108 protein-coding genes (2 of these 108 cut by a window edge) are annotated in these 115343 nt (G+C 38.6%); 44 read left to right on the forward strand and 64 right to left on the reverse strand.

Translation table 11 applies throughout. The features are described 5' to 3' along the window. Positions 1 to 374: the end of an efflux RND transporter permease subunit gene (locus OQ268_RS15715; protein WP_265857477.1), read on the forward strand. The gene continues 2821 nt to the left of window position 1, outside the view; the window shows 374 of its 3195 coding nt (coding positions 2822–3195); its start codon lies off the left edge, out of view; its stop codon occupies positions 372 to 374. Between the two features lie 149 nt (positions 375 to 523). Beyond that, positions 524 to 1327, forward strand: a complete 804-nt coding sequence (locus OQ268_RS15720; RefSeq protein WP_265857478.1) for a hypothetical protein — start codon at positions 524 to 526, stop codon at positions 1325 to 1327. A gap of 3 nt (positions 1328 to 1330) precedes the next feature. On the opposite strand, the gene OQ268_RS15725 is transcribed toward OQ268_RS15720, so the two are convergent. The 6 genes from OQ268_RS15725 to OQ268_RS15750 form a co-directional block, all read right to left on the reverse strand. After that, positions 1331 to 2533, reverse strand: a complete 1203-nt coding sequence (locus OQ268_RS15725) for an MFS transporter (protein ID WP_265857480.1) — start codon at positions 2531 to 2533, stop codon at positions 1331 to 1333. Positions 2534 to 2675: 142 nt separating this feature from the next. Continuing rightward, positions 2676 to 4202: a choice-of-anchor I family protein gene (locus OQ268_RS15730; protein ID WP_265857481.1), complete on the reverse strand. Its 1527-nt coding sequence runs from the start codon at positions 4200 to 4202 to the stop codon at positions 2676 to 2678. A 387-nt stretch (positions 4203 to 4589) separates the two neighbouring features. Then, on the reverse strand, positions 4590 to 5996 hold the full coding sequence (lpdA, locus tag OQ268_RS15735) for a dihydrolipoyl dehydrogenase (RefSeq protein ID WP_265857484.1): 1407 nt from the start codon (positions 5994 to 5996) through the stop codon (positions 4590 to 4592). A gap of 102 nt (positions 5997 to 6098) precedes the next feature. Beyond that, on the reverse strand, positions 6099 to 6767 hold the full coding sequence (locus OQ268_RS15740) for an HAD family hydrolase (protein WP_265857486.1): 669 nt from the start codon (positions 6765 to 6767) through the stop codon (positions 6099 to 6101). A gap of 24 nt (positions 6768 to 6791) precedes the next feature. After that, the gene (locus tag OQ268_RS15745; RefSeq protein WP_265857488.1) at positions 6792 to 7955 is read right to left on the reverse strand and encodes an esterase-like activity of phytase family protein; all 1164 of its coding nucleotides are present in this window, start codon (positions 7953 to 7955) and stop codon (positions 6792 to 6794) included. Positions 7956 to 8040: 85 nt separating this feature from the next. After that, positions 8041 to 8859, reverse strand: a complete 819-nt coding sequence (locus OQ268_RS15750; protein WP_265857490.1) for a DUF6515 family protein — start codon at positions 8857 to 8859, stop codon at positions 8041 to 8043. Positions 8860 to 9051: 192 nt separating this feature from the next. On the opposite strand from OQ268_RS15750, the gene OQ268_RS15755 reads away from it, so the two are divergent. The 3 genes from OQ268_RS15755 to OQ268_RS15765 all read left to right on the forward strand — a co-directional run bounded on the left by OQ268_RS15755 (position 9052) and on the right by OQ268_RS15765 (position 13500). Next, entirely contained in the window at positions 9052 to 10920 is a 1869-nt protein-coding gene (locus tag OQ268_RS15755) for a CocE/NonD family hydrolase (RefSeq protein WP_265857492.1), read from the forward strand. 34 nt (positions 10921 to 10954) lie between these two features. Further along, positions 10955 to 12610: a M1 family metallopeptidase gene (locus tag OQ268_RS15760; protein WP_265857493.1), complete on the forward strand. Its 1656-nt coding sequence runs from the start codon at positions 10955 to 10957 to the stop codon at positions 12608 to 12610. 158 nt (positions 12611 to 12768) lie between these two features. After that, positions 12769 to 13500 (forward strand): head GIN domain-containing protein, encoded by a 732-nt coding sequence (locus tag OQ268_RS15765; RefSeq protein WP_265857495.1) that lies wholly within the window; start codon positions 12769 to 12771, stop codon positions 13498 to 13500. A gap of 152 nt (positions 13501 to 13652) precedes the next feature. On the opposite strand, the gene OQ268_RS15770 is transcribed toward OQ268_RS15765, so the two are convergent. After that, positions 13653 to 14543, reverse strand: a complete 891-nt coding sequence (locus OQ268_RS15770) for a hypothetical protein (RefSeq protein ID WP_265857497.1) — start codon at positions 14541 to 14543, stop codon at positions 13653 to 13655. 84 nt (positions 14544 to 14627) lie between these two features. Further along, positions 14628 to 15332, reverse strand: coding sequence for a DUF2490 domain-containing protein (locus tag OQ268_RS15775; RefSeq protein WP_265857499.1), 705 nt, complete (start codon positions 15330 to 15332; stop codon positions 14628 to 14630). 236 nt (positions 15333 to 15568) lie between these two features. Here OQ268_RS15775 and fabV point away from each other — a divergent pair, with 236 nt between their 5' ends. The 5 genes from fabV (at position 15569) to OQ268_RS15800 (ending at position 19755) form a co-directional block, all read left to right on the forward strand. Beyond that, positions 15569 to 16762 carry an enoyl-ACP reductase FabV gene (fabV, locus tag OQ268_RS15780; RefSeq protein ID WP_265857501.1) on the forward strand — a complete coding sequence of 398 codons (1194 nt, stop codon included), beginning with the start codon at positions 15569 to 15571 and terminating at the stop codon, positions 16760 to 16762. Between the two features lie 118 nt (positions 16763 to 16880). Continuing rightward, positions 16881 to 17414, forward strand: coding sequence for a GNAT family N-acetyltransferase (locus tag OQ268_RS15785; RefSeq protein WP_265857503.1), 534 nt, complete (start codon positions 16881 to 16883; stop codon positions 17412 to 17414). A gap of 139 nt (positions 17415 to 17553) precedes the next feature. After that, on the forward strand, positions 17554 to 18006 hold the full coding sequence (locus tag OQ268_RS15790; RefSeq protein ID WP_205059235.1) for a cold-shock protein: 453 nt from the start codon (positions 17554 to 17556) through the stop codon (positions 18004 to 18006). A gap of 650 nt (positions 18007 to 18656) precedes the next feature. Next, positions 18657 to 19346, forward strand: a complete 690-nt coding sequence (locus tag OQ268_RS15795) for an SIMPL domain-containing protein (protein ID WP_265857506.1) — start codon at positions 18657 to 18659, stop codon at positions 19344 to 19346. Positions 19347 to 19440: 94 nt separating this feature from the next. Then, the gene (locus tag OQ268_RS15800) at positions 19441 to 19755 is read left to right on the forward strand and encodes a hypothetical protein (protein WP_265857508.1); all 315 of its coding nucleotides are present in this window, start codon (positions 19441 to 19443) and stop codon (positions 19753 to 19755) included. A gap of 93 nt (positions 19756 to 19848) precedes the next feature. Here OQ268_RS15800 and serS read toward each other — a convergent pair whose 3' ends face one another. After that, a complete protein-coding gene (serS, locus tag OQ268_RS15805) occupies positions 19849 to 21120 on the reverse strand; it encodes a serine--tRNA ligase (RefSeq protein WP_265857510.1) in 1272 nt (423 codons plus the stop codon). A gap of 110 nt (positions 21121 to 21230) precedes the next feature. Between serS and rsmI the strand changes: the two genes are divergently transcribed. The 7 genes from rsmI (at position 21231) to OQ268_RS15840 (ending at position 26249) form a co-directional block, all read left to right on the forward strand. Further along, positions 21231 to 21947 (forward strand): 16S rRNA (cytidine(1402)-2'-O)-methyltransferase, encoded by a 717-nt coding sequence (gene rsmI / locus OQ268_RS15810; protein ID WP_265857511.1) that lies wholly within the window; start codon positions 21231 to 21233, stop codon positions 21945 to 21947. Between the two features lie 34 nt (positions 21948 to 21981). Continuing rightward, positions 21982 to 22626, forward strand: coding sequence for a PH domain-containing protein (locus tag OQ268_RS15815; RefSeq protein ID WP_265857513.1), 645 nt, complete (start codon positions 21982 to 21984; stop codon positions 22624 to 22626). A gap of 66 nt (positions 22627 to 22692) precedes the next feature. Then, entirely contained in the window at positions 22693 to 22944 is a 252-nt protein-coding gene (locus tag OQ268_RS15820) for a GIY-YIG nuclease family protein (protein WP_265857515.1), read from the forward strand. A 111-nt stretch (positions 22945 to 23055) separates the two neighbouring features. Continuing rightward, positions 23056 to 24666: an apolipoprotein N-acyltransferase gene (gene lnt / locus OQ268_RS15825; RefSeq protein ID WP_407674015.1), complete on the forward strand. Its 1611-nt coding sequence runs from the start codon at positions 23056 to 23058 to the stop codon at positions 24664 to 24666. Further along, positions 24651 to 25136 (forward strand): DinB family protein, encoded by a 486-nt coding sequence (locus tag OQ268_RS15830; protein WP_265857519.1) that lies wholly within the window; start codon positions 24651 to 24653, stop codon positions 25134 to 25136. Before lnt ends, OQ268_RS15830 begins: the two co-directional genes overlap by 16 nt. Before the next feature lie 11 nt (positions 25137 to 25147). Next, entirely contained in the window at positions 25148 to 25675 is a 528-nt protein-coding gene (lspA, locus tag OQ268_RS15835) for a signal peptidase II (RefSeq protein WP_265857521.1), read from the forward strand. A 157-nt stretch (positions 25676 to 25832) separates the two neighbouring features. Then, the gene (locus OQ268_RS15840) at positions 25833 to 26249 is read left to right on the forward strand and encodes an OsmC family protein (RefSeq protein WP_265857523.1); all 417 of its coding nucleotides are present in this window, start codon (positions 25833 to 25835) and stop codon (positions 26247 to 26249) included. A gap of 66 nt (positions 26250 to 26315) precedes the next feature. On the opposite strand, the gene OQ268_RS15845 is transcribed toward OQ268_RS15840, so the two are convergent. Continuing rightward, on the reverse strand, positions 26316 to 27956 hold the full coding sequence (locus OQ268_RS15845; protein ID WP_265857525.1) for an NAD+ synthase: 1641 nt from the start codon (positions 27954 to 27956) through the stop codon (positions 26316 to 26318). An 18-nt stretch (positions 27957 to 27974) separates the two neighbouring features. After that, positions 27975 to 28655: a porin family protein gene (locus OQ268_RS15850; protein ID WP_265857527.1), complete on the reverse strand. Its 681-nt coding sequence runs from the start codon at positions 28653 to 28655 to the stop codon at positions 27975 to 27977. Between the two features lie 26 nt (positions 28656 to 28681). Between OQ268_RS15850 and gldB the strand changes: the two genes are divergently transcribed. Next, positions 28682 to 29722: a gliding motility lipoprotein GldB gene (gene gldB / locus OQ268_RS15855; RefSeq protein ID WP_265857529.1), complete on the forward strand. Its 1041-nt coding sequence runs from the start codon at positions 28682 to 28684 to the stop codon at positions 29720 to 29722. A gap of 80 nt (positions 29723 to 29802) precedes the next feature. After that, positions 29803 to 30606 carry a patatin-like phospholipase family protein gene (locus tag OQ268_RS15860; RefSeq protein WP_265857531.1) on the forward strand — a complete coding sequence of 268 codons (804 nt, stop codon included), beginning with the start codon at positions 29803 to 29805 and terminating at the stop codon, positions 30604 to 30606. A 5-nt stretch (positions 30607 to 30611) separates the two neighbouring features. Here OQ268_RS15860 and OQ268_RS15865 read toward each other — a convergent pair whose 3' ends face one another. Together OQ268_RS15865 and gcvT are read right to left on the reverse strand one after the other, a co-directional pair. Beyond that, the gene (locus OQ268_RS15865) at positions 30612 to 31340 is read right to left on the reverse strand and encodes a 2-phosphosulfolactate phosphatase (protein WP_265857532.1); all 729 of its coding nucleotides are present in this window, start codon (positions 31338 to 31340) and stop codon (positions 30612 to 30614) included. 120 nt (positions 31341 to 31460) lie between these two features. Continuing rightward, positions 31461 to 32543 (reverse strand): glycine cleavage system aminomethyltransferase GcvT, encoded by a 1083-nt coding sequence (gene gcvT / locus OQ268_RS15870; protein ID WP_265857534.1) that lies wholly within the window; start codon positions 32541 to 32543, stop codon positions 31461 to 31463. A 287-nt stretch (positions 32544 to 32830) separates the two neighbouring features. Here gcvT and OQ268_RS15875 point away from each other — a divergent pair, with 287 nt between their 5' ends. Genes OQ268_RS15875 through OQ268_RS15885 form a run of 3 tightly spaced genes read left to right on the forward strand, consistent with a single transcriptional unit; the run spans position 32831 to position 34127 of the window. Then, positions 32831 to 33091, forward strand: coding sequence for a hypothetical protein (locus tag OQ268_RS15875; protein ID WP_265857536.1), 261 nt, complete (start codon positions 32831 to 32833; stop codon positions 33089 to 33091). A 27-nt stretch (positions 33092 to 33118) separates the two neighbouring features. Beyond that, entirely contained in the window at positions 33119 to 33559 is a 441-nt protein-coding gene (locus tag OQ268_RS15880; protein ID WP_265857538.1) for an SRPBCC family protein, read from the forward strand. 13 nt (positions 33560 to 33572) lie between these two features. Next, entirely contained in the window at positions 33573 to 34127 is a 555-nt protein-coding gene (locus tag OQ268_RS15885) for a DUF4256 domain-containing protein (RefSeq protein WP_265857540.1), read from the forward strand. Here the strand turns inward: OQ268_RS15885 and OQ268_RS15890 are convergent, their stop codons facing one another. The 5 genes from OQ268_RS15890 to OQ268_RS15910 all read right to left on the reverse strand — a co-directional run bounded on the left by OQ268_RS15890 (position 34128) and on the right by OQ268_RS15910 (position 39740). Then, positions 34128 to 35330, reverse strand: coding sequence for a glycosyltransferase family 4 protein (locus OQ268_RS15890; protein ID WP_265857542.1), 1203 nt, complete (start codon positions 35328 to 35330; stop codon positions 34128 to 34130). A 20-nt stretch (positions 35331 to 35350) separates the two neighbouring features. Further along, positions 35351 to 35959 (reverse strand): ribonuclease HII, encoded by a 609-nt coding sequence (locus tag OQ268_RS15895; RefSeq protein ID WP_265857543.1) that lies wholly within the window; start codon positions 35957 to 35959, stop codon positions 35351 to 35353. A 547-nt stretch (positions 35960 to 36506) separates the two neighbouring features. Next, a complete protein-coding gene (locus OQ268_RS15900; RefSeq protein WP_265857545.1) occupies positions 36507 to 37649 on the reverse strand; it encodes an ABC transporter permease in 1143 nt (380 codons plus the stop codon). After that, positions 37649 to 38785: a glycosyltransferase family 2 protein gene (locus OQ268_RS15905; RefSeq protein WP_265857547.1), complete on the reverse strand. Its 1137-nt coding sequence runs from the start codon at positions 38783 to 38785 to the stop codon at positions 37649 to 37651. Before OQ268_RS15905 ends, OQ268_RS15900 begins: the two co-directional genes overlap by 1 nt. Next, complete coding sequence (locus OQ268_RS15910; protein WP_265857550.1) at positions 38763 to 39740, reverse strand: lysylphosphatidylglycerol synthase domain-containing protein; 978 nt, start codon at positions 39738 to 39740, stop codon at positions 38763 to 38765. Before OQ268_RS15910 ends, OQ268_RS15905 begins: the two co-directional genes overlap by 23 nt. Positions 39741 to 39928: 188 nt before the next feature. Between OQ268_RS15910 and OQ268_RS15915 the strand changes: the two genes are divergently transcribed. After that, positions 39929 to 40579, forward strand: coding sequence for a class I SAM-dependent methyltransferase (locus OQ268_RS15915; RefSeq protein ID WP_265857552.1), 651 nt, complete (start codon positions 39929 to 39931; stop codon positions 40577 to 40579). A 129-nt stretch (positions 40580 to 40708) separates the two neighbouring features. Next, a complete protein-coding gene (gene ruvC / locus OQ268_RS15920; RefSeq protein WP_265857554.1) occupies positions 40709 to 41296 on the forward strand; it encodes a crossover junction endodeoxyribonuclease RuvC in 588 nt (195 codons plus the stop codon). A 44-nt stretch (positions 41297 to 41340) separates the two neighbouring features. Here ruvC and OQ268_RS15925 read toward each other — a convergent pair whose 3' ends face one another. From OQ268_RS15925 to OQ268_RS15980, 12 genes are all read right to left on the reverse strand, one after another. After that, positions 41341 to 41643: a hypothetical protein gene (locus tag OQ268_RS15925; protein WP_265857556.1), complete on the reverse strand. Its 303-nt coding sequence runs from the start codon at positions 41641 to 41643 to the stop codon at positions 41341 to 41343. A 2-nt stretch (positions 41644 to 41645) separates the two neighbouring features. Beyond that, positions 41646 to 42494 carry a DUF4349 domain-containing protein gene (locus OQ268_RS15930; protein WP_265857558.1) on the reverse strand — a complete coding sequence of 283 codons (849 nt, stop codon included), beginning with the start codon at positions 42492 to 42494 and terminating at the stop codon, positions 41646 to 41648. A 482-nt stretch (positions 42495 to 42976) separates the two neighbouring features. Next, positions 42977 to 43195 carry a hypothetical protein gene (locus OQ268_RS15935; RefSeq protein ID WP_265857560.1) on the reverse strand — a complete coding sequence of 73 codons (219 nt, stop codon included), beginning with the start codon at positions 43193 to 43195 and terminating at the stop codon, positions 42977 to 42979. A gap of 58 nt (positions 43196 to 43253) precedes the next feature. Next, a complete protein-coding gene (locus OQ268_RS15940) occupies positions 43254 to 44018 on the reverse strand; it encodes a 5'-nucleotidase, lipoprotein e(P4) family (RefSeq protein ID WP_265857562.1) in 765 nt (254 codons plus the stop codon). Between the two features lie 213 nt (positions 44019 to 44231). Then, the gene (atpG, locus tag OQ268_RS15945; protein WP_265857564.1) at positions 44232 to 45116 is read right to left on the reverse strand and encodes an ATP synthase F1 subunit gamma; all 885 of its coding nucleotides are present in this window, start codon (positions 45114 to 45116) and stop codon (positions 44232 to 44234) included. 87 nt (positions 45117 to 45203) lie between these two features. Continuing rightward, the gene (gene atpA, locus OQ268_RS15950; RefSeq protein WP_265857566.1) at positions 45204 to 46778 is read right to left on the reverse strand and encodes a F0F1 ATP synthase subunit alpha; all 1575 of its coding nucleotides are present in this window, start codon (positions 46776 to 46778) and stop codon (positions 45204 to 45206) included. 200 nt (positions 46779 to 46978) lie between these two features. Next, positions 46979 to 47518, reverse strand: coding sequence for an ATP synthase F1 subunit delta (gene atpH / locus OQ268_RS15955; protein ID WP_265857569.1), 540 nt, complete (start codon positions 47516 to 47518; stop codon positions 46979 to 46981). A gap of 118 nt (positions 47519 to 47636) precedes the next feature. Next, a complete protein-coding gene (atpF, locus tag OQ268_RS15960) occupies positions 47637 to 48131 on the reverse strand; it encodes a F0F1 ATP synthase subunit B (RefSeq protein ID WP_265857571.1) in 495 nt (164 codons plus the stop codon). Between the two features lie 90 nt (positions 48132 to 48221). After that, complete coding sequence (gene atpE, locus OQ268_RS15965; protein ID WP_056087863.1) at positions 48222 to 48437, reverse strand: ATP synthase F0 subunit C; 216 nt, start codon at positions 48435 to 48437, stop codon at positions 48222 to 48224. Between the two features lie 41 nt (positions 48438 to 48478). Further along, on the reverse strand, positions 48479 to 49606 hold the full coding sequence (gene atpB, locus OQ268_RS15970; protein ID WP_265857574.1) for a F0F1 ATP synthase subunit A: 1128 nt from the start codon (positions 49604 to 49606) through the stop codon (positions 48479 to 48481). Between the two features lie 14 nt (positions 49607 to 49620). Then, a complete protein-coding gene (locus OQ268_RS15975) occupies positions 49621 to 50010 on the reverse strand; it encodes a hypothetical protein (RefSeq protein WP_265857576.1) in 390 nt (129 codons plus the stop codon). A gap of 120 nt (positions 50011 to 50130) precedes the next feature. Then, positions 50131 to 50355 (reverse strand): AtpZ/AtpI family protein, encoded by a 225-nt coding sequence (locus tag OQ268_RS15980; RefSeq protein WP_265857578.1) that lies wholly within the window; start codon positions 50353 to 50355, stop codon positions 50131 to 50133. 109 nt (positions 50356 to 50464) lie between these two features. Between OQ268_RS15980 and porW the strand changes: the two genes are divergently transcribed. The 3 genes from porW (at position 50465) to uvrC (ending at position 57634) form a co-directional block, all read left to right on the forward strand. Further along, positions 50465 to 53242, forward strand: a complete 2778-nt coding sequence (gene porW / locus OQ268_RS15985; RefSeq protein ID WP_265857580.1) for a type IX secretion system periplasmic lipoprotein PorW/SprE — start codon at positions 50465 to 50467, stop codon at positions 53240 to 53242. A 110-nt stretch (positions 53243 to 53352) separates the two neighbouring features. Continuing rightward, a complete protein-coding gene (locus OQ268_RS15990) occupies positions 53353 to 55572 on the forward strand; it encodes a transglycosylase domain-containing protein (protein ID WP_265857582.1) in 2220 nt (739 codons plus the stop codon). A gap of 223 nt (positions 55573 to 55795) precedes the next feature. Beyond that, positions 55796 to 57634, forward strand: coding sequence for an excinuclease ABC subunit UvrC (gene uvrC, locus OQ268_RS15995; RefSeq protein ID WP_265857584.1), 1839 nt, complete (start codon positions 55796 to 55798; stop codon positions 57632 to 57634). Between the two features lie 63 nt (positions 57635 to 57697). On the opposite strand, the gene porN is transcribed toward uvrC, so the two are convergent. From porN to OQ268_RS16025, 6 genes are all read right to left on the reverse strand, one after another. After that, positions 57698 to 58609 (reverse strand): type IX secretion system ring subunit PorN/GldN, encoded by a 912-nt coding sequence (porN, locus tag OQ268_RS16000; protein WP_265857586.1) that lies wholly within the window; start codon positions 58607 to 58609, stop codon positions 57698 to 57700. Between the two features lie 7 nt (positions 58610 to 58616). Next, complete coding sequence (porM, locus tag OQ268_RS16005; RefSeq protein WP_265857588.1) at positions 58617 to 60152, reverse strand: type IX secretion system motor protein PorM/GldM; 1536 nt, start codon at positions 60150 to 60152, stop codon at positions 58617 to 58619. A 40-nt stretch (positions 60153 to 60192) separates the two neighbouring features. After that, positions 60193 to 61002, reverse strand: a complete 810-nt coding sequence (gene porL, locus OQ268_RS16010) for a type IX secretion system motor protein PorL/GldL (protein WP_265857590.1) — start codon at positions 61000 to 61002, stop codon at positions 60193 to 60195. Positions 61003 to 61043: 41 nt separating this feature from the next. Next, the gene (gene porK / locus OQ268_RS16015) at positions 61044 to 62369 is read right to left on the reverse strand and encodes a T9SS ring complex lipoprotein PorK/GldK (RefSeq protein WP_265857592.1); all 1326 of its coding nucleotides are present in this window, start codon (positions 62367 to 62369) and stop codon (positions 61044 to 61046) included. A 223-nt stretch (positions 62370 to 62592) separates the two neighbouring features. After that, positions 62593 to 63363, reverse strand: a complete 771-nt coding sequence (locus OQ268_RS16020) for a uroporphyrinogen-III synthase (RefSeq protein WP_265857594.1) — start codon at positions 63361 to 63363, stop codon at positions 62593 to 62595. 14 nt (positions 63364 to 63377) lie between these two features. Next, positions 63378 to 64358: a DUF4271 domain-containing protein gene (locus OQ268_RS16025; RefSeq protein ID WP_265857596.1), complete on the reverse strand. Its 981-nt coding sequence runs from the start codon at positions 64356 to 64358 to the stop codon at positions 63378 to 63380. Between the two features lie 397 nt (positions 64359 to 64755). Between OQ268_RS16025 and hemW the strand changes: the two genes are divergently transcribed. The 5 genes from hemW to OQ268_RS16050 all read left to right on the forward strand — a co-directional run bounded on the left by hemW (position 64756) and on the right by OQ268_RS16050 (position 69571). Further along, positions 64756 to 65892 carry a radical SAM family heme chaperone HemW gene (hemW, locus tag OQ268_RS16030; RefSeq protein WP_265857598.1) on the forward strand — a complete coding sequence of 379 codons (1137 nt, stop codon included), beginning with the start codon at positions 64756 to 64758 and terminating at the stop codon, positions 65890 to 65892. Positions 65893 to 65934: 42 nt separating this feature from the next. Continuing rightward, positions 65935 to 66717, forward strand: coding sequence for an SDR family oxidoreductase (locus OQ268_RS16035; protein WP_265857600.1), 783 nt, complete (start codon positions 65935 to 65937; stop codon positions 66715 to 66717). 224 nt (positions 66718 to 66941) lie between these two features. Beyond that, entirely contained in the window at positions 66942 to 67493 is a 552-nt protein-coding gene (locus OQ268_RS16040; RefSeq protein ID WP_265857602.1) for a fasciclin domain-containing protein, read from the forward strand. Between the two features lie 284 nt (positions 67494 to 67777). Then, positions 67778 to 68563, forward strand: coding sequence for a DUF3050 domain-containing protein (locus tag OQ268_RS16045; RefSeq protein ID WP_265857604.1), 786 nt, complete (start codon positions 67778 to 67780; stop codon positions 68561 to 68563). Between the two features lie 126 nt (positions 68564 to 68689). Then, positions 68690 to 69571 carry a cupin-like domain-containing protein gene (locus OQ268_RS16050; protein WP_265857606.1) on the forward strand — a complete coding sequence of 294 codons (882 nt, stop codon included), beginning with the start codon at positions 68690 to 68692 and terminating at the stop codon, positions 69569 to 69571. 332 nt (positions 69572 to 69903) lie between these two features. Here the strand turns inward: OQ268_RS16050 and tnpA are convergent, their stop codons facing one another. Next, positions 69904 to 70362 carry an IS200/IS605 family transposase gene (tnpA, locus tag OQ268_RS16055; RefSeq protein ID WP_265857607.1) on the reverse strand — a complete coding sequence of 153 codons (459 nt, stop codon included), beginning with the start codon at positions 70360 to 70362 and terminating at the stop codon, positions 69904 to 69906. A gap of 1902 nt (positions 70363 to 72264) precedes the next feature. On the opposite strand from tnpA, the gene OQ268_RS16060 reads away from it, so the two are divergent. Next, positions 72265 to 72879 carry a sugar O-acetyltransferase gene (locus OQ268_RS16060; RefSeq protein ID WP_265857609.1) on the forward strand — a complete coding sequence of 205 codons (615 nt, stop codon included), beginning with the start codon at positions 72265 to 72267 and terminating at the stop codon, positions 72877 to 72879. 4 nt (positions 72880 to 72883) lie between these two features. Here OQ268_RS16060 and OQ268_RS16065 read toward each other — a convergent pair whose 3' ends face one another. Beyond that, on the reverse strand, positions 72884 to 73312 hold the full coding sequence (locus OQ268_RS16065; protein ID WP_265857611.1) for a YybH family protein: 429 nt from the start codon (positions 73310 to 73312) through the stop codon (positions 72884 to 72886). Between the two features lie 99 nt (positions 73313 to 73411). Between OQ268_RS16065 and OQ268_RS16070 the strand changes: the two genes are divergently transcribed. Continuing rightward, entirely contained in the window at positions 73412 to 74278 is an 867-nt protein-coding gene (locus OQ268_RS16070) for a carbohydrate kinase family protein (protein ID WP_265857613.1), read from the forward strand. A gap of 23 nt (positions 74279 to 74301) precedes the next feature. On the opposite strand, the gene OQ268_RS16075 is transcribed toward OQ268_RS16070, so the two are convergent. Continuing rightward, positions 74302 to 75255, reverse strand: a complete 954-nt coding sequence (locus tag OQ268_RS16075) for a Smr/MutS family protein (RefSeq protein ID WP_265857615.1) — start codon at positions 75253 to 75255, stop codon at positions 74302 to 74304. 63 nt (positions 75256 to 75318) lie between these two features. After that, entirely contained in the window at positions 75319 to 76239 is a 921-nt protein-coding gene (gene rsgA / locus OQ268_RS16080) for a ribosome small subunit-dependent GTPase A (protein WP_265857617.1), read from the reverse strand. A gap of 399 nt (positions 76240 to 76638) precedes the next feature. Here rsgA and OQ268_RS16085 point away from each other — a divergent pair, with 399 nt between their 5' ends. Beyond that, positions 76639 to 78219, forward strand: a complete 1581-nt coding sequence (locus OQ268_RS16085; RefSeq protein WP_265857619.1) for a peptide chain release factor 3 — start codon at positions 76639 to 76641, stop codon at positions 78217 to 78219. 552 nt (positions 78220 to 78771) lie between these two features. Here the strand turns inward: OQ268_RS16085 and OQ268_RS16090 are convergent. The 14 genes from OQ268_RS16090 to OQ268_RS16155 all read right to left on the reverse strand — a co-directional run bounded on the left by OQ268_RS16090 (position 78772) and on the right by OQ268_RS16155 (position 91756). After that, entirely contained in the window at positions 78772 to 80025 is a 1254-nt protein-coding gene (locus tag OQ268_RS16090) for a pyridoxal phosphate-dependent aminotransferase (RefSeq protein ID WP_265857621.1), read from the reverse strand. 1 nt (position 80026) lies between these two features. Further along, entirely contained in the window at positions 80027 to 81358 is a 1332-nt protein-coding gene (argH, locus tag OQ268_RS16095) for an argininosuccinate lyase (RefSeq protein ID WP_265857623.1), read from the reverse strand. 20 nt (positions 81359 to 81378) lie between these two features. Next, on the reverse strand, positions 81379 to 81969 hold the full coding sequence (locus OQ268_RS16100; RefSeq protein ID WP_265857625.1) for a GNAT family N-acetyltransferase: 591 nt from the start codon (positions 81967 to 81969) through the stop codon (positions 81379 to 81381). A 131-nt stretch (positions 81970 to 82100) separates the two neighbouring features. Beyond that, the gene (locus OQ268_RS16105; RefSeq protein WP_265857627.1) at positions 82101 to 83165 is read right to left on the reverse strand and encodes a M20 family metallo-hydrolase; all 1065 of its coding nucleotides are present in this window, start codon (positions 83163 to 83165) and stop codon (positions 82101 to 82103) included. Between the two features lie 158 nt (positions 83166 to 83323). After that, entirely contained in the window at positions 83324 to 84133 is an 810-nt protein-coding gene (gene proC / locus OQ268_RS16110) for a pyrroline-5-carboxylate reductase (protein WP_265857629.1), read from the reverse strand. A 315-nt stretch (positions 84134 to 84448) separates the two neighbouring features. Next, positions 84449 to 85237, reverse strand: a complete 789-nt coding sequence (gene argB / locus OQ268_RS16115) for an acetylglutamate kinase (RefSeq protein ID WP_265857630.1) — start codon at positions 85235 to 85237, stop codon at positions 84449 to 84451. Positions 85238 to 85299: 62 nt separating this feature from the next. Then, positions 85300 to 85593 (reverse strand): GIY-YIG nuclease family protein, encoded by a 294-nt coding sequence (locus OQ268_RS16120; protein ID WP_265857632.1) that lies wholly within the window; start codon positions 85591 to 85593, stop codon positions 85300 to 85302. A 112-nt stretch (positions 85594 to 85705) separates the two neighbouring features. Continuing rightward, a complete protein-coding gene (locus OQ268_RS16125; protein WP_265857634.1) occupies positions 85706 to 86677 on the reverse strand; it encodes a Rossmann-fold NAD(P)-binding domain-containing protein in 972 nt (323 codons plus the stop codon). Positions 86678 to 86800: 123 nt separating this feature from the next. Then, the gene (locus tag OQ268_RS16130) at positions 86801 to 87082 is read right to left on the reverse strand and encodes a four helix bundle protein (RefSeq protein WP_265857636.1); all 282 of its coding nucleotides are present in this window, start codon (positions 87080 to 87082) and stop codon (positions 86801 to 86803) included. A 4-nt stretch (positions 87083 to 87086) separates the two neighbouring features. Beyond that, entirely contained in the window at positions 87087 to 88235 is a 1149-nt protein-coding gene (locus tag OQ268_RS16135) for an aspartate aminotransferase family protein (RefSeq protein WP_265857638.1), read from the reverse strand. 30 nt (positions 88236 to 88265) lie between these two features. After that, positions 88266 to 88637 carry a four helix bundle protein gene (locus tag OQ268_RS16140; RefSeq protein WP_265857640.1) on the reverse strand — a complete coding sequence of 124 codons (372 nt, stop codon included), beginning with the start codon at positions 88635 to 88637 and terminating at the stop codon, positions 88266 to 88268. A gap of 43 nt (positions 88638 to 88680) precedes the next feature. Next, on the reverse strand, positions 88681 to 89658 hold the full coding sequence (gene argC / locus OQ268_RS16145; protein WP_265857642.1) for an N-acetyl-gamma-glutamyl-phosphate reductase: 978 nt from the start codon (positions 89656 to 89658) through the stop codon (positions 88681 to 88683). An 88-nt stretch (positions 89659 to 89746) separates the two neighbouring features. Beyond that, complete coding sequence (gene argG, locus OQ268_RS16150) at positions 89747 to 90937, reverse strand: argininosuccinate synthase (protein ID WP_265857752.1); 1191 nt, start codon at positions 90935 to 90937, stop codon at positions 89747 to 89749. A 120-nt stretch (positions 90938 to 91057) separates the two neighbouring features. After that, on the reverse strand, positions 91058 to 91756 hold the full coding sequence (locus OQ268_RS16155; protein ID WP_265857644.1) for a GNAT family N-acetyltransferase: 699 nt from the start codon (positions 91754 to 91756) through the stop codon (positions 91058 to 91060). Between the two features lie 514 nt (positions 91757 to 92270). Here OQ268_RS16155 and OQ268_RS16160 point away from each other — a divergent pair. From OQ268_RS16160 to OQ268_RS16175, 4 genes are all read left to right on the forward strand, one after another. Next, on the forward strand, positions 92271 to 94691 hold the full coding sequence (locus OQ268_RS16160) for a TonB-dependent receptor (protein ID WP_265857646.1): 2421 nt from the start codon (positions 92271 to 92273) through the stop codon (positions 94689 to 94691). A gap of 13 nt (positions 94692 to 94704) precedes the next feature. Beyond that, positions 94705 to 95871 (forward strand): PepSY-associated TM helix domain-containing protein, encoded by a 1167-nt coding sequence (locus OQ268_RS16165; protein WP_265857648.1) that lies wholly within the window; start codon positions 94705 to 94707, stop codon positions 95869 to 95871. 116 nt (positions 95872 to 95987) lie between these two features. Then, positions 95988 to 97127, forward strand: coding sequence for a M28 family metallopeptidase (locus OQ268_RS16170; RefSeq protein WP_265857650.1), 1140 nt, complete (start codon positions 95988 to 95990; stop codon positions 97125 to 97127). A gap of 178 nt (positions 97128 to 97305) precedes the next feature. Continuing rightward, entirely contained in the window at positions 97306 to 98382 is a 1077-nt protein-coding gene (locus tag OQ268_RS16175; protein ID WP_265857651.1) for a DUF5694 domain-containing protein, read from the forward strand. Positions 98383 to 98423: 41 nt separating this feature from the next. Here OQ268_RS16175 and OQ268_RS16180 read toward each other — a convergent pair whose 3' ends face one another. The 3 genes from OQ268_RS16180 to OQ268_RS16190 all read right to left on the reverse strand — a co-directional run bounded on the left by OQ268_RS16180 (position 98424) and on the right by OQ268_RS16190 (position 100871). After that, a complete protein-coding gene (locus OQ268_RS16180; protein ID WP_265857653.1) occupies positions 98424 to 99110 on the reverse strand; it encodes a class I SAM-dependent methyltransferase in 687 nt (228 codons plus the stop codon). 71 nt (positions 99111 to 99181) lie between these two features. Further along, positions 99182 to 100582: an MBL fold metallo-hydrolase RNA specificity domain-containing protein gene (locus OQ268_RS16185; protein ID WP_265857654.1), complete on the reverse strand. Its 1401-nt coding sequence runs from the start codon at positions 100580 to 100582 to the stop codon at positions 99182 to 99184. A gap of 61 nt (positions 100583 to 100643) precedes the next feature. Further along, a complete protein-coding gene (locus OQ268_RS16190; protein ID WP_265857655.1) occupies positions 100644 to 100871 on the reverse strand; it encodes a YtxH domain-containing protein in 228 nt (75 codons plus the stop codon). A gap of 78 nt (positions 100872 to 100949) precedes the next feature. Here OQ268_RS16190 and OQ268_RS16195 point away from each other — a divergent pair, with 78 nt between their 5' ends. Beyond that, positions 100950 to 101582: an HAD family hydrolase gene (locus OQ268_RS16195; RefSeq protein WP_265857656.1), complete on the forward strand. Its 633-nt coding sequence runs from the start codon at positions 100950 to 100952 to the stop codon at positions 101580 to 101582. A gap of 198 nt (positions 101583 to 101780) precedes the next feature. Here the strand turns inward: OQ268_RS16195 and OQ268_RS16200 are convergent, their stop codons facing one another. Then, positions 101781 to 103283: a DUF6600 domain-containing protein gene (locus OQ268_RS16200; protein ID WP_265857659.1), complete on the reverse strand. Its 1503-nt coding sequence runs from the start codon at positions 103281 to 103283 to the stop codon at positions 101781 to 101783. Between the two features lie 276 nt (positions 103284 to 103559). Here OQ268_RS16200 and OQ268_RS16205 point away from each other — a divergent pair, with 276 nt between their 5' ends. Then, entirely contained in the window at positions 103560 to 104261 is a 702-nt protein-coding gene (locus OQ268_RS16205) for an SAM-dependent methyltransferase (protein ID WP_265857661.1), read from the forward strand. A gap of 299 nt (positions 104262 to 104560) precedes the next feature. Continuing rightward, positions 104561 to 106834, forward strand: a complete 2274-nt coding sequence (locus tag OQ268_RS16210) for a Tex family protein (RefSeq protein WP_265857663.1) — start codon at positions 104561 to 104563, stop codon at positions 106832 to 106834. A 56-nt stretch (positions 106835 to 106890) separates the two neighbouring features. Here OQ268_RS16210 and OQ268_RS16215 read toward each other — a convergent pair whose 3' ends face one another. From OQ268_RS16215 to OQ268_RS16235, 5 genes are all read right to left on the reverse strand, one after another. Further along, complete coding sequence (locus tag OQ268_RS16215; protein ID WP_265857665.1) at positions 106891 to 107976, reverse strand: mechanosensitive ion channel family protein; 1086 nt, start codon at positions 107974 to 107976, stop codon at positions 106891 to 106893. A 154-nt stretch (positions 107977 to 108130) separates the two neighbouring features. Beyond that, a complete protein-coding gene (gene trpC / locus OQ268_RS16220) occupies positions 108131 to 108952 on the reverse strand; it encodes an indole-3-glycerol phosphate synthase TrpC (RefSeq protein ID WP_265857667.1) in 822 nt (273 codons plus the stop codon). Between the two features lie 74 nt (positions 108953 to 109026). Beyond that, the gene (locus OQ268_RS16225) at positions 109027 to 109611 is read right to left on the reverse strand and encodes an anthranilate synthase component II (RefSeq protein ID WP_265857669.1); all 585 of its coding nucleotides are present in this window, start codon (positions 109609 to 109611) and stop codon (positions 109027 to 109029) included. Between the two features lie 10 nt (positions 109612 to 109621). Next, a complete protein-coding gene (locus OQ268_RS16230) occupies positions 109622 to 111019 on the reverse strand; it encodes an anthranilate synthase component I family protein (RefSeq protein ID WP_265857671.1) in 1398 nt (465 codons plus the stop codon). A gap of 789 nt (positions 111020 to 111808) precedes the next feature. Next, positions 111809 to 112561: a hypothetical protein gene (locus OQ268_RS16235; RefSeq protein ID WP_265857673.1), complete on the reverse strand. Its 753-nt coding sequence runs from the start codon at positions 112559 to 112561 to the stop codon at positions 111809 to 111811. 178 nt (positions 112562 to 112739) lie between these two features. Between OQ268_RS16235 and OQ268_RS16240 the strand changes: the two genes are divergently transcribed. Next, positions 112740 to 112952: a helix-turn-helix domain-containing protein gene (locus tag OQ268_RS16240; protein WP_265857675.1), complete on the forward strand. Its 213-nt coding sequence runs from the start codon at positions 112740 to 112742 to the stop codon at positions 112950 to 112952. On the opposite strand, the gene OQ268_RS16245 is transcribed toward OQ268_RS16240, so the two are convergent. Further along, positions 112949 to 113395, reverse strand: coding sequence for a cytochrome B (locus tag OQ268_RS16245; RefSeq protein WP_265857676.1), 447 nt, complete (start codon positions 113393 to 113395; stop codon positions 112949 to 112951). The genes OQ268_RS16240 and OQ268_RS16245 overlap by 4 nt on opposite strands. 111 nt (positions 113396 to 113506) lie before the next feature. Here OQ268_RS16245 and OQ268_RS16250 point away from each other — a divergent pair, with 111 nt between their 5' ends. Further along, positions 113507 to 115343, forward strand: the 5' portion of a protein-coding gene (locus OQ268_RS16250) for an amidohydrolase family protein (RefSeq protein ID WP_265857679.1). The gene runs 1184 nt beyond the window's last position; 1837 of the gene's 3021 nt are visible here — the first part of the coding sequence; the start codon lies at positions 113507 to 113509; its stop codon lies beyond the right edge, outside the window.

The following is a 115343-nucleotide window of genomic DNA, read 5'->3' on the forward strand; positions in this document are numbered from 1 at the left end:
TTATATTGGTCGATTTTACAAACCACATGAAGGCCGAAGGTAAATCCACTATAGAAGCTTTAATTTTAGCCAACCACGCTCGTTTACGTCCTATTCTAATGACCACCATTGCCATGATTTTCGGGATGCTTCCTATTGCATTGGCCAGCGGTGCAGGTGCAGAATGGAAAAATGGTTTGGCTTGGGTAATTGTTGGTGGTTTAACAAGTTCGCTATTCTTAACTTTAATCGTGGTACCAGTTGTGTACCTCATTTTCGATATGATGTTAGAAAAATTAGGCTTTAATAAAAAGGGAAAAACCATTGATGAGCTAATGGTTGAACCCTATGATCATAAAGATGTTTTAGAATACGATTTAGATCAACAACATTAATATCAGATTTTTTTGAATTATTAATTAGCCTCGATACACATCGGGGCTTTTTTTTTCAGGTCAGTATTAGACTCTTAGATCCTGCAACAAATTCAGTATGACGACAACAATAACAAACAAATATTACACAACATTGTATATTAGGGGTTATGTTTAAAACTGCGTTAACGCTCTTATTTGTGAGCATTTCTATCTTTGCCATAGCCCAGCATCCGCCGGTATTCCCGGCAATGACTTCCGATTCCTCATTTATTAAAATTGCTAACCTAGACATTAGCTTGGTAAAATATAGTTATAAACCCAATGGTGTGAAGTTTTTGGTTGTACATGATAATGAAGATACTGGGGTTAAAGCCGCTTTCGATTACATTCGATGGAGTGGTGGAGAAATCATTGATAGTCAGTATGGCGGCGTAAGAGATTACGTATTTAGTCATATGGACGATCCCTATCGCATAGATCCAAACGCAATTTATACCGAAACTGGCGTAGCCACTCGCCTTAAAAGATCGCCATATAGCTCAAACGAGGTAGAGAAGCTTATTTTATCGGCAGGCAAACAAATTGTCAATTTTTACAATCCAACAGAAACAGGCTATTTCCTAACCTTACATAATAATGCAGACGGTGGTTTTGGCATATCTTCCTATCTACCTGGTTATGATTTGGCAAGTACTGCAGACTCGGTACATATTAATTTTAATATGGATAATGATGATCTAATTTATGTTACTGAACAGAGACTATTTAATAGTTTTAAAAAAGCCAACGTAAACGTGATTTTGCAATCGAAATTTGTGGAGAATGATGGTTCGCTATCGGTATATGCTATGCAGCAAAATATCCCGTATATTAATGTCGAAGTTCAGCATGGCCACCAAGATGTTAATTTAAGATTGATAGAAATTGCAGTAGCAATACTAAAAGAACATAGCCTGATCAGGAACGAATAGCGCTTAGTTTATGGCTTTGATTTTTCCCACCAGAAAACTTACCAGCAAGCCAAATATCCCAATAATGGCATAGGAATATTGCAGGCTAAGTAATTCTGAAATATAACCAATAATTGGTGGCCCAGCTAAAAACCCGAAGTAACTAACGGTAGAAACCATGGCAATTGCCATACCCGGCGCAATTTTACCAGTTTTACCAGCAACACTATAAACGGTTGGCACAATACTGGAAACGCCAATTCCAACCAGCATAAAACCTATAGTTGCCGTAACCAGATATGGTAAGAAGACGGAGAGAAACATCCCTGTCGAAATAATTAAGCCGCTAATTTGAATGGTTCTTTTGCGACCTAATTTTTCAATGATTTTATCTCCAACGAAGCGTCCGGAGGCCATCATAATCATGAATGATGCATACCCTAAAATAACTAGCGATTTTGGCGCATGTACAATTTCTTTAAAATATACACCACTCCAATCGAACATTGCACCTTCTGTAGCCATACTACAGAAACCAATAATACCCAACTGCAAAAGTGAACCTTCTGGCATGGTAAAGAATCTCGGCTTCCGTTCTGCTTTAGCACCTTTACCAGGAACCAAATGCTTGTGGTTAAAGATTACGTTTAACCATACCAAACCAGTGATAAACCAAAAATGGTAGTAGGGTATAATGTGCAGGTTTACCATTAATAGCCCTACCAATGCGCCAATGAAACCTGCAATGCTCCAGGCCCCGTGGAAGGATGTCATAATTGGCCTTCCAAATAATTTTTCAGCTTCTGCGCCCTGCGTGTTTACCGCAATGTTACACATGTTTCCAACAACACCAAAAAGCAGCAAACAAATACCCAATTGCCACGGTGCAGCAGCCAAACCTAGGTTACCTAGAGCCACTACATAAAGCGGCGCCATAATGGTAAGTATTTTTTTACTGCCATATCTGGTTACCAAACCGGCAGAGATTGGCATAGTAATCATTTGACCCACAGGAAGTGCAATCAAAATAGTACCTAAGTCGGCATCAGATAGATTTAAGGAATGCTTAATTTCTGGAATGCGACTGGCCCATGATGCAAAAGCAATTCCCTGACCAAAATAAAATAATGAAACCGCCAGCCGAGTTCTATTGGAAGCGCTTGGCGTTTCAACAGGTGTAACCACAGTGCTGCTTAAAATGCTGTTATTTTCCTGTATTTCTTCCAATTGATTTTGCGTGCTGATTAAAAAACGATTTAGCTTACAAATGTCCTTAAATCAAATGGAATATTAAAGCACTAATTTCAATAGAATTTTTAAGCAAAAAACCCGCTTACAGGCGGGTTTTCTATAATTAAAAATGCTTCTATTAAATTCTATTCGGCTGAAAAAATTTTACGGTTCCATCGCCTTCGCTGGCCACTACTAATAAACTTCTTCCATTCGGACTATCTTTTGGCTTAATAAACAATACGCCTTCCGGTGCATCTCCCGTTGAGAATAATTGAACAAATTTTGGCGAAGTAGGTATGGAAATATCGTAGACGGCAATCATATCAACCCTTTCCATTCCAATAAAGGCTAAAGTTTTGCCATTAACTTCTGCTACAGTCACCCCTTCTACTTCTACGCCTTTATTGTCAGATCGTTCATCATCATACTTTCCTGCATTAATTACTTGCTGTTCTAAATCTTTACCAATATTTGCAACTAGAGCACCGGTACTGGCATTTAAAATGCTCAAACTCCTTCCGCCGGTAGCGTACAATTCGTCATAGTCACCATCCCCATCCGTATCACCAAAAGCTTTGGTTATGGTTAACCTACCCAAATTTGCATCAAGCTGGAGCGTAGAAGCTGTCGGGAATTTAGTTGGATCTAATTTTAAGCCCTTCACCCGTACTTCCTCATCGTAGCCTTTCCATGCCCTGGTATCTCCTTCATTTGCCAAGGCCAGGTATGCCGTACCACCTGTGCTGAAATATGAAATGGCATCTGGGAGATAAAACGCCTTAATTGGCCAAGTACCTAGAGCAATTTTATTGTCCTTATCGCTTACATCGAATGCATTTTCAGCATTGCTAATGTCTCTTGTTCCCAAAGGGATAATTTTGGTAATTGTTCCTGCCGTGATATCAACTTCGGCTACACCATTATTTTCCTGGAGCGTTACATAGGCTTTTTTCGAATCATTACTGATTGCGATATATTCTGGTTCTATATCCTGAGCAAAACTGGCGTTTAAACCATAGATGTGGAAACCGCCATTGACTAATGCAGTTTTTTGTGATTCGAAAGCAGCAAAATCCAAGGTTTTAACAGCATAATTATCTTTAATGTTGATGATGGAGATGGTTCCACTTGGATCTACAGTATATGCATCGTTAGGTTCGCCTTCGTTTGCGCTAAGAATGTAATTCCCATCCGGACTAAAGGTTACCATATCTGGCATTGCACCTACAACAATTTTTTTAACTTCTGATAAATCTGAAGTTTTTAACACAACCACATCTCCATTGCCTTGTTTATCTGCACCATCTAAGGCTACAGCCAACAAGCCATTGCTTACCGCCACACTGTTTATGCCCGCATTGGCTGGGTAGCTTAAAGTTTTCAGTTTAGTTACTGTAGGATAATTGGAAAGGTCTACCACTTCTACCTTTGCACCACCTTCGTTGCTTACCACAAAAAGTTTTTTAGTTAAAGGATCATAAGCAGAAATTTCTGCTGAAGTTTCGCCACCAAGATCAATTGATGCAATTTCTTTAAAACTTGCAATGTCTTCGGCAACTATAGGCTCTTTAGTTGGCTCGTTTATTGGTTCTGCATTTTTCTTACAGGCGGCAAATGCCAGCGTTGCCGAAAATAAGGCAACGAATAGTTTTTTACGATTCATGGTTAATTTAATGTCTGAAACGCAAAAATAATTTTAGATAATGCACCTATTGGTCTGTTTATATTATGCTTTTGTTAAGAAATATTGTTTACACTTTGCCATACAATTGCGTAAACTTTTGCATGGGCAATAAGGTGGACTTTTGCATGAGGGATAGTAGTGAAAATCCTTTTTGGCATACGTGCTTTGAAAAAGGAGCCGGTTTTAGTTTCGCTCCAATTGCTGTTAATGGCTACAGCACTGTGGCAAAAAGATTGTAACAGATAGCCCGACCCTTGCGTAGCTTGGGGCATGCCCAAACAATTGAGCTACAGAATTATAAGGCAAAAAAAAGCCGATAGCTAGTATCGGCTTTAATAGGTTTGGCGCACCAGTGTGCTTTATTTGTTAAATATGTATTGCCCTGTTCTCGGTAGCGGCTAAAGCAGCTTCTTTTAAGGCTTCGGTGTAGGTTGGGTGTGCGTGGCAAGTGCGAGCAATATCTTCTGCAGATGCACGGAACTCCATGGCAATTACGGCCTCGGCAATCATGTCTGCTGCACGCGGGCCAATCATGTGTACACCCAAAACCTCATCAGTTGTAGCATCTGCCAATACTTTTATGAAACCATCGGTATCCATACTGGCTTTGGCACGTCCGCTGGCTTTAAAAGGGAAAGAACCTGCTTTATATTTTGTTCCTTTTTCTTTCAACTGCTCTTCGGTTAAACCTACCGAAGCCACTTCTGGCCAGGTATAAACCACACCAGGAATTAAGTTATAGTTAATATGTGGTTTCTGTCCCGCAATAGTTTCGGCAACATAGGTACCTTCGTCTTCTGCTTTATGCGCCAACATGGCACCAGTTATTACATCTCCAATAGCATAAACACCCTTAACGGAAGTTTCTAAATGCTCGTTAACAGGTACTTTTTTACCTCTTTCTTCTACGGTAATGCCAATTTTATCTAAACCCAAGCCTTCGGTATAGGCAGTACGACCAACGGCAACGATGCAGTAATCTGCGTCTAAAGATATCGACTCACCTTTTGGCGTATCGGCGGTAACAACTACAGTTTTGCCATTATTTTTTGCACCTGTAACTTTATGGCCCATGTAAAACTCCATACCCAGGTTTTTCTTTAATACACGTTGCAGTTCTTTGCCCAAACTGGCATCCATTGTACTAATTAATGATGGCAAAAATTCGACAACGGAAACTTTAGTGCCCAAGCGAGCGTATACCGAACCTAGCTCCAAACCGATTACGCCACCACCAATTACAACCATGCTTTTTGGCACTTCTTTGATATTTAAAGCTTCGGTAGAGGTGATGATCCGTTTTTTATCGATTGGTAAAAATGGCAATGCTGTAGGTTTCGAACCTGTTGCGATGATAACATTTTTTGCGGTGATGGTTTCTGTAGTACCATCGCCTTTGGTAATAAGTACGGTATTTTTATCTACGAAAGAGCCAACTCCTTCGAAAGAATCGATTTTATTTTTTTTGAACAAATAAGTAATCCCAGCCGTATTTTGAGCAACAACATCATCTTTACGTGCAATCATTTGTTTCATATCAACTTTTAAATCTTTTAAGTTGATACCATGAGTTGTAAATGTATGGGCTGCGTTGTGGAAATGCTCCGAAGAATCTAATAAAGCCTTTGAGGGAATACAGCCCACATTTAAGCAGGTACCACCAAAAGTTTTATATTTTTCTATTACCGCAGTTTTTAATCCTAACTGTGCACAACGTATTGCGCCTACATAACCGCCCGGCCCTGAACCGATAACAACGACATCGTATTGCATAATTTCTTTAAAATTTGATTGCCCAAATGTAGGTAAAAAAGGCGAAAAGCTGAAAGTCAAATCCTTTAAGCTGCAACATAAAGCCGTAATATAAAAGCAATTTTAAGCTATTATATTGTGTTGTTGAATATAGGTGTGCGCATGAGCAAAATTCAAAAATAACTCGTCGGCGATTTTTAGTTTTTGATGCATTCTAACATTATTTTGGATGGCGTAACAGGTTATTCCTGCAGCAACTGCCGCTTTAACGCCATTGAGTGTATCCTCAAAAACAATGCATTCGCCTTTTGTAATGCCTAATTTTTCGACGCAAAGATTATAGCTTTCTGGGTCGGGTTTACTTTTGCTCACATCGCTTCGCGTAATGAACAAGTTAAAATACTTAGAGAGGCCGTTACGCATGAATACCGCTTCTACGTCTTGCCGCGGACTCGCTGTTACAACAGCAAGTGTTAGCCCTTTATCGAAGTAGTAGCGTACAAAATCTAGTGCATGCGGCATTAAATCGATATCTTTAGTTCTAAATCCATCTAAGGTTGCTTGCTCCCTGTTGTTAATAAAGGCCTCCAGATCAACATCAATTTTGTATTTGCTTACAATGGTTTTAGCATTCTGTGGCAGTGGGATGCCGGCGTAGTTGGCGAGCCAATCTTTAAAATCGCTATTAACCCCAAAATTTGTGAGAAATTCGTTCCAGCAATCGAAATGAAATTTTTCAGAATCGATGAGTGTTCCATCTAAATCAAACAGCAAAGCTTTTATCGTACTCATTCTTATTAGTTAATTCTTAAAAATTTAAGGGAGAATCTCAAACAGGAAAAATTGTTGCTGTTGTGCCGCTGAGAAATTATTATCTACGCAGAAAATAAGCGTTTGATGTCCGTTAGGCAATTTTGGCCCAAAACAAACGCCTTCTACATTATCAATATGCATTGGGAGGGTATCGAAATCGAAAAGTAATTTTTTACCGATTGGTTTTGGCCTATTAGCTGTAAAAGACGAAATACCTTTTACATCTTCTGCCTTACTTAAATCTACCAGAAAAAGCTTTACAAATGAGTGGTCGTCTCTCCCCTTTGCCCACGCCCTTTCTATTACCAAAAGCGTATGGTTATTTACAGCCAGAATTTCGGAAATACCATTTATGTTCCAGTCGTTTTCTTCGGTTGGTTTAATGGGGAGCGCTTCCAAACGATAGGCGTACTGCGCCAGGTTTTTTTTTGTATTAGCATCAAATTTCGAAATTCTAGTAAGTGCTTGGTCGTAGCCAAAATGAGATTGTGCTCCATCTTGGTATAGAGGTTCTTCTAAACTTGCATACAAGGTTTTATAGTTGTCGGCATAGGTTAAACCCTCAAAAAAAGCGTTTTTACGCAGACCGTATGCTTGTTTAGTAATATGAAACCCCTCTGGAAGTGGAACAGTATCTAAATACTTTCCCGTAGCGGAAATAAAAGTCAAGGCTGGCTGCACAATGGTGGTATCAGTAGGTCGGAACAACCTTTCGCCCTCATTGCTCCATACCAGCGTATTCTTAATTGGGTTATATCGCACTGATTCACCATCGGCCTTCGAATTTTTCCCCTTTTGATAGGCAGGGTACTTACTGCCATCTTGCTGCAACAAAAAATTAACGCCAGTAAAAATGATCGTATCTATTTTATTGTTACTGATGTTAATGTTTGCTGTGTAGATGCGTGCAGGGCTATATTGAGAAGGATCGTCGCTGATGAAGTAGAACTGATTTTTTTTCGCGTCGAAATCAATACCAGATAAGCCCCCAACCCATGTGTCTTGATAGGTGGTTTTCAAAGGCAGTTGGTATTCATCTAAAAACGTTAAGCCCGAAATGGTGGTTTCAATTTGCTTAACAGACTTATACCTGCTACTTGCGCAGGAAGAAAGTATGCAAATACCAATACATATCAATGGGAAAAATTTAGAGCGAATCTTTTTCAAAACTTTTTTTGTCAAAAGTATGGAATATGATGAAATAAAAAAGCCGCTTCTAATGATCTCGAAACGGCTTACATCTGTTTAAACTTTAAAACATTTTACCGATTACCCGATAAGAGACGTTGTTTCCATCTACAACTTCCTCATAGTAAACATCGTTTGGCGAAACATAGTAGCGCTCGTTCTTAATCGTAACTTCCCGGCAACCAGTTGGCAATTCATTTATCAGATCGCCAATTTGGTTTACGTTGTTTTGGTCATCACCTGTATTTAAAACACCATCCTTACCGGCAACTATGTAAACAACTTTACCATTTACATCGTTGCTTTGAGTATAGTAAACGCCCTTATATTCGTAATAATCGATACCATTTATCGTTACCGGCTGAGCATCGTCTGGTAAGCTTGGCACCGTTGCACCAACCGGCGGAACAACCACCTCGTATTGATTGTTGTTTTGTTGATAAAACAAACCTCCCGAGTAATAAAATTGATTGGCACCAAAATAAAATGGATAGTAGCCATAAGGTAAAACCCCAATTCTAAAGCCAATGAACGGACGGTAAAAATTGTAATAGCTATAGTAAGGACGATAGTATGGGCGAACATAACCAGGCCTGTAACCATACCCCACACGGTAGCCAGGTCTGGTGTATCCGTAAACCTGACGACTCCCCGAGCTTCGGCCAATACCTGTAGCATAATTTCCCCGATTTTGGATCGATGTGGAAGGGCCTCTTGAAATTGAACCGCCACGAGATGGAGAAAATGTGCCCGATCTACCACCGCCAACAGAACCGCCACCACTTCTGCTTGGTCGCTGTGCCGAAACATCTAAACCAATAAAGATGGTTAACATTGCTGTGGCAACGAAAACCAACAAACCACGATTTAATAACCTTTTCATTTCTTATGATTTTATACAGTTATGACGACGAAAAATCAAAAAAGATTGTATCTAAAAAGAATTTAACAAAATTTTGATAAGCCGATGACGAATTACCCCAACTTAAGTAAAGAAACAAAGCTTTTACCTGATGTTTTTTTTAATCCATGTTTAATCATCTATATTTAAATTTTATTCCTTAAAACTAAATAAATGAACTTATCTAGACTATTCATTTTCCTAATTTTTCTGTTTACTTCTAATCATTTGCTTGCTCAACAAACAGATTCGGCCTATGTTAGGGAAAATTATACCAAAATAGAAAGGCAAATCCCGATGAGGGATGGCGTTAAGCTTTTTACTTCCATTTACCTACCGATGGATCAGTCTAAAAAATATCCTTTTTTAATTAACAGAACCCCTTATACAGTATCACCTTATGGCGAAGATAAGTATAAGTTGAGCTTAGGCAACTTTCCTGGTATGATGCGTGAAGGCTTTATTTTCGTTTATCAGGATGTGCGTGGCCGTTGGATGAGCGAAGGGACTTTCGAAGACATTAGGCCGCAGACTTTGAAGAAAGGCAAAAAAGATATTGATGAAAGTACCGATACCTACGACACGATAGATTGGTTGCTTAAAAACGTGAAAGGCAACAATGGCAATGCTGGTATCTACGGCATTTCTTACCCGGGTTTTTACTCCACCACATCACTTCCCAATGCACACCCTGCACTTAAGGCGGTGTCGCCCCAAGCACCCGTAACTGATTGGTTCATGGGCGATGATTTTCACCACCGTGGCACCTTGTTCGTAATGGATGCTTTTGCCTTTATGAGTACCTTTGGCGTTCCTCGTCCGAAACCGATTACACCAGACCAAGGGCCAAAGGGATTTCAATTTCCTATTCAAGATAACTACAGGTTTTACCTGGAAGCGGGATCATTGAAGAACCTGAAGGATAAGTATTTTGCAGACAGCATTAAGTTTTGGAACAACTTATTTAAACACCCAAACCTAGATACTTTCTGGAAAGCCCGTTTAATAACACCTCACCTTAAAAACGTGAAACCAGCAGTGATGGTGGTGGGCGGTTTCTTCGATGCTGAAGATGCTTATGGCACATTTGACACCTACAAAGCAATCGAAAAACAAAATCCTAACGGTAACAATATCCTGGTAGCAGGTCCGTGGTTCCATGGCGGCTGGGTACGTAGTGATGGTGCTTCATTCGGAGATATCCAATTTGGAAAAACCACTAGTTTAGACTATCAACAAAAGTATGAGTTGCCTTTCTTTAAACATTATCTAAAGGGCGAAGGGGAGTTCAAGGCTGCCGAAGCCAATATTTTTGTTACAGGAAGCAACGAATGGAAAGAATTTAAAACCTGGCCACCACAAAATATCGAAAACAAAAACCTTTATCTACATCCTAACGGAAAACTGAGTTTCGAGAAAGTGGGCAGAACCGATAGCTGGGATGAATATGTGAGCGACCCCAATAATCCGGTGCCTTATCAAGATGGTATTCAAGCTAGACGTACGAGAGAGTATATGATTGATGACCAACGATTTGCCGCCCGCAGACCGGATGTTAAAACCTACCAGACAGAAGCGTTGACAGAAGATATAACCTTAACAGGGCCTGTGTTGGCCAACCTGGTAGTTTCTACCTCGGGAACTGATGCAGACTATGTGGTTAAATTGATTGATGTGTATCCTGAAGATGTACCAAACCCAAAACCAAACCCGAAGAATTTAATTATGGGTGGCTACGAAATGTTGGTTCGTGGGGAAATTATGCGTGGAAAATACCGTAATAGTTTCGAGAAACCGGAGCCTTTTACCCCTGGCCTGGTTACAAAAGTGAACTACCCAATGCCTGACGTAGCACATACCTTCAAAAAAGGACATCGCATTATGATCCAGGTGCAGAACTCTTGGTTTCCCTTAGCAGACCGTAATCCACAAAAATTCATGGACATTTATCAGGCAGAACCTAGCGATTTCCAAAAAGCCACGCAACGTATCTACCACGATGTAAATAATAGCTCATACATTACCATTTCTATTTTAAAATAACGCAAATATTTTCAGCGATAGAATACATATTTAGATGAAAAAATTACTCGCCATTCTCGCGATCATTTGCTTCCTGGCCAATGCAAATGCCCAAATGCTAGGAAAAAACCAGGTAAACAGCAAAGCTGATAGTTTACGGGGAACGCTCACCGCGTTAAGAACTTGTTATGACATCAATTACTATCACCTGGATGTTAAGATTGATATTGAACAAAAATCCGTTGCCGGAAGCAATGAGTTTGCATTTACCGCTACGCAGGATTTTAATCGACTACAGTTTGATTTATTTGATAATCTTAAAGTAGAAAAGGTGGTTTACAAGGGTGCAACACTCCCATTTAAACGTGAGTACAATGCGGTGTTTGTAACCTTCCCTAAAACCATCAAGAAAGGAAGTAAAGATAAGTTTACCGTGTTCTACGGCGGCAATCCTACTATTGCCCGCACGCCACCTTGGGATGGAGGTTTTATCTTTAAAAAGGATGCTGCTGGCAATCCCTTTGTATCAGTTGCCTGCCAAGGGCTTGGCGCTAGTGTGTGGTGGCCAAATAAAGATCACCAGAGCGATGAAGTAGATAGCATGCTTATTAGCATTAGCGTGCCAAATACGCTGCAGGAGATATCTAACGGAAGATTGAGAAACACCGTAGAGAAACCTGACGGTTATCGACAGTACAACTGGTTTGTAAGCAATCCGATAAATAATTACGATGTTTCTTTTTACATCGGCAAATACGCCCATTGGCAAGACAGCTTTGATGGCGAGGGCGGCAAACTATCTATAGATTACTGGGCACTGCAAGTAGACAGTGCAAAAGCCCGCCCCCACTGGGATGCCGATGTTAAGCCGATGCTCAAATGCTTCGAGCATTGGTTTGGCCCTTACCCATGGTATAAAGATGGTTACAAGCTGGTACAAGCGCCACATTTGGGTATGGAGCATCAAAGTGCAGTAGCCTACGGAAATCAATTTAAACAAGGTTACCTTGGAAGAGATTTAAGTGGAACAGGCCACGGACTTAAATGGGATTTTATCACGGTACATGAAAGCGGCCACGAATGGTTTGGGAACAACATCACATCTAAAGACATTGCCGATATGTGGGTGCACGAGGGATTTACAAATTACTCGGAAGTTCTGTTTACCGAGTGCACAGAAAATAAAGCAGCAGCAGATGAATACCTCATTGGCATACGAAAAGGCATTAAGAACGATATCCCGGTTATTGGCCCTTATGGAGTAAACAAAGAAGGTTCCGGAGACATGTATCCAAAAGGTGCGAACCTAATTCACAATATTCGGCAGTTAATTAATAATGATGAAAAATTTCGCCAGATATTAAGAGGATTAAATAAAACCTTCTACCATAAAACGGTAACAACTGCCGAGATCGAAAATTACATTGCAAAGCAAAGCGGCTTAAACTTAAGCAAAGTTTTCGACCAGTACTTACGCCATGCCAATATCCCCACGTTAGAATATAATATTAAAAATAACATGCTTGCTTACCGTTGGATAAGTGATGTAAAAGGATTCGACATGCCAGTAAGGGTAACGCTAAGCCCAGGCAAATACAGCATAATTAAGCCTACAAACAATTGGGCAACCATTAAAGTGGATGGCGGTATCACCGATGAAAATTTTAAAAATGATCCTCTGTTTTATATCAATTTAAAAAAGAAGCAATAATTAACTTATTGGAACTAAAGATAAAACCTCATTACAAATAAGTATTGAGGTTTTTTTCCGGAAAATTTTCAGACTTGATGCAACTTTTCTGGAATTCTACCGTCTATATAAACATATTTGGTGTGCAATCAGCACCATAAAACTTAAAATCTAAACCTATGAAAAAAGTATTTGCCATACTGCTTACTGCAATGGCACTCTCATCAAGCATTGTTGTAATTGCAAAAGAACAAATTAATATTACATCATCTCAAGCAAATAGAGACGAAAGAATCGTTAAAAACTTCAATGGTATTGCCGCTGCCGGCCCAATTGATGTGGTAGTAACCTTGGGCACGAAAGAAAGTTGCCGCTTGGAAGGCGATGCAGAAGCTTTGGCCACTATTGTAACGGAAGTAAAAGGTAATGTCTTAATCATTCGACCACAAACAAGTATCAAAAGTTGGTCGAAAAAGTACGAAAACAGTAAAATTACCGCTTACGTAAGTGCAAGAGAGTTGGCAAGTTTAACCATGAGTGGATCTGGCAATATGGTAGTTAATGGAAAATTATCTACCGGCGAATTAACCACAACCCTAAGTGGCTCTGGAAGCATAAAAACAACTGTAGATGTAGATAACTTTAACGGAGTAATTAGCGGGTCTGGCTCAATATTAATTAGTGGAGCAACTGAAACTGCAAAAATTGTAATTAGTAGTTCTGGTGCATTCGAGGGCAAAACTTTTGCAGCAAGTCGCGTTAACACCACCATTAGTGGTTCTGGCACCATTAATATTAAAGCCGATGAATCTATTAAAGCAGTTATAAGTGGTTCTGGAAATGTAAACTACTCGGGGAACGCAACAGTTGAAAAAACTGTTTTCGGCTCGGGAAATGTGAGAAAGATTTAAGTCTAGAAATTATCAAGAAAAAGAGGAGATTACCCCATTTGAATAAGTTGTTGTAGCTTATTAGCCAATTGATCAAACAGACAGGCTATATAAGTACGCCAAGCGCAAGATGGCGCTGAGCTTTTTGAGTTGCTAAAATCGCCTCTTTTTCTTTAAAACTGTACACCGAGAACAGTTAGATTTTCAATATAATTAATTTTCTGACTTGCTTTATCAAATTCATCCCAACCGGTAGTATGTACGCGGGTAAGATTGGTAGCACCAAATTTTGTCGTATTCTGAAGATAAATGTGTTTCCAGATATAAAATTTTAACCCCAGTTTTGCTGAAACACCATAACCAGAAATACTAAAATGGTTGTTTCTACCTACGCCGAATAAATGCACATCAGAGCGGGGTACCATTAAGCCACCACCTAAACCTGTCTCTAAAGTTAAAGAAGTATTGCCGCCTGGAGCAACCCAAATATCATCGTAGCGTTCTACTTCAATGTTGGCATAATTAAATCCATCAGTATGTTCGTAAGTAAGCATGCTCTCTTTTACGGCGATACTTTCACCATTATAGGTTCCTGCCAAATTCCCTGTGGGTGCATTTTCCGGCGTAATTGTTGCGCCGATGTTTCCTGTAATGGCGACAGTTTGAGGAATATCCACCACATATTTCATGTGATCCCAACCAATTGATATGCTATAGTTATCTTTAATAAAATAGCCTGCTCGGATATTGTATTGCGGTACAGTTATTAATCCCGGATTCAGCCAGTCCCAACTAAGCTTCGACTGGCGGTCGTGTGCCACCATGTTATGCAGAGTAAAGTCGTAATTTGGCCCCGTAAACCGAATATTACTTTTACCATACCAAGAACTGTTATATCCCCAATGGAAATAAAAATCGCCTTTACGAGAAAAATTCCTTTTATGTTCGGGGTTAAAAATACTTTTTGAGTTTGGCGTTTGCGTGGCATTAGCAACCTGGATGTCTTGTGCATGAATTCGCTTCCCAAACAAGAGCCCTAAAAATAGAATTGAATACTTTTTCACGGCGCAAATTGAGTAAAAAGAAGCACTATTTACAAGACCTTTAACATTTTGTAATGCCGGGTAATGAAATATGACTTAGAAACGTTAAAACCTGGTGTACACCGCCAGCTGAACAATGCTATTGTTGGTATGGTTGCTGGTATTTTTAACAGCCTGATTGAGGTAGCCAACTTCCAGGTCTAGCTTTTTCGAAAATCGATAACCTGCTGCAAGATATAACCTATTTTGGTCGAACACGCTATTGTTAATCTTGGCTTTATTCTGAAGATTGAGAAATATTTCATCCTGCAAAGCAACATAGGCGCCTTTTGAAAAGTCACCTTCAGTTTTCTGCAATGGCTGCATCAATCGAAAAAAGTAACGGAAACGTTGGGAAAAAACATCTTCGTTGGCACGTTCTATAAAACGCTGTTCTACCCTAAACCGATGTGTGGTGTATATTGAACTGAGTTTATGGGTATAGATGTATTGTTCGAAAATACGATGCTCGTTTAACGAATGGTTAGGAGAGCCAACAAGCCGCGTTTGTGTGGTTTGCCACAAATATCCTACAGCAACGTTATGGTTTTTATTAATAAAATATTGCAGTGCAGGGCGAACCAATGTGTTTCTAACGTATTCCCAATCATCTGCAGAGCGAATTTGCAGATCGAACTGCAAACCCCATTTTTCGCTGAACTTGGTATTATTAGCAAAAAAGAGCCATCCCGAATTTTGATATTGTGTTTGAGCAGAAAGTTTTAAGCAAGCAAATGCGACGAACAAGGTCATCAGTATTAATTTTTTCATCCTTCGGTTTTATCTGTGTGCCGCTAAAATAAAATAAATTAACATAGCCTTAAAATTAAATTAACATATCTGCTGAAATTATAGCCACAATAAAATTAGGCAGCTTTATTTAAATTTCATTTAACGTTAAAGAATTAAACATTTATCTTCGTTAAAGATTTAAGCTTACAAACAAGTTGTTGTAAGTAACTATAATCTATTTTTTTTGACATTACAACAAGTAAAATAACAGCAATATGATTATTGAACCAAGAATGAGGGGCTTTATTTGTCTAACGTCACACCCAGATGGTTGTGCGCAAAACGTAAAGAACCAAATTGAGTATGTAAAATCTAAGGGCGAAATAAATGGGCCTAAAAAAGTTTTGGTAATTGGTGCATCAACCGGTTTCGGTTTAGCTTCCAGGATAAGTGCCGCTTTTGGTTCAGCAGCGGCCACTGTGGGTGTATTCTTCGAAAAAGCACCTGCACCAGGCAAAACAGCATCGCCAGGTTGGTACAATACTGCAGCGTTCGAAAAAGAAGCTCACGCAGCGGGTTTATATGCAAAAAGCATCAATGGCGATGCTTTCTCAAAAGAAATTAAAGCAAAAACCCTGGCATTAATTAAAGCAGATTTAGGTCAGGTAGATTTGGTAATTTATAGCCTGGCCTCTCCAGTAAGAAAACATCCAGATACTGAAATTGTTCATCGCTCTACCTTAAAGCCTATCGGCCAAACGTACACCAATAAAACGGTCGATTTCCACACAGGTAATGTAACTGAAGTTTCTATTGAACCGGCAACAGAAGAAGATATCGAGAACACCGTTGCTGTAATGGGTGGCGAAGATTGGGCAATGTGGATTAATGATTTAAAGGCCGAAAACCTATTAGCAGAAGGTGCCACAACAGTAGCTTACTCTTATATTGGCCCCGCTTTAACAGAACCAGTTTACCGCAAAGGAACTATTGGCCGTGCTAAAGACGACCTGGAAGCTACGGCTTTTAACATTTCAGATACATTGAAAGCTATCAACGGTAAAGCCTATGTATCAGTAAATAAGGCTTTGGTAACGCAGGCAAGCTCGGCCATTCCTGTAATTCCCTTGTATATATCACTGCTTTACAAGATAATGAAAGAGGAAGGTGTACACGAAGGAACGATTGAGCAAATTCAACGTTTGTACGCAGAAAGATTGTATAATGGCGCTGCTGTGCCACTAGATGATAAAGGAAGAATTAGAATAGACGATTGGGAAATGCGTGATGACATCCAGGCTAAAGTTGCCAAACTTTGGGATGAATCTACAACAGAAACGCTTCCTGGAATTGGAGATTTAGCTGGTTATCGCTCAGACTTCTTAGCGCTTTTTGGTTTCGAAGTGGACGGCGTAGATTATAAAAAAGATACTAATGAAATGGTAGAAATTGAAGGCCTGGTAGATTAAATCACTACCAACAATCGTTCATATTTGCCATTGTAGCGTGCAAAAACAAACCAAACAAACTTATAATTAAACCAAACGGCTGACTTTTTTAGTCGGCCGTTTTTTATACCCAGCAATAATGTTCGATTTACAACCTACCTTGGCTAACGACTTAGTTAAGATTGTACCACTGCAATCTGCCGATTTCGAAATGCTGTTTCAGGTAGCTTCCGATCCGTTGATCTGGGAACAGCACCCAAACAAAGACCGCTACCAGGAACCTGTTTTCGACACTTTTTTTAAGGGTGCAATTGCTTCCAAGGGTGCTTTTATAGTTTACGACACGCTTACGGGTCGGGCAATAGGCAGCTCTAGATTTTATGATGTAGATGAAGAGAAAAAGACAGTTGCCATTGGCTATACCTTCATCGGTCGCGATTTTTGGGGAAAAGGTTACAACAAGGCATTAAAACACCTTATGCTCGATTATGCTTTTCGTTATGTAGAATATGTAATTTTACATATTGGCGCAACAAACTTTCGCTCTCAAAAAGCGGCAGAGAAATTGGGGGCTAAAAAAATCGATGAGATTGAAGTTGCCTATTATGGCGAAGCAATAAAGTGGAACTTCGTATATTTAATTGAGCGTATACATTGGTTAAAAGGCATATAACATTATTCGTTACACTTTGTCTTAACGTTGTTTCGTGGAGCGCTTAAAGGAATAAAATCGTGTTTTCATTTTAGTATTGTTATCTTTGGATAATTCTCCAATCCACATACCCCACTAAAAACAAAACAATTAAATAAATATGGCTAAATCTCAGGCAACATACAGTAAAAAAGAGAACGAAAAAAAACGATTAAAGAAACAAAAAGACAAACAAGAGAAGAAAGAAGAGCGCCAGGCTAACGCAAAAAAAGGTTTATCTCTTGAAGATATGATGGCTTATGTAGATGAAAATGGAAACATCTCTTCTACCCCACCAGATCCAAAAAAGAAAAAAGTAATCAATACAGAGGATATTCAGATAGGTATTTCCAGACAAGAAGATATTATTGATGAAAACCCGGTTAAAAAAGGTACAGTAACGTTTTTTAACGATAGCAAAGGCTACGGCTTTATTAAAAATACCGAAACGCAAGACAGCATATTTGTGCATGCAAACGGTTTAATCACTCAAATTAAGGAGGGAGACAAAGTTACTTTCGAAGTAGAAATGGGACAAAAAGGGCCAACTGCTGTAAAAGTTTCTAAAGTATAAACTACCCTCGCTTCTCTCAAATTGGGCAAAAATTTGCAGAAAATTCTGCTGCGCAAGGTTTTATAATCATTTATAATTCCGGTCTATTGAAACATAAAACCTAGCGCATATTTTTTCTTTAGAAAATCAATAGCAGTATCACTTGGGCTAACCCAGCCCCGCCATCCGCTTTACTTCACCCGAAAAAAAATCGGGCTCGTGCTCGCTTCTGTCGGGTTTAAGTGGCCAAATGCTGCTCCTATTCAATGGCTAAGACCAATAAAGACCTACACAAACTTGCTGAATTAAATTAAAAACGTTCAAAATTCATGAGGTTCTCCAGTCTGGTTACAATAAAAAAATCAATCCCAATAAAAAATATAGTCGAATGCAATTTTTGGCCAGCAGAACGTACCGCTAATCAATATTACATTTTTCTTTATTTTGGCAGTTTGCCCGGTTATTGCACAACCCCCTGTGCATAAACCCGGTAGCAGTGAAAAGCCCGGAGCCCGATTTTTTCTCGGGCGAGGACTTGCAGCGGATAACGGGACTGATGTAGCGATTGCACACCATCGTTCGTTTCCCAAAAAAATAAATTTTGAAAATATCGGTGTGGAATTTGTATGGCTTCAACATCATTATAGCACACACACAAAGAAAAAAGAATTATGAAAAAGTTAATAGCAGTTGCACTTGTTGCATTTTTGGGTTTATCTACCGCAATGGCCCAGCAAGCAGATTTACGCAGGAAAATTAATGTAAGCGGATCGGCCGAGACCGAAGTAACACCAGACATTATTTACCTCAGCATATCGCTGAAAGAATATTTAAATGGTAAGAAAAAAATAGAAATTACCGAACTGGAAAAACAACTTTACGCTGCTATACAAAAAGCGGGTATTGCTAAAGAAAATTTAACTATTAGCAACCTTAGCAGCTGGAATATGGCAACTGAGAAAAAGAAAAACCCAGATTTTTTAGCCAGCAAACAATATCGTTTAAAGGTGAACGACTTAAATAAATTTAATGCTATTATAGATGCCATTGACCCTAAAGGTATTGTCAGCACTAACATTGAGAGTTACGATTACTCTAAAATGGAGAGCTTGAAAAAAGAATTGAAAATAAAAGCGCTATTGGCAGCCAAAGAGAAAGCATCTTATATGGTTAAAGCCTTAGATGGCAACCTGGGTAACGTACTGGAAATACAAGATGGCGGCGATAATGTTATACAACCGGTGTACAGGGCATATATGATGAAAACTTCTATGGCTGAATCTGCTGATGCGGCACCTGAAATAGATTTTAAAACAATTAAGTTGAACTTTACAGTGAATGTGGTTTTCCAGATTAATTAACTGTTAATTGCCTTATTTAATACTTTAAAACCTACCAGAAACATTTTGGTAGGTTTTTTGTTAGGTATGCATCGAAACATTAAAAATTAATATTATGAAAAAATTCATTTACACTTTAGCCCTAGTTTTCTCATTAGGCATCAGCTTTAACGTGGCACAGGCTGCAGATAAAAAAGCTAAAAATCCGACAGAATTAACTAGCGAACAATCTGCTCAATTGGAAAAAATTAAAACCCGTGTTGAGGAAATCAGAGACATGGACAAATCTAACTTAACTTCTGCAGAACGTAAGGCTTTACGTAGCGAATTGAGAGAATTAAAAGGTCAGGCACGTGCCGTTTCTGGTGGTGTTTATCTTTCAGTTGGTGCCATCATCATCATCATTTTATTGTTGATTTTGATTTTGTAGAAATTCATACACATCTATCTATAAAAACAAAAAGCTTTGCATTACTGCAAAGCTTTTTTTGTATCTATTTATTTTCCTTGTAGAGGCGGGTTATTAATCAATAATATCGAAACCCGTATACTTTACCAAAGCCTGCGGAATTTTAATGCCATTTTCGGTTTGGTAATTTTCTAAAATTGAAGCCACAATACGTGGCAATGCCAATGCACTTCCGTTTAGTGAGTGTGCCAATTGCGCCTTACCAGTAGCGCCTTTGAAACGAAGCTTTAAACGGTTAGTTTGGTAAGTTTCGAAATTAGATACAGAAGAAACCTCTAACCAACGTTCTTGCGCAGCGCTCCATACTTCCATATCGTAAGTCATGGCCGAGGTAAAGCCCATATCGCCACCGCACAAACGCAGCACCCTGTAATGTAAACCTAGCTCTTGGAGCAGAGATTGTACATATTGGCTCATATCTTCAAGCGTTTGGTAAGATTGATCTGGATGTGTGATTTGAACCACCTCTACTTTATCAAACTGGTGTAAGCGATTTAAGCCACGTACATGCGCACCGTAAGAACCTGCTTCTCTACGGAAACAAGGTGTGTAGGCGGTATTTTTTATCGGCAAATCTTCTTCCTTTAAAATTACATCGCGGTAAAGGTTCGTTACCGGCACTTCGGCTGTTGGTATTAAATATAAATCGTCTACCGCAGCGTGGTACATTTGGCCTTCTTTATCTGGCAACTGTCCTGTTCCAAAACCTGAGGCAGCATTTACCAAGTGCGGCACCTGCATTTCCTTATAACCTGCAGCAGTAGCGTGGTCTAAAAAGAAATTGATAAGTGCTCTTTGCAATTTTGCACCTTTACCTTTATATACAGGGAAACCAGCACCTGTAATTTTTACGCCAAGTTCGAAATCGATAATATCGTATTTGGCTGCCAATTCCCAATGTGGAAGGGCTTTTGTAGGCAATTGTGCAGGAGCGCCATGCACTAAAACCACTTCGTTTTCTTCTGCCGTAGAACCTGTTGGAACTTTCTCATAAGGTAAGTTAGGTAATTGTACTACCAAATTAAACTGATTAGTTTCCAACTCGTTCAGCTTATCGCTTAAGGATTTAATGTTTTCTTTGTGGGATGCTGTTTTTGCTTTAATGGCTTCGGCATCGTCCTTTTTGCCGGCACGCATTAAATCGCCAATTTGCTTAGCGGCTGCATTGGCTTCAGCGGAAATAGCGTCTAAGGAAGTTTGAGTGGAACGACGAACTTCATCAATTTTTATGATTTCATCTACCAACTCTGGTTGTTTAAAGTTACGCACACTTAAACGTTCTAAAACTTTCTCTCTATTTTCGCGGATATAGTTAACTTGCAGCATTATTTATTTTTTTTACAAAGATAGTTTTTAAAGGCGAAAGGCAAAAAGGTTAAAGGCCCGTAGGCATTTAATCCACACAAAAAAACCCTTGAACCTAAACCCTAAACCCAATGAATGGAAAGCTATACCTGGTACCTACGCCCATCGGCAATCTAGAAGATATGACCTATAGGGCTATTCGGGTTTTAAAGGAATGCGATTTAATTTTGGCTGAAGATACCCGAACCAGTGCACCCATGTTAAAACATTTTGGCATTGATAAACGTGTATTCTCCCACCATCAGCACAATGAACACAAGGCAACTTCAGAAATTATTAAGTTTTTAAATGAAGGGCAAAACATAGCATTAATTTCCGACGCCGGAACACCTGCAATTTCAGATCCTGGTTTTTTCCTGGTTCGCGAAGCGATAAAAAATGAAATTGCGGTAGAATGTTTACCTGGTGCAACCGCATTTGTACCTGCTTTGGTAAATTCTGGTCTGCCCTCAGATGCTTTTTGCTTCGAGGGCTTTCTTCCCGTGAAAAAAGGAAGACAAACAAAATTTAAAAAGTTAGCTGAAGAAGAGCGGACAATTATTCTTTACGAAAGTCCGCACCGTTTGCTTAAAACCCTGGAAGAATTTGCACAGTATCTTGGCGAAGACAGGCAGGCATCTGTAAGCAGGGAACTTACTAAAATGTTTGAAGAAACGGTGAGAGGGACATTGATGGAAATAAAATCACATTTCGAAAACAATACTTTAAAAGGAGAATTTGTAATTTGCATTGCAGGGAAACCGGCAACGAAAAACAAAAACAAATATAATACAGCTGACGAAGATTAGCATTGTAAATTTAACGAGAATCAAATTTTAGTTTATGATTAGCATAGATAGATTTTTAAGCGACGAACAAGACCCAAAGGCGGTAGAAAAAGTAATCGGCAAATTAAACGATCTTTTAACTACTGGCGAGGAAATTTTGTACCTGGCGGTGCAGAAAAAACCAGCTGTAAATTTGTTGCCAGATAGCATTGCCATTACCAACAAGCGAATTTTTTACTGTGAGCCAGGAAACTTGGGCTTAACCATGAATTTTAAAGATATATCATGGAAGAGCGTTAAAGAAGTGTCTTTTAAAGAGGAGTTTTTTGGATCTAAATTTATCTGTGTTCCGCAGCATGGTGAAAATATTGTAACAGAATTTATTCCTAAAGTGCAGGCTAGAAAGCTTCACCAAGCTGCCAACCAGCAATTAGAAGCTTACAAAGATTTATTACACCAGCAGAAACTGGAAGAAAACAGGGCTATGGCAGCAACAGTAAATACGTCGGCACCATCTTTTACCGAAATTCCCGCGGCTCCAACACCAGAACCAGAACCCATACAAATTGCAGAAGTAGTAGAAGAACCTGAGGATGAAACAACATTAAAGTTGCGTAAACTAAAAACTTTGTATGATAAACACCTGATTACCCAAGAAGAATACGAAGCCAAAAAATCAGCAATTTTAGATAGCTTGTAATTCAAATTGTATATGGCTTTCGTCACCGTGAATTTATTTCAGGGTCTGGCGTAAAATAACTAACTCATGGAAAGAGGTGGCTGCTGTTACATTTTAACAAATAAAGCTTGCAATGTTTTATACATCGGAGTTTCCTCAGAATTATTATTTAAAATTAAAGAGCATAAAGAAAAATACCATCCAGGTTCGTTCACAGCGAAATATAATTGTGACAGACTAGTTTATTTTGAACAATTTAGTACCATAGAAGAAGCTATCGCTAAAGAAAAGCAATTTAAAAACTGGAAAAGAACATGGAAAATTAGTCTGATAAATTGATTTAATCCTTTACGGGATGATTTATTTAACAATCTAGCATAAAATAATATAATTTCTTGAAAAGGTGCTGAAATGAATTCAGCACGAAAAGAGAAGGAGTTAGCCGAACAAATGAAATCCAAACAAACTTACCTGCTTGCTTTATTAAGCGCATTTTTACTTTGGCTAGCTTGGCCACCAATGCCATACACCACGCCGTTGCTATTAATTGCTTTGGTTCCGTTGTTTTTGGCGCTTGATGGTATTTCCAAACGCGAAATTAAAAAACGTGGCCGGGTAATATTTCTAACTGCGGGCTTAACTTTTTTGGTATGGAATACAGCGAGTATTTATTGGGTTTACAATGCCATAAGCGCATATAATGGCACACTGGTAGCGCTACCAGTATCACTCATACCATTTGGATTAGGTGCGCTGTTAATGACACTTGCCTTTTGGCTTTTTTATCGCCTTGGCCAATACACGAATAGGAAAATCGCTTATCTGGGGCTTATTTGTTTTTACATTGCGCTAGAATACCTTCAACAAACTTGGGATCTAGCTTTCCCTTGGATGACTTTAGGAAATGGTTTAGCGGGAATGCATCAATTGGCACAATGGTACGAATACACAGGCATATATGGCGGCTCACTATGGATTTTACTGAGTAACATCATGGCTTTTGAGGCCTACAAAAGTTATCGTAGCCAACATGGCTATCTCAAATTCAGAAATTTGGGCTTTTGGTTATTGGTGGTTTTAGTTCCTGGGGCTATATCAGTGTTAACGTATACAAATTATCAAGAGAAAGGCACGCCAAGCAATGTGGTGGTAGTCCAGCCTAATATAGATCCCTATCAAAAACTAGAGACCATCCCTTCTGCAACCCAAATCGAAATCCTCACCCATTTATCCGATTCCATCGGGCAAACCAATACAGAATACTTTATTTGGCCAGAAACCGCGATTCCTAACTATGCAGATGAAGATAAAATTCGAAGTAATCCGGATTTTATTAACGTCCAAAACTTTTTAAGCAAATTCAAAAACGGCACTTTAATTACCGGCATAGAAAGCATAAAAATTTATCCCGATAAAAGAACCATCACCACCAAGGAAGAGAATGGCATATATTTCGATAATTTTAACACTGCAATGCAAGTGGAAAATTCTTCAAATGTGCAGTTTTACCACAAATCAAAATTGGTTCCTGGAGTAGAGAAAATGCCTTTCCCCAAAGTCTTTTCTTTTTTAGACGGGGTGTTTGCACAGCTTGGCGGTACCGTTGGCGGATGGGGATGGCAAGAAAAACCAAGTGTTTTATATGCGCAGAGCGGCATTGGAGCGGCTCCTGTGGTTTGTTACGAAAGCCTATGGGGCGATTGGATTGGCGAACAGGTTAAAGACGGAGCCCAATTCATTGCCATTATCACAAATGATGGCTGGTGGGGTAACACATCAGGGAAAGATCAGCACCAAATGTACGCAAGGTTAAGGGCTATAGAAACAAGGAGAGCTGTCGCCCGGTCTGCGAATACAGGGATATCTTGTTTTATCAACCAAAAAGGAGACATCACACAAAGCACCAAATGGTGGACCAGAACAGCCATTAAGGCAGATATAAATCTTAATAATGAACTGACTTTCTATGTTCAAAACGGCGATATTATTGCGAAGGTTTTATCTGTTATAGCTATTCTTCTCTCCTTAATTATACCTTACAGGAAATGGGTAAAGAGATAACTATAATCCTGAAACAGCAATATGAGTATATCCAATACGCTCGAAATACGGTGTTGGAATACTTAAAAACCATATCGGATGAAGATTTAACATTGGAAAATAGTTCCTTCGGACGAGGGTCTATCAGGAATTTATTGGTTCACATTTGCGATACCTACGCCGCTTGGATTGGAAAAAGAGCTTTAGGTATGGATCTAGCGTTTCTCCCTTTTAATAATTACACCAATATTGAGATGTGCATTGACTATTTCAAGCAAATTGATGGCTATATGTTTAAATTTCTGGAAGTTTTTGCCTCAGATTACGAAAAAGAAATACTCATCGATCGGAACGTTGGGCAGGTTTTAAAATTATCGCCATTGAGATTATTTTCGCATGTTATCACTCACGAATTTCATCACAAAGGGCAAATTATGTCTCTTAGTCGCCATCTAGGATATATACCGGTAGATGCCGATATTATTCGTTAATATAAAATACAATGCATAAAATTAAAAGTATTCGTTGGTCTATTTTGCTGTTCTTACTCGTTCTTAACTTCGGTATAGATCAAATTTCAAAGAAAATTGTTCGTGTAGAGATTGGAGAATTTGAGCAGATTAGCATTATTAAAGATCGTTTCACCTTATTGAAAGTGGAAAATACTGGCGCTTTCTTAAGTTTAGGTGATGAAATGCCTTATTTGTTTAGACTAATAATACTAACCGGTTTGCCACTCGCATTCTTAGCTTACGGTACTTATTATCTTTTCGCAAAAAGAAACCTTTCAGCAAGTTTCCAAATTGCATTATGCTTTTTAATTGGCGGAGGTGTGGGCAACCTCTATGATAGAATTTTGCATGGTTCGGTAACTGATTTTATGCACATGAACTTCTATTTTTTCCAAACCGGTATCTTCAATTTTGCCGATATTTCGATTATGATCGGTATCGGGATTTTACTTGTACAATCGTTAAGGAACAAAATAGACTCAACGAGAAGTTCAGTAGAAGCAAATGAATTGGGCTAATTAAACTACAATAATTCAATTCATGTCGATATCATAAGGCGAGAATTTCCTTAACTCAAGACAAGTATGAATTTGTTCTTGGTAATATTCCTCTGCGGAACAAACATTCAGCTATATTTATTGTTAGAAAACAATTTTAACAATAAACTAATTGATCATGAAAAGAAATGCAACAGCCGTTTGGCAAGGTTCTATTAAAGAAGGTGCTGGCAAATTAACTACGCAAAGTACAACCTTAAACGATACCCAATATTCTTTTAATTCCCGCTTTGCAGAAGGTGTTGGTACAAATCCCGAAGAATTAATTGCTGCCGCACATGCTGGCTGCTTCACCATGAAACTTTCTGCAAACCTTGCGGAAGCTGGTTTCACTGCTGATAAATTGGAAACAAAGTGTGAGATCAACCTCGATCCATCTAAAGGTGAGATTGTTGAGTCGCACCTGACTTTAACAGCAAGTGTACCTGATTTGACGCAAGAAAAATTTGATGAATTGGTAGCAGATGCAGAAAAAAACTGCCCGATTTCGAAGCTATTAAATACTACAATAAAGGTAGATGCTACTTTAGCCTAAGCAAACAACAAAAAACAGGCAAGACTTTGCAATCTTGTCTGTTTTTGTTTAGTGACCGTAACTTCATTATGCTGTGTACTTTCCAACAATCGGCATTCTTCTTCCCATCCCGAAAGCTTTCGGCGAAACCCTTAAAATAGGTGGCGTTTGGTAGCGTTTAAATTCAGCAATATTTACCATTTTTAAAATACGATGAACCAGCGCCTCATCAAAACCTTGTTCAATTATTGCCTTAGAACCTTGTTTCTTTTCGATATGCTGATAAAGAATTTGATCCAAAATATCGTATTCAGGTAGCGAATCTGAATCTTTTTGGTCTGGCCTTAACTCTGCAGATGGTGGTTTAACAATAGTATTAAGCGGAATAATTTCCTGCGCTTTGTTGATGAATTTTGCCAATGCGAAAACCTGCGTTTTATAAACATCGCCAATTACCCCTAGAGCACCACACATATCGCCATATAGCGTACCGTAGCCGACCGCACATTCGCTTTTATTGGAAGTGTTAAGTAAGATGTAGCCAAATTTATTACTCATGGCCATGTTAATAATACCACGGATACGTGCTTGGATATTCTCTTCAGCAAGGTTAAATGGCAAATCTTTGAAGGCAGGGGCCATGATGGTGTCAAACGCGTCTGTAACATCTTTAATGGGAATAATTTCGTGCATGCAACCCAAGTTTCGCACCAAATCCAATGCATCCTGCACCGAATGGTCTGACGAAAACTTCGATGGCATTAAGACTGCCATCACATGCTCTGCACCTAAGGCTTTAGCGGCCAACGCACAAACAACCGCTGAGTCTATTCCGCCTGATAAACCCAGAACAGCCTTTGTAAATCCTGATTTCGCAAAATAATCCTTAATCCCTAAAACTAATGCATCGTGGATCTGCTCAATATCGGTAAGCCGATCTGGCTGAGGATACTTATTGCGCACATTAACAATTTCATCTAAATCAAATACCTGTAAATCTTCCTCGAAATACTTCATTTCTGCCTTCATGCTTCCATCTGCATCGAAAACTAAAGAACCTCCATCAAAGATTATCTCCGTTTGTGCACCAACCTGGTTTACATAAAAAAGAGGTAGTTGGTATTTTGTAGCATTGCCCGACAAAACCTTTATTCGCTCTTCATCGTGTGTGTAAGAAAAAGGCGATGCGGCAATGTTAATCATCACGTCCGGCGATTCTTTAATCAACTCATCCATCGGGTTCGAGACGTATAAGGGGTTGTCATTTATATTCCACAAATCCTCGCAAATGGTAAGCGCAATTCTTTTACCCTTAAAATCTATGCATTTGAAGGCCGTGGCTGGTTCAAAATAACGGTATTCATCAAATACATCGTACGTAGGCAAAAGGGCCTTTTTTGTAATCGCCTTTATTTCTCCATCAGCAATAAAATATGCGGCATTAAATAAATCTTTGCCTTGCAGTACATCGTTTTTTATGGGTAAACCAATAATACAGGCAATCTCTATGCAGTGTTGGGCTATTTCCAGCGCTGCCAGTTCACAGCGGTTAATAAAATCCTCGAATTCTAAATAATCCCTTGGCGGATACCCGCAAATGGCTAACTCTGCAAACACAACCAAGTCTGCACCTCGTGCTTTCGCCAGGCTAATATGGTCTATTATGGTTTTCGTATTGGCTTCGAAATTTCCAATGTGATAATTGAGTTGCGCTAATGCTATCTTCATGTTTGTAAAATCAATCGCTTAAAAAAACACACCAAAATTTAGTGCCAAATAGTGGCTTCTTACATCACGGTTTTTATCTTTGGTGATGTTGGTAAAACCGTTATTTAACGTTACCCCTGCAACTATACTAGTGTTTCCAGAAATGTCAAACTCACCTCCGCCACCAATAACCAGGGCGGCACGGTAAAAATTTGTATAATCGCTTATGTTTAAATTACTTGCCACCGTAGTATTACCATTCTTGGCATCTTGCTTAGCACTAATATTAAAACCATTATTAAGGCCAAACTGCCCATAATACCTTGTGCCATCCCTTTTAATTGTCTTAAGCTTAATGGTTAATGGAATTTCTATATACTGCATTTTGTATTTTAGATCGTATGCTTGTGGTATAGGAGAACCAGCAATGATAGCATTGCCATAAGGTGGTACATCTACCTCGGTACTTTTACCGTTAATAGAAGTAATGGTTAATCCGGTAGAAAAACTATAGTTGGGTGCGAAATTGAAATCACCGATTAAACCATAAGAGAATCCTAAAGCCACGCCATCCGTTTTGCCTTTTTCGGGTTTAATCCAACCGATAGTTGGTGTTGCGGTTAATCCTAATCTAAACCCATAATTTTTTGGTAGCGAAATCTGCGAGAAAGCGCTGAACCCTGAAACTAATAAAATTAAAATAGCGGATATTTTTTTCATGCTTTATGTGTTTATATTTGTTGTACATGATGTATAACGTAAAACACATACAAATTTATCTAATTTTTCTCTTTGGCATTGCATTTATTTCCTGCAAGCAAGATAAAAGACCAGATATCAGCAACATTAAGCTTGATTTACAGATCGAAAGATTTGACCAGCAACTATCTATGGCGAAGGCAAAAAATGTTGCCCAAACCAATAATTTGCTAGGCAAGCAGTATGGCTTGTTTTACGATGATTACATCCACCGGATGATAGGCACCCCAGAATACACCAACCTGGAAATACTAAGTACGCTATTTCATGATCAAGCTTATACCGACTTAACAAAAGACGTAGATAGCGTTTTCCCAACCTTAAAAAAGCAAGAGGAAGATTTGACAGAAACTTTTAAGTACATTAAATACTATTATCCCAAAGCTAAAATACCCCGTTTTATTTCATTTGTTTCAGGATTTGCCTACCAAATGCCGGTTGGCGATAATTATTTAGGCATTGGCCTTGATATGTTTTTAGGACAAGACAGCAAATTTTACAAAGCCATTGTACAGAGTGTTCCGCTGTATTTGTCGAAACGATTTACACCTGCTTACATTGTCCCCCGTGTTGCAGAAACCTACGCACACGAAGAATTATTCCCTGAACCGGATGTAAACCGAACCTTGCTTGCTAAGATGGTATTCCAAGGAAAGATACTTTATTTCTTAGACCAGGTTCTACCAGAAAACATGGCCGACACACTTAAGATTGGCTATAGTGCTGAGCAATTGAAATGGGCACAAAATTTCGAAGGAGATATCTGGGCTTACTTCTTATCTAACAATTTTCTATACGAAACCGATTATCAGAAAATACAGGTATTTCTATCTGAAGGACCATTTACGCCGGGACTGGGCGAGAACCGAGAATCGGCTCCAAAATTAGGGGTTTTTACAGGTTGGCAAATCGTGAAAAAATACATGGACCAAAATCCAAAGATCACCCTTCAACAACTTATGGCAGATAATGATGCCCAGAAAATACTAAATCAATCGAGATACAAACCCAAACAAAAACAACCTTAGGCCAGGAAGATTTTCGAAAAAAATTAGAACAAATGGTAACATTTAATTATTCTAAAATCTAACTAGTTAAATTATTATTTATGAAAGTTGGCATTGTACTATCTGGCGGAGGAATTAGGGGAATTGCCCATTTAGGCGTATTAAAGGCATTCAGTAATTTGGGAATTACTTTTAGCCACATTAGCGGCACAAGTGCCGGTGCCATTGCCGGGGCTTTTTTCGCGGCAGGGATAGACCCAGAGGAAGGCTTAAATATTTTCTTAAAAACAAAATTATGGCGCTTTGTTCGGCCAGCCGTAGGTTCGTTAGGATTAATCAATATTGAAAACACCTCGCAAATCCTCAGAGAATATTTCCCCGAGAATGCCATCGAAAAATTGAAGATCCCACTAACCATAGCCGCCGTTAACTTTAGCGAAGGCAGATTGGTATACTTTACCCAAGGGCCTTTGATACGGGCCATCCATGCTTCGAGCTGTATCCCCGGCATTTTTAAACCAATTATGATTGATGGACAGATGTATGTAGATGGAGGTATTTTAAATAATTTCCCTGTGGAACCTCTAATGAATGAATGCGATTTTATTATCGGCTCGTCTTGCAACCATCTAAAACCCGTCGATAAAATTACCGGCATTACCAATTTAATGGGTCGGGCAGGTATTATGTCCATCAACCACGATATGGAGCGTAAAGCCAAGTTTTGTAATGTGATGATTGAACCTAAGGGATTGGGCGCCATTAGTACCTTCGACATGAAACGTGCTGAAGATATTTATTGGCTGGCTCACGAAGAAGCACTAATTACCATTAAAAACAACACAACTATTAGAGACTTAATTCCTAATAAGCATTTAAAAGAAACTTTACCTTTTAAAAAGTAAGCTATTTAAACGTCATTTTGCGGGTGCAACGCTACCAACCTTTCCCCTTTCAATACCGGAATTGCAGTGCAAACATTTTGCTGCAGGCAAAAAACCACGTCGTTTTCAATGTTTAACTGTGCTAAACGGTGGCTGTGCGAAGACTTGTGTAAATACTTCCTCAAATTGCCTTTAGCCAAAGTATATAAGTCTTCAGCAGCAACACTGGCATCATCAAAATGCTCGAAATTCTTACGCATTTTATTTACGACTGCACCTGCAAAAAGGGTATCTTCTAAATTAAATTGGTCTTTCCAACCGGCACATAGTAACAATACATTTCGTTGCGCAGATGCCAAATAATCGCAAAGGGCATCTAAATTCAAAAAGGAGCCAATAACAACCTGATAGGCGTGTTTATTGGCCAAGTGTAGCGCTTTTGTTCCATTGGTGGTAGTAAGTACTACCGTTTTGCCACCAACTTTTTCTTTAGTGTACGAAAAAGGCGAATTCCCAAAATCATACCCTTCAACAACCTCTCCGTTTCTTTCCGCAGCCAGCAAATAACCACTATTGCTATAATTCAGGCAGTCTTCTACATTGGCCACCGGAATTATCGCATCAGCACCATTCTCTATCCCATAAGTAATAGAAGATGTGGCACGTAAAACATCAATAACAACCACAATACTCTCTTTAATATCGTATAGGTTAATCAGTGCAGGTGTTAAACAAACTTCTATTTTTTTCGACATGTTTTAAGTAACAAGGAATGGTTAACAGGTATCAGTATTGAGATTTTGTGTTGTAAGATTTTATTTTAAGTAGTAAGTGCAAGAATTGATTTTCGCTACACCTAGTATTCGCTAACCCGCCTATTGTTTATAAAAAGGGAATTTTACAATTTTTGCCTTAATTGGCGTATTACGAATCAGCACAAAAACTTCGCTACCTTCTTTAGCGAAATCTTTCGCAACATAACCCATACCAATGGCTTTTTGCAAAGATGGTGCTTGTGTACCCGAGGTAACTTTACCAATTATATTCCCTTCTGCGTCTGCAATTTCATAATCGTGGCGTGGAATTCCACGGTCTATCATTTCAAACCCAACTAATCTTTTTTGTACGCCAGCTTCTTTTTGGGCTTGCAAACTTTCAGCATTTGTAAAAGGCTTAGAGAATTTAGTTATCCATCCTAAACCTGCCTCAATTGGCGAAGTCGTATCATCGATATCGTTCCCATATAAACAGAAACCCATTTCCAAACGTAAAGTATCGCGGGCGCCTAAGCCGATTGGCTTAATGTTGTAAGCTGCACCAGCTTCAAAAATGGCATCCCAAATCGTGTCGGCATGCTCATTATCAAAATAAATTTCAAACCCTCCCGCACCGGTGTAACCAGTCGCAGAAATTACTACATTCTCAACACCTGCAAAAGTGCCCTTCACAAAAGTATAGTATTCCATCGATGCCAAATTCACATCCGTTAACCCCTGAAGCGCATCTGCAGCCTTCGGACCCTGAATAGCCAACAAAGAAGTTCTATCAGAAATGTTGTGCATTTCCACTCCCTCGGTATTAAATTTTTGAATCCAATTCCAATCCTTCTCAATGTTAGATGCATTAACCACCAACATGTAGCTTTTCTCATCAATGCGATAAACCAACAAATCATCCACAATACCACCATCCAAGTTAGGTAAGCAAGAATATTGCACCTTGCCATCATATAATTTAGATGCATCATTACTTGTAACACGCTGAATCAAATCTAAAGCGTGCTCACCTTTTAAAATAAACTCACCCATGTGGCTCACATCAAAAACACCAACACCATTGCGCACTGTTGCATGCTCTGCATTTATACCTTCATAAGTTACAGGCATATTATAACCTGCGAAAGGAACCATCTTAGCGCCTAGAGCGATATGTTTTTCTGTTAAAGCGGTATTTTTCATCGTTGTTTTAATCTTGCGGCAAAACTACTAAGAAAACAGCAATGTTTTGGGCTAAATTTAAACCTGTTCCTTTGATTTTTTTTTGTAAATGAACGGCGCTAGGTAGTGGCATCAGTAGCCCCGCCATTCGCTATAGCCCTTCATTTCACTACGGGGCTGCCGCTGCTGTCAGGTTTAAGAATTAAATCTTGTGCAAAACACCACCGATACCCAGCAAATACACAATAACAAATTTTAAAATCCGATAAAACATAGCTATCTTAATATCAACCAAACCAAGCAACTCAATGAAAGAAAATAAATACACCGGTATGACGCTAGAACAGTTAGAAAAAAAACTTAAACAACACAAATTAGCCATCGCCCTTCTAGTGGGCGCACTGTCATTTCTAATTTTGGTTAATATCTTTTTGGCTTTTCGAAAAGGATTCTCGGCTATTTCTGTAGTTCCAGTAACCCTTGTTCCTATATTTATCCTTTGCTTAAATAGCGTTAAAGAGCTTAAGGAGGAAATTAACCTCCGCAATAAAGAGAATCAATTGTTTTAACCACAATATCATTTTCAAAAAATGGCCATGAACACTTTTGAAACTGAAATTGTTACTCGCAGGCTAATTAACGCACCTCGAGAACTTGTCTACGAAGCGTGGACAAACCCTAACCACTTAAAAAACTGGTGGGGACCGAAAGGCTTTACCAATACTTTTGAGCAGTTCGATTTAAAAGTTGGCGGTAGATGGCGCTTTGTAATGCACGGACCAGATAAAGGCAATTACCAAAACGAGTGTGAGTTTACAGAGATAACCCCACCTGAACTTTTGGCCTGGCAACGCATCTCTAAGCCTATATTTCAGGTAGTTGCTATTTTCGAAGAAGTAGGCCTAAACAAAACCAATCTTATCTTTAAAATGGTGTTTGATTCACCTGAAGAGTGTAATAAGTTAAAAACATTTGTGGTAGATAAAAACGAAGAAAATCTCGATAAACTGGAAGATGAATTAAAAAAGATGTCATAATAATTTAAATGCGATGAAACAGAAAATATTAGCTCCGAATGAAGCTGAAACATTAGTTGAAATTCTTAAACAGCGTTTTGAGAAGAACATGCAACGCCATGAAGGCGTGAAGTGGGCGGAAGTGGCCGAAAAATTAAAGCAAGATCCCGCAAAGCTATGGACGCTAAATGAAATGGAGAATACAGGAGGCGAGCCAGATGTGGTTACGCTATATATTGATAAACAAACGTTTGTAGATTGCGCTATCGAAAGCCCAAAAGGCAGAAGGAGTTTGTGTTACGACCGCAAAGCGCTTGATGCACGGAAAGAGAACAAGCCTATAGGCAATGCAGTAGAAATGGCCGAAAATATGGGTGTGGTTTTGCTTTCTGAAAGTGAATATCGCACCCTGCAAAGCCTTGGCCGTTTTGATGAAAAAACATCGAGCTGGATAAAAACCCCAGATGAAATTAGAAAGCTTGATGGGGCAATCTTTGCCGATTTTCGTTACGAAAGAGTTTTTGTATACCACAATGGCGCTCAATCTTACTATGCGGCAAGGGGTTTTCGTGCCTTGCTACACATTTAATTACGCACTAACCAAGTTATGATAAATCTGCAACATTTGGGAAGATATCAAATGTACGCCATGGTCGGTTTCAACTGTTTTGCGGGCATTTTCGCCTATTTCTACCCAGCGTTTAGGGTTGATAATACACTGCAAAATCGAACGATAAAATTCATCTGCAGAATCTGCAATTAAAATATCGTGCCCATGGCGGCAGTTGATTCCTTCTGCTGCCGTAGTGGTAGCTATAATGCATTTTTTCATTGCCATCCCCTCAATAATCTTTACCCGCATTCCTGTACCAGAAATTAGCGGCACAATCATAATGGCTTTAGAATTCATAAATTCTACCGCATCAAATACCTCACCCTCCACAATCAGATTTTCAGAATCGTACTCAAAAAAATGTTTTTGCATGTTCTTGCCCGCAATATAAAACCGAAGGTCTTTATTCAACTTTTCAATATCAGGCCAAATATCATCCAAAAACCATTCTAAACCTTCCTGGTTGGGTCGCCAGTCCATCGCTCCCAAATGAAATAGCGTAGGGAAACTGGTTTTGGCTTTATCAACCTTGTAGCGGTCCAAATCAATTGCAACAGGAAAAACCGTCATTGGCACTTCGCATCCAAACCTTAAAATGCTTTGTCTATCGGGTTCGCTAATGGCAAAAATCTGATGGAAACGGTTAATCTGATCAGTTTCGTAAGCTTTTAGCCTTTGAGCTAAAAACGCAAGATACTTTCTTCTTATCAAGAAACTTTCAGAATGAGCCAGGCGCTCCCATAGCGTAAATTCGATGTTGTGGGCCCGATAAATTAACTTTGCATTGCTATTGGCTTTTACCACATCTAAATAGGGTACAACAAAAAGCCCTTCAAATTGAATAATATCAAAAACATTCTCCCTTAAAATATTTTCGAGTTGCCTGGCAGCGTCTTCGCTATAGTAACGGGAAACATTATAAGAATCGTTTGTAAAAATATTAAAAAATGCCGACCATATATTCACTTCCGTGTCTAAATCTACCGTATGGTGATTAATCTGCTCAAAAACCGGATCGTAAATATCCTCGATATCAATCTTTCCCTTCGAGGGATTCAAACTAAATAAGGTAATTTCTGCGCCAAGCTGCAGCAGGCCCTTCATGGTATTATAAACCACAATCGGATAACCACTATTCGGTGGAAAGGGCACTCGCTTAGTTATTAGCAGTATTTTCACAATGCTGTAAAATACGAAAATTAGGCGTTTTTAGAAAACAAATCTAATTGCGGATTGCTAACATTGAAAGTTTTTCGGTGGAAGGGCGATAGACCATTTTGTATTACCGCATTTCGATGCTGTATGGTTGGGTACCCCTTATTCTGTTTCCAGTTGTAATGCGGAAAATCGTTATGAAGGTTGGCCATGTATTCATCTCTGTGCGTTTTTGCCAAAATAGATGCCGCAGCAATATTTAGATATTTTCCATCGCCTTTAATGATGCAGCAATGGGGTATCTCAGCATACTTCTTAAATCTGTTACCATCAATTACCAGGTGTTGAGGCGCAACCATCAATTTCTCTATGGCTCTATGCATGGCCAAAAATGAAGCATTCAAAATGTTGATCTGATCAATTTCTTCGTGATCTACAAAAGCAACTGCCCAAGCCAAAGCATCTCGTTCAATAATTGGCCTAAGCTCGTCTCGTTGCTGGTGGGTGAGTTGTTTAGAGTCGTTTAATTCAGCCAAATAAAAATCTTTTGGCAAGATCACTGCAGCTGCAGAAACCGGTCCTGCCAGGCAACCTCTGCCCGCTTCATCGCAACCCGCTTCAATTAAATCGATGTTATAACAATTGATTAACACCTCACAAAGTTAAATAATTTAGCTCAGAGAACAGGACTATTTAGTTTACAGTTTTTCAAACGTTTTGTCAATCTCATTCAACTTTTGGATATTTAGACTGTCTACGTCTTTGATTCAAAATTAGAATGACCACCAAAGGATCACGTTGGGCTATGCTGTTCTTTAAGTGGTTTCCGGCAAGGCATCGAAAATAGGTGTCGTTGCAAAACGTGTTGAGAACCTCCTCCCCGTCTACTACCGATTTCAAAAATTCTTTATCGTAAAGTATAACTCAATGAAATAAATGATTGTAAAGATTTTCACTAAGCCTGGTCAAATTATCATTGGTATTTCCCCACGTGTGGCAAAACCATAATTCATGAACTTCCAATCTTCCATTTTACGAAAACGTATCGCTGCTAATTTGTAGCAATACATCCATAACTTAACAATATTTTAGGCGATAAATCTACAAAAAGACAAAAAAGTGAAGATAGTTCTGCTTACTATTTTGGTTAAAGGATTAACACTGACATTAATTGCAACAATTCAATACTTGTTTGTTTAATCAAACAGTCACACTTCCGCCTTTAACATCAAAAGCATCACGAAGCCCAATGGCCAAAACATTGAAAGCGTACACGGTGAACATGATGGCAAAACCTGGTAGAATGGCCAGGTAAGCAGCATCCATTATAATGTAGCCGTAATGTTCCTTAATCATACTTCCCCAGCTTGGCATGGGTGGTTGTGCCCCGAATCCCAAAAAGCTTAAGCCCGTTTCCAATAAAATGGCCGATGCGAAGTTGGATGAAGCAACTACGAGTATTGGACCGGCAATATTAGGTAAAATGTGTTTTATAATTGTTCTGAAAGTGCTAAAACCCAAAGCCCTGGCGGCTTCTACAAATTCTACCTCCTTCAATGCCATCACTTGCCCCCGTACTAAACGGGCAACGTCTACCCATGTAGAAAGTCCCACTGCTATGAAAATTTGCCAAAAGCCTTTTCCCAATGCGAATGAAATGGCAATAACCAGCAGCAAAGAGGGTAACGACCAAACAACATTCATAAACCAACTGATTGCTGCATCTATTTTACCTCCAAAATATCCTGCAATTGCGCCTAATCCCAATCCAATAAATAAAGAAATTAGTACCGCCATCAAACCCACAGAAAGTGATACACGAATTCCTAAAATTAAACGGCTTAACAAATCTCTGCCGTAAATGTCTGTACCGAGTAGATATGTTTGCTTGTAAATATTATTCTTTTCGAATAATGCCTTTTGTGTTGCTGTTTCAGATTTAAGCACACAACTGGGGCATAAATCCTTCAAATTATATTTAGTTTCCTGGGCCTTTTCTTCGTTCCCGATAAATTCGGTAACGAAAACGCTATCCCCAGATAATCGGTATCCTGTTATAGGTATACTTTTAAAGTCGGGTTTTTGTCCGTTCAACATCTTCTCGAAAATACCAACTTTATCTACGTTAGCATACCGCTCAACGATTAAGAATTTGAATGTGGCACCGGGTTTTTGCTTGCTAATCTGCACTTTTTGCACATTCGCATTAGGAGAATCATCAGGCATGATTAGGTAACCTAAAATTCCAGTTATGATAAGCAAAATAATAAAAACCAGTCCTGCAAAAGCAAGCCTATTGCGTTTAAATTTTATCCAGACTTTTTTTGATGGGCTATTATCCATTATCTAACCATTCTGCCTTTCCAGTTGTATTTGCCACTATTACCTGCAATGCCAATGTAAACCACATATAGCACATGTAAAACATTTAAAATTGGGATGAGTGCCATAAGCCTTTGTTTCTTAGAAAAACCTGTCACGTTCCATAAAAATAGGGTTTCAAATACCATTTTGACAAACAGTTGGTATAATGTTATGGTCATAAAGCCTTCAATAAAAAAACCTGTAATAAAGTTGAACAATATACTTAGGTTAAATATCCAAACAAATACGCCGAGTACAATAATCGCTTTATTTTTATAACGGGTACTTTTTGATGCCCATCTTTTGCGCTGTTGTATAAATGAGCTTAAATTTTCTTTTGCGTGTGTATAGACTATCGCATCGCTATTTTTTAGAAAGCCAATTTTATCTGGATCTTGCAACGCAATTTTATGAAGCAGTAATTCATCATCTCCCGAGGCTAAATCATCTATCCCTTTGAAACCAGCCACTTCGTAAAAAGATGTCTTCTCGTAAGCGAGGTTGGCGCCGTTACATGTAGATGGTTGTTCGTTGCCAATAGTAGATGCACCTAAGCCAATAAGATAGAGAAACTCAAGCGATTGCAAACGCTCGAAAATATTTTTTTCCTCAAAATAAGCCACAGGCGATGAAATCATCTTATAACCATTCTGCTCGTAGAAATTTACAATGGTCGACAGCCATTCTTTACCCATTCGGCAATCTGCATCGGTAGTAATAATCAAATCGCCTTCACTCTGGCCAATTGCAGTTTGTATGGCCATCTTCTTATACGAATTTAGCGCTTCGTTTTCATTCAACTGAATCAGCTTTACGCCACCCATCGCATAAGAAGATATAATCTCGGCAGTTCTATCCGTAGAATGATCGTCTATAAAAATAATTTCGGTTAAACCCTTTGGATAAGATTGACTTAACAAATCGTCAATAGTTTTACTAATGCTGGCTTCCTCGTTACGTGCGGCTACTATAATCGAAACTTTGGTATAAGGTGTTGCACCATTAGGAACAAAATTAATAAGCCTATGCCATCCTCGAATAAAAGTTAGCAACAGAAAACCATAAACCAGCGTTAATGCCGTAGAAAGTAGACTAGTTAGATTTAGAAGTTCCAAAAAAATTAAGTTTAAAAACGAAATAAGTGCCTAATATAGCAGGAATAATAATATTTATAAGCCAAATAGAGGCCGTGCATGCAATAACAGCCACATGTTGGTTAGTAATATGCTTAAATAATTCTACTGCAGTAATACTTCTAACGCCCACATCAAATAGGTCTAAAGAGGGAAGTGCTGATTGAATTAAAAAAAGCAGGCTAATCATCATCACGATATCGATACCATGTAAGCCCGGTATTAGCCAGATAAATAGAATAAAATATTGAGAACTGAAAACGACATATCTTCCTAAGGAAAAAAGCATGATCCTCAATAATTCGCTTTTGCGGTAACGTGCTAAAATATGATAAAACTTCTTGTATTTACGGGTAAATTTAAACGACAATAGCATTCCATTTAGCCACTTAATATTGAAGTAGAAAATAAGAAAAACTAAGCAGTATACGCTTGCAAGCATCACAAGCGCCAAGAAAACTACGCTATTTATCGGTACAAATCGATATATAAAAAAAAAAGCTGCTATGGCACCAAAGACATTGGTTAAAACCAACTGACTAATACCACCGACTGCCATAGCCACAACACCTACTACCCGCTTCCTCGGACTTAAGAAAAATACTCTTCCACCGTATTCACCAAGCCGATTAGGTGTAAATATCGCCCACGACAAACCGCAAAAAACCGATTCAATGGCATTCCATAGTTTAAGTGGTTCTAGTTTTTTAATTAGCATTTGCCATTTCATGGCTTCCAGAACCCAGTTAACCAACATTAACAGAAATACTATACCGAGTACGAAAAAAATCTCCGCTCTGGGGATATTGCTTATCAGTTTAATAAATGCTTTTAAATTGCCATTCGAAATAAGTTTTGCGTGTACCAACCACAGTGTAACAACTACAATTACAAGTTTAATGATGAGCGAAATTACTTTTCTCTGCCTTTTAGTCAATGCTTTTAAATATTGTTAATTCCTGAATTGCAAATATGGCTATTATAGTCTATAATTTTTATAAATACCTCAGATGTATTCAATTTAAACCAGTTCTATTAAAGTTTTTAACGTTCCAGAAGCTAGCAATTTCATCAGGTATTTAACTTTTGCAATGAAAAAAAAAATAAATTAACTTCGCACAATTTATGAATAAGACAAGTCGCTGGCAAGTTGCTCAATTTTTTGAAATCAGATGGTGGAAAAATTACCTTAAAAGTAAAGACGTTGAGCCATATCTCGCCTGGAAAAAATCTTATTGGAGAGATTTCCTTGCTAAAATAAATGAAAGTCTTTCCTTAGAAAAGGCTTCAAAAATACTCGATGCTGGCTGCGGCCCTGCTGGAATTTTTATCGAATTGCAGGAATATGATGTTACAGCAATCGATCCGCTATTGGATCAATACAACGATAAATTAGACCATTTTAAGAAAGAGAAATATCCCAACACAAAATTTAACACCGTAGCGCTTGAAAGTTATGAAAACGCGAATCATTTCGATGTTATCTTCTGTATCAATGCAATAAACCACGTTTCAGATCTTGCTAAAGCTTTTCATCAATTATATAAAAGCGCCAAAACCGGTGGCACGATTGTCGTTTCTATCGATGCGCATAATCACTCCATCTTAAAACATATATTCCGACTCCAACCAGGAGATATTCTTCACCCCCATCAATTTGATTTAGAAGAATACAAGAAAATGCTCACTGACCTTAATTGCTCCATCCTGCAAGCCGTGCTGATAAAAAAAGAGTTTCTTTTTAATCACTACGTACTCGTAGCCCGTAAAGATTAGGTTCTAGAACTTGAGAAAAAAAGTTTGCTACAGGTGAGTCTTCCTATTTCCGGTGTTCAAAACTCATAGCAAAAATTAAATCCCCTTATAAGTCAGTTTTAATAAAGACTATTCTTTAATATTGCCTTAATGTTGAACGAAAAAAAGGAACGGATAATTATGGGCATAGATCCCGGTACTGCGGTAATGGGCTATGGACTAATTTTAGAGAAAGGGAATAAAACAGAATTGATTAGCCTGGGCATCGTAAAAATGACACACCTTGATGATCCATTTTTGAAACTTCAACGCATTTTCGAAAAGACGGTAACGCTCATTGATCAATATAAACCAGATGTTTTAGCTATTGAAGCTCCTTTCTATGGAAAAAACATTCAGGTATTGTTAAAATTGGGCAGGGCACAGGGCATAGCCATTGCAGCAGCACTTTCAAGAAACATACCAGTTACCGAATATTCTCCCAGGAAAATAAAACAATCCATTACGGGCAATGGAAACGCTACTAAAGAACAAGTAGCGGGGATGCTTCAGCGATTGTTAAACTTTAAAGAAACGCCAGAGTTTTTAGATGCTACCGATGGTTTGGCCGTTGCCGTGTGCCACTCGTTCCAAAAAATAACATCAGGCGGAAAATCCAAAACCTACTCGGGCTGGGAGTCTTTTGTAACCGACAATAAAACCAAAGTTAAAGGCTTAGCGGCAAAAGCAAAAAAGTAGTCTGCTGGCGTAATAACACGGCAGAATACTTAGAATTTGTTGAGCTAAGATTTCGGATGCATGGTCCAAAACCATTTAGCTACCAGTTGTATGGTTAGGGCTAGCGGTATCAGTACAATTACATTAAATAACATCAAATTCGCTTCATCATTGGTGCATTTATACGGCACTTCTTTACGATGATAGAAGTCTGACAAACCATCGAAAATAAATGGCCATATGAACAAGCAGATGGCGTAAGTTAGATACGGAAACCCGGTATTTTCTACATAGTTACCACTTTGTTTATAAGCAAAACAAAGTGGTAAAGCAAAATAGGGTACTAGAAAAACAATCAATCCCATCATGCTTATAGTTTCTGAAATTTAAAACGTTTAAACATGAAAATAGTGATGCCAGCCAATACTATAAAAACCCATAAATTTGCAAGTGTTAAAACAATCTCTTTAAAAATTATCCACCCGTTTGTAATTCCCATCCATAACCTACTGGCAAAATTTGGCTTATAATCGTAGATGTTATCGTTAGCGATTAGCATCGTTTTAATGGTGTTATCCTGATAAAAATTGAGGGTAATGGTGCTGTATTTTACGCGGTCATCAATTTTCAAATTTTCGATCTTCCTGTCAATGAAGTCATCTTTAATCAATAAAGAGGTTTCCACATTCGGACTTTTCTTTGTTGCTAAACCGTTTATTCTTTTTACCGCCTCTACCCTGTTCTCGGCCTTAAGCTTATTAGCCAGGTATGCAATACTTTGGTCGTCCAATCTCATCGATTGGTTGTCGATAAATACAGCTATTTGCGCCATAGCATTAGTAAAGTCATCTAAATTTTCTGACGGAATTTTTGCCACCAAATAGCCTTCGGTACGGTAAGCGGTAATTTCCTTTAAAGAATCGGTTGTTTGTTTAATCTTATCGGTTTGATTCACCACACTAGTAATGGCAAATTCGGTAACGGTGCCACCCTGGTGCTTTACCGCAATACTTAATTTTTCTTTCGTGCTTTGTACATCTTTTACACGAAATCGCATATCGGCAGTTTTAACAATCTTCTCGGTGGTTGCACTATCAGCAGCCTGTTGTGGTTCTAGCGTAATGCCATCAGTACTGGCTACACTTTCGTATTTCTTCTCGGCGTTTTGGCAGCTAGAAATGCTTGCGGCAATGGCAATAGCAATAATAATCCTTTTCATGATTTTGTGGTTTTAAGCTGTTAATCATTTATATTATTACCTTCTTTGGCCATTGAAGTTGCGGAAAATGCATCCGCGTTTTTCCCTTTATACAAAAAACCAAAATAGGTAACCCTAAGCTTGCCTACAACTTCTGAAACAAAGGATTGGAATACAATTTTCTTGATTTGGAAAGCAAATGCAGAATCTTATAGGTAAGCGTAGCCCCGCCATCCGCTATAGCCCTTCATTTCATTTCGGGGCTGCCGCTATTGTCGGGTTTAAATAGAACGGTTTACCTAAGTAAAATAAACCTGATAGCAGTGAGCACCCATGGGCGTTCTGCGTAGAAACAACGAGGTACCTACACCGCCCATTGGTGGAAACGGATAGCAGGTCTTTCGCAACCGAAACGTACCGGAGCTTGCTTTCCAAAACCGTTTAAAAACAAAAAAGCCGATTATGAAAAATCATAATCGGCTATTATATCTAGATAGAAATAGTTATGCATCTAAAATTTTGAACACACCTTTAATGCTGATGATTGCTCCAATAAATAGGATAATCCATGAAACTAAAGATAAAATCCAAGAATCGAACGCGAAACGAGCATAGGTACCCACCATGCAAATAAGTACGCCAAAAATCATTAATTTATAAATTCCCGGCTGGTTGGCCGTTTGCATACTTTCTGTATTGTGCTTTAATTCGTTGTTCTCCATAATTTTATTTTTTATGATGTTGCAAAAGTAATACTTATTGGCGAATAAAAGCAAATACTTAGTAACTTTTTAATCGTTCTAGTCGCTGTTTTGCCTTCTCCTTGTCGCTTAGGTTTTCGCCTTGGTACAGGGGCTTTTCCCAATCGCCATACATGGGGTTAGGTAACACAATGTATTTTGTACCAAATAGGTTTTGGTTAGCTATAACCTCCGTGGCTGTATTCTTGTTTTCCCGGTAAAAAATATTGCTAAAATCGCTTAAATTATCGCCACAAAGCATTAAAATATGATGTGTTTCAGCAATTGTTTGTCTGCGGGGTTCCTTATTCGAGGTACCTTTTGAAACCAACAAATGTGCATCATCGGCATATGGAAAACCAAATTTCTGTAGGTTTTTTAGTGTTGCATCATAATCTTTTTCATCGCGGTTGCTCAAGTAAAAAGTTTCAATATTTTTTGAAGCGGCGAATTTTAAAAAAGCCAATGCGCCCGGTACCGTATCGGCTTTGGATAGGTTTGTCCATTCCGTCCAATCGCTTGGGTTATAACTTAAGCCTTTTTTAATTTCATGGCCTTGAAACGGAGAATTATCTAAAACAGTTTCATCTATATCTACAATCACGCAGTTGGGCTTCTTGCTAGTATCTGACCATAACGCTTCCTTTAGTGATAAACGGGCAAAGTTATAAGCCTGAAAACACAAGGCTTTGTATTCACCAGATGTTTGTTGCCATAAAACTGCATTGGTATAATCTCTTGCTGGCGATTGAGCGTTAACAAAAAATGGAGCGAATGCTATGATGATCAAGATGTATTTTTTCATTTGTTTAAATTGAATAACAAAGATATTGACTCGTTTCGATGATCGATGTTTTTAGTTTGATTTATTGCAAATCGCTCTCTAGATCAACTGGAATGTATATTTATCAGCCAGCATGTGCTATTTAGCAAAAATCCATCAACAAAAAAACCCTCATCGTAACACGATGAGGGTTTTTATATCTGTGTAGATTCTGTGATGTAGTAATGACTTTTCCTATCCGTTCAATGCTGCAGCACCACTTACAATCTCAGTTAATTCAGTTGTAATTGCTGCCTGACGAGCTTGGTTATAAGAAAGTTTTAATGCTTTCAATAATTCACCAGCATTTTCGGTTGCTTTATCCATAGAAGTCATACGTGCGCCATGCTCAGATGCGTGAGAATCTAGAACGGCTTTGTATAACTGAATTTTAATTGACTTAGGAATTAACTGCGCTACAATTTCTTCTTGAGATGGCTCCAGGATGTAGTCTACATTGGCCGCCTTAGCATTGGTAGCTATTGGCTCTGCTTTCGGTAAAGGCAACAACTGTTCGGTAGTAATAAACTGTACTGCTGCGTTTCTAAAACGGTTGTAAACAACTTCTACTTTATCAAAGTCACCTTTAATAAAACCAGCCATAATTGCATCAGTTATTTTGGTAACATTCTCAAAAGTTAGTGCAGAATACACCTCATTATTGTTTCCAATAACATTGTATTTGCGCTTCTCGTAAAAATCTTGTGTTTTCTTACCAATAGAAATAATGCTCACGTTACCGTTTTTTAGCTGTTCGCTGTATTTCTCGGCAATTAAGTTGTTGGCGGCTTTAATTACGTTCATGTTAAAAGCACCAGCCAAACCACGGTTTGATGATACGGTAACAATTAAAACCTTATTGGGTTCACGCTCTTGGATAAAAGGCGATGAAGAACCCTCCAAACTTGCCGAAAGATTTTCTAAAATCTCCTTCAATTTGGTTGCATAAGGACGTAAAGCGATAATTGCATTGGTAGCACGCTTCAACTTCGCCGCCGAAACCATTTTCATAGCTTTCGTAATCTGCTGGGTCGACTGTACCGATGCAATTCGGTTTCTTACTTCTTTTAAATTAGCCATTCTTTATTTAGATGTGAGATGTAAGATATGAGATGTGAGACGTTTCCGGCCCAATCTCAGATCTCAAATCTCATGTCTCAAATCTTATTAATATTTACTTGAAATCTCTTTTGCTACAGTATCTAAAACGCCGGTAATGCTATCATCGAACTTACCAGCTTTTAAAGCCGCTAAAGTATCTGCATGGCGCATTTCCAATTGTGTTAAAAATTCTGTTTCAAATTCCTTAACCTTATTTACCGGAACGTTACGCATTAAATTTTTAGTACCTGCATAAACAATTGCTACCTGTTTTTCTACTGTGAAAGGAGAAAATTGCGCTTGCTTTAACATTTCTACGTTACGTGCGCCTTTATCTAAAACCGATTTTGTAGCAGCATCTAAATCAGAACCGAATTTAGAGAAAGCCTCTAATTCACGGTATTGAGCCTGATCTAACTTTAAAGTACCTGCAACTTTTTTCATCGATTTAATCTGAGCATTACCACCAACACGTGATACCGAGATACCTACGTTAATTGCCGGACGGATACCTGAGTTGAACAAGTTTGACTCTAAGAAAATCTGGCCATCAGTAATCGAAATTACGTTAGTTGGAATATAAGCTGACACGTCACCTGCTTGTGTTTCGATAATTGGAAGTGCAGTTAATGAACCACCTCCTTTAACGATATGTTTAATCGACTCAGGTAAATCGTTCATGTTTTTAGCGATATCATCGTTAGCGTTGATTTTCGCAGCTCTTTCCAATAAACGACTGTGTAAGTAGAAAACGTCTCCAGGATAAGCTTCACGGCCCGGTGGACGACGAAGTAATAAAGATACCTCACGGTAAGCAACAGCTTGCTTAGATAAATCATCATAAACAATTAGAGCTGGTCTACCTGTATCACGGAAAAATTCGCCAATTGCAGCACCTGCAAATGGAGCATAAAACTGCATCGGAGCAGGATCTGCAGCCGAAGCAGCAACAACAACTGTATATGGTAAAGCACCGTTCTCTTCTAGTGTACGTACAATGTTGGCTACAGTAGAATTTTTCTGTCCAATAGCTACATAGATACAAAACACAGGTTGTCCGGCTTCATAAAATTCTTTTTGGTTGATAATGGTATCGATACAAACAGCTGTTTTACCAATCTGGCGGTCACCAATAACCAACTCACGCTGACCACGACCAATTGGAATCATGGCATCGATAGCTTTAATACCAGTTTGTAAAGGCTCATTTACCGGTTGACGATAAATTACACCTGGCGCTTTACGCTCCAAAGGCATTTCGTAAGTTTCACCTAAGATAGGTCCTTTACCATCTAAAGGCTCTCCTAAGGTGTTAACCACGCGGCCAAGCATACCTTCACCAACTTTAATAGAGGCAATTTTTTTGGTACGTTTAATTGTATCACCTTCTTTAATCTCGTCAGATGCACCCAAAAGTACCACCCCAACGTTATCTTCTTCAAGGTTTAATACAATGCCTTGCAGGCCGTTTGCAAATTCAACCAACTCTCCCGATTGAACTTTAGTTAAACCGTAAACACGGGCAATACCGTCGCCCACTTGCAACACTGTACCAACTTCTTCCAGTTCGGTTTCTGATTTGAAGCCCGCCAATTGCTGTCTGATAATTGCCGATACTTCGTCTGGTCTTACCTCTACCATAATTTTAATTATATCTTTTTGTAAATGTAAATCTTGTAGTCCTTTTGTTGTGCTAGCCCCGCTTTCTGCTATAGCCTTTTTGCTTTCAGCTTAAAAGCCTGCCGCTGCCAATCGGGTTTATAATATAGCTGCTGTAATTCTTCTGTTATTTCAGCACCCCTCATTGGTTTTAAACCGGCTTGAGATGCCTTCACAGCTAACTACGCAGCAAATTCTTTTTTAAGTTTGCTTAATCCGCTCGCAATACTTGCGTCAAATTGCTTGTCGCCAACCTTTAAAATAAAGCCACCAATTAGTTTCTCGTTAATCTTTTCATTAACAATAACTTCGTTAGCACCCATTTCTTTTTTAACAATAGCAACAATCTGCTGTTTTGCCGCATCGCTTAAAGCTGTTGCTGTAGTTACATCAGCAGTAACAATCCCTTTGATAATGTTATATTGCTGGATAAACTGCTTCGCGGTTGCAAATAAGATTGCCGAGCGACCTTTGTTTACAACAGTTTTGAAAAATGTTAAAGAAAGCTTACCAACCTTATCAGCAAAAATACCATTCAAGATACCTGTCTTTTTATCAAGCGGTACAATTGGGTTTTTAAGTATTGCTTCTAGTTCAGGGGTTTCATTAACCACTTTCTCAAACAAAACCATATCATTGTAAGACGCTGCTAAACCATTGTTTTCAACAGCTAAGTCTATTAATGATTTGGCGTATCTGCTTGCAACTTTAATTTCTGACATATTTTTAGGTGTGAGATATGAGATATGAGATGTGAGCTGTGAGATTGAGTATCCAGAGTAATCTCCTCTCTCATATCTGATGTCTCAAATCTAGTATCTCAAATCTATTTTCTCAAAATTAGTTTAATTCAACGTCTTTTAACAAGTTAGCCACTAGAGCCTCTTGCTTAGTTTTATCATCTAATTGCGTACGTAATACACGTTCAGCAATTTCAAGAGATAGCGTAGAAACCTGGTCTTTAACTTCAGCTAACGCAGCTTTCTTTTGGTTCTCGATTTCAATTTTAGCTTTCTCGATCAATTTAGCACCTTCAACCTGAGCTTGTTTCTTAGCTTCATTTAAGATACCATCCTTTAAGGTCTTAGCTTCCTTTAAAATCTCATCACGCTCAGCACGGGCTTGTTGCATTAATTCTTGGTTCTGAGAAGTTAATTCTGCCATACGGATTTTAGCTAACTCAGCTTTGTTTAAAGCCTCATCAATGCTTTGCTCACGTTCGTGAATAGCACCTAAAATAGGTTTCCATGCAAACTTTCTAAGTAAAATCAATAAGCAGATAAATGCTAACGATGTCCAAAAAACCAATCCAATGCTTGGGGTTACTAATTCCATTTTATCTAATTTTTTTAATCTTAATCTTTTTTAATAAGGCTGGGTAAATAACCAATCGTTAAATACCCAACCTAATTTTATCAGGTTGAATTATTGAGGGTTGTTACCTAATAATGCAACTACCACACCGAATAAAGCAGCACCCTCAATAAGGGCAGCAGCAATAATCATTGCAGTCTGAATTTTTGATGCAGCTTCTGGTTGACGAGCAATACCTTCCATTGCTTTACCACCTACTTGACCGATACCGATACCTGCACCGATTACTGCTAAACCGGCACCAATTGCCGCGATTGAACCTACCATAACTAATTTAATTTATATTAATTGTAAAAAATAGTTTTCTGTTAATGATGCTCTTCTACTGCCATACCAATAAACAAGGCAGTAAGTAATGTAAAAATAAAAGCCTGTAAAAATGCAACTAACAATTCCAGTACATCCATAAATAAAACAAATGCTACAGATACCGGAGCGATAGCCAATGTTTCGAAAATAAAGATTAATGAAATTAAACTTAATACGATAATGTGGCCGGCTGTAATGTTCGCGAATAAACGAACCATTAAAGCGAATGGCTTAGATATAATACCGATTAACTCCACAGGAATCATAATCGGATACAACCAAAATGGAACATCTGGTTTGAAGATGTGTTTCCAATAATATTTATTCCCGTTAATGTTAACGATGATCATTGTACCTAAAGCCATTACAAATGTCAAAGCAATATTACCTGTAACATTGGCACCACCTGGGAAAATTGGAATTAAACCGAAAAGGTTGTTAAAAAGGATAAAGAAAAATGTAGTTAACAAATAAGGCATAAATTTAGCGTATTTATGTCCGATGTTTGGTTTAGCAATATCATCTCTAACGAAAACAATTATCGGCTCCATAAAGCTTTGTAAACCTTTAGGCGCTTTGCCAACGCGTTTTTTATAAGCTCCTGCTACCGAAATAAATACGATTAAGATAACCAATATTGCTACGAACATTGCTGCAACATTTTTGGTAATAGAAAAATCTAAAACAGAAACGGTTTCATCAACAGCACCATTTGCACCAACCACTTTAACGTGATCTTCTACCAAACGATAAGTATTGTATTTACCAGCATAATCATGCTCTCCATGATGAAAGTTAGCCGAAGAAAAAACCTCTAAGCCGCCGTTTGTATATAAAATTACTGGAAGAGGTAATGAAGTATGTCCCCAAAGGTGCCACATGTGCGAGTCTGCAATGTGCTCCATAATTACCTTTGTAGGCTCGAATTTTTCTTCGCCATGTTTAGCCTCAGCCCCATGCTCTCCAGAAACAGCTTCAGCAGTTCTTGCCACAGCCCTATCTACAGGAACAACAGCGCTATCAACTTGAGCGAAAGTATCAATTTTGATAGATAAAAACGCGATTAAAAGCGTAAAAACAACAATTACCCTCTTCACTTTTGATACTAAAACTTGGTTACAATCCATTTATTGGCAGATTTTTACTTTAAATTTTGGTGGCGCAAGTTACGTAACAAACAGTATATTTCAAAGACAGAAAACAATAAATATAAAGAAAAAAAATTTAGCAGAAATGTAGTGCCAATTCCCTTGCCTTTTATACTGTAAATCAACACAAAAGCCATACAAAAAATCATTTTCACTGCAATTGATCCCATTATAGCCATAATGCCAGTTTCCGGATCGCGTTTAATCCCAATATCTACCAACATGTAAGCGATATAGGTTATGCCCGCTATGAACCCGAAGATTAACCAAAAATAAGCTACAAAAAGTGTTTTTCCTGGAAACAAAGTTGGGAGTACAGCAATTACGCCGATAAGGAAACCGATAAAAATGAGGTATCTACTGGTAAATTTGGCTAGTGTCAATAATTTTCTTTTTTGGTCAATAAGTTGCAAAGATAAGGGTTTTATAACCAACTACATCGTACTAACATTCAAGATTTTGTGTAATAATCGTTTGATGCTATCCTCCATCCTGGAGAACAACTAAACCTTTGTGGCTTGCTTAATCGCCTGGTACAAGGCTATTCCGACACCCACAAGTGCAAAAGCCGCTGTAATAAGGTTTGTTTTGCTGTGTCTGCTTTCATCAATCTTATATCCAATAAAAGTAAGTAAACCAATAGTTGCGATCATTTGGAAACCAATTGCAGAATATTTTGCAGCGGCATTTACCTTTTTTTTTGTGTCCTCTTCTTTGGGATTTTCCATTTAAAAATGCAATAATTAAGTTAACTTTGGATAAATATTGTTTATTACCAATTAAAATATTTTTCAGAAAAATTAGTTTGTTTTACATCACTAACGCTATTTATCATACTTGAAAAAACACATTAAAAAAGCTTTCCATCCCCTTCTCATTCTGCTCAGCTTATGTTTTCTTTTTGGCTGTGTAGCAAATAAAGATACAGCCATCGACCGTAAGTTTCAAAACTTAACGGCAAGGTATAACTATATCTATAACTCAAATGTTTTACTTACCGAATATAATGAGCAATTGTTGCAGACCTACGTTGACAACTATGAACAAATTTTGCCGGTATATCTTGATCCCTTACCCGCAAAAAACCTTGTATTAACTCCTGGTAGACCCGATAAACAATTAGACGAGGTTATTGCCAAAGGCCAGACCATTATCAACGATAAAAGCTTCAGCAATTATATCGATGATGCTTACATGCTGCTAGGTAAAGCCAATTATTTAAAAGAAAATTATTTTATTGCTTCGGCATATTTCGATTATACAGCTAAAACCTACAGCAACAATTTGAAAACTTTCATCATGGCTATGAACTGGAAAGCCCGTTCCCAGATGGAATTAAATAATATGGTTGGAGCAGATAAGGTTTTGGATACGATGCTACGTGCCCTTGACGAGTATAAAAAAGATTTAGCCGAACCGCTCGCTACCACGGCACAAATGCGGATCTACCAAAACAGGAATAAAGATGCGATTGTTTTACTCGAAAATGCGGTGAGACTTGCCGATGATAAACAATTGCGAATTAGGTGGAGATATATTTTAGCACAACTCCAACAGAAGGAAGATGATCTTCAAAATGCTTTTATCAACTTTACAAAGGTAGAGAACAGTAATGCACCATTCGAAATGTATTTCCATGCCAATTTACAGCGAATAAAGATAAGGGGATTAATCAGTGGATACAAGGTAGATGAAGATAAAGCTTTATTGTCCTTGTTAAAGGATGACAAAAACTTCGATTATACCGACCAAATTTATTATCAAGTTGGCGAAATGTTTCTTGCAGAAAAGCGGTTTGATAAGGCCGAAGAAAATTATCTGAAGTCGGTGAAGGTTAGTACTAAGAACCAAACGCAGAAAGCCCTTTCTTATCTGCGAATTGCTGATTTAAATTTCAAGGAACTTAATAAGTACATCAAAGCGAAGCTATACTATGATAGTACAGTATTAATCTTGCCAAAAACATATCCGGAGTATGATAACATTGCAAAGAAAGCAGAAAATCTTCAGTATTTAACAGATCGCTACACGATCATTAGTAAAGAGGATACTGCGCAAACATTTGCAAAACTTCCGGAAAGTGAACGCTTAGCAAGGGTTAAATCTTACTTAAACAAAAAAATTGAAGCCATAGATCCTATTGCGTTGGCAAACCAATCGCTAAATAATCCTGACTTTCCAAATCAAAACATAAGCACTCCCGTGGTCGGTAATGGAAATGCCTTTTATTTTAATAACAGCGCCGCCATAAGCAATGGTTTTGCCGACTTTAAAAAACGATGGGGAAATAGGCCTCTGGAAGACAACTGGCGACAGAGCGTAAGATCATCTGCCCAGGAAACCAACCAGGTGCTTGCGGGTGGCAAGGTTGCGACAGAAATTACGCCAGCTAATAGTCTTGCTGGTGCAGACCCTCTTGACCAAAACAAAGTTGAAAGCGAATATATAAATAGCTTGCCCCTTAGCATAGAATCACTAAATGCTTCTAACCAAAAAATAATCGATGCCTATTTTGAAATTGCTAGTTTTTATCAGCAAGAATTAAATGATAAAAATGAAGCTGTAAAGGTTTATTTGGAATTGCTAAGGAGGTTTCCAGAAAATAATCATTTAGCTGCTATTTATTACAGTTTATACTTGAATTATCAAGGAGTTGATCAGAACAAGGCAAATGAATACCGGCAGATGGTGCTTTCTAAATTCCCCGAATCTAATTTCGCAAAAACCATTTTAGACCCATCTTTTTCTGCCAAACAAACGGAGATTGAAAATATTGCGATCAATAATTACAATGCTACCTTCGAATCTTACGTCAAAAAGGATTATCAAGCGGTGATTAAACTGGCAAACGAAAATATCGCCGCTTTCCCATACAATGATTTTGCACCGCAATACGCCTACCTTAAGGCCATTGCAATAGGTAGAACAAACAAGCTTGATGCATTACTTACAGCTTTTAATGCTATCAACCTGACCTACCCGAATGATGTACTTATTACACCGCTTGTTCGAGATCATTTAAAATATATTGAAGCTAATTTGGAAGAATTTAAGCAAAGACCAGTAGCGCTGATAGATTTTGATGCAAATGAGCCCCGTTTTGTTAGCCAAACACAGACAATACCGGTAGCTACGAAACCCCTAAATACAGCGGTGTCTCAAGTGGCACCCCCTACTGAAGATAAGCCAGTTGCGAAACCTTTAGGAACCCCGGTTGAGAACAAACCTGAAAACGTAGTGAAACCGGCAAGCGTTTTCAGTGCAGCAAAATCTGATGAGTATTATTACGTAATAGATGTGGCAGATGCTAGCTTAACGTTAAGTTCTTCGCGTTTTGGTATTGGGCAGTTTAACCGTGGTAATTATCCTGATAACGACTTGGCGCACAAATTGATTGAGCTAGATAATGATCAACTCATTTATGTGACTAGTTTCATTGATTTGGAAGATGCAAAACTTTACGAATCTAGCATTAGCGGACAATTGAAAAATATAATGAAAGTGCCAGCTAATCTTTACAAAGGTTTTATCATTAGCAAGGAAAATTTCGAAAAATTAACCAGCAGAGCGCTTATCAACCAGTATTTAGAGTTTTTAAAAGATAATTACAAGTAGAAATATACTGGCAAATTGGCTGTAAAATAAGTTCTATAAAAAATTAATAAATTTGCGACAAATTAAACAGTTTCATAAACCAACTGTTTTTTGGACAAATACCACATAAAATGAATAAATCCCTTTCTGCACAAGAAACAAAGCGATATAGTTTAATCATCTGGAAAATACTGATAGGAGGCATAGCGGTTTTCGCAATTTTCATCTCGATGATTGGATTAGGGCTTTTTGGAGCGCTTCCCTCGTTTAGAGATATCGAACATCCAAAAAGCAACCAGGCATCAGAAATTATTGCAGAAGACGGCCGACCAATGGGTACGTATTTTGTTCAAAACCGTTCTAACGTAAGCTACAAAGAAATTTCAGAAAATGTGATTAATGGTTTAATCGCCACTGAGGATACTCGTTTCAAGGAGCATTCAGGCATTGATTTTAAACGGACTTTTACCATCATCGGATACAACTTAATAGGAAAAAAACAAGGTGCAAGTACTATAACACAGCAGTTGGCAAAGAACTTATTTCCTAGAGAATCTAATTTGAACTTTTTCTCTTTAGTGCTTACAAAATTTAAAGAGTGGATTGTAGCCGTAAAGCTAGAGCGCAATTATACCAAAGAAGAAATTATTACGATGTACCTTAATACGGTAGATTTTGGGAATCAGGCGTATGGAATTAAATCTGCAGCAAGAGTTTACTTTAATACCACGCCAGATAAGCTAACCCTTACACAGGCAGCGACGCTTGTAGGTATGCAAAAGGGGATTACGATGTATTCTCCCACCCGCCATCCAGAGCGATCTCGTGATAGGAGAAACACGGTAATGGCCATGATGGTTAAATCTGAATTATTAACTCCTGAAGTTTTTAATGAGGAAAAAGAAAAACCTTTGGGTTTGAAATTTAATGCAGCAACCGTTAATGATGGTATTGCACCCTATTTTAGATCGGTGTTAAAAAGTGATATCAAGACTATTTTTCAGGAGCAAGGCATTACCAAGCCTGATGGAACACCATATGATTTAGACCGAGACGGCCTTAAAATTTATACGACGCTAAATTATGATATGCAGCTTTACGCCGAGGCTGCCCAAAAAGAATACATGAAAGTGCTGCAAGCGCAGTTTATAAACAGTTGGAAAGGCAGAAACCCTTTTAAAGGTAAAGATTTACAGATTGAACAGGGAATAAAAAGATCAGACCGGTATAAGTCTTTAAAGTTGGAAGGGAAATCTGAAGACGAGATTAAGGAAGATTTCAATACCAAAACCGAAATGACCATTTTTACTTGGAAGGGCGATATTGATACTGTAATGAAACCTATTGACTCTGTACGGTACTATAAAATGCTTTTGCGCAATGCGATGATGACGATGGACCCGACAAATGGTCATGTGAAAGCTTGGGTGGGTGGAATTGATTTTGAACACTTTAAATACGACCAGGTTAAAATGGGAACCAGACAAGTTGGTTCTACAGCAAAACCTTTCACTTATGCAGTTGCCATAGAAAATGGTTATTCTCCTTGTTACTCGGTTTCTAATACTCCAGTAACCATTGATGGATATGGCGATCCCTGGACACCGAAATCTTCTGGAAAACCACTTGCAGGAAGTATTACTTTGCAGAAAGCCTTGGCTTTTTCTCAAAATTATGTTACTGCCTATTTAATGAAGCAAGTTGGCCCTGTAGCAGTAGCTAACCTCGCTACCAAAATGGGTATCCCTAATGTACCCGCATATCCTTCCATTGCCTTAGGAACATTCGATTCTTCGATATATAATATGGTGGGTGCTTATGGAGCATTCGCCAATAAAGGCGTTTATACCAAACCCATTTACCTTTTGCGCATTGAAGACAAAAATGGCGTGGTGCTTTTTTCACAGAAAGAGATCCCTAAACCAATTATGAGTGAAGAGGTTGCTTATGTAATGACCCGCATGTTAAAAGGTGTGGTTACAGGCGGTACCGGATCGAGATTAAATTATAAATACCATGTTAATGCCCCAGTTGGAGGCAAAACAGGTACCACACAAAACAACTCTGATGGTTGGTTCATGGCCATAACGCCACAATTGGTAACCGGCGTATGGACGGGCTGCGAGGATAGGGCGTTTCACTTTATTAGTACCAACCAGGGTGAAGGTGCCAATACAGCCTTGCCAATTTTTGCTGGATTCATTAAACGAGTTTATGCCAATCCGGCTTTAAAAATTAGTCATGCGGATTTTGAAGTACCAAAGGCAGGTGTTTCTATTACTTACGATTGTAACCAGTACCAACAACAAGAAGAAGGAACAACTGAATTGGATGAAAGGCTTGGTTTTTAAGCCGCTGGTAATGCGTGAAGGATAGTAGCGAAAAGCCCGCAACCCGATCTAAGTACCAATTTAGCTTTATTAACGTACCCATTGTTTTTGCACAGGCCTTTTCGGGTGAGGACTTGTAGCGGATAGCCTGACCCTTGCGCAGCTTGGGGCACGCCCAAAAGATATTCAAAATTTATTCAGTGAGTGAGGTGGCATTTAGCTTAATCAACCTATTTTTGTATTGATGAGTAGTTTCGACCATAAGACAGCATTAACCGCAATTCCGCATAAACCTGGTGTTTACCAATATTGGGATGCTGAGGGCAAATTAATGTATATTGGAAAGGCTAAAGATTTGAGAAATAGAGTTGGTTCTTATTTCAATAGCGACAAGCAGCAGTTTAATGGAAAAACGAGGGTTCTGGTATCTAAGATAAGAAAGATTACCTTTACCATTGTAGATACGGAAATTGATGCCTGGCTGCTAGAAAATAGTCTGATTAAAAAGCACCAGCCAAAGTTCAATATTAACCTAAAGGATGATAAAACTTATCCGTGGATTATTGTTAAAAACGAGCACTTCCCACGGATTTACTGGACCCGTAAAGTAATAAAAGATGGCTCTACCTATTTCGGTCCTTATGGTTCTATAGGTATGATGCATACGATTCTAGACCTTATTAAAGAAACCTACCCGCTTAGAACTTGTACTTTACCTTTAACGGCTGATAATATTGCTGAAGGTAAATTTAAAGTATGTTTGGAATACCAGATCGGGAATTGCAAAGGGCCATGCCAGGCTTATCAAAGTGAATTAGATTACGACAGAAACATTGCGGAGATTAAGGAGATTTTAAATGGAAAAATTGGCAATGTAATTCGGGATGTAAAGGCGATTATAAAATCTGCATCTGAAGATTTAAACTTTGAGCTTGCACACCAATACTCCAGAAAATTGCAAGTGCTTGAAAAATACCAAAGCAAATCTACGGTGGTGAATAGCGCCATAACGAATGTAGATGTGGTGAGTATTGCCTCTGATGAGCGTTACGCCTTTGTGAACTATTTGAAGGTTATGAATGGTACGATTATCCAGACGCAAACAATAGAGATAAAAAAGCAGCTTGATGAAAGCGATGATGAGCTTTTAATTACCGCTATGTTAGAGTTTCGAACCAAATTTAACAGTACGTCTAGGGAAATTATTGTGCCTTTTGAGCTTTCTTTAGCAGATGAGACACTTCGGTTCACTGTGCCGAAATTGGGTGAGAAAAAGAAGCTACTGGAGCTTTCGCAAAAGAATGTATTGTTCTTTAAAAAGGAGAAACTGAACCAATACGAAAAGTTGAACCCTGACCTGCGTACCGACCGAATCTTAACAACTATGCAAAAGGATTTGAGGTTAACGCAACTTCCTAAACACATCGAGTGTTTTGATAACTCTAACTTTCAGGGCAAATATCCGGTATCTGCAATTGTAGTGTTTAAGGATGCAAAACCATCTAAGAAAGATTATAGGCATTTTAACGTTAAAACGGTTGAAGGCCCGAACGATTTTGCCACTATGGAAGAAGCTGTTTTTCGAAGATATAGGCGCATGTTGGATGAAGATCAGCCTTTGCCGCAATTGATTATTATTGATGGTGGAAAAGGCCAGCTTTCTTCTGCAATGAAGAGTTTGAAAATTCTTGACATTGCGAATAAAGTAACGGTAATTGGTATTGCAAAAAGGTTAGAGGAATTATTCTATCCGGGCGATTCGTTACCGATGTATCTGGACAAAAAATCGGAAACTTTAAAGATCATCCAACAGCTTCGGGATGAAGCCCACCGGTTTGGTATCACCTTCCACCGTAAAAAACGAGATCAAGGCACCCTTAAAACTGAATTGGAACAGATTGATGGTATAGGGAAAACAACTGCAGATAAACTCTTAAAGCAGTTTAAATCGGTAAAGAAAATAAGAGAAGCCACAGAAAAAGAATTGAGTGAGATACTAAATAGAAAGCAGATGCTTACCCTTCAAAACTATTTCGGACCCCAAACACCAGAAGCAAATATTGAAACAACACCCGAATTATAGCCAAAAAAAAGGAGCAAATTGAAATTTGCTCCTTTTTGGTTTTTAGAATATCAAGTTTGGCTTTTAGTATTCCCAAAGTCCTTGTTCGTAATCTAAAACAGACTTTTTGATTCTTTCAGATTCGTATAATCGCTCTCTAGGATCGGTAATAATATCTCTAATTTTGTTATCACCTGGATTAGATTCTTTAACGATGTAACTACTAAATAAGCGACGGATGAAGAAATCATCAAAACTTAAAGTAGATGCATCGTTATTGGTATTGATTAAACGTTTTTTGGTTAGGATTTCTCTTGCTTCAGGATAATAAATCCAGAATACCGGTTGCCATTGTTTAGAACTTTCATTGAGTTTTAACGGAGCGATGCCCACAATACGTGGTTCAAAAATGGAACGTTTTACATCGAAGATCCAATCTTCCTTGATTCTGAATTTCAAGAATAGCTCTGGATTAAAATCGTTAACAACAGTTGTAACGGTACCAGTCTTGTTATTTGAAACCTCTGCCGTTCCTAAAGCCGACTTTGCCGCAGAATCTGCTGTCATAGGATTTTGGAATGCATCATCCTCATTCAATGCGCTATCAACAGGCGAATAAGCTGTTAACTCTTCAGATTTAATTGCTGAAATTAACACATCGATAAAACGAGATTTTGGCGACCTTAATGGCGAGTTCACTGTATCACGAAGATCAATTTCTCTCCAGATGCGCTTTGCATAGAAAACATCCTCTTCACGCACGTCTGCCAAAGGTACCATTTGGGTACTATCAATATCTTTACGTGCATAAAAACCATCTTTAGGCGGAACCTTAAGTTTCTTTTTCGCTGTCTTAACAGGCGCCTTTACAGTATCTACTGGTACAGCAACAGGTGCCGCAGCGGCATTTTTAGGCGCTAACTTTGTAGGCTTTTTCTGTGCGAAGCCTACTGAAGTAAACAAACCTAAAACAGCAATGGTTAAAATCCTTTTCATCTTATTCTTATTTAACACTAAATGCTAGTGAAGGTAAAATTCTCTGGCGGCCATCTGGGCCTACCGAAACGATATCTTCGAAAAATACTCTTGTTCCAGGTGTAATTGAGTTTAAAGCACCTTTTACGGCGCCGGCAAAACCACCGCCACTTCCAGCTATGGTAACCGCATCTGACCTTGGCTTGATAATGGTTAATTTATAGCGCTGAATTTTGAACTTCACATCGAAAGGGAAGTCATCAAGGTCCGCCTCAATTTCACTTTCGCTTTTCAATTGTACTGAAGCAATATCGCCTCCGGCTCTTCCACCAACTTTAGCTACCGGCGCAGGAATAGCCTTAACCCTAAATTTTTGAGAACCAAGTGATACTGACTTGCCCGCATTTGAAGCAGTAACATTAATAGTAACTTCGCCACCAACCTTGCTGCCATCTGCAATAACGTTATATTTACCAGCACCAATTTTACTCATTGATGCACCAGAAGCACTAGCATTTACCGTTTCCAACGGAAAACCGGCTGCAGAAACGGAAAAAGGATTTGCAATACCAGCATAAATCACGTTCATCTTATCAGAAGAAACACTTGCTGATGGTTTTGCTACCTGATATTTTTGAGGTTGTGTTGCATAAGTTTTTATCGTTCCGTCGGTTTGGCGCACACGGATAGTACCTACCCAAGTAAATTCGCCTACACTTCCAGTAGCCCCGCTATAAGTTCCCTTACCATCTTTAATAGCTAATTTACTACCATTTACCGTAATATCTGGTGTCGATCTAGAATCGCTTGCTGTTAAAAATACCTCTGCGGTATAAGGCTGGCCTTGAATTACATAAGATGTTGGTGCCACAGCAACTGCAGTAAACTGATCTAAGTTTACCTGCGCCTTATCCATGTTTCCAAATAACTTTTTCACTACTTCTGCTTCGGCATTTTTCGTGTCGGTTTGCAACTTTGTTAAAATAGTCATCGCTGCAGTAAGTGGTGTACCCTCTCCGAAATAAGTTTCTTGCCAATTACCCTTCCTCTTACGAACGGGATCTTTAGCCTCTAAAGAAAACGATACCGATTCACGATCTGCAGGATCTAAAAGAGAAATCAATTTTTCGCGAGTTGCATTGATTTTAGCTTTTAACTTATCTGCCTCCTTTTTGTTAATCATAATATCTTGAGCGATATCCTGATTAGACCTATTCACTAGATCGCCGGTTTCTTCGTCAATGCCATCACCAGCTTGGGTGAACTGCTTTTTAATCCCTTCAATATAGTTATTTAACTCATCAGCCGCTGCCTTTGCTTGTTGTGCTTTCTCATATATTGGTTGGGCACGTGCTGGTTCTTCTTTTAATTTCGAATTTTCGAAAGCAGAAAAAAGCTGATTAATACTTGTATTTACGTTGTTTTTAGAAGTATCCAAACTATCATTGATATTTTTGAATGCATCTAAAATTGTATCTGATACGTTTAAGGCGAGCATCGCCAACAATACCAAATACATGATATTGATCATCCGCTGCCTTGTTGTTTCTTTTCCGCCTGCCATGTGTTATGTAGCTTCCCTTTAAAGTTAAAAACTAAATAAATTATACACGTGGGCCATTCATAGCCGATAACATGTTACCATAAATTGCATTCAATGAAGATAGGTTCTTAGCCAACTTATTCACCTCTTCTTTAAACTGTTTCGAATCTTCCATCGATTCGTTGAAGTTTTGCATGGTAAGGGACAAGTTAGAGTAAAACTTGTTCATTGATTTTAGATGTGCACTAGAATCTTGTAATTCCAATTCGTACACTGCATTTAAGGCAGATAAGTTCTTAGCCAAATTATTTACCTGATCATGATAGGCTTGAGAATCTACATTACTCTCGCCCATGGCTTTCAGGTTTTTGGTTGCATTATCGAACGCCGAGCTTAAGCTGTCGAAACCGGCAGAAGCAGTTTTAACTTTACCTGTAAATTCATTAGTTGCAGTAGATGCGTCAGCCACATTTGAGATTGTTGCCACTTTATCGCCAAAAGTACGTAAGCCAGTACCTAAACTTTCGATTAATTCTGGGCCAATTTTAGCATCAGATAACATTTTATCTAAAGCAGCAGTATTAGATGCAGATGCAACACTTGCAACTGGTCTTGCAGATGCTTTTGGTAACTCACCATCAAAATCTGTTCTTAACTCTGGATATACTCTATCCCATGCTGGTTCTGGTTCTGGTGGGAAAAATCCGGTTAAAAAGAAAAGGAAAGCTTCCACTCCTAAGCCAAGCCCGATCATATAGTTACCTAAGATTCCTCCGATGTGAAGAATTTTAAATAACGCTCCGATAATTACAATACTTGCTCCCCATGAAATCGCTACGTGTAACCAGCCTGGTTGTTTTTTTGCTGCCATAAAATTTTGATGTTTTTCTTTAAGTTTCTAGATTGTTTGGTTTAGTTTCTTAAGTCGGTGCCAGGGTAAGACGAAACACATCTAAAACCGATGTATGATCGCTGCGTATCTTGGTATTCGTAGGTTGATACCGCGTTTTGCAGAAAATAACCAGTGTCTTTCCAAGAACCGCCTTTTACCACTTTCCTTTTAAGGTATTTGCTGTCGTTCGGACCCGCAACATAGGTAAAGTTGGGGTTCAAATCGTGAAGTAATGGTGATGCACTTTTATTGTATGCTGTCATTGTCCATTCGGATACATTTCCAGACATGTTATACAAACCATAGTCGTTAGGGAAGTAAGATCTTACACCAACAGTGTAAATACCACCATCACTAGAATAATCGCCACGGCCTGGTTTAAAATTAGCTTGTAGACAGCCCTTAGTGTTTCTAATATAAGGACCGCCCCAAGGATATTTTGTTTTAGTGTTACCACCTCTTGCAGCATATTCGAATTCTGTTTCTGCAGGCAATCTATAATCAGACCTCGATCCCACCGGCATTTTTCTCGCTTGCGCAACACCGTCGTAAAGGCGGGTTCTCCAATGAGAGAAGGCCTTAGCCTGTTCCCAGCTTACACCCACAACCGGGTAATCATCATAAGAAGGGTGGTTATAGTAAGCCCGAACCATGGGATCATTTTGCGAATATGAATAGTCTGTTTTCCAAACCATTGTATCTGGATAAATGGCAATGGTATAACGATCAATATAATCTTGGCGCTTGCTATTAGGATCTTTATGGCCAATTGCAGCCTTATCCATATTTAACTCAGCGTAGGTATATTCAAATTTACGAACGTCGAATTCCTTCTTTCCCGGAAGGGCATCTAAGCCAGAATAATACATTCCATCTAACTGAGCAGCTTGCGCTCCTGCACCATTCTTACCTTTATTTCTCCAGATGTTTGCACCATTAGGTCCAACTTTTTTCCAATCGATATATTTCTCACCGCCAACAGCCGCTGCAGCATTACCTTTTGGTGTAATCATAAACTGCTGAGGATTGCCCATCATGGCCACAGCAATAGAATCCCTAACCCAATTTGTAAACTGACGATACTCTGCGTTTGAAATTTCTGTTTGATCCATGAAGAACGCACTTATGGTCGTCATTCTGCTGGGTGCGTTCTGAGAGAAAGTAATATCCTCATCAGACCCGCCGAGTGGTGTATGGCCTGGTGGAATATAAACCATACCCAAAGGGATTCTGTTATTCTTGAATTTTCGGTTATAAGAACCCACTAACTCACCTTGGCCACCATGACCGCAACTCGCTAGCAATACAGTTATACCCACAATAGCTAGAAGGTAGATTTTCTTCATATTTTTTATAGTGTGCAAAGCACGATTAGGAGCAATTTTATCAAAAATCATTGAAATTATCAACAATTGCAAATATTTTTAGTTAAATCGTTTGTATTGGATGTAAAATGCTGGTTTATAGGAAATCACATCTGCATAATCTTGTTACAAATAAAGCGTAACTCTGTTATAACAGCAAAGTTACGCTTTTATTGTGTTGACTAAAAAAAAATTATTAAATGTATTATTTATTAGATGTCTTGATATAGTTCTCAATAGCCATCGTCATTGAAGGAACTCCAGGGGTTGGAGCCGCGATATCTACAATCAGATCCATCTCAGTGCATGCCTTACTTGTATTAGTACCAAAAGCGGCAATACGGGTATTATTTTGTTTAAAATCTGGAAAGTTTTTAAATAATGATTGTATGCTTGATGGACTAAAAAAGGCAATTACATCATAAAAAACTTCTGCCAAGTCAGATAAATCACTTACCACCGTTCTAAATAAAACGGCAGGTGTAAAATCGTATCCGCTTTTCTCAAGAAACTTCATCGTATCTTCCGTAGCAACATCAGAACAAGGATATAAAAATTTCTCGTTGGCGTGTTTTTTAAGCACCTCCGCTAAGTCTGCAGCAGTCTGTTTTCCGAAAAAAATCTTACGTTTCCGGTATTGAATATATTTTTGAAGATACAAAGCTATCGTTTCAGACAGACAGAAATATTTTAAGTCTGCTGGTACGTCATAACGCATTTCCTCGCAGATGCGAAAGAAGTGATCTGCAGCATTACGGCTAGTAAAAATAACCGCTGTAAAATCAGCCAAGTTAATCTTGTCTTTTCTGAAGTCTCTCGCGGGGACGCCTTCAACATGGATAAATGACCGAAAATCAACCTTCAGGTTGTGTTTTTTAGCCAAATCGTAATAAGGAGATTTTTCCGTTTCAGGTTTTGGTAATGTTACCAAAATACTTTTCACTTTGCGAATTCTGGAGTCGTTCTTTTCTTGCATTTTCCTTGTCCGTGCTACAATCCTATCGTTTTAATTAATATCAAAATAGGACATATTTCGAGGGCGCAAAAGTACAGAAATAAATGCATTTTAGAAAACTTATTATTAGAAAGAATTGTAACCCCCGCTCTAAGCAATTGGAAAGCAAATATGATACCTAATAATAAGAATGCCAGCCCGATATAAATTACGCCGTATTTTAAAGGGGATAGCGCAAAGGCTACCACTAGAGGGATGAAAAGCAATGAAGCATTAAAGTAACTGAGGTATAAAATAGAGATGTATTCACCAACTGGTTTTTGAACATTAAATAAGTAACCAAGAAATCTGAGGATGATTAATTTTAGCGCATAAAAAACAATTATCGTAAGTGAGATGGTAAAGAAAAATCTAAATCCATGTTTGGCCTGATACATGTCATAATATTGCGCCACAAGGAAAAAAAACATCCCCAAAATAAAACCAAACTGAATAAATAATAAAAGAAAAGGCCAAGAGCTAAACAGGTTGTCTTCTTTATTAATATTGTTTAATATGCGATTGCTAAAAAAAGACTGCACAATAGCTGACAATTGCTTATAGAACGCATTCTTAAGTATCGCAAAGATGACAAGCATGGCGAAAATGAAGCCTAGCAAACCTACATTTCCTTTGGGGATGAGTTTGCCTATTTGGTAGGGATTAGCCTTTTTTTTATACCCGGCATATTTTTGTTGCCAGGCCCTCAAATCTAATTTAGGGAAGAGAAATTCTCGTTCAACACTATCCAATAGTGCATTTTTATTAATTGCACTGTCTGGCAAGACCCAGCTATGGCGAATTATAGAATCAGTAACGAACAGTTGTCGGGCTCGTGTAGCAGAATCTAACCGAAAACGCTTATAACGATATTGACTTACAGCTACCACACTATCTTTTGCGGCTACATCTTCCTGCGCATGCAGATTAAACGCAAAAAATATAGTCATCAAGAAAAAGAAAATATGCTTCATCATTGCTTTAATCGGTAGCGGAAACACAAAAATAGCTGAATATTCGTTCTTTACCTAAATAAAAAACGGGTTTGATTAATTGGATAGAGGTGACCTTGCGCAATAACTTACTCCGTAATACCGCAACTGCTTAAGATTTGCGCTGTCTTTTCTATTGTTGCTTTATCAGGCCAAATAACCTTTAGAATGCCAGTATAATTCAACTCTGAATTTATATGAAGAAATGAAAAGTCTCTACATGCCCATAACATTCGCTAACTTTGTATTTTAAACTTTATGCGATTAAGCCATACAATTAGTTTACTGCGGCAGATACTTTATTTTATTTGCAGGCAAACAAAACTAAGTAACAATTTGCTCGCATCTTGCTTAAGATAAATGCTTTATTCTTTATCAAAACATGCCTGGTATCTACGTACATATTCCATTTTGTAAAAAAGCTTGTCATTATTGTGATTTCCATTTCAGCACATCACTTCAATATGCTGATGAAATGGTTAATGCCATTTGCAAAGAAATTTTGATGAAAAAAGATAGAATTACTGGGTCTTTAGACAGTGTTTATTTTGGCGGAGGGACGCCTTCCATCCTATCGTTGCAAGCATTGCAGAAAATTTTCGACACCATTGACAAGGCCTTCTCGGTAAACCAAGATGCCGAAATTACCATAGAAGCAAATCCAGACGATTTAACGGCTGCGAAGTTGCATGAGTTAAAGCAACTTCCTGTAAACCGGTTTAGCATTGGGATTCAATCTTTCTATGAGGAAGATTTGATCTGGATGAATAGAGCACACAATGCTAACGAGGCTGAAAGCTGCATCAAAAGAAGTCAGGATGCTGGATTTGAAAATCTTTCTATCGATTTGATTTATGGCTTTCCTTTACTTACTGATGAAAAATGGTTAAATAACATAGCAAAGGCAATCACTTTGCAGGTACCCCATATATCTGCTTATGCTTTAACCGTAGAGCCCAGAACGGCGCTTGCACATGCGATTAAAAACAAACATCAAACCCCCGTAAGTGATCAACAAAGTGCAGGACAGTTCGAATTATTGATGGCAAAACTTGAAACGGCTGGTTTTGAACACTACGAAATATCTAACTTTGCGATTCCTGGCCATTATGCGGTTCACAATACCAATTACTGGCGGGGTATACCATATCTCGGAATCGGACCCTCGGCGCACGGTTTTGACGGAAGGAATAGGTTCATGAATCCAGCGAACAATGCGGCCTACCTCAACTCACTTTCACACGATAAACTACCTGAAGTAATTGAAGAACTCACTAACAATGATAGATTTAATGAATATATGATGACATCCTTGAGGACGATGTGGGGTATTGATTTAGAAAAAATTAGGAGCGATTTTGGCGAAATGTTTTATGAGGAAACTATCAAAAACATCAATAGCCTAAACAACGATGGGTGGCTTTTAAAATCAGAGAAAAAAATAAAGTTGAGTGCCGATGGCAAATTATTTGCCGATCACATTGCATCTTCATTATTCATTGTAGATAATTTAAACTAGGGCTAGCGCCAGGGCGCATAATGCTAACAAATATTAAAAGATATGTCTAAAATTATATGGATTACGGGTGCATCCTCGGGAATTGGTGAGGCATTGGTTTACCAATATTTCAAGTCTGGAGATAAGCTTATTATCTCCGGACGCAACCGCGACGAACTCTTTAGGGTTAAAAGCAATTGTCAAAACTCTTTTAATGTTCACGTATTTCCGTTTGATTTAAGTGAAACAGCTATTTTGCAACAAAAAGCAGCAGATGCGGTTAAGATTTTTGGGAAAATAGACGTTTTGATTAATGCTGGCGGTGTAAGTCAGCGAAGTTTAATGCTAGATACCAATCTGGAAACAGAACAACGGATAATGAATACCAACTTTTGGGGCACTTCCGTATTGAGCAAATCAGTTTTACCTGGTATGATGGAAAATGGCTCTGGACACATTGTGGTTATAAGTAGCCTGGTAGGTAAGTTTGGCACTAAATTAAGGTCGGCCTATGCTGCATCTAAGCATGCACTTCATGGCTATTTTGATTCTTTACGTTCAGAGATTGTTGATCAAAACATCCACATCACAATAGTTTGCCCAGGTTTTATCAAAACTAATGTTTCTATAAATGCTCTAGTAGGAGATGGAAGTAACCAAGGCGTTATGGACAACGCACAGGAAAACGGAATGTCGGCAATGGAGTGTGCAAAGCAAATTGTAACCGCCCTTAATCAAAAAAAAGAAGAGGTTTACATCGGTGGAAAAGAAACCAAGGCAGTATGGTTAAAAAGATTTTTCCCGAGATATTTTTCTAAACGTATTAAAAATGCCCAGGTAACTTAAGCCCTTAAAACGATAGAGCCATGCTTAAAAGTTAAATTACTTTTAGGCTTTTTTTGTCTAAAATGATTCTCAATGGTTCAGCGAAACTGTTAGTTGTTTACGAGATTAATAAATTAATTTACTAATATTCAATGTGTTAAAGAAATTTATCATACTAAGAAATCCAAAGGTACTCGCACCGTCGTAAATGCAGTCAAATAACAGAAACATTAAAAATAGAAATAATGAAAAAATTAATCTTATCTGCAATTGCCGTTGTAACATTGGCATTTACATCACAAGTTTACGCACAAAAAAATCCGATGGTGGGTGGTGCAGCTATGTACGCTACGAAAGACATCGTTGATAATGCGGTAAATTCTAAAGACCATACTACATTAGTTGCCGCTGTTAAAGCTGCTGGATTGGTTGAAACTCTTAAAGGCGACGGGCCGTTCACCGTATTCGCGCCTACAAATGCTGCTTTCGATAAGTTACCTGCCGGAACAGTAGAAACATTGGTTAAACCAGAAAACAAAGCAATGCTTACTACAATATTAACCTATCATGTTGTTGCTGGAAAAATGGGTAGTAAAGAAATTGCCGCAGCGATTAAAGCTGGTGGCGGCAAGGCTGAATTAACTACAGTTCAAGGAGGTAAATTAACTGCTTCAATGTCTGGTAAGAAATTAATTTTAACAGACGAAAAAGGTGGTATGAGTACAGTTACCATTGCTGATGTTAATCAAAAAAATGGCGTTATCCACGTAATTGACACCGTATTAATGCCAAACTAGTATTTAACAGATGGGCAAGCTCTAGAGAATTGGCGCAGCTTTTAAATTTTAATCCTCATTAGATTAAGAACAAGACATCAATCACGTCCCGGATGATTTCAACTTAACGTTTCTACTTTATTGTAGGAACGTTTTTCGTTTAGGGATGTGGCTATCGGAAATGTCAACCATTCTTCACCTTTTGTAAAATTAACACGCAGTAGCTTATAAGTGTTTAGATTTGCAACCCAGGAAACTTGCTACCTGTGATTTTAAAAGAGAATTATCTTTAATCAATAACTACCATGCATCCCAATATTTTAAAAATTCAGGCAAACATTGCACCTTTAAGGCAGCAGATTGTCGACCATAAAGTTTATGCAGCGATAAGCGAATTGGAAGATCTACAAGTTTTTATGGAGCATCACATTTTTGCCGTCTGGGATTTTATGTCGCTACTGAAATCCTTGCAAATTAATCTAACATGTACCACATTGCCCTGGTTTCCGGTAGGTGATGCTGTTACTCGCCAGCTCATAAATGAGATTGTTGCAGGAGAAGAAAGTGATGTAGATGCGAATGGAAATATTAAAAGTCATTTTGAACTGTATCTTGATGCCATGCAGCAATGCGGCGCTGATACAAGGCCGATTAATAACTTCCTTATATCTTTACAAAAAGGAAGAGACTTCGATCAGGCATTCGAGTTGGCGGAAGTACCATCTGCGGCAAGAGTTTTTGTAAAATCTACTTTTGATACCATAAATAGTGGAAAAACTTATCTCCAGGCAGCCAGTTTCACTTTCGGAAGGGAAGATTTAATCCCTAACATGTTCTACAGTATTGTTAATGATTTAAATAGTACGCAGCCTGAAAAGGTGTCTATCTTCAAATACTATTTAGAGCGTCACATTGAGGTAGATGGCGATCACCACAGTCATCTGGCTTTATCAATGACAGAAAAGCTTTGTGAGAAAGACGAGGCGTTTTGGGTGCAAGCAGAAGAGACAACTAAAAAAGCACTACAAAACAGAATCGAACTTTGGGATGCGGCTTATGATGAAATCATGAAAAATAAAGTGATGGCCTAGTTTCGTTATTGTTAGTTTATTGTTAATTTTAAATTACGTGATTTGCGTCACATTTATCTCCCGCTTTCCATTTTGTAAAATAAAATTTACATTTTTGTTGTTCGGGATAAATAGCCGATTTAAAAAATGAGTTTCATTCTAAAACCTGTTGATATCGTTGAGAGCATAACTCCAGAAGATTTCAAGAAAAATTATTTGAAAACAAAACGTCCGTTGGTGATAAGAGGCTTAACAAAAGATTGGCCGGCCAGAGAAAAGTGGACGACAGAATATTTAAAAGAAATTGGCGGAGACTTAGAGGTGCCTCTTTATGATAATTCAAAGGCAGATCCTTCTAAACCGATTAATGCTGCAACAGCGCACATGAAATTTGGCGATTACCTGGATTTGATTAAGCGTGAGCCTACCGAATTGCGTATCTTCTTCTTTAACCTCTTCAAAAAAGTGCCTAGTCTTATTAACGACATTAAAATACCTAAGGCTTTAATGGGCGGCTTTATCGAAAGTATGCCGGCTATGTTTTTTGGGGGTTCTAACTCGGTAACTTTTTTACATTATGATATTGATCTGCCACATATTTTCCACACGCATTTTGGCGGCAGAAAACATATAATTCTATTTGATTATAAGTGGAAAGACAGGTTATATTGTCTACCAAATGCAACCTATGCTTTAGAGGATTATAAAGTAGACAATCCAGATTTCGAGAAATTTCCCGCCTTGAAAGGTGTTGAGGGTTATGAAGTATTTCTGGAACATGGCGACACCTTGTTTATGCCAACCGGTATGTGGCACTGGATGAAATATGTAGATGGTTCTTTTTCATTGAGTTTAAGAGCTTGGGATCAATCCATCAGTCGCAAAGTCGCCAGTGTATGGAGTTTATTTAGACATGGCGCTGTAGATAGCTTAATCAAGATGGCTTTCAAAGAAAAATATGCCCATTGGAGAGAGAAAAAAGCAGTTGTTATTGCCGAAAAAGCCATGCGAAGTGGCAGTCCGAAATAAGAAATTATTTTAAGCAATATAATTAAGTTTTGTAAACCAATTACAGCGGGGCATCGGTTACGGTAGTCCCGCTTTTTGTTGGGAGATTTTTATCAGTAACCCCCAGAAGGAAACTTTTAGTATTTCTCGATGGCGGTCAGGTAGATAATTTTGATGAATGTTAACATCAAAAGTAAATCTACGAGATCTTAAAAATTACAGCGACAAAATTGGCATGGATTATTCGCAAAGCGACATTAAAAACTAGATTGTTTACAAACTAATACCTAATCAATCGATAACATAACAAAGTCCTTTTAATGATTTATTCGCGGCTCTTTCATAACCGATTATTACAGCCATTTAAACAAATAGTCCTTGTCAAATGCAATTTCAAATCTGTCTAAAAATCCGAGGTACTCTTCTTTAAACGAAACTTTCTTGTGGTGTTGTTTTTGGTTTTGAATATAGTTGATCACATTGCCGAGTTGGCTGTGACTGTACGAAAAAGCGCCAAAGCCTTCTTGCCATTTAAAATTAAACCTCGAAAATTGTTTTTCATTGATGAATGTATTAGACGCCTTTTTAATTTCTCTTACTAAATCTGAAAGATTACAAGTTGGCCGCATTCCAATTAATATGTGAATGTGATCTGGCATTCCGTTGATTGAAATCAATTTTTGGTTTTTATTTTGAATAATGCCTGCTATGTATTTATATAATTCATCTTCCCACGAAAAATCAATTAGTGGATTGCGGTTCTGGACTGCAAATACAATTTGGATATAAATTTGCGAATAGGTATTTGCCATATTTTGAGCTTTAATTGTAGAATGTTTAAATATCTATCTATAACAAACTGAATATACTAAAAAAATATATCTGCAGTATGTTTCGGTGAGATACAAATTATCCCAGAGGGATAACATTTCTATAGAATTTGAATAACAAGATTCGACCCCAGCCGGGGTCGCAAAAATCATTATCGAAAATTAAGCTATAAATGTTTGTCCTCGATGAGGTCGTAGAATGGCTTAGGTATCTAAATTAGAACAGTATGATATGACCACATTATGTTTATAGCCGCAAAAAACAACTTCAGGGTCGACATTATCCCGGAGGGATAAAAACTTGATAAGAAAATATACGACCCCAATAGGGGTCGCTCAAATCATGATCCAAAATTTAGCTATACATGTTTGATCTCGATGAGGTCGTAGAATGGCTTAAGTATCTATATTGGAATAGATAAATTAGAACAGAATGATATGACCACATTATGTTTATAGCCGCAAAAAACAAATTCAAGGTCAACATTATCCTGAAGGGATAAAAACTTGATAAGAAAATATACGACCCCAGCCGGGGTCGCACAAATCATTATCCAAAATTTAGCTATAGATGTTTGACCTCGCGGAGGTCGTATAATGGCTTAGGTATCTCAAGTATAGCAGATAAATTTTAATTAGATTGCATAATCATGTCAAGTTGATAGCTTCAATGAACTTCTTTAGACTATACATTATCCCATAGGGATAACATTTCTATAAAATTTGAATAACAAGATTCGACCCCAGCCGGGGTCGCACAAATCATTATCGAAAATTAAGCTATAAATGTTTGACCTCGATGAGGTCGTAGAATGGCCTAGGTATCTATATTGGAATAGATAAATTAGAACAGAATGATATGACCACATTATGTTTATAGCCGCAAAAAACAACTTCAGGGTCGACATTATCCCGGAGGGATAAAAACTTGATAAGAAAATATACGACCCCAATAGGGGTCGCTCAAATCATGATCCAAAATTTAGCTATACATGTTTGATCTCGATGAGGTCGTATGATGGCCTAGGTATCCATATTGGAATAGATAAATTAGAACGGAATGATATGATCACATTATGTTTATAGCGGCAAAAAACAGTTTCAGGGTCGACATTATCCCGGAGGGATAACATCCTTATAAAAACTTGATAAGAAATATACGACCCCAGCCGGGGTCGCACAAATCATTATCCAAAATTTAGCTATAGATGTTTGACCTCTACGAGGTCATATAACTTAGCTATCTCAATTGTAGTAGTAAATAGATTAGAACAGAATGTATGATCATATCATGTTTATAGCTTCTTTAGGCCATACATTATTATAGAGGGATAACATATCTATAAAATTTAAATAACAAAGATTCGACCCCGCCGGGGTCGCATAAACATCATCCACAACTTAGCTACATAGATTAGACCTCTTTGAGGTCGTAGGTTGGCTCAGAGAGCTCAATTTTGGTAAGTAGATCAGAACAAAATTGCACTATCATATCATCTTTATAGTCACAACAAATAAAATAAGCTCAACATTATCCCAAAGGGATAACATCACTATAAAAAATCTGAATAACAAAGATTCGACCCCGCCGGGGTCGCACAAATCATCATCCAAAATTTGGCTATAAACATTTCGCCTCTCTGAAATCAAATGACTACCGCAAGCTTGCTAAGTTTTATTCCTGACTATTAAATGTATATCGCTATTAGTCTACCAGGCTTTCTGATTATCCCATCCGCATAAATAGATAAAGCACTGTTTTGCGTAATAGATAGTAATTTCAAGTGACTATAATTCTACTAAAATTCAGTATAAATCCAATGTTAAGAATCAAGCCACCCTAAATCAAGATTTGTAACTGTATAATTTATAAATTCGCATTAAATGGAAATCGACAAACTATCTGAAAAACAAAAAATGCTTGCTGGGAAAGCATACCAAGCCGGCGACGCAGAGCTCTCGAAAGAGCGTTTAAAAGCCAGAGAAATCATTTTTGAATTTAACAACCTTGCCCCTAAGTTTATCAAACAGCGCAAAGAATTAATAAAACGACTATTTGGTAAAACCGAAAAGATGTTTTATATCGAACCGCCATTTAGATGTGACTATGGCTATAATATAGAAATTGGAGATAACTTCTACGCCAACTTTAACTTGGTGATATTAGACTGTGCAAAAGTAACCATCGGGAATAACGTTTTTATTGGCCCAAATGTCGCCATTTATACTGCCGGCCATCCTATACACGCCCATTTAAGAGATCAGGAATATGAATGGGCACAAGAAATTTCAATTGGAAACAGCGTATGGATTGGCGGAAATGTGGTTATCAACCCAGGAGTTAAAATAGGATCGAACGTTGTGATTGGCTCGGGAAGTGTCGTTACCAAAGATATCCCAGACGATGTTTTTGCTGCCGGAAACCCATGCAAAATCATAAGACAACTAACTGATGTTGATAAGGAATATTATTATAAAGATTTTAAACTTGGGGAATAAGTGTTTAGCTCGAGTGGTCTACAATCACCTTCCATTCGTTCTTAATTTTTTTAAATAGTAGCGTAAAATATCCCTGTGGTTCGTCGGCCTCTCGCTTTAAATGCCAACTTCCTAATACAAACGCAACATCTTTATTTAGAAAATCAACCTTTTTAATGCCGAATGTTAAGATCCCCATTCCATCCTTACCTACATATGTTTTCTTATAATTATCCAGGGTCTTTTGCCATCCATAAGTTGGTCCGTTGCTACCCACAAACAGTAGACTATCGCTTTTAATATATCCCTGCATAAATTCTTCCAAATCACCTTTATTCCAAGCTTTACGCTGGGTTTCCAACACATTTAAAATGGCTTGTTTGTCTTGTGCAGTTTGTGCAAAGACAACTATGCTTGATAGGAAAATAAGGCATGAAAGAAATAGTTTTTTCATTGGATGAAGATTAAACTTGATGATCAATTAAACTAAATTAAATATAATTTTATTAAACAATTGATATAATTTGTTTCTTTACAGCTTAGCTAAAAGTATATGGGCAAAAGTGTAACATCAATTGGCGAAATTTTATGGGATGTTTTACCAACAGGAAGAAAACCTGGTGGATCGAGTATGAATGTGGCCTTACATCTTCATAAGCAGGGTCTAACCAGCAATTTTATAAGCGCAGTAGGTAATGATGAGCCAGGAACAGATTTGCTAGATTTTCTGCTGAGCCAACAATTTAGCACGTCGCTCATACAAACCAATAACCTACCAACAAGCACTGTTGAGGTAACTCTTGATGAAAAACAGCAAGCTACTTACACTATTGTAGAATCTGTAGCATGGGATGCTATAACCTTAACGCGGGAAGCTATTGAAGCGGTAAAACAGGCCGATGCTTTGGTTTATTGCAGCCTCACTTGCAGAAATGAAATTAGCAAAAACACAATACTGGGCCTTTTGCAAGACGCTAAACTTAAAATTTTCGACATTAATCTTCGTCCGCCTTTTTACGATATTGAAACTTTACAAGCTCTACTTGCAGCAGCTGATATTTTAAAAGTAAACGAACATGAGATTGTTTATTTAAGAACAGAACTTAACCTCACAGGAAATAACGACGAACAGATACTGAAGCAAATCAGCAACCGATTCAACATCGAAACCATATGCTTAACATTGGGAGAAAATGGCGCATCTGTGTTGCATGAGGGGAAGCTTTACCACCATAAAGGTTATGCGGTTAAGGTTGCAGATACCGTAGGCGCCGGAGACTCCTTTCTAGCCACCTTTATCTCAAGCTATCTGCAAGGTTTCCCAATGGATACCATTCTAGACAGAGCTTGTAAAGTTGGCGCATTTGTGGCCTCGCAGCCAGGTGCAAATCCAAGCTATGGCGATGAAGTGTTTCTTTAATTCTATATTTGCTATGGTCTCAGCTATTTAAACACAACTTCGGTTGCCCCATAGCCAAACTTTTCTTTTCTGGCATCCATATAGGTTTTAACATGCGGGTTCTTACTTATCAATTTATGAATTTTATCACGCAGTGTTCCATTTCCAGAACCGTGAATAAAAATCATTTTATCGAAGTGATGCACTACGGCAGCATCTATGGCAGTTTGGAAATGGTTTAACTGAATCTGCAACATCTCATCAGGTTCCAAAAAGTGATGGTCGTCTCTTAGCTTTTCGATGTGAAGATCGATTTCTTTTGCCGGCATTGTTACCGTTTTCTTCTCCCCTGGCGATTTAAAAAAACTTTCTTTTAGTTTTTGGGCATCAATGGTGATGGGCGCCAAGTCATCCAAACGAATAAGCCAACCGGTATTTTTCAATTGCGGCAGCGATATCTGCGCTGTAGAGAAATCTTTAGCCCTAAATTTTTTATGCAGTACCAACGGATCTACCGGTTTTGTATCCGTATTGGTAAAGAATAATATTTGGAAAGCAAACTCCGGCCAGATATCCAGATCTGCCAAGGAGGCTGAATAAATAAGGACAGATTGATGGGCAGCAACAATGCCGTGGTAAACACCTGCATACTTTTCCTTTCTAACTGTTGTAAGTGTTGTCAAAAGTATGTTCGAAGAGTGGTTCTGCAAATGGAAATGCACAACATTTCCTGCTTTCTGGTCTGTAGCTACGGCTAAATAAATGCCATTTGCTAAAGCACTTACCGAAGGAATATTTACCTGTATTGGCTTTGGTGAATCTACTTCTTCTGCAACAACGCCATGTCCATGTACTGAAGTTAAATTACTTATCGCCACGGGTATTTCAAAACCATCATCATCGGTAACACCAAGTGTTTGTGCATCGATAACTTTAGTCACATAACCCTCACGTTTTTCATCAACAAAACGAACAAAATCTCCTAACTTAAATTTCATATTCCTCTAATCGCAAATGGGTTTTAAAATCTATTTCAAATTACAAGTAGCTTAGACTACTGATTAATGTCTTGTATCGTTACCATGGAAAATACTTAAATAACTTTCGTAGCGAGAGATGGCAATCTCTTCTGTTTCCACAGCGGCCATTACGGCACAACCTGGCTCGTTAATGTGCCTGCAATTGTTGAACTTGCATTGATGAGAAGTTCTAAAAATCTCTGGAAAAAAGTGTCCCAGCTCTTCTTTTTCAATATCGATGATGCCTAATTCTCTTATACCCGGCGTGTCTACAATGAAACCACCCTGTGGCAGCTCGAACATTTCTGCAAAAGTGGTGGTGTGCTGCCCTTTATCGCTCCAATCAGACACCTCTCCTGTGCGCAGCTCCCGATCAGGTAATAGTGCGTTAATTAAACTGGATTTTCCTACACCTGAATGACCAGATATTAAAGTGATTTTATTCGCAATAAGATCCTGAACAATGGGAATATTGAATCCTTTGAGCGCAGATACCTCATAAGTGGGATAGCCGATTTTTTCGTAAATAGCCTTAAACTCTTCTAAGATTTCCAACCCTTCTTTGCTAAACAAATCAAGTTTGTTGAATACTAAAACAGCCGGCACATCGTAAGCTTCTGCCGTAACTAAAAATCGATCGATAAAGCCTAGGGAAGTTCTTGGCGATGCCAGCGTAACCAGCAAGATGGCCATATCTAAGTTGGCAGCCAAAATTTGGGCCTGCTTACTAAGGTTGATGGATTTGCGAATGATGTAATTTTTTCTGGGCAATAATTCATTTATCAGGCCTTGGTTGCTGCCTTTTTCTAAATCGAATTTAACACGATCGCCAACAGCAATTGGATTGGTGGTTTTAATACCTTTGATTCTAAACTTACCTACAATTCGACAATCGTAACGTTCGCCGCTATCGGCTAAAACATTGTACCAACTTCCTGTAGATTTAATAACTAAGCCCTGCATATTTGTAGCAAAGGTATTAATTACGATTGGAAAAGGCTGTAATATGATAATCCTAAAAACAGAGGTGATATTTCGACCGAAGCAGGTTTAGCTCGTTGTTTTTTTAGCCCAAGAAATTACTACAATAACTGTTTTAAACCCGACAGCCGCGGCAGCCCCGAAATGTAATGAATGGCTATAGCAAATGGCGGGGCTGTAGTAACCGAAAAAGAACAGGTTTTGCTTTTCAAATTTTTTAAATTGGCGTTAACAACATTCAAATCTGCACTGCATTGCGCATTAAACAGTTAAGCAATTTTGCTATCTTTGCAGCCTGATGAAACAAAACTACGCCAATCTTATTGCTGTTAAATTTCTTTAACCCTGTCTCGTCATCCTTTTTTTACCCAAAATTTTATTATGCTTAACCCTGAAATAGAAAAACGTAAAACCTTTGCCATAATTAGTCACCCCGATGCGGGAAAAACCACGCTTACAGAAAAGTTTCTGCTTTTTGGTGGCGCTATTAATACGGCGGGTGCGGTAAAGCGGAATAAGGCCAACCAAAGTAATACTTCAGACTTTATGGAGATTGAGAAACAGCGTGGCATCTCGGTGGCGACTTCGGTAATGGGTTTTGAATATAGCGGCAAGCGCATTAACATTTTAGATACACCAGGGCACAAAGATTTTGCTGAGGATACCTATAGAACGCTATCGGCTGTGGATAGTGTTATTTTGGTGGTAGATTGCGTTAAGGGTGTAGAGGAACAAACGGAAAAACTGATGTCGGTTTGCCGTATGCGGAACACTCCGGTTATCATTTTCATCAATAAGATGGATCGTGAGGGTAAGGAAGCCTATGATTTGTTAGATGAAATTGAGGAAAAATTAAATATTAGTTTATGCCCGCTTTCGTGGCCGATTGGACAAGGACATACTTTTAAAGGTGTATATAGCATTTATAACAAGCATTTAAACTTATTCAATTCTGATAAAACCAAAGTGACCGATTCGGTTGTAGCGGCTAATGATTTGAACGATCCATCGTTACTTAATTATCTAAAAGACAACGAAATTAATACGTTAAAAGATGATGTTGAGTTGGTTGATGGTATTTACGGCAAAATAGATAAGGATTTATATACTGATGGCTTGGTTGCGCCAGTGTTTTTTGGAAGTGCCATTAACAATTTTGGGATAAAAGAGTTGTTAGATACGTTTATAGACATTGCGCCATCGCCACGACACCGTGAGGCCGAAGAGCGTGATGTTTTGGTAGACGAAAAAAACTTTAGTGGCTTTGTATTTAAAATCCATGCCAATTTAGACCCTAAACACCGCGACAGAATTGCTTTCTTACGCATTTGCTCTGGCAAATTTGAACGAAATAAATTTTATTACCACACCCGCCAGGATAAGAAACTGAAATTTTCTAACCCGATGGATTTTATGGCCAATGAGAAAAGCATTGTAGAAGAGGCTTGGCCAGGTGATGTAGTTGGTTTATACGATAGCGGAAACTTTAAAATTGGTGATACTTTAACTGAAGGTGAAAAATTACAGTTTAAGGGAATCCCAAGTTTCTCTCCTTCTATTTTTAAAGAGGTTGAGAACATGGACCCAATGCGCACCAAACAATTAGAAAAAGGGATTGAACAACTTACTGATGAAGGGGTAGCGCAGCTATTTGTGATGCAACCCGGAAACAGGAAAGTAATTGGCGCTGTAGGCGAGCTCCAGTTTGAGGTAATTAACTTCCGTTTAGAGCATGAGTATGGTGCAAAGTGTAGGTTTCGGACCCTAAGCTACACACGTTCTAGCTGGGTAACATCAACAGATAAAAAGAAGTTGGATGAGTTTGTAAAACGCAAGCAACAACATATCGGGTTCGATAAGGAAGCTAATCCGGTTTATTTATCTGATAGCGACTACATGATCAACTTAACTAAGCAAGATTACCCGGATATTGATTTCCATAAAACGAGCGAGTTTAAGTAACATCAGCGCAAGAAAAAGGCTTTTTTCCTGTTGATTTTTCTGGATATTGGTTATTTGCACTTGCTAAACGCTTACTTATTTTGTGAGCAAAGGATCTAGGCGCAAGCATTTTTATACATTCCCTGAAACCTAACATTGCTATTTCTAGCTCTTAATTTTTAATACGGGTGATTTTTGGAAGTTTGGTGTTCAAAGATTACGTCAATACGGTCGAAATGACGACTTTATTAGACCGTTTTGACTTAAACGCGGCGGGAATGGAGGAATCTTTTAAGGTGTTACACAAACCCGAAGATTTCTTCACTAAAAGCGAGTACAGGTACAATCCTCGCTGACTGATAAACCTGTAAGTTTTTTTGATTTGAACCACAGCATTCGGTTTTATAAACCTGATTGATGTGGAAATACTTTTTGGTATGCAAAACGCCAAAGATTAGCATTTAGTGCCGTAGCAGCGGCTGCCATGGCTTGCCACAACGCTATTGCAAAAAGATTGAAACGAAAGCAGGGCCAAGATAACCTATGGACAACTGTCCCTGCTTTCTAAAAAATTTACTTCAACTTAGCTAAAGCCGCTTTTATCCGCGGCAACATGTCTTTAATATCTTGCAACGTACAAGCACCTACCGAGGCTCTAAACCATGGCATGCTGTGCTCGTTTCCAAACGCGGAGAATGGAACTAATGCAGCACCGGCTTCTTTTATAAGGTAGAAATTTACGTCGGCACTGTCTTTTAAAAGGTGCCCATCTGAGGTAGTTTTTCCGATGTAGTCAATTTTAATGGTTAGATAAATGGCACCCATTGGCTCAACTGCATCTACGTTAAAACCTTGGGCTTTTAAATCTGTAAAACCTTTGTAAAGCGCATTTAAACTGTCTTGAATCTGCCTTTTGAAATCGGTTAAGAAACGATCGACTTGTGGTTTATCGTTAAAGTAGTTAGACATGGCAACTTGTTCGGCTTTTGGCGCCCAAGCACCCATATGGCCCACTAAAGCTTTCATTCTGTTAATAATATCTTCTGGTCCGAAACCCCAGCCCACACGAACGCCCGTAGCTGCAAGGCATTTAGAGCTGCCATCTACAAAAACCGTAAATTCTCTCATAGTTGGGCGTAAAGAAACCGGGTTTACATGTTCCTTGCCGAATGTAAGTAGTGAGTAAATCTGATCGTACATGAGGTATAACGGTTTTTCATCCGCTCCGCGGGATGCGTTTTCTTCTAAAACGGCATCGCAGATTTCGGCAAGTGCTTCTGCATCGAACATGGTGCCAGTTGGATTTAATGGCGAACATAAAGCCAAAAGCGTGGCTCCTTTTAACTGAGGTTTGAGCTGCGCTGCAGTAGGCATGAAATTATGTTCTGCATCGGTTTCTACCGCAACCGCCTTTGCAGATGTAAGGTGGCAATAGTGGTTGTTGTTCCATGATGGAGCCGGAAAAACTACGGTATCGCCGGGATCTATTAATGCCAAATAGGTGGCATATATTAACGGACGGGAACCGCCTGAAACCAAAATACTGTTTGTGTTGTAGTCTAAATCGAACCGATCTTTAAGTAAGTTTGATACCGTTTCTCTCAACTGCAAAACACCATCTGCTGGTGGATAATTGGTTTGGTTGGCGTGATAGGCATCTACAATCCCGGCTTTAAGCTCCTTAGGAATAGGGTAAATGTTAGCATCGAAGTCGCCAATGGTAAGGTTGGCAATAGATGCACCTTTGCGTTTCATCTCATTAACCTCATTACCAATTTTTATTATTTCTGAGCCAATTAATGAACTGGCTAATACTGAAACTTTCATATTATGATATTAAATCTGCTATTGCTTTATTCACTTTTTCGAAACCAAACTGAGTTAAGGTTTGCTGCATTGCTGTGGTGATTTCCTTATTCATTAAATTGCCAATAGTACCTTCATGCGTATGTTTTACTTCGTACATGGGCTTAAAAGTACCTTTTTCTATCTGCTCACCAACTGCTTTGTAAGCATCTCTAAAAGGCATTCCGTTTAGCGCAAGGTCGTTTACTACTTCTACACTAAATAAGTAATCGTATTTTTTGTCTTTCAGAATATCATCTTTAATGCTGATGTTTTGCAGCATAAAAGTAGCGATTTCTAAACATTCGTTAAGTGAGGTGATGGCGGGGAAAAGGTTCTCTTTAAGCAATTGCAAATCGCGGTGGTAGCCTGATGGCAGATTGGTAATCATCATGGCAATTTCATTTGGCAAAGCCTGTATTTTGTTGCAACGCGAACGGATCAGCTCAAAAACATCTGGGTTCTTTTTATGCGGCATAATGCTGCTGCCCGTAGTTAATTCTGATGGAAAACTGATGAAACCGAAGTTCTGGTTGATGAACAGACAAACATCCATGGCCATTTTTGCTAACGTTGCCGCAACCGAAGACATGGCTTGAGCTAAAATGCGCTCTGTTTTTCCACGGCCCATTTGTGCGTACACTACGTTGTAATTTAAACTTTCGAAACCTAACAATTGAGTGGTTAAGGTTCTGTTTAGCGGAAATGAAGAGCCATAACCCGCAGCCGAGCCTAATGGGTTTTTGTTCGTGATTTTCCAGGCGGCAAGCATCAGCTCCATATCATCGGCTAAGCTTTCGGCATAAGCCCCAAACCACAAACCAAATGATGAAGGCATGGCGATCTGCAAGTGCGTATAACCCGGTAATAGTTTACTTTTGTGCTCTTCGCTCAATTGAATAAGCTGATTAAATAAAGTTTCGGTATTGCCAACCATTTCTGCTATACAGCTACGGAAATAGAGTTTTAAATCTACCAGTACCTGGTCGTTACGTGAGCGTCCGCTATGGATTTTCTTTCCTGCTTCGCCAATGCGCTGCGTTAGCAGCCATTCTACCTGCGAGTGTACATCTTCTACGCTATCCTCGATAACAAAATTGCCTTCTTCAATCTCTTGGTAAATTTGTTTTAAAGCCGCCTGAACTTCTACTAATTCTTCGGCAGTCAGTAAATTGATGGTTTCTAGCATTTGTGTGTGCGCTAAAGAACCCAACACATCAAACTTTGCCATTTGCAGGTCGAGCTCGCGGTCTTTCCCTACGGTAAAGTTTTCTACAAATTGGTTTACATCAATATTTTTCTGCCAAATCTTCATTTTAATTTACGATTTTAGAATTACGACTTACGATTTGCCGCTAATTTAAGTTTTATTTCTGGCCATTCGCTTTTAAGGATACCATAAAATACCGTATTACGAATAAACCCATTGGCAATTTTCATGTGTTGCCTTAACGTTCCTTCTTCTGTGGCGCCTAGTTTTAATATCGCTCTGCGTGATTGTACATTTCTTTCATCAGCTTTGAGCTCAATTCTGTTTAAGCCCAAAGTTTCAAATCCATAGTTCAGGATTTCATATTTCATGGCTTTGTTTAAACCTGAACCTTGATATTTCTTACCTATCCACGTCCAGCCGATTTGCCCGCGTTCATCTTTCCAACTAATTTCTGCCAAACGTGTACAGCCTGCTACATTGCCTGTTGCAACATCGATAATAACCCAAACTGCACAAATTCCAATTTCTCTATCTTTTATTGCGGATTGGATGTATTGATGCAGGTTTTCTTTAATGCTTAAATCTTTTAATCCGTAAATCCACAAGGCTGTTTCCTGCGCAATGGGCCAAAGTAATGCTTCATCGCTTTCTTGCAGTGGGCGAAGAATTACTCTTTCGTTTTGTAGGGTTGGGGATAGGTTGTGGTTGATCATTTTAATTACTTACGCCGATAATTAGTGCGTCATATTCAACTCGATTGGGTTTTGTATTGAGAAAAAATCTAACGCTTTAAGATTGCTTCGTTCCTCGCAATGACGAGCAGCCTAGACAATCAATCTAAAGTCTAAAATCCCAGCACCGGTTTCAACATTGCAATATAGCCCTCAACACCTTCAGCAACTTCTCTTACATAGATAAACTCATCGGCCATGTGCGAGCGACCAGAAAAACCTGGTCCACACTTTAACGATGGAATAGACAACAAAGCTTGATCTGATGTTGTTGGCGACCCGTAAGTGTTTTTTCCCAAAGCAATACCCGAAACAACAATTGGGTGGTTTTTATCTATCGATGATGGTTTTAAACGTACCGATCGAGGTTTTACTTCGCAGCTCACGTGTTGCTTAATAATTTCTACCACTTCTTCGTTGGTATAGGCATCGGTTACCCGAACATCAACCGTGAAGGTACAATTGGCCGGTACTACATTGTGTTGCGAGCCAGCATTAATAATTGTCACAGTCATTTTTACCGGGCCAAAAACCTCAGATACCTTTGGAAATTGATAAGTGCAGAACCATTCGATATCTGGCAAAGCCTTGTAAATGGCATTTTCGCCTTCTTCACGGGCGGCATGTCCAGCCTTTCCGTGGGCGGTACAGTCGATAACCAGCAAGCCTTTCTCGGCAATAGCCAAATGCATTTCTGTAGGTTCGCCAACAATTGCAAATTCCAATTCGCCCAAATCCGGAATAACCAATTCTAAACCATCATTTCCAGAAATTTCTTCTTCGGCCGTTGCCGCCAAACAGATGTTATATTTTAAATTCTTTTGGTCGTAGAAATATAAAAATGTTCCGATTAACGATACCAAACAACCTCCGGCATCGTTACTGCCTAGACCAAACAACTTATCGCCTTCAATGGCAGCATCATAAGGGTCGCGGGTGTAGCCAGAATTTGGCTTAACGGTATCGTGGTGCGAGTTGAGCAGTACCGTAGGTTTACTGGCATCGAAATGCTTGTTGTAAGCCCAAACATTATTCAATTTGCGATGGGTTTTCACGCCATGCTCTGCTAAAAACTGCGCAATTAAACTTGCTGTTCTATCTTCTTCTTTACTAAAAGACTGGATGCGGATTAATGCACGCAATAAATCAGTACTTTCTTTAATTAGTTTTTCAATCATTTTTTAGTATCAAGTAGCGAGTATCAAGATTTGAGACAAAGGCGCTAAACTTTTTCCTTTCTTTAGTCTTTGGTCTTTTAGCTTCGGTCTTTCAGTCCTAAACCTTCTGCCTTCCAGCCTTCCACCTCTTTAGTCTTTGGTCTTTTAGCTTTTGTCTTTTAACCTTCCTTCGTGTAAAGGCCGCCTGCTTTCAAAGCCGAAAGTTTAATGCCTTTAATTAGCGAAGAGCTAAAACCATTATGCTCCATTTCATTTAAGCCGGCAATGGTACAACCTTTCGGCGAAGTTACTTTATCTATTTCGGTTTCTGGATGCGTTTGGTTTAACAATAACAAATCGGCGGCTCCTTTGGCTGTTTGTACAGCCATTTTTAACGCATCGTGCGCATGGAAACCAATTTCTACCCCACCTTGCGACGCGGCCCTGATGCTACGCAAAAAGAACGCGATGCCGCAAGCACATAAGGCTGTTGCCGAAGTCATCAAATCTTCTTGAATGGTAACCACCGCGCCAACAGTTTCAAAAAGCGTTACCACTTCGTTCAAATTCTCATCGGTAGCATTATCGGTAGCAATGCAAGTCATGCTTTGGCCTATAGAAATTGCTGTATTGGGCATTGCCCTAATTACCTGCACATTTTCGCCTAATTCTTTACGAACATCGGCACAGCTTACGCCAGAAACTACCGAAACAAATAACTGTTGCTGCGCATTTACCGCAGGCTGTAGCTGCGTTAAAACCTTCTTTAATTGTTGCGGCAAAACGGCCAAAACCACAATCGAGGCACCATCAATAGCAGCTAGATTATCTTCGCTCACGGCAAAGCCCGCGGCAACTTCTTCAGTCATTAACTTTACGTTCCTGCGTGTAAGGGTAATATCTTCTGCCTTGCAGTAATTTTTCTTCACCAAACCTTTCGCTAAAGAAAGGCCAATGTTTCCGCTGCCGATAATGGTTATTTTTTTCATTTTATTTTATTTACACCGATACCAGAAATCCACTATCGGAGGTTGTTGAGTTTGTCGATTTTATTTCTAGAAAAGCAGTAGCAGTAGTTCTTTTTATTGTTCGCCCTGCTATTCGCTTTACTTCGTTGCACTTCGTGTTCGCTGCTATCAGGTTTAGAAAAAACAGCCCGTGCTATTCACCCCCAAGCCTGGCAAATTCCGTCATTGCGAGGCACCACCGCGATGCAGCTAAAAAGTAAACCAATCTGCCAACTATAGTAAGAAACCGCTACCGCTTTAAGATTGCTTCGTACCTCGCAATGACGAAACGCTTACCTATTTTAACAACTTCGTCCCAAAGGTACCCTTTTCTATCTCCGCCAACTCATCGGCTTTGCCAATATAAACGGCCGCTAAACCTTTATTAATAGCCTCAAAAGCATTGTGCAGTTTAGGGATCATGCCACCAGCTACCGTTCCATCTGCCTTTAAACCTTCAAACTCATGCGCCCTAATTTCTCTTACCACTGTTGCATCATCATTTACGTCTTTTAATACGCCCTTTTTTTCAAAGCAATATACCAATCGCGTTTCATATAACGATGACATTGCCACCGCCACCGCCGAGGCTATGGTATCGGCATTGGTATTTAATAACTGTGTATCTCCATCGTGGGTAATGGCACATAAAACCGGAGTTAAACCTGCATTTAACAGACTATCCAACATGGTTGAAGACACAGAATTTTCGTCTAAATCGCCAACGAAACCATAATCAATTTCCTTAACTGCCCTCTTTCTAGCTTTAATGATATTTCCATCAGCGCCCGTTAAACCAATGGCATTATTGCCTTTTGCCTGCAGTTGCGCAACCATATTTTTATTAATTAAGCCCGCATACACCATGGTTACAATGCGCAAGCTTTCAATATCGGTAATCCGTCTGCCGTCTACCATTTTAGCTTCAACGCCCAAGCTTTCACCAAGCTCGGTAGCAATTTTACCACCACCGTGAACTAAAATTTTATCGCCAGGTAAGGCTGTAAAATCCAATAAAAACTGGTGCAGGTTTTCGGAATTATCAATAACGTTTCCGCCTATTTTAATGATGGTTAGGTGTTTCATATTCATATTTTCGTCATTGCGAGGCACGAAGCAATCTTAATGCGTTTGCCTAATAAATCTCTTTAATCTAAATTATCAAACAGGTCTATCCACGTTGGATTAAGACTTTTTATTAATTCTATTTTTTGTAGCCTGCTACCTCCTTTAATTCGCTTTTCTTCATCAATGGCTTCTTCCACATATGGAAAAAATTCAAAGTAAACTAATTTATAGCATTTGTATTTTGAGGTAAAACCCTGAGGATACACATTGTTTTTGTGCTCCCAGATACGGTTTCTTAAATCTGATGTTACACCTGTATAGTAAATATTATTGAAAACATTTGTCATGATGTAAACGCATCCGCCTCTTTCCATAATACATATTTTATTTCGTCATTGCGAGGTACGAAGCAATCTTAATGCGTTATAAAGGTTGGCTCACCCATAGTTGTAAGACTGCTTCGTACCTCGCAATGACGGATTAAGCTTACAATCCCTCTAACATCGCTTTAATTACCGCCTGTGCAGCCCATAATCTATTCCCAGCTTCATGAATTACCAGTGAATTTGGCCCATCTAAAATTTCGGAAGACAACTCTAAATCGCGGCGAACGGGCAAGCAGTGCATTACCTTCGCATCATTGGTTAATTTAAGTTTTTCATTATTCATCATCCAACCATCCGGATAGGTTAAAACTTTGCCGTATTCTTTGTAGCTACTCCAGTTTTTAACATAAACATAATCCGCACCGGCCAAAGCCTCTTCGATATTGTACTGAATAGCTGCACCTGGCGTAAATTGTTCCGAAAGTTCATAGCCTTCAGGTTGGGCAATGGTAAAGTCGATCATGCCTTCAGATTGTGCCTTGCACATCCATTCTGCAAAAGAATTTGGTACGGCCTGTGGCAATGCCTTCACATGTGGCGCCCAAGCTAAAACCACCTTTGGTTTACGACCGTTTGGTTTTTTGGTCCATGTTTCGTGAATGGTAATAATATCGGCAAAACTTTGTAGTGGATGGCGGGTTGCGCTTTCTAAACTTACCACCGGAACGGCGCAATACTTCACAAATTTATTGAACAAATCTTCGCTATAATCTTCCTCACGGTTGTTCAATTTAGGGAAAGAACGTAGGCCTAAAATATCGCAATATTGCCCCATTACAGCCGCTGCCTCACGAATGTGCTCTACCGTACTGCCATTCATGACTACACCATCTTGCGTTTCTAATGCCCAGCCTTCCTTATCCAAATTCATAACCATTACATTCATGCCCAAATTAAGCGCAGCTTTTTGGGTGCTTAACCGGGTACGCAAGCTCGGGTTCATAAAAACCAATCCTAAGGTTTTGTTTTTTCCCAAACTCTGGTGCGCATACGGATTAGCTTTTAATGCAAGCGCATCGTTTACAAATTGTTTGATGCTGGGTACATCGTGTACGGAAGTGAATAATTTCATATTTTCTAGGGTTTGAGGTTTGAGGTGTAGGGTTTAAGGTTTTCCTACACCACCTCTTAAAAATTTCAAAAAAGAAATTAGCATCGCTCTAACTTCATTAATTGACTGGTTTACTTTATTATATTATTCTTCACTTATATAATTCAATTCTGAAGCACATAAGCAGCAATAATCTATTTCGTTTGTAGAGCCAAGCGCAGTGTCAATAAAATGAGCAAAGTCCTTATCTGTAAATCTACCACATCCTTCGACGATATTTAACGGGATTGACAATGAGGCTCTAGTTAACTGAGAAGTTAATTCAAATCTTTCTTCTTTTGGAAATTTTGTAGCAATCTCCTTTTTGATGAACATATTTAGTTCGTGAGATTTTTTCCAAACATCAAGCTTTTTGTAGTCTCTCATGACCTTAAGCCTTATGCCCTATACCTTTAACCGCTTTTTCAAATGCACTCAAAAATTCATCCGCATGTTCTTTGGTCAAATTCAACGCTGGCAATAAACGAATTACATTAGGTTTCGCTTCGCCTGTAAAGATGAAATATTTAAATAATAACTCTTTTTTAACATGGGCAAGTTCTTCAGGTAACTCGATACCAATCATCAAGCCTCTGCCACGAACTTCTTTTACCTGCTCGATTTTTTTCAACGATTCGATAAGATAAGCACCAACTTCTTCGGCATTTTTCATCAGGTTATCTCTTTCCATTACTTCTAAAACTGCCAAAGCCGCAGCGCAAGCCAAGTGGTTACCGCCGAAAGTGGTACCTAATTCGCCATGCCAAGGTTTAAACTTTGGTGCAATGGAAATTCCCGCCACCGGAAATCCATTACCCATTCCTTTTGCCATGGTATAAACATCGGCTTCTACACCTGCATAATCGTGCGAGTAGAATAACCCGGTACGACCGTAGCCACATTGCACACTATCAGCAATGTAAACTGCATTATATTCATCACAAAGTGAGCGAATTTTTTGCAAGAAACTTTTCGAGGCTTCTTTAATACCTCCTACTCCTTGGATACCTTCGATAATTACGGCAGAAATTTCATCACCCTGCGATTTAAAAATTTCTTCTAAGGCCACCTCGTTATTAAAGGGTAAGAAAATGACGTTTTCTGTTTGGTTAACCGAAGCAACGATTTTCGGATTATCTGTAGCAGCCACAGCTAAAGATGTACGGCCGTGAAAAGCTCCACTGAAAGCAATTACCTTTTTTCTTCCATTGTAAAATGAAGCCAATTTTAAGGCATTTTCATTGGCTTCAGCTCCAGAATTTACCAAAAACAGTTGGAAATCCTTTTTACCAGAAACCTGGCCTAATTTCTCTGCAAGTTGCACCTGCAAAGGAATTTTTACTGAGTTAGAATAAAATCCTACCCTGTTTAGTTGATCGGTTAAACGTTGTACGTAATGTGGGTTGGTGTGCCCAATGCTAATTACCGCATGGCCGCCATACAAGTCTAAATATTTTTGATCGTTAGCATCCCAAACATTGCTGCCTTGTGCTTTTGTAATTTCTATATCGTTAAGGGGGTATACGTCGAATAAATTCATAATTGAGGTGTGAGGTTTGAGGTGTAGGGTTTAAGGTTTTGCCCCTCCACTTCTTAAAAATTTTAAAAATGAAATTAGCATTGCTCTAACTTCGTTAATTGATTTGTTCACTTTTAGATAATCATCCTCGCTTATGTACTTCAGTTCTGATGCACACAAGCAGCAATAATCAATCTCATTAGTAGAACCTAAGGCGGTATCTAAAAAATGTGCAAAATCTTTATCAGTAAATCTTCCACATCCTTCTACAATATTTAAAGGAATAGATAAAGAGGCTCGGGTAAGTTGAGATGTTAATTCAAATCTTTCTTCTTTTGGAAATTGAGTGGCAATATTTTTCTTGATGAACATATTCAACTCATGCGATTTTTTCCAAACATCAAGTTTTTTATAATCTCTCATGCTATTTTACCTTGTGCCTTTAACCCTACACCTTCCAGCTTTATTAAAAATAGGCTGCTTTCAACTTCAATCCTGCTGTTTCCTCCAACCCAAACATTAAGTTCATGTTCTGAACAGCTTGTCCGCTAGCACCTTTTAAAAGGTTATCTATAATGCTGATAATAAATAATTTATTGCCGTGTTTTTCTAAGTGAACAAGGCATTTATTTGTATTGACCACTTGTTTTAAATCGATGTTTTCCCGGCTTACATGGGTAAAAAGATGATTGGCATAATAGCTTTCATACAATTCGTAAGCTTGCTCTTCTGTCAAATCACTTTCTAAATACATTGCTGCTAAGATACCTCTGGCAAAATCACCACGTTGTGGGATGAAATTCAAAGCCTCTTTTACTTCGCCTTGCAATTGCGCTAAACTCTCGCCTATTTCATTCAAGTGCTGATGTTCGAAAGCCTTGTAAATAGAAAGGTTATTATTTCTCCAACTGAAATGTGAAGTTTTGCTCAAGCTTTGTCCAGCGCCAGTTGAACCTGTTGTAGCATTAATATGAACTTCGCTTTGCAATAAACCTTTTGAAGCCAATGGCAACAAACCCAACTGAATGCAAGTTGCAAAACAACCAGGATTAGCAATGTTGCTCGCTGTCCTAATCTCAACATGATTTAATTCTGGTAAGCCATAAACGAATTGACGATTTTGGATTGACGAATTACGACTTAACCTAAAATCTTGAGATAAATCAATGATTTTAACTTTCTCATCGATAGGATTAGCTTCTAAAAATTTCCTCGCATCGCCATGGCCAACGCACAAAAACAACACATCGATGTCTTGCGAAATCTGGTCTGTAAAACGTAAGTCTGTATCACCAAACAAATCAGTATGTACATCAGAAATTAAATTTCCTGCGTTACTGCTGCTATTTACAAAAGCAATTTCTACGTTTGGGTGATTAATCAAAATACGTAGCATTTCGCCACCTGTGTATCCTGCACCTCCAATAATTCCTGCCTTTATCATATTTTTTAAGGTTTAAGGTGTAGGGTTTAAGGTGTGGGGTTGGCGTGTTTACCTTTCGCCTTTTTACCCTAAACCTTAAACCTAGAAGCTACGCCTCGTTATTTACTTTATGCCAAATCATTACCTGGTTACCGAAAATTTTAGAGAAACCTTTTACATCTTCTCCGCTCCAGGCATTGTTCATTTCTCCGTAGCTACCAAATTTATTGCTCATCAAATCGTTAGCACTTTCTATCCCGATAATGTGGAAACGGTAAGGCAACAACTCTACAAATACTTTTCCGTTAACAGTGCTTTGTGTAGAACTTAAGAAAGCCTCCATGTCACGCATAATTGGATCATGGAATTGACCTTCGTGTAACCAGTTACCGTAGAACGATGATAAGTTTTCTTTCCAGCTTAGTTGCCATTTCGTTAAGGTATGTTTCTCTAAAGCATGGTGCGCTTTAATAATCACCATCGGCCCTGCCGCCTCAAAGCCTACACGACCTTTAATGCCAATAATGGTATCGCCAACGTGAATATCACGACCCACACCAAACGGAGCCGCAATAGCTTGTAATTTTTGGATAGCACGCACAGGCTCCAACGTTTCACCATCAACAGCTACCAATTCTCCTTTTTCAAAAGTGAGTTCTACCTGTTTTGCTTCGGTTTCGGTAACCTGCGTTGGCCAGGCACTTTCTGGTAAGCTTTTGTTAGATGTTAACGTTTCCGCACCACCTACGGAAGTTCCCCAAAGTCCTTTATTTATCGAATACTTCGCTTTCTCTGCTGTATATTCTACACCATGTTTCGCTAAATATTCTATTTCCGCTTCGCGGGATAATTTTAAATCTCTAATAGGTGTAATGATCTCCACGCCAGGAATAAGGATATTGAAAATCATATCAAAACGAACCTGATCATTACCTGCCCCGGTACTGCCATGCGCTACATAATCAGCACCAATTTTTTTAACATAGTTGGCAATAGCGGTTGCTTGGCAAACACGTTCTGCACTTACAGATAGTGGATACGTGGCGTTTTTTAACACGTTACCAAAAATTAAATACTTGATGCTATCGTTATAGTAGTTTTCGGTTTCATCTACCGCAGCATGCGATGTTACGCCCAAAGCATAAGCCCGTGCTTCTATTTCTTTAAGCTCCTCTTCAGAAAAACCACCCGTGTTTACCACAACCGAGTGCACTTCTAAATCTCTATCTTTAGTTAAGTGGATGCAACAAAATGAGGTATCTAAACCTCCGCTAAATGCTAAAACAACTTTCTTTTTCATCATGTATTTATTTATTAACCTTCTCGTCATCGCAGGCACGAAGCAATTTTACAACTGATAATCCTTTCGATTTAGGATTGGTTTGTGCCTTGAAATGACTTACGCTCTATTTTTTCAATTCTATTTATTTAACAAGGCTAAAAACATTAACACCAACTTAAAATCTTTAGTGCCTTTATTTTTTTCTACCAAGCGCTGCTTGATACGCATGAAACGCTCGTACAGGCCCGGTTTTTTCTGTAGTTCTTCTGCGAAAACCTTTGCTGCTTCGTGTTTTTTCTCTGCCGGATCGTAAAGCATTGCCGTACACATGCAGTTTTTACGCTCTTTCATCTTCAAAATCTCGAAGTTTACACAGCTCTGGCAGCCTTTCCAGAAATCTTCATCTTGTGTAAGTTCAGAATAGGTTACTGGCTCGTAACCTAAATCAGAATTGATTTTCATCACGGCCAACCCGGTAGTTAAACCAAATATTTTCGCCTTTGGATATAGCTTCCTAGAAAGATTAAAAATTTCTTGCTTGATGGCATGGGCTAATCCACCTTTTCGGTACTTCGGACTAACAATCAAGCCAGAATTCGCTACAAACTGACCATGGCTCCAGGTTTCGATATAGCAGAAGCCAGCCCAAGAACCATCTTTATGGAAGGCAATTACCGCCTTACCCTCTTGCATTTTTCCTGCAATGTATTCTGGCGAACGTTTGGCAATACCAGTTCCCCGGGCTTTTGCAGACTCAGCCATCTCAGTTACAATCTCTTCAGCAAAAACATGGTGCTCTGCGATAGCGACTTGTACTATAAATTCATTAATATTCATTCGTTTCTCTAACGAAAAATTAAGATATTCTTGTTAATTGGGTTTTTAGAGAGGATCAATTCCTCGTTACGTTTAGTATAGGGTACTAAATACGTGGAGTAAAATTTTGCCGCATTGTGGGGTAGTAAAACACAGGCTGAAAACGATTGATAAACAAATTCTTCCCGAACGCCAATTGGGCAGTCAGAACAGAAAATTTGTATAAAAATTGTTTAATCATTTATAGTGTACTAAAACAGCTTTAACTCTATTGAGGTGCAAAGGTTTAAATAAAAAATGAGTTACACAATAATAAACTGATTTTTTTATTATTGCCCTGCTTTTTTTAATCTCCGATGACCGATTTTCTTTCACTTAAAACTGATGAGTTCATCTTAAATATATTACAGCCTTCTACCGAATTCAGCTGATTCCAACAGGCGTCCCTTATTTAGAATTATTACAAATAATTTGGAATTTCTATTTTTCTGGTGTTTATTTGCAGCTGTTTAGAATTAATCCAAATAAAAATACAATGTTTAAGATCAGTTTCACCAGTTTTATTTTCTTCCTCCTCTGCTCACAGGCAGCATTTTCACAGCAATTTTCGGTAATAACGGGTACAATTAAAACATCTAACGGTAATCCCGCTGCTTACATTTCGGTAGGACTTAAGGGAAAGGGCCAGGGAACAACTTCAGACGAACTTGGAGCCTATACAATTCACCGGGTAAAACCTGGCACATATACTATCATCGCTTCTGCCGTAGGCATTCAAAAATCTGAAAAAACGATTACCATAGCTGCCGGAGAAAATAAGGAAGTTAATTTTACCTTACTTGAGGATGATCAGGCACTAAAAGAAGTAACGGTTGCAGGCATTCACAAAAGATATAAAATAAGTTTGCCTTCAGCTACCCTGCGCCTTAACGAACCGTTGTTAGAAGCGCCACAAAATATCCAGGTGGTGAGTAATCAGGTAATAAAAGATCAGCAGATTATCAGCATGAGCGATGGTATACTTCGTAATGTAAGTGGAGCTGTTAGGTTAGAACACTGGGGAGATTTATACACTAATGTTTTAATGAGAGGTTCGCAAATTCAAGCCATGCGCAATGGCTTTAATGTGGTTTCATCTTATTGGGGGCCATTAACTGAAGATATGAGCTTTGTAGATCACATTGAATTTGTAAAAGGTCCGGCAGGATTTATGCTTGGCAACGGCGACCCAAGCGGCATGTACAATGTAGTAACCAAAAAGCCTACTGGTTTAAATGAAGGAGAGGTTTCTTTTACCGCAGGCAGTTACGATTTATATAGAACGGCTATTGACTTAGACCGTAAAATAACAGCTGACGGGAAATTTTTATTCAGGCTAAATGCTGCAGCACAAAACAAAGGTTCATTCAGGCCTTTCGAAGAAAACAATCGCTATAGCTTTGCCCCGGTATTAAGTTATCAAATTACGCCAGGTACTAAATTAACCGCTGAGTATACCTTGCAAAACGCAAAAATGACTGAAGTAGGGTCATATTACCTCTTTAGCACCACCGGATATGCTACACTTCCAAGAGACTTTACCTTAACACAACCAGGTGTACAACCCACACGCATAAACGACCATAGCTTGACCTTAAACCTACAACAACAGCTGGGGCAGAATTGGAAAGTTACCGGGCAAGCGGCATATTATAAATACCTGCAGAACGGATCGAGCTCTTGGCCCTCGGCAATCTATCCTAACGGAACCCTCATTAGAAACGTAGGTATTTGGGATGCCGAAAGTTCGATGCATTTGGCCCAACTCTTTGTGAATGGCACCATGAATACAGGTGGTATTGTACATCGCATTTTGGCGGGTTTTGATGGTGGAAAGAAAGACTACATGGCAGATTGGGGCCAATCTCATAATTTAGATGCCGCAACATCACCATTTAGTTTAGCTAACCCAAATTACGGATTTCCCTCAAATGGATATCCTAATTTTGACCGTTCAACGAGTTTAACTGAAAGGGCTGTTGCGGCTGGGGGTTTAATGAGTCAAAAATATATTAGTGGCTATCTACAAGATGAACTAGGCTTTTGGGAGAATAGAATTCGTCTAACTCTTGCTGGTCGTTACACATACGTAAGCCAATCTGCATGGGGAGGTGCGCCAGACAAGGCTAAACACATTACGCCAAGGGTTGGCTTAAGTGTATCTGTAGATAAAAATACTGCTGTGTATGCGCTGTATGATGAAGCCTTTACCCCTCAATCTGGTTTTACAAGAGATGGCAGCACACCGAAACCAATTACTGGTAATAACAAGGAAATCGGAATTAAGAAAGACTGGTTCAATGGTAGGTGGAATACTACTTTATCTGCCTACCGCATTACGAAGCAAAACGAACTTACCGCAGATCCATTTAATCAGGCCGGGGAAAATTTCAGTATTGTTGTTGGTGAAAAAAGAGCACAGGGTATAGAATTTGATATACGCGGAGAACTGGCTAAAGGCTTAAACCTGATTGCCAATTATGCTTATACTGATGGAAAAGTAACTGAACTGGCTAACGGAGTTCAAAACGCAACCCTATTTGTTGGCCAGGTAATACCGGGTTTTGCTAAACATACTGCTAACGCATGGCTAACCTACACATTACAAAACGGCACGCTAAAAGGCCTAGGTATTAACGGGGGATTCACCTACCTGGTAGATAGGGCTACGGCGAATTTTAGTCCTACCAATTCTGAGCAAAATTTACCAGATTATTTTAAACTGGATGGAGGCATTTTTTGGGCGAACAGAAAGGTTAAGATTACAGGAAACGTATTTAACATATTGGATAAGTATTTATATTCTGGTTCGTACTACACCAATTATTGGAATGCACCAGACTATAACCAGCCAGCATACTCGTGGCAGGCAGAAGCACCAAGAAACTTTAGAATTAGCGTAGCTTATAAGCTTTAATTTCCCATTCTGGATGATTGATAAGAAAAAAAATAAGGGTATTAAATATTGGATCGGCAGAATCCACCTGTGGCTTGGGCTTGCTTCAGGACTGCTGGTATGCTTTTTAGGGATAACGGGTTGCATTTTAGCTTTCGAAAAAGAGATTGAAAATGTTACCCAACCTTATCGAAACTTAACCGCTATCAATAAGCCATTATTACCCCCCACGAAATTAAAAGAGATTGCAGATGAAGCATTGCCAAACAAACATGCGCATAGCGTTACCTATCAACCAGGAAAAGCAGCGCAAGTAGTCTACTATAACTTCGACCCTGAATACTACTACATTGTTTTTGTAAACCAATACAGTGGCGAGGTTATCAAGGTGAAAAATATGAATGACGATTTTTTTAGAATTGTAATTCTCGGCCACTATTATCTGTGGTTACCGCCAGCCATTGGACAACCTATTTTAACTACTGCCACGCTTTTGTTTGTGATTTTGCTGATTTCTGGTCTCATTTTATGGTGGCCAAAAAGTAAGGCAGCATCAAAACAAAGATTCTCCATTAAATGGAATGCAAAATGGCGCAGGGTGAACTATGACTTTCACAATGTGATGGGATTTTACATCACCTGGATTATCATCTTTATTGCCCTTTCTGGTATGGTAATGGGATTTCAATGGTTTGCAAATTCCGTTTACTTTGTTGGTTCTGGTGGAAAATCATTGGTACCATTTACCGAGACCTATTCTGACACGACAAAAAATGGTTTGAAATTGAATGCTACCGCAGCGGATATTATATGGAATAATTACCTGGTTGCAGATCCTGCTTTTAAAGGTAGTATAGATGTTCATGTACCCGAAGATGCAAAGGCATCAATTGAGGTGGCTAAAAATCCCGATCCCGATACCTACTGGAAATCAGATTATAGATATTTCGATCAACATACCTTAAAAGAGATCGAGGTCAATCATGTTTTTGGAAAGTTTAAAAATGCAAAACTTGCCGATAAAATCATGAGGATGAATTATGATATACATGTGGGGGCAGTCGGCGGAATTGCCGGAAAAGTTATTGCCTTTCTGGCAAGTTTGGTGGCTGCAAGTATGCCCATTACAGGTGTGCTCATCTGGATAGGAAGAACCAAAAAGAAACGCAAAAGCAAGTCTGCAAATGGCATTAAAACCTAACTGTCTATAAAAGTTAAAAAAGGTCTTGGTTAGTTTTTTGTAAATGGCTGATGGTTTTGATAACCTTCGGCCTTTTTTTGTAGTTTTAACATCTTAGTCAGATTAAATCACCTTACATGAAAATACTTTTCTGCATATTCCTGATCATTTATGCCTTTAATAGTACCGCCCAGGATTCTGTTTATGTTCGCAAAACCATAAATACCCTAACTGCAAAGCAATTTTGGGGACGTGGCTACACTAAAGATGGAATGAAAAAGGCCGCTGAATTTATAGGGAAGGAATACCGAAAAATTGGACTTACTCCCATAAACCAGAGCTACTTTCAAGAATTTACTATGCCTGTAAACACCTTTCCTGGCAGAATGAGCGTGAACATTAATGGCAAAACATTAATTCCGGGAGTGGATTATATCGTTAACAATGAAAGCCCAACTTTAAAGGTAACTGCACTTTTGAAAAAAATAGATAGCCTTAATTACCAGGCAACACCGAGTTTAAAAGTTACCATGAAAGATAAACTGACATGGTCTGTTGCTTCGGAAGTTTCGAAAAACACCATCATTGATATAAGTCGAAAAAGTGTTAAAGAAGTGCCAACTACCATAAGTGTAGATATTGAAAATAAGCCGATCGAAAACTTCAAGGCCTACAATGTAGTTGGAATGGTTAAGGGCACCCAATATCCAGATTCGGTGTTGCTAATTACGGCACATTACGACCATTTAGGGGGCATGGGAGAAAACACTTATTTCCCGGGAGCTAATGATAATGCAGCTGGTGTAGCCATGCTACTAAGCTTAGCTAAATATTATATTAAAAACCCGCCAAATTATTCCATTGGCTTCATCTGCTTTGGTGCCGAAGAGGCTGGCTTGGTGGGTTCTAGATTTTTTGTAGAAAATCCCATGGTTCCCTTGTCTAACATTAGGTTTTTACTTAACCTCGATTTGGTAGGAACTGGCGAAAGTGGAATGACAGTTGTTAATGCGAGTGTTTACCCGAAAGCGTTTGCATTATTAAATGAAATTAACGACCAAAAACACCTTATCCTTAAAATTAATGCAAGGGGAAAAGCGGCAAATAGCGATCATTATTTTTTTACTGAAGCTGGAGTTCCGGCGTTTTTTATCTACACCCAGGGTGGCCCAGCATTCTACCATGATGTTTTCGATCGTTCTGCTACTCTACCACTATCCGAATACCATGATCTTTTTAAACTTCTAGTTGATTTCAATCGCCAAATGATGAAATAGGAATCAAAAGCTAGGATAAAATCCTTAAATGTTTATATCAAACATTGCTTTTATGGTATGAATAGTAAATAATGGAATTATAAATTTGGGATAATATTTTGTTATGTTGGGATAAATAAATAGTCTTGAAAGTGGTTGTTCTTCATCTTTGGATAAACAAAAAAGAAAACCATTTAAGATGAAAACGATACAAAAAATTACCCTTGCCTTATTAATGATCTTTAGCGTAGCCGTGAACGTAAATGCTCAAAACCAAATCGAAATTTTGGTAGTCGGATCCAATCACAACAATGGCAAATCAAATCAAAACTTCACATTGCTTATTGATCAGCTTAAAAATTTTAAACCTGATATGATTTTTGGCGAATACCTCTCGCCGAGCGACTATCACAATCTTCCTGATAGCAATTGGGCAAAGGCGCTGTTTAAGAAGAGACTAGATTATATCAACCAGTTAAATCCAGCAACAAGCAAGAACCTGCCAAAGCAAATCCAAAGAGATCAAAAATTACTTTCTGATTTTGCTTACTACCATCAAACCAGAATGCAACTGGCTACTGCCTATCTAAAAAATTGGGATAGAGCAAACGCAGAATATCAGATATTCATTCTGGAAGAATATATGAAAGATAAGTTTGGCAAAGAAGAAAAAGCCACTTATGCAAAAATGTTTGGAGGCATAGATTCGCTAAAGAAGAATAACCTTTTCAGACCAAACAGCGAGTACAATAAGGTTTTTTTTCCATTGGCATACCAATTAAAGCAAAACATCATATATCCAATGGATAATCAAACCTATGATAAACCATGGGGTATTGCGTGGGGCAGAACTGACTCGCTATATAAAGTAATGGAAAAAAAGGCTCAGGCAGACAGCACTTCTCCGGAAGCTAAAACTTTAAAGGCAATTGCAGATTTTACCCGGACTTCTCCAGATGATGAGAAACAATTTAGTGAAAACCCTTACGGTGCGATCAACGATATCCGCTATGGAAAACTCGACGAAGTTTGGAATTTATATGGCGGTCGTCAGTTTGCGGATTATCCGGGAATGCCCTCCGCCTCTATCAAAGAGATGATAAAATATTGGACCTTGCGGAACGAGGGGATGTGCAAAAACATCATCGCGCAAGCAAAAGCACAAAAAGCAAAGCGAATTATAGTTGGTGTTGGTGGCTCTCATAAAATGATTATGGAAGAAATTTTGGCTAAGAATGCAGACGTCAAGATCATCAAACTAAGCGAATTGCAATAGCGCTTAAAAGAAAACCGCTGGATAAGTTTCCAGCGGTTTTCTCATACTTTTAATGTGAGCTTAACTAAATACTGATCTTGCCCGTCATCAGATATCATTTCGCAATTCCACCCGGTGCTTGCTGCCACACTTTTAATTGTATCTTCATCGAGGTAAACCCAATTAAACCAATTCCCTTTCTCTCCCTTGTATTCATATTGGTAGCAAACCTCTCCAAAATACTGGTTTTGAGGTTTTGGCATATCTTCATAGAGGTAAGAAATATCAGAGGAATCAAAAATTAGTTGCCCACCTGGATTTAACAGGGATTTTATCTCCAACAAAAAATGCTGGAAACCTGCTAAAGTGCCTGTTAAGCCAATTCCATTCATCAACATCAAAATGGTATCGAACGTTTCTCTGTAAGTGAAAACATCTTGCAAAAAGGCCTTTTTAACACCTCTTTTTTTCATGATCTCTACAGCAGCTTCAGAAACATCAATGGCGGTAACATCAATATTAAATGCCTGCAACAACAAGGCATGACTGCCCACACCTGCCCCTACATCTAAAACTTTACCGGTACACATGTGTAAAGCTTGCAATTCTAGCATGGGCATATCTTCATCATCCCTAAAGAAAAAAGCTAAAGGCATTTCTTCGGGCTCGCCATAAGAATTATGTAAGAATAGTGGCTCGGCATCGCCAGTATTGTAAATATCAGTAAGGGCTTTCCCAAAAACATCCATGCCGCAAAGATAATGATGAGAGTTGAAACGCTAAGCTATGATTTTCGTTATTTTATTGAGCTGCTGTTTCCCTATTCCAGTTCAAACTCCTGGTGGTACTCTGGTATAGCTACATTTTTGAAACCAGTATTCTTTAATCGCGTAGCAAAGTTCTGTTGCACATCATATTCCCCATGAACCAGGAACAAGCGCTTTACCTTCTCCGGATCCTGGCAGGATAAGAATTGAAGTAAGTCTTCATAATCACCATGTGCACTCATCGATTTAATTGATCTGACTTCTGCCTTAACCTCATACTTGTCCCTAAAAATGTCAACCACTTTTTTTCCGGCGATCAATTGTCCGCCAAGCGAATCTGGATCGCAATAGCCTACCATTAATATAGTATTCTTAGCATTACCAATATTATTTCTGATGTGATGTTTCACCCTGCCAGCATCGGCCATGCCAGAGGCAGAAATAATTACACATGGTCTAGGATCATCGTTTAAAGCCTTAGACTCTTCAACGCTTTCGATAAAACGTAAACCCTTAAATCCAAAAATATCATGATCTACCTTCAGCACCTGCTTTACCCCATTGTTGTAAACTTCAGGATGATTTTTTAGAACTTCAGTGGCTTTAGATGATAGCGGACTATCAACATAATAAGGTACGTTTGGTAACTTTCCTTTCAACTCTAAACCATTCAAGGCAAAGAGTAACTCTTGCGTACGGCCAACGGCGAAAGCCGGGATTATTATTTTACCCTTTTTAACTATGCAGGTGTTGTTGATGATTTCAAACAATAAATCTTCAATTGGATCTAGGTCTTTATGAAGTGAATCACCATACGTAGATTCCATCAAAATGTAATCGGCTTGGGAAAACTGTTGCGGACTTTTTAGCAAGAGATCTCCATAGCGACCAACATCTCCAGAGAAAGTAATTCTGGTAGATTTCCCATCTTCTGTAATCGTGAGATGAACTGCAGCACTGCCTAAGATATGTCCAGCATCAGTAAATCGGAGCGTGATGTGCTCATCTACTATAGAATCCTGTTCATAATCAACAATCTTCATCTGGCTAAGTGTTTTTATAACATCATCTTCAGTGTATAGCGCTTCTTCCATTTCCTCCCCCTCACCAACATGCCGGTTGGAAAATTCCGCATCTTGCAGCTGAATTTTAGCAGAATCGAGCATGAGGATACGAGCCAAATCCATAGTTGGAGCGGAGCAAAAGATGGTGCCTTCGAAACCATCGGCAACAAGTTTTGGCAATAACCCACAATGATCGATGTGGGCATGAGATAGGATTAGGTAAGTTATTGCTTTAGGATCAAAACCAAAATATTCATTCAGTTTATCGGTAACGTAACCCATGCCTTGAAAAAGGCCGCAATCTAAGAGTATTTGTTTATTATTGTTAAGCGTAATAAGGTGCTTACTACCCGTAACAGTACGGGCTGCACCGTGAAAAGCAATTTTCATTGAAGTATGGTTAGCTATAAAGAAATAAAAATGCCGGATATTTCCGGCATTTCCAATTCTTTTATGCTTTTACTTCAGCGATTTTATCTTTAACTTTCTCAGCTGCGTCGGCTGCCTTATCTTTTAATCCAGCTAACTTATCTTTAGATGCATCTAATAGATCAGCAAAAAAATCAGAAAACTTACCTTTTAATTCACTATTTGAATCAGACGATAATGCTAATGCGATGGTTGCTCCTAATGCTGCTCCGGCTAAAACGCCCACTATAATTTTTGTTTCTTTTTTCATGATCTTCGTTCTTTAGTATTTAAACATATTTCACCAACAGGTGTTTTAATTTTTTTAATAAACCAATTCTTAATAACCATGAAAAGCATTTTCTTTATTGATTTAGACAATACGATTTATTTTACAAAGCCTAATGCAAACATATTAATGGACGATCTATACGCCCTGCTAGATGATTTGGATCTAGGTATTTCGGAAGAGGATTATGAGAAAGCGAAAAAAGAGATGCTACGTATCCCGTTCTTGAAGCTAGCAGAAAAATATGGCTTCAAAGCTGAAGCTGTTGAGCGTGCAGTAGAATATCTCGCTAATCGAGAAGTAACAAAACCCTTAATTTCCAGCGAAGATTATCAGTACATAAAAGCATTGGAAGGACGTAAATTTATTGTAACGGCTGGATTTCCCAAACAACAAAGGTCGAAAGTAAAAATGCTTGGCATAGCCGATGATTTTGAAGAAGTTGTGGTTGTAGATGTTACCGCATCAGATAAGAAAGCTGCTTTCATATCGCTAATAGCGAAATACAACCTTAATAGGGAAGAAATTTTAATTATTGGTGATGATGCGGATAGTGAAATCAAATTTGGACTTGAACTTGGTATTGAAACATTTCTTCTAGATCCGGATGAGCTACACCTTGCTTCCGAAACCACTTACCGTGGTATAAATCTGCGCAAATTAGCCAATGCTGCGGGCCAGGCTAATATATAAAGAAAGAGGCTGCATCATCAGTTGAATTTTAATTTCGAAGATGGGCTTTCCAAAAATAGTCGATCACTATTTTCGAAATTTTTGTCTGTTTGAGCTGGTCTACAACCTTAATGCTATAGACAAGCTTAGCGAACAATCTCCAAAATTAAATCCAGTAATTTCTTTGTAGAAATTACTTTCGACACAGCCTCTTTTTATTTATCCTCTACCACCTCTGGATGGTCTTCCACTTTCAGCGCCCCCACCTCTTTGCTGTGGTGGGGCAGACTCTGTTCTTCTTTGCTCTGATCGTTGTTGCATTTGTTGCTGTGATCTTTGCTGTTGCGCTTGTGCATCTCTTTGCGCTCGTTCTTGTTGCTGTTGTTGGGCCCTTTGCTGTTGCGCTTGCGCATCTCTTTGCGCACGTTCTTGTTGCTGTTGTTGGGCTCTTTGCTGTTGCGCTTGCGCATCTCTTTGCGCACGTTCTTGTTGCTGTTGTTGCGCCTGTTGGCTACGTTGCTGTTGCATTTGTTCAGCACGTTGCGTACGTTGTTGCTCCATCTGCGCCCTTTGCTGATCTGTCTGTTGGCTACGTTGCTGCTGCATTTGCTCAGCACGTTGCGCACGTTGTTGATCCTGGCTTCTATCAGCCTCAGTTGGGTTTCCGTTTATACCATTAGTGTTCCCACGGCTAGCCCTGTCGTTGTTGTTTCTATTATATACATCGCCACGGCTTTGCTGGTTGTTGTCCCTGCTCACATTTCCTTCTGATCTTGCTTGCCCTGTACGGTTTTCAGTTCTTGATCCGTAACGGTTGTCATTTGTGTTTGCAGATGAGCCAACACTTCCCCGCTGATCTCTGTTAGCGTATCCCTCACTTCTTCCACCTCTGCTGATACCAGAATTTCCTTGTTCAAATTTCCGTGGCGCTGCGCTACGATTGTCTACCTGGTTACGTTCTGGTCTAGGTCTGTATATAGATACTTCTCGTCCACCGACGCGACTTGCACCTGGCCTGCTACTTTGTGCATACCGATATACGGTTACATCCCGATTCGTTGCCCGTCTGATATCGTCAATTCGTGGTCCACCGTAATAACTCCTTTTATTGTAAACATAGGTATTGTTGATGATGGTAGTATTTCGGATATAAACATTATTCCTTCTATAATCGTATCTCGGAAAACTGTTGAAATAAATGCTTCGTTGAGGTATAAAATTCCAGCAAAACTCTGGCACTACATACCTGCGGCCGAAACTTAAATTAATGCTAATTGCTGGCGCCATTGGTGCCCAACCGTAATATCCATCTCCACTTCTCCAATCTACCCAAGCTGGACCCCAGTTGGTATCTGGCAACCAAATCCACTGGCGGTAACTGTTAATTACCCACCTACCATAATGAAATGGTGCCCATCCCCAATCGTAATTAGATACCCAGGTATTTCCATACTCTGTCATTGCCCATCTTCCGTTAGTGTAATATGGACGAAATTCGCCCTGGTTTACATCTGGACGCCAAACGTACCCATATTGCGGATCTTGAATCCACGTTCCGTAAGGGGATAGTTCATCGTAGAAAGTTTGTAAAGAAACGTTACCGGTACTGTAACCATCGTCCTGGTAATCGTTTTGGTAGTCTTGTGCCCCGACTACAGTTGTGGTTCCGGCAAGGAGCGCAAAAAGCCCCAGCACAATTGCCGATTTTTTCAGTGTTTTCATTTGTGTGTTTATTTAATAACCTAGTGTGTGTGTATCAATTAGAGCACCAAAATTTTTAAAGGTTTAATATGCTTGCATAGTTTCTAACAATAATGCCAAATCTTGCATTTTTAGGCCTATTTAACTATTTATTAACGTTTTAAACGGGTTTTAATTGTGCAGAAAAGGAGTCAGTGGGAAATAAAATTTGCTACACCAGTGATTAGAAAAAAGATTATATCGAATGTTATAAGAACTTTAAAACTTAAGTTCTATTTATTCTAGTATTTTTGCAGGATGCAAAATGGCACATTATACCTTATCCCTGTTCCCTTGGCTGAAGAGGTAGCACACAAGACTTTTACACCATACTTGGTAGATACTATTAACCAGATTGATACCTATATCGTTGAGAATAGTAAAACTGCCCGTAGATTTTTGAAAGAGGCTGGCTTAAAAACGCCACAGAAAGACTTAATAGTACATGACTATGGAAAGCATAACCGTACCGATTTAGGTCAATTTTTTGTAGAGTTAGGCCAAGGTAAAGATGTTGGGTTAATGAGTGAAGCTGGTTGTCCGGGTATTGCAGATCCAGGTGCCGATATTGTTGCAGAGGCCCATAAACGTGGAATTAAGGTGGTTCCGCTAGTAGGTCCAAGTTCTATTCTATTGGCATTAATGGCTTCTGGATTTAATGGACAAAGTTTTGCTTTCTGGGGATATTTACCCATAGATAAAGAACAACGTACAAAACGAATCAAGGATCTGGATTTATCTGCCAGCAGGTATAAGCAAACGCAAATATTTATTGAAACACCCTTTCGCAACAACCAGCTTTTTGAAGAAGTTTTAAAAAGCTGCAAACCCAATACGCAAGTTTGTGTGGCCTGTAACTTAACTAGTGAAGATGAATTTATCAAAACACAGAGCGTATATAATTGGCGAAAGGAAGAAATAGACCTACATAAGAAACCGACTATTTTCTTATTGTACTAGCTTTAAGGTAAGCTATTAAGTTGTCCGGTTAGTATATTTTTATACCGCCGAGGGTTGCTTTCCATTTTGTATTTAATAACGCTTTCCACATTAAGTTAGGCCTATCATCGAGATAACAATTGCTTATTTCAGCAAATTTCCGCTACAAGCATGATTATTTTAACTGAAGATGACTTATAAAATCAGCAAAGCAGGCGAAGTATTTCCCCACAATTTTTAGTGGAAAACTTGGTTTCCAAAGCCTTTTAATTTCACAAATCCTGATTAGCTTTGCTTCCTTTAAAATTGAATAATTTAATATGCTAGCCCACCATAAGATCATTTCTGCAGCATTAAAAATTGCAGAAAAGCAGGTTACCGCAACCGTAAATTTATTAGATGAAGGTGCTACTGTACCTTTCATTTCTCGTTACCGGAAAGAGGCAACTGGAAGTTTAGATGAAGTTGAAGTTGCCGCAATTAGAGACCGTGTGCTCCAATTACGCGACTTAGATAAACGCCGTGAGGCCATTTTAAAATCAATGACTGATCTCGGGAAATTAACACCCGAGTTGGAAAAACAATTTAATGAGGCCGAAACCATCGCATTGCTGGAAGATATTTACCTTCCATTTAAACCTAAACGTAAAACCCGTGCATCGGTAGCAAAAGAAAAGGGCTTGGAACCTTTAGCTTTACAAATATTTGATCAAAAAAACATCGATCTCTTCATCGAAGGAGATAAGTATATTGATGCAGAGAAAGGTGTAAACTCAGTTGAAGAAGCCCTAGCTGGCGCCAGAGACATCATTGCGGAGATGATTTCTGAGAACACCGAAGCACGGACCAAGATGCGCCTGTATTTTCAGGAAAAAGCCATTTTCAAATCTGAAGTTATCAAGGGAAAGGAAGAGGAAGGCATCAAATACAAAGATTATTTCGACTGGACCGAGCCGGTAAAGTCTGCTGCATCGCATCGCGTACTTGCCATGCGCCGCGGCGAAAAAGAACTAATTCTACGTTTAGATGCCATACCACCAGCAGAACACGCATTGGCTATTTTAGAAAACCAATTTATGATCAACAACAATGCGGCAGCTAAACAAGTACAACAAGCCTTAGCAGACGGTTACAAACGCTTGTTAGAACCAGCAATGGAAACTGAACTGAGGGTTTTAACCAAACAAAAAGCCGACGAAGAAGCCATTAAAGTATTTGCAGAGAATGCCCGCCAATTGTTGCTAGCTGCACCAATGGGACAAAAAAATGTGCTGGCAATTGACCCCGGATTTCGTACCGGCTGCAAGGTTGTTTGCCTCGATAAACAAGGCAAACTTTTAGAAAATACCGCAATTTATCCTCATACTGGACAAGGAAACGTTAAGAACGCTGCTTTCGCTATAGAACAGCTTTGCGAGAAACATAATGTTGAAGCTATCGCTATTGGAAATGGTACTGCAGGTAGGGAAACAGAAACATTTGTTAGAGGCTTAAACCTACCAGGTGTTAGCATCGTAATGGTAAATGAAAGTGGCGCCTCGATCTATTCTGCTTCTGAAGTTGCGAGAGAAGAATTCCCTACTCAAGATATTACGGTCAGGGGCGCAGTTTCAATCGGTCGCCGATTAATGGATCCGTTGGCAGAATTGGTAAAAATCGATCCAAAATCTATTGGCGTTGGCCAGTACCAGCATGATGTAGACCAGACTAAACTGCAAGCAAGTTTAGATGATACGGTTATGAGTGCGGTTAATGCCGTCGGTGTAGAACTAAATACGGCATCAAAGCAAATTCTTGCCTATGTATCAGGACTGGGCCCAACTTTGGCGCAAAATATTGTAGACTATAGAAACGCTAATGGTGCCTTTAAAAATCGAGAGAGTTTAAAGAAAGTACCTCGCCTGGGCGATAAAGCATATGAGCAAGCCGCGGGATTTTTGCGTATCCGCCATGCAGAGAATATTTTGGACACTAGTGGTGTGCATCCCGAACGATATGCTTTGGTAAACAAAATGGCTTCAGATTTGGGTACTACCGTTGCAAGCTTAGTAAAAGATCCACAATTGCAAAAGCAAATTAAACCGCAGCAATATGTTACCAATGAAATTGGCCTACCAACCCTAAACGATATTTTAAAGGAATTGGCAAAACCTGGCCGCGACCCGAGAGCGCAATTTGAAGCCTTTAGTTTTACAGACGGCGTTAATGAAATTGGAGATTTAAGAATCGGAATGAAATTACCCGGAATCGTAACTAACATCACAAATTTTGGTGCGTTTGTAGATATCGGTGTGCACCAAGATGGCCTGGTACACACCAGCCAGCTTGCCAATAGGTTTGTAGCCAACGCAAATGATGTGGTAAAGGTGCATCAAAAAGTTGAAGTAACTGTAATGGAAGTTGATGCATCAAGAAAACGCATTTCACTATCCATGAAAACTGAAGAAAAAACAAAAGAAAGAAAAGACGATAGGCCGAAAGCTGAATTTAAAACAAAAGCAACTAACGCTAACTTTAAAGCCAAACCCGAAAAGAAAGATGCCGATGGTGATTTACAGGAGAAACTAGCAAAGTTAAAAAGCATGTTTAAATAATGTTTCGGTGCCTTTTGCAGGAAGCTATCTTGCAAAAGGCACCTGATAATTTGCAGTTAGGCCTGAAGGCTGTTAAATTTTTCGCCAGGCGCTATTCGCATTTTAGGCAAGCTTTGCGGATAATTATTTTGAATGAAAGTAATCATAGCTTCCCGCACGTGGCAGCGCAAATCGAAGGCTTTAGAAGAATTACTGGCGCTCATTAAAAACCTAATTTCGATTGATCCGTCCTTGTTGGTATCGGTAACTTGTACCACATTTACCCGTTCATCCCAAAGGGGATCATTTTGCAACAAGCGTGTTAGCTCTTGCCTTAGCGGTTCTATAGGGATTGTATAATCCATATAAAGAAAAACTGTACCCAACAGCTCAGCCGAAACCCTGGTCCAGTTTTGAAACGGTTTCTCTATAAAATAGGTAATTGGCAATATCAGCCGCCTTTGGTCCCAAATACTAACCACTACATAAGTGAGTGTAATTTCTTCCACTCTTCCCCATTCCCCTTCTACGATAATAACATCATCAATTCGAATGGGCTGAGTAAATGCAATTTGAAAGCCAGCCAGGAGATTTCCCAGTGATTTTTGAGCCGCGAAACCAATGATGATACCCCCAATACCTACCCCGGTTAACAGACCAGCACCAATTTTTCGCATGCTTTCGAAACTTAACAAAATAATTGCGGCAGTAATAAGTACAATTAGAGAGACCACAAATTTCCTTACAAACTGCAGTTGGGTTCTAATCTTTCGTTCCTTTAGGTTGTTTTCTTTATTGAGATCGTATTTAAGATAGAAGAAATCTTCTAAAACGTTTATTAACCTGATTAGGATAAGGGCAAAAGTAGCGGTGAGCGCTATTTCAACACCTTTTTCTAATGGCAATCTTACCGAGGCAGACATCACCATCAGCGATAATGAAAAATTAAAAAATAGCAGCGGAATAAATATCCCAACAGGAACTCTTAGGTGTTTGATGGTTGATTTGATGACCACAAAATTCCACCAGCGGGAAAGCAATAGGAAGGTTTTATGAATTACAAACTTGATAAAAATACCAAATATAACAGCAACGAAGCCGATGATTAGATTTTTAACAAATAAAGGTATGGGGTAACCGAAGATATGGTCGAGGTATTGCATAAACTGAAATTTGTTGGTTAACCAGGTAATTTACCCAGCTTAGTTAACTAACAACCAGCTTTAGCGATTGTTTTCTAAAAACAATTTGCCGTAGAGTAGTGCCAATGTCAAACAAGAAATGCCCTCAACCGACATACAAATCTACGGCGAATGCTTAAATCTTTGCTATAAAATCCCTTATAGCAACCCCAGGATGCTCAGTTTTCATAAAATTTTCACCAATTAAAAACCCATCAAATCCCGATACTTTTAGTGCTTTAATGGTTTGAGGTGCGCTGATTGCACTCTCCGAAATCTTAAGAAATTGATTCGGGATCTGGTCTACCAAATCATATGAAGTTTGAATATTAACAGTGAAGTCTGCCAGGTTTCGATTGTTCACGCCAATGGCATCTAAGTCTGGGCAGATACTTCTCTCCAATTCCTGCTGGTCATGCACCTCCAATAGTACATTTAAACCAAGGTTTTTTGCAAATTTGGCGAAATCGCTAATTTGCTTTGGTGTTAATATTGCGGCGATTAATAAGATAATGTCTGCGCCCCAGGCTTTGGCTTCCAAAATCTGGTATTCGTCTATCATAAAATCTTTACGCAACAACGGAATATCGTTCGCAGCCCTGGCAGCGAGCAAATCATCGGTTTTGCCGCCAAAAAAATCGACATCAGTAAGTACCGAAATAGCAGATGCACCTGCCTGATTGTATGCATAGGTAACTTCAGCTACATCTGCGATGCCGTTAATCAAACCTTTAGACGGCGATCTTCGTTTAAATTCGGCAATTATTCCCGTCCGATCTTTGGCCAATAGAAATTCCTTAAACGAATATGGTGTTCTTTTAAAATAAACTGCTTTTTCTAAATCTGCTATAGAAATTAATTGCTTGGCATTTGCAACCTCCTCTTTTTTACGCCCCACTATTTTGTCTAAAATAGTGCCTTCACCTGCTACAGTAGCGTTTGAAAATCCATCGCTCATATCTTGATATCGTTTCTATTAAATTTTAAATTAAGTTTTCTTTCGAATGCTGTTGGTTTTAGGTGTTATCCCCACTAGGCTGTCAACCAATTTTCCATCATTTGCTTACCAAATTCGGTAAGTACACTTTCTGGATGAAATTGTACACCACGAACATCTAATGTATCGTGTCTCAAAGCCATAATTTCACTCTTGTGGTCCTGTGCAGTAATTTTCAAACAAGATGGAAAATTCTCTTTGCTTACTACCCAACTGTGGTATCGCCCAACATTTATAGTTTGCGGACACTCCCAAAATAACGGCTCATTTCCATCTACAACTGTTACTGGTGTCGCAATACCATGCATTGGCCTTCCCAAATTTAACAAGGTTCCACCAAAAGCCTCTGCAATGGCCTGTTGGCCTAAACAAACGCCAAATATACTTTTTGTAGGTGCGTAGGTTTTAATCACGTCTAATAGCAAACCAGCTTCTTCTGGTATACCTGGGCCAGGTGACAGCAAAATTTTGTCATATAGGGCAACATCTGCAAGTTCGAACTTATCGTTTCTCCAAACAACGGCCTCGTAGCCCACTTCATTTATTAAATGAACCAAATTGTAGGTAAAACTATCATAGTTGTCAATAACCAGAACCGTTTTTTTATCTCTGTTTTCCATTATAAATCTTCTAAATACCTTCTGCCATTTGCAATGCCTTACGTAGCGCAGCAATCTTATTATTCACTTCTTGCATTTCTGTCTCAGGTACCGAATCGGCAACTATTCCAGCCCCCGCCCTATAATGCAGCTCATTGTTTTTACTCATAAAAGTTCTAATCATAATGGCGTGATTAAAATCTTCGTTGAAGCCCATAAATCCAATTGCGCCAGCGTAGAAATTCCGCCCTAACTTTTCGTTCTCATCAATAAGCTGCATGGCTTTATACTTTGGTGCCCCGCTTAATGTACCAGCGGGATAGGTATCGGCTACCACCTTAAAAGCGCTTACATCCTCTTGCAAATGCCCACTTACTTTGCTTACCAGGTGGATTAAATGAGAATAGTATTGCACCTCTTTGAAAGACTTTACTTCTACCCGATTACAATGCCTGCTTAAATCATTTCTTGCTAAATCTACCAACATTACATGCTCTGCACTTTCTTTCGGATCTTTCTCTAATTTCTGCGCCTGTTCTGCATCCTCCACATCGTTTCCACTTCGTTTAAAAGTGCCCGCAATTGGGAAAATGTTAGCCGTGTTATTCTTGATCGTAATTTGTGCCTCCGGCGATGAACCAAACAGCTTGAAATTACCATAATCAAAATAGAACAAATATGGAGATGGATTAATTGATCTTAAACAGCGATAAACATTAAACTCATCTCCAGAAAATGCTTGCTTGAAAGCCCTTGATGGCACAATCTGAAAAACATCACCACGATAGATATGTTTTTGCAGTTTCGAAACTAAATCCATAAAACCCTGGTCGGTTAAATTAGAACTCTCTTCACCGCGAAGCTGGAATTTATATTCTGGATAATTTTTATTCTGAATAAGATATTCCATCTTTTCCAAACCACCTTCCTCTTCCCCATCGAAACTATTCTTGAAGAGTGTTATTTCATTTTTGAAATGATCAATGGCAATTAAATAGCGGTATAAATGGTATTGCATTTCTGGAATTTCTTCTCCGGCAGGTGTTGCTGAAGTAAATTGAATATCTTCAAAATGCTGCACCGCATTCCATGTAAAGTATCCAAACAAGCCGCTAGAGATAAACTTAATTTCTGGAATCTCAGTTTCCTTAAACTGATCTTTAAAATCAGCAATTTCATCAATAAGGTTTTTGCTCTCCTTAATTTGCACAGTGCCATCGGGGAAATAAGTTTCTAATCGGCTTCCTTTCAAAATGATGCCTGCAACTGGTTCTGCACATACAAAACTCATTGCATTCTCGCGGCTATGATAATCGGAGCTTTCTAACAAAATGCTATTTGGGTAAATATCACGCAAACGCAAGTAAATACTCACAGGCGTGGTGGTATCGGCAAGCATTTTTTTGTAGGTAGTATTAATTCTAAACATGTTATTGATAAATGATTTGAGCTAAACGGCTTAAGGTTTGCATTTCGTATTCTTTAAAAATAAAAAACCCGGCGTGTGGTTCTACGCCGGGCTTTAAGGTTTATTTAAGGTTTAGGTTGTAAACTATATTTTTCACAGGCAGCCAGCGCAATCCTTTTTAGAATTACCTTGCCAAAGCCATGTATGTATATTGCTGATCATGAGCGACAAAAATATAAAGAATTTTGAAAAATGGAAATTATTGAATGTTTTTATTTATCATCTGCGTAAAGTAGAATATTCCTGCAACAAATAATACACCAAGGCAAGTTAAATTAGCCACCTTGTTCGGTTTTCTTTATCATATTCTTGCATTTGAAAAAACATCCAAATGAAACTTAGTACAAATATTATTAAGCCTGGTAAAAAAGTTCTAATCATAAATTTTGTAATTTAATTTTCAGGATAATTTTAAAAAAATACTCAAACTTCCCTGTCCAGGTTCTAAATTTTTTTTTTCGCCATTTTATTTTTTCTTAGTTGTAATTAATGCTCTATGCAAGAAATCATATTGAGATAATATGGTAACTATAACAGTTAAGATAGCGTAATTACCAATCATTATGTAGTGTGTAGCTAATTTTTTACCAAATGCTTTATCAATAGAAAAATCCAGGTTATGTTAAGAACAATAGACAGTACCATTAAGATTCTTGATACAATTGGGTTTCCATCATTAACAAACATTAAAATGCCGACACTTGAAATAAAAAGTGCTAAAATAAATAAATATAATACAGTTTTCATAATTTAATCTTGAAATATTCCACATGGCCTAGGCATAGAGCCTCCACTTGTACAAACCGCTGTTGCTGAAGCTAAAAACAGTGCTTTACAAGCTAGATTAAAACTACATCCAATGTCACAAACGAAATCAGCTTCGCATTTGGTCTTGGTATCTTGATACACTCTATTTATGCAATGATAACAAGACTCACTACCATTCCCACTAGGATCAACTAGCATCCACTTTTCTCTACTCCCAGAAAATCCCGAATTAATTTCATTTATCTTAATATTATTTACAAAGCCAATGAATTTTTTTTCCTTGTATTCTTCAATATTTATAATTGTCCCCAGATAATCTGATAAAATAATTTTATCAGATTGGCTAACTAAATCACGTTGGTGTTCTAATCCCATAGGCAAATAACTGTTTGACTTCTTGAAATGCATAATAAATAATGCCTTTTCTGTAGAATTCTTATAAAAAATTGAAATTATTTCTAACGTGTCAGTTTCATTTAACTTTTTCAAAGTTGCAGTACCTAAATCCAAACCAATAGTGGTTGTAAGGTACTTTTTTAAAGAACTGCTTTCTATAATTTTATTTAAATCTTTGATTTTAGCTTCACTCCTAAGCGTAAACTTTTCTTCTAGCAAACTACTTTCTTTGATGGTTTTCTTACAAGCATAAAAAACACTTGCTATTGTTAACAATCCAATAAATAAATATAAAACATTTTTGGGGTAGAGGATGAAATTAATTTTCTCTCTTTTCATAATTTAGTTTGATTAGTTATCCAAACTTAAACCGGAAATAGGTACCCCACAAACCATATATGGTTTAAATTAACCACATAAGGTTTAACTCAAGCCACAACATTGTATAATAAAAAAAGAAAAATTATTTACTTTAGCAATTCCCTTTCATCCCAAGAATTTTAAATTACTAAATATAATGGATGAAAGTCATTTTATAAAAATTGCTGAACGCATTAAAGAAATCAGGTTCAAAAAAGGCTATAGCCAGGAGTATATGGCTAATGAATTGGGTATATCGCAGAATATATACTCAAGAAACGAACGTGATGTAAAGAAAATGTCACTAGGCAGGCTTTGTAAAATTGCGGCCATTTTAGATACAACAGCCGCAAATCTGCTGACTAATTAAGACATCCCAAAGAAACTTCTTCCCGGAACATCTTTAACCATTAATAAAATCGCAACAATAATTATAATTAGCGCCAGCCCAAAGAATACGGATATGGCACGGTGTTTCGAAACTGCATCAACGGCCTTCTTAGATTTGGCGTTGCCAATGGTAATTAAGATAATTGCAACGATCATCATACTAATGTGTTCCATTTTAAAATAGCGAACTGCTGGTGCGCCAGCACTGCTAAGTTTATACCATCCTTCAATAAAATACAATACTAAACCAATCAATAACTGGATGTGTGCACTGATTAACGCGAACACGTTTAACTTTCTATCACCCTCTGTATACGTTTTTGTACCAAACCAACCCGACAATGCCTTTACAACAGCTATAATTAGCAATAAAAAAACAACATAGCGCCATCCAGAGTGGGCACTCTTTAATATATCATTCATAATTTTAATTTCTTTAGCTCAAAAATAGGGATTAATTGTAAAAAATAGGATATTAAGCACAACTGACGCTAATTTATATTAGTTTTAAACAAAATAAACCCCTAACTTATTATGAAGAAAATTATACTCGCCATTGCGCTGGTATTTTCTATTGCATTAGTATTTGCACAGCAAACTACTTTCCCGGTAAATGGTTCTTACGACACCCGACCAGGAATGTTTGCCTTTACAAATGCTACAATTGTAGTAAACGCCAACCAAACCCTTAAAAACGCAACACTTTTGATTAAAGGCCAAACGATACAAGGTGTTGGCACCGGACTGGCCGTACCTAAGGGTTACGTTGTGGTAGATTTGAAAGGTAAATTCATTTATCCATCGTTGGTTGATGCCTTCACAAGCTATGGTATTCCCGAAACACCGACAGCCACTCGTGGTTTTGGTGGTCAACGCCAATCTATTTTCGTCTCTACCAAGAAAGGTGCGTATGGCTGGAATGAGGCCATTAGACCAGAAACATTCGTAAAAAATATTTTTTCTGCCGACAGCAAAAAAGCGGATGATTTACGCAAGGTTGGCTTTGGAAGTGTGAACGTAATTAATCGCGATGGTATTGCCCGTGGTGTTTCGGCAGCAGTAACCCTAAACGACGGAGGTGATAACAACATCATTCTCAAAGACCAGACCGCTGCAAACTATTCCTTCAACAAAGGAACATCAGCTAACGATTATCCTACATCGTTAATGGGATCGATTGCATTGTTGCGTCAAACCTATTTCGACGCACAATGGTATATTAAGCAAAAAGATGAATATAATATCTCTTTGGATGAATTTGGCAAACAACAAAATATCCCTCAAATTTTCGAGGTTGATGGGTGGGCAAATGTGCTACGGGCCGATAAAATTGGCAAAGAGTTTGGCAAACAATATATCATCAAATCTGGTGGTGATGAATACCAGCGCATTAATGAAGTGAAGGCAACAGGTGCAAGCTTGATCATCCCTTTATCTTTCCCTAAAGCTTATGATGTAGAAGACCCGGCCGAAGCCAGAAATGTTACTTTAGCCCAAATGAAAGGTTGGGAACTAGCGCCAACAAATCCTGCTGCATTAGAGAAAGCCGGGATAAAATTTGCGCTGACCGCTTTTGGCTTAGAGAACAGTCGCGATTTTTGGACTAACATCCGCACTGCGATTGATAATGGCTTAACTGAAAAACAAGCATTAGCATCTATAACCACTATCCCTGCCGAATTGCTGGGTATCAATGATAAAGTAGGCTCAATTGAAAAAGGCAAGGTGGCGAATTTTCTAATTTCCGCTGATAATCTGTTTAAAAATGGCAATATCATTTTTGAAAACTGGGTACAGGGTAAGCGCTTTATCGTAAATAAAATGGACGTGAGCGATGTGCGTGGAAATTACAATTTAAATGTTGATGGTGTTGGCGCCTTGATTTTAAAAATCACAGGAACCGGCGGCGGGTCTACAGCAGCTATAGAGCGTATTGGCGCCGATAGTGTAAAAACATCGGCAACCTTTACCAGAAACGGAGATTGGGTAAGCATCAATTTTAATCTAAAGAAAAACCCAAAAGGCGATGTTAGGTTAAGTGGATACATCACCTCTTCAAATCCATTAACAATTAAGGGCGAATCGGCATTGGCAGATGGTAGTAACGGCAAATTCACAGCCACCTACAAAGAGGCGAGCAAAGAGATGCCAAAAAGAGAAGAGCCAAAACCGAGCCTGGTAATGGAGCCTATTATCTTCCCGTTTACAGCATTTGGCTCAACAGAGTTGCCGAAAGCAGAAACGGTGTTGCTTAGAAATGGTACTGTTTGGACTAACGAAAAAGATGGAATTCTGCAAAATGCAGACGTGCTTTTAGAGAACGGAAAAATTAAGGCTGTAGGTAAAAATCTCGCTGCTGGGAATGCAAAAG

It is taken from the genome of Pedobacter sandarakinus (assembly GCF_026240095.1).
Taxonomy (GTDB): domain Bacteria; phylum Bacteroidota; class Bacteroidia; order Sphingobacteriales; family Sphingobacteriaceae; genus Pedobacter; species Pedobacter sandarakinus.

What these genes read in the sequence shown, in the direction of transcription:
- OQ268_RS15720 (WP_265857478.1), top strand. Translation starts at nt 524, where the DNA reads ATGTTTAAAACTGCGTTAACGCTCTTATTTGTGAGCATTTCTATCTTT.
- OQ268_RS15730 (WP_265857481.1), bottom strand. Translation starts at nt 4,202, where the DNA reads ATGAATCGTAAAAAACTATTCGTTGCCTTATTTTCGGCAACGCTGGCA.
- lpdA (WP_265857484.1), bottom strand. Translation starts at nt 5,996, where the DNA reads ATGCAATACGATGTCGTTGTTATCGGTTCAGGGCCGGGCGGTTATGTA.
- OQ268_RS15740 (WP_265857486.1), bottom strand. Translation starts at nt 6,767, where the DNA reads ATGAGTACGATAAAAGCTTTGCTGTTTGATTTAGATGGAACACTCATC.
- OQ268_RS15750 (WP_265857490.1), bottom strand. Translation starts at nt 8,859, where the DNA reads ATGAAAAGGTTATTAAATCGTGGTTTGTTGGTTTTCGTTGCCACAGCA.
- OQ268_RS15755 (WP_265857492.1), top strand. Translation starts at nt 9,052, where the DNA reads ATGAACTTATCTAGACTATTCATTTTCCTAATTTTTCTGTTTACTTCT.
- OQ268_RS15760 (WP_265857493.1), top strand. Translation starts at nt 10,955, where the DNA reads ATGAAAAAATTACTCGCCATTCTCGCGATCATTTGCTTCCTGGCCAAT.
- OQ268_RS15765 (WP_265857495.1), top strand. Translation starts at nt 12,769, where the DNA reads ATGAAAAAAGTATTTGCCATACTGCTTACTGCAATGGCACTCTCATCA.
- OQ268_RS15775 (WP_265857499.1), bottom strand. Translation starts at nt 15,332, where the DNA reads ATGAAAAAATTAATACTGATGACCTTGTTCGTCGCATTTGCTTGCTTA.
- fabV (WP_265857501.1), top strand. Translation starts at nt 15,569, where the DNA reads ATGATTATTGAACCAAGAATGAGGGGCTTTATTTGTCTAACGTCACAC.
- OQ268_RS15785 (WP_265857503.1), top strand. Translation starts at nt 16,881, where the DNA reads ATGTTCGATTTACAACCTACCTTGGCTAACGACTTAGTTAAGATTGTA.
- OQ268_RS15790 (WP_205059235.1), top strand. Translation starts at nt 17,554, where the DNA reads ATGGCTAAATCTCAGGCAACATACAGTAAAAAAGAGAACGAAAAAAAA.
- OQ268_RS15795 (WP_265857506.1), top strand. Translation starts at nt 18,657, where the DNA reads ATGAAAAAGTTAATAGCAGTTGCACTTGTTGCATTTTTGGGTTTATCT.
- OQ268_RS15800 (WP_265857508.1), top strand. Translation starts at nt 19,441, where the DNA reads ATGAAAAAATTCATTTACACTTTAGCCCTAGTTTTCTCATTAGGCATC.
- serS (WP_265857510.1), bottom strand. Translation starts at nt 21,120, where the DNA reads ATGCTGCAAGTTAACTATATCCGCGAAAATAGAGAGAAAGTTTTAGAA.
- rsmI (WP_265857511.1), top strand. Translation starts at nt 21,231, where the DNA reads ATGAATGGAAAGCTATACCTGGTACCTACGCCCATCGGCAATCTAGAA.
- OQ268_RS15815 (WP_265857513.1), top strand. Translation starts at nt 21,982, where the DNA reads ATGATTAGCATAGATAGATTTTTAAGCGACGAACAAGACCCAAAGGCG.
- OQ268_RS15820 (WP_265857515.1), top strand. Translation starts at nt 22,693, where the DNA reads ATGGAAAGAGGTGGCTGCTGTTACATTTTAACAAATAAAGCTTGCAAT.
- lnt (WP_407674015.1), top strand. Translation starts at nt 23,056, where the DNA reads ATGAAATCCAAACAAACTTACCTGCTTGCTTTATTAAGCGCATTTTTA.
- OQ268_RS15830 (WP_265857519.1), top strand. Translation starts at nt 24,651, where the DNA reads ATGGGTAAAGAGATAACTATAATCCTGAAACAGCAATATGAGTATATC.
- lspA (WP_265857521.1), top strand. Translation starts at nt 25,148, where the DNA reads ATGCATAAAATTAAAAGTATTCGTTGGTCTATTTTGCTGTTCTTACTC.
- OQ268_RS15840 (WP_265857523.1), top strand. Translation starts at nt 25,833, where the DNA reads ATGAAAAGAAATGCAACAGCCGTTTGGCAAGGTTCTATTAAAGAAGGT.
- OQ268_RS15845 (WP_265857525.1), bottom strand. Translation starts at nt 27,956, where the DNA reads ATGAAGATAGCATTAGCGCAACTCAATTATCACATTGGAAATTTCGAA.
- OQ268_RS15850 (WP_265857527.1), bottom strand. Translation starts at nt 28,655, where the DNA reads ATGAAAAAAATATCCGCTATTTTAATTTTATTAGTTTCAGGGTTCAGC.
- gldB (WP_265857529.1), top strand. Translation starts at nt 28,682, where the DNA reads ATGATGTATAACGTAAAACACATACAAATTTATCTAATTTTTCTCTTT.
- OQ268_RS15860 (WP_265857531.1), top strand. Translation starts at nt 29,803, where the DNA reads ATGAAAGTTGGCATTGTACTATCTGGCGGAGGAATTAGGGGAATTGCC.
- OQ268_RS15865 (WP_265857532.1), bottom strand. Translation starts at nt 31,340, where the DNA reads ATGTCGAAAAAAATAGAAGTTTGTTTAACACCTGCACTGATTAACCTA.
- gcvT (WP_265857534.1), bottom strand. Translation starts at nt 32,543, where the DNA reads ATGAAAAATACCGCTTTAACAGAAAAACATATCGCTCTAGGCGCTAAG.
- OQ268_RS15875 (WP_265857536.1), top strand. Translation starts at nt 32,831, where the DNA reads ATGAAAGAAAATAAATACACCGGTATGACGCTAGAACAGTTAGAAAAA.
- OQ268_RS15880 (WP_265857538.1), top strand. Translation starts at nt 33,119, where the DNA reads ATGAACACTTTTGAAACTGAAATTGTTACTCGCAGGCTAATTAACGCA.
- OQ268_RS15885 (WP_265857540.1), top strand. Translation starts at nt 33,573, where the DNA reads ATGAAACAGAAAATATTAGCTCCGAATGAAGCTGAAACATTAGTTGAA.
- OQ268_RS15900 (WP_265857545.1), bottom strand. Translation starts at nt 37,649, where the DNA reads ATGGATAATAGCCCATCAAAAAAAGTCTGGATAAAATTTAAACGCAAT.
- OQ268_RS15915 (WP_265857552.1), top strand. Translation starts at nt 39,929, where the DNA reads ATGAATAAGACAAGTCGCTGGCAAGTTGCTCAATTTTTTGAAATCAGA.
- ruvC (WP_265857554.1), top strand. Translation starts at nt 40,709, where the DNA reads ATGTTGAACGAAAAAAAGGAACGGATAATTATGGGCATAGATCCCGGT.
- OQ268_RS15925 (WP_265857556.1), bottom strand. Translation starts at nt 41,643, where the DNA reads ATGATGGGATTGATTGTTTTTCTAGTACCCTATTTTGCTTTACCACTT.
- OQ268_RS15930 (WP_265857558.1), bottom strand. Translation starts at nt 42,494, where the DNA reads ATGAAAAGGATTATTATTGCTATTGCCATTGCCGCAAGCATTTCTAGC.
- OQ268_RS15935 (WP_265857560.1), bottom strand. Translation starts at nt 43,195, where the DNA reads ATGGAGAACAACGAATTAAAGCACAATACAGAAAGTATGCAAACGGCC.
- OQ268_RS15940 (WP_265857562.1), bottom strand. Translation starts at nt 44,018, where the DNA reads ATGAAAAAATACATCTTGATCATCATAGCATTCGCTCCATTTTTTGTT.
- atpG (WP_265857564.1), bottom strand. Translation starts at nt 45,116, where the DNA reads ATGGCTAATTTAAAAGAAGTAAGAAACCGAATTGCATCGGTACAGTCG.
- atpA (WP_265857566.1), bottom strand. Translation starts at nt 46,778, where the DNA reads ATGGTAGAGGTAAGACCAGACGAAGTATCGGCAATTATCAGACAGCAA.
- atpH (WP_265857569.1), bottom strand. Translation starts at nt 47,518, where the DNA reads ATGTCAGAAATTAAAGTTGCAAGCAGATACGCCAAATCATTAATAGAC.
- atpF (WP_265857571.1), bottom strand. Translation starts at nt 48,131, where the DNA reads ATGGAATTAGTAACCCCAAGCATTGGATTGGTTTTTTGGACATCGTTA.
- atpE (WP_056087863.1), bottom strand. Translation starts at nt 48,437, where the DNA reads ATGGTAGGTTCAATCGCGGCAATTGGTGCCGGTTTAGCAGTAATCGGT.
- atpB (WP_265857574.1), bottom strand. Translation starts at nt 49,606, where the DNA reads ATGGATTGTAACCAAGTTTTAGTATCAAAAGTGAAGAGGGTAATTGTT.
- OQ268_RS15980 (WP_265857578.1), bottom strand. Translation starts at nt 50,355, where the DNA reads ATGGAAAATCCCAAAGAAGAGGACACAAAAAAAAAGGTAAATGCCGCT.
- OQ268_RS15990 (WP_265857582.1), top strand. Translation starts at nt 53,353, where the DNA reads ATGAATAAATCCCTTTCTGCACAAGAAACAAAGCGATATAGTTTAATC.
- uvrC (WP_265857584.1), top strand. Translation starts at nt 55,796, where the DNA reads ATGAGTAGTTTCGACCATAAGACAGCATTAACCGCAATTCCGCATAAA.
- porN (WP_265857586.1), bottom strand. Translation starts at nt 58,609, where the DNA reads ATGAAAAGGATTTTAACCATTGCTGTTTTAGGTTTGTTTACTTCAGTA.
- porM (WP_265857588.1), bottom strand. Translation starts at nt 60,152, where the DNA reads ATGGCAGGCGGAAAAGAAACAACAAGGCAGCGGATGATCAATATCATG.
- porL (WP_265857590.1), bottom strand. Translation starts at nt 61,002, where the DNA reads ATGGCAGCAAAAAAACAACCAGGCTGGTTACACGTAGCGATTTCATGG.
- porK (WP_265857592.1), bottom strand. Translation starts at nt 62,369, where the DNA reads ATGAAGAAAATCTACCTTCTAGCTATTGTGGGTATAACTGTATTGCTA.
- OQ268_RS16020 (WP_265857594.1), bottom strand. Translation starts at nt 63,363, where the DNA reads ATGCAAGAAAAGAACGACTCCAGAATTCGCAAAGTGAAAAGTATTTTG.
- OQ268_RS16025 (WP_265857596.1), bottom strand. Translation starts at nt 64,358, where the DNA reads ATGATGAAGCATATTTTCTTTTTCTTGATGACTATATTTTTTGCGTTT.
- hemW (WP_265857598.1), top strand. Translation starts at nt 64,756, where the DNA reads ATGCCTGGTATCTACGTACATATTCCATTTTGTAAAAAAGCTTGTCAT.
- OQ268_RS16035 (WP_265857600.1), top strand. Translation starts at nt 65,935, where the DNA reads ATGTCTAAAATTATATGGATTACGGGTGCATCCTCGGGAATTGGTGAG.
- OQ268_RS16040 (WP_265857602.1), top strand. Translation starts at nt 66,942, where the DNA reads ATGAAAAAATTAATCTTATCTGCAATTGCCGTTGTAACATTGGCATTT.
- OQ268_RS16045 (WP_265857604.1), top strand. Translation starts at nt 67,778, where the DNA reads ATGCATCCCAATATTTTAAAAATTCAGGCAAACATTGCACCTTTAAGG.
- OQ268_RS16050 (WP_265857606.1), top strand. Translation starts at nt 68,690, where the DNA reads ATGAGTTTCATTCTAAAACCTGTTGATATCGTTGAGAGCATAACTCCA.
- tnpA (WP_265857607.1), bottom strand. Translation starts at nt 70,362, where the DNA reads ATGGCAAATACCTATTCGCAAATTTATATCCAAATTGTATTTGCAGTC.
- OQ268_RS16060 (WP_265857609.1), top strand. Translation starts at nt 72,265, where the DNA reads ATGGAAATCGACAAACTATCTGAAAAACAAAAAATGCTTGCTGGGAAA.
- OQ268_RS16065 (WP_265857611.1), bottom strand. Translation starts at nt 73,312, where the DNA reads ATGAAAAAACTATTTCTTTCATGCCTTATTTTCCTATCAAGCATAGTT.
- OQ268_RS16070 (WP_265857613.1), top strand. Translation starts at nt 73,412, where the DNA reads ATGGGCAAAAGTGTAACATCAATTGGCGAAATTTTATGGGATGTTTTA.
- OQ268_RS16075 (WP_265857615.1), bottom strand. Translation starts at nt 75,255, where the DNA reads ATGAAATTTAAGTTAGGAGATTTTGTTCGTTTTGTTGATGAAAAACGT.
- rsgA (WP_265857617.1), bottom strand. Translation starts at nt 76,239, where the DNA reads ATGCAGGGCTTAGTTATTAAATCTACAGGAAGTTGGTACAATGTTTTA.
- OQ268_RS16085 (WP_265857619.1), top strand. Translation starts at nt 76,639, where the DNA reads ATGCTTAACCCTGAAATAGAAAAACGTAAAACCTTTGCCATAATTAGT.
- OQ268_RS16090 (WP_265857621.1), bottom strand. Translation starts at nt 80,025, where the DNA reads ATGAAAGTTTCAGTATTAGCCAGTTCATTAATTGGCTCAGAAATAATA.
- argH (WP_265857623.1), bottom strand. Translation starts at nt 81,358, where the DNA reads ATGAAGATTTGGCAGAAAAATATTGATGTAAACCAATTTGTAGAAAAC.
- OQ268_RS16100 (WP_265857625.1), bottom strand. Translation starts at nt 81,969, where the DNA reads ATGATCAACCACAACCTATCCCCAACCCTACAAAACGAAAGAGTAATT.
- OQ268_RS16105 (WP_265857627.1), bottom strand. Translation starts at nt 83,165, where the DNA reads ATGATTGAAAAACTAATTAAAGAAAGTACTGATTTATTGCGTGCATTA.
- proC (WP_265857629.1), bottom strand. Translation starts at nt 84,133, where the DNA reads ATGAAAAAAATAACCATTATCGGCAGCGGAAACATTGGCCTTTCTTTA.
- argB (WP_265857630.1), bottom strand. Translation starts at nt 85,237, where the DNA reads ATGAAACACCTAACCATCATTAAAATAGGCGGAAACGTTATTGATAAT.
- OQ268_RS16120 (WP_265857632.1), bottom strand. Translation starts at nt 85,593, where the DNA reads ATGGAAAGAGGCGGATGCGTTTACATCATGACAAATGTTTTCAATAAT.
- OQ268_RS16125 (WP_265857634.1), bottom strand. Translation starts at nt 86,677, where the DNA reads ATGAAATTATTCACTTCCGTACACGATGTACCCAGCATCAAACAATTT.
- OQ268_RS16130 (WP_265857636.1), bottom strand. Translation starts at nt 87,082, where the DNA reads ATGAGAGACTACAAAAAGCTTGATGTTTGGAAAAAATCTCACGAACTA.
- OQ268_RS16135 (WP_265857638.1), bottom strand. Translation starts at nt 88,235, where the DNA reads ATGAATTTATTCGACGTATACCCCCTTAACGATATAGAAATTACAAAA.
- OQ268_RS16140 (WP_265857640.1), bottom strand. Translation starts at nt 88,637, where the DNA reads ATGAGAGATTATAAAAAACTTGATGTTTGGAAAAAATCGCATGAGTTG.
- argC (WP_265857642.1), bottom strand. Translation starts at nt 89,658, where the DNA reads ATGATAAAGGCAGGAATTATTGGAGGTGCAGGATACACAGGTGGCGAA.
- argG (WP_265857752.1), bottom strand. Translation starts at nt 90,937, where the DNA reads ATGAAAAAGAAAGTTGTTTTAGCATTTAGCGGAGGTTTAGATACCTCA.
- OQ268_RS16155 (WP_265857644.1), bottom strand. Translation starts at nt 91,756, where the DNA reads ATGAATATTAATGAATTTATAGTACAAGTCGCTATCGCAGAGCACCAT.
- OQ268_RS16160 (WP_265857646.1), top strand. Translation starts at nt 92,271, where the DNA reads ATGTTTAAGATCAGTTTCACCAGTTTTATTTTCTTCCTCCTCTGCTCA.
- OQ268_RS16165 (WP_265857648.1), top strand. Translation starts at nt 94,705, where the DNA reads ATGATTGATAAGAAAAAAAATAAGGGTATTAAATATTGGATCGGCAGA.
- OQ268_RS16170 (WP_265857650.1), top strand. Translation starts at nt 95,988, where the DNA reads ATGAAAATACTTTTCTGCATATTCCTGATCATTTATGCCTTTAATAGT.
- OQ268_RS16175 (WP_265857651.1), top strand. Translation starts at nt 97,306, where the DNA reads ATGAAAACGATACAAAAAATTACCCTTGCCTTATTAATGATCTTTAGC.
- OQ268_RS16180 (WP_265857653.1), bottom strand. Translation starts at nt 99,110, where the DNA reads ATGGATGTTTTTGGGAAAGCCCTTACTGATATTTACAATACTGGCGAT.
- OQ268_RS16185 (WP_265857654.1), bottom strand. Translation starts at nt 100,582, where the DNA reads ATGAAAATTGCTTTTCACGGTGCAGCCCGTACTGTTACGGGTAGTAAG.
- OQ268_RS16190 (WP_265857655.1), bottom strand. Translation starts at nt 100,871, where the DNA reads ATGAAAAAAGAAACAAAAATTATAGTGGGCGTTTTAGCCGGAGCAGCA.
- OQ268_RS16195 (WP_265857656.1), top strand. Translation starts at nt 100,950, where the DNA reads ATGAAAAGCATTTTCTTTATTGATTTAGACAATACGATTTATTTTACA.
- OQ268_RS16200 (WP_265857659.1), bottom strand. Translation starts at nt 103,283, where the DNA reads ATGAAAACACTGAAAAAATCGGCAATTGTGCTGGGGCTTTTTGCGCTC.
- OQ268_RS16205 (WP_265857661.1), top strand. Translation starts at nt 103,560, where the DNA reads ATGCAAAATGGCACATTATACCTTATCCCTGTTCCCTTGGCTGAAGAG.
- OQ268_RS16210 (WP_265857663.1), top strand. Translation starts at nt 104,561, where the DNA reads ATGCTAGCCCACCATAAGATCATTTCTGCAGCATTAAAAATTGCAGAA.
- OQ268_RS16215 (WP_265857665.1), bottom strand. Translation starts at nt 107,976, where the DNA reads ATGCAATACCTCGACCATATCTTCGGTTACCCCATACCTTTATTTGTT.
- trpC (WP_265857667.1), bottom strand. Translation starts at nt 108,952, where the DNA reads ATGAGCGATGGATTTTCAAACGCTACTGTAGCAGGTGAAGGCACTATT.
- OQ268_RS16225 (WP_265857669.1), bottom strand. Translation starts at nt 109,611, where the DNA reads ATGGAAAACAGAGATAAAAAAACGGTTCTGGTTATTGACAACTATGAT.
- OQ268_RS16230 (WP_265857671.1), bottom strand. Translation starts at nt 111,019, where the DNA reads ATGTTTAGAATTAATACTACCTACAAAAAAATGCTTGCCGATACCACC.
- OQ268_RS16235 (WP_265857673.1), bottom strand. Translation starts at nt 112,561, where the DNA reads ATGAAAAGAGAGAAAATTAATTTCATCCTCTACCCCAAAAATGTTTTA.
- OQ268_RS16240 (WP_265857675.1), top strand. Translation starts at nt 112,740, where the DNA reads ATGGATGAAAGTCATTTTATAAAAATTGCTGAACGCATTAAAGAAATC.
- OQ268_RS16245 (WP_265857676.1), bottom strand. Translation starts at nt 113,395, where the DNA reads ATGAATGATATATTAAAGAGTGCCCACTCTGGATGGCGCTATGTTGTT.